Below are 115,343 nucleotides of genomic sequence, written 5' to 3'. Positions count from 1 at the left end.
ATTGAGCTTGGTGAAATTGCGAAGCCATCTGCTGAGCAAGTGGCAGATATCTTAGACGCTGATGCAAGTATTACCCATGTGGCAATGGTGCACTGTGAAACCACAACGGGTATGTTGAACCCGGTGGAAGCAGTATGCGATGTGGTTAAGTCACGTAACAAGATCATGATCTTGGATGCCATGTCTAGCTTTGGCGGTATCCCATTGGATATCGGTAAACTGGGGATCGACTTTATGATCAGTTCTGCCAACAAGTGTATCCAAGGTGTGCCTGGTTTTGGCTTTGTTATTGCCAAACAAACTGAGCTAGACAAATGCGAAGGCCGCGCCCGTTCATTGTCTCTGGATCTTTATGATCAATGGCAGTGCATGGAGAAGAACCATGGTAAGTGGCGCTTTACGTCTCCAACCCATACCGTCCGCGCTTTCCACCAGGCAATGCAAGAACTGCAACAAGAAGGTGGTGTAGATGCGCGTTACCAACGCTATGCATCTAACCAACAGATTTTGGTTGCTGGGATGGAAAAGCTGGGCTTCAAATGCTTGCTGGATAAGTCGTTGCACTCTCCAATTATTACGTCTTTCCATTCACCGGAAGCGGGTGAATATGACTTCAGAAAATTCTATAACCTTCTGAAAGAAAAAGGCTTTGTTATCTACCCAGGGAAAGTGTCCAACGCTGATTGTTTCCGTATTGGTAACATTGGTGATGTTCATAATGAAGATATGCATCGTCTGATTGATGCGATCGAAACGTCTATGTACTGGGCATAAGGGTATTGTGATGACTCAGGTAACGGCATCTCAACAACAGGGTTCGGCGCTAACGGATCAGTCACTGCGCAGCGAAGGTGATACCAATATTACCCCAGCCCGTGTCGCTTGGACGAACAGCATTGCTGATCAAAAAACGCAGCAAATGCTGGAGGAAGACAGCAAGGTTTTCTTACACCAGGCGATGTCGACGCCATGTTTGGACGCTTTGGTTGGTGCTAGTGGCATCTATATAGAAGATGCGGCTGGCAAAAAATACATGGATTTCCACGGTAATAATGTTCATCAGCTGGGTTATGGACATCCCCATGTTATCGGCCGTATTCAACAGCAACTCGCAGAGCTGCCTTTTTCGCCGCGCCGTTTTACCAATCAGACTGCGATTAATTGCGCAAAGAAGTTAACAGATATCGCAGGTGGCGATCTGAATCGGGTGCTGTTTGCACCGGGCGGAACCTCTGTCATTGGTATGGCGCTAAAGCTTGCCCGTTATGTGACTGGAAACTACAAGGTAGTGTCTTTGTGGGATTCATTCCACGGTGCGTCCCTTGATGCCATTTCAGTTGGCGGTGAAGCCTGCTTCCGTGAGGGCATGGGACCGTTAATGGCTGGTGTTGAGCGTATTCCGCCTGCGGTGAGCTATCGTGGTGCATTTCCATCGAATGACGGTAGTGATGTTCACTATGCTGATTACCTCGAATATGTGATCGAGAAAGAAGGGGGCATCGGTGCATTTATTGCTGAAGGTATTCGTAACACCGATGTGCAGGTACCAAGTAAAGCGTATTGGAAGCGCATCCGCGAGATCTGCGACAAACATAATGTCATGTTGATCATTGACGATATTCCAAATGGTATGGGGCGTAGTGGAAATTGGTTCACCTACCAAGAGTTTGGTATCGAGCCGGACATCCTTTGTATCGGCAAAGGGCTTGGTGGTGGGGTAGTGCCGATTGCCGCCATGATCACCAAAGATAAATACAACACGGCATCACATGTTTCACTGGGTCACTACACGCATGAAAAATCCCCGATAGGCTGTGCTGCTGCGCTGGCGACGATCGAAGTGATTGAACAGCAAAACTTACTGGCCAAAGTGAAGGTAGATGAAGAGTATATGCGAGATCGCCTAGAAGGCATGAAACAGAAATACCCACTGATTGGTGACGTTCGCGGTGTTGGTTTGCTTTGGGGAGTCGAGTTGGTGACTTGTCGAACTTCAAAAGAGCGCGCATTGAAACAAGCCGAACAAGTCATGTATCGATGTCTTGAATTGGGAATGAGTTTTAAAGTGTCACAGGGTAACGTGTTGCAGCTAAGTCCGCCGTTGATCATAGAGCGAGAAGATCTCGCACGAGCAATGGACATGGTCGAGCAAGCTATCAGTGAAGTTCAAAGCCAGTAGTTAAAAGCAATCAAGCTCTATTAAACCATTATTGATATTTTGCCGGCCGCCAAACGTGCTGCCAGCAGATAAAGAGATTTAAAAGGAAGAGAAAATGACTAAGCAAGTTCAGGCAGTAATTTTTGATTGGGCCGGTACCGTTGTTGATTTTGGCTCGTTCGCGCCAACCACTATTTTTGTTGAAGCATTCCGCCGCGAGTACGATTTTGATATTTCATTGGCTGAAGCACGTGTGCCAATGGGCCTTGGAAAGTGGGATCACATCAAAGCGGTTGGGGAGCTGCCTGAAGTTAGCCAACGCTGGCAGGACAAGTTCGGCCAACCAATGCAAAAAGAAGACATCGATAAGATCTACCAAACTTTCATGCCCCTTCAGATTGCCAAGGTTGGTGAACATGCCGACTTGATCCCGGGAGCAAAAGCGGTCATTGATGATCTTCGTGATGAGGGAGTCAAAATTGGTTCGTGTACCGGTTACCCTCGTGTTGTGCTTGATGCTTTGATCCCTGCAGCAAAAGAAAACGGTTATAGCCCAGATTGTGCTGTGGCAACGGATGATCTTGCTGCTGGTGGTCGTCCTGCACCTTACATGGTACTGCAGAACATGATTGAACTTGCAGTTACTGACGTGAAAGCCTGCATTAAAGTAGATGACTCTGTACCTGGTATTACAGAAGGCCTAAATGCAGGTATGTGGACGGTTGCACTACTGCTGTCGGGTAATGAAGCGGGTTTGACCCTGTCTGAGTTCGAACAAGCTGACGAGGCGACGCTTGCCGGTGCACGTGTAAAAGCGATCGATGCCTTTGCCCATTCTGGTGCACACTACCAGATCGATACTATTGCGGATTTACCGGAAGTGGTTGCTGATATCGAGCGCCGCTTGGCGGCGGGTGAACGCCCTTAAATGTTCTTCAAAGAAAGAATCGACAAGACAAAGCTTTAATAACAATAATGATTTTGATTGAAATGTTCCTAAGTAATGCAAAAGTGCTTGTGGTTACCTAGGGGTATAAGTTGCCCTTTTGGTGCGGTCATACACCAAAAGGGCGTTTTTTGTGCAACAATCTCAATTGGCTCCCCATTTTGGTGCAATATATGGTGCGTAAAATATTGTGGTATTTTTATTGTAATATTTTCAGTGCCTTATGTTTTTTTATTTGTGGCTTACATATTGCTCATTACTCTTAGTCTGACATTGCGCTAGGGGGAGAGTATGAAAAAGGAAGCAATTACCGTTATTTTGGCTGGTGGAGTAGGTTCAAGGCTGTCACCATTAACCGACCACAGAGCCAAGCCTGCTGTACCATTTGGCGGTAAATACCGCATCATTGATTTTACACTGACTAACTGTTTGCATTCCGGTTTACGTAGAGTGCTTGTGCTTACTCAGTATAAGTCTCACTCCCTGCAGAAACATTTACGTGATGGTTGGTCGATCTTCAATCCTGAATTGGGTGAGTATATAACTGCAGTACCACCGCAGATGCGCACTGGTGAAAGTTGGTATCAAGGAACGGCAGATGCGATTTTCCAAAACCTTTACTTGTTGACCCGAAGTGAAGCCAAATATGTTGTCGTGCTTTCCGGTGATCATATCTATCGTATGGATTATGAGCCAATGCTTAAGCAACATGTTGATAATGAAGCTGACTTAACTGTTGCGTGTATGGAAGTGCCTAAAACGGAGGCCAATGCCTTTGGGGTGATGTCGATAGATGAATACCAAAGGGTCTATTCGTTCACCGAAAAACCTGAAAACCCTCAGGCAATTCCAAATAACCCAGATGCTTGCTTGGCTTCTATGGGGATCTATATTTTTTCAATGAAAGCGTTGGAAGAAGCTTTGGAAAAAGATGCGCTTAACTCGGAAAGCAGCCATGACTTCGGAAAGGATATTATCCCAGGATTGATCGATGGAGAGCGGGTGTACGCTTATCAGTTTGGCGGCTCGGCAGGCCGGGTAAGCCAAGATGCTTACTGGCGTGATGTGGGAACCATTGACTCGTTCTATCAGGCAAATATGGACTTGCTGTCATACTACCCTCCTATGGACTTGTATCAAAAAGAGTGGCCAATTCGTACATATGAGCAGCAATTACCGCCAGCGCGTACTGTATCTTCACCGGCTGGTAATGAAGGGATTTTCATCAATTCGATCATCTCTAATGGGGTAGCGATCAAAGGCGGATCAGCACAAAACTCAGTATTGTTCCCCAAAGTGAAAGTTGAGAATGCAGCCGTGGTGATCAACAGTATCGTTTTCGAGGGCGTTGTGATTGGTGAGGGTGCCCATATTGAAAATTGTATTATCGATAAAGACGTTGTGATCCCTCCTGGAACTGAAATAGGCGTCAACTCTAAGCAAGATGCAGAGCGGTTTGTGATTTCACCAAAAGGGGTTGTTGTTATCCCATCAGATTATCAATTTTGAGCTTGTTATTATTGATTGAAATGTAAAAGCCGACATTTAATGTCGGTTTTTGTTTGTTGAAATGTTGCGATTTTGTTTGCTTTGATTTGCGAGGTAAATAATTACTTTTATCAATTACCACTATATGAAAATTTATTATTTATCAAGATAGTGATCACTATGTGCGGAACGTTTTATTGATGTTAATCAATTGTTTTGCGGTTATTTCCACCTTGATTTTTTGCTTGCAAAAAGCAGATCAACGCCATATTTTCAGAAATTAGACATAGCTCATACTTAAGTTAGTCGTATAGTGGTTATTAGCTAACGGTATATTTAGCCAGGTGCACATGAGTTATTAGCAACAGTGGTTATGTTTCTAAAAGGATGAATATGGAAACATCAGTTGAATTCTCAAATCCAGACAATGTTGTTTTTGATTACACAACGTTCTTGTCAGCATCATGCAAACAAAGAGTAACACTTGTCGATGCGCTAAGGGCGCTAATTCCAGCATTTGAAATTACATGGACTTCTTCAATGCCTCATGGAATGACAGACTCAGAGAAGTTGCAGTTGCAGGCACTGAAAGTGCTTTCAACAAACATAAGTGATACGAACAATCTGATTCGTTTACTGAGACTTGCACGGGCAGAGCATATTGACGAGCTTATGATTAAGCTACCTTATGCGCTAGAGGAGCTACAGCTAGTTGAGATAGAAAGCAAAGCAGCGTGCAAGATGATTAAGCTAGATGATGATGGGGAAGTACTTAGGGCACATATGCTCTAAATCTCCAGTTGTTCAAGTTAAAGAACAATTTGTTCAAAAAAAGCCAGCGTAAGCTGGCTTTTGCATATCTAAATCATACCTTTCCAGAGCATTCCGACCGCGATGCAAGCGGCTGCAGTAAGAATGCTGGCGGCTGTCATCTCTTTACCAACAAATGGACGGGTTTGCTGCTCGCGCTTGGCTTTCACATAGAAATACAGACCAGGCACATAGAGCAGAGCTGAGAGCAGCAGATAGTTAAGGCCAGAGGCATACAGTAGCCACAGGCCGTATAAGCTTGCACATAGCCCAACGATAAACAGCGAGCCACGGTCTTTACGTTCAATCGCTAGTTTCAGCGTGTAAGCTCCAACTAGGAAGTAAGGCACAAGAATCATCTCTGATGCGATAGCCAGTAGGGTGTCATAAGTACTACCGGCAAACATGACAAACACAAGGCTAACCTGAATACAGCCATTGGTCAGTAGTAGCGAGTTTACTGGACTACCGGAGTCGTTCTGCTTGGCAAAGCTTTTAGGGAACATGTTATCTCTAGCACCTAGGTAAGGCGCTTCAGAGGCCAGTACTGTCCAGCTGAGGAAGGCTCCACACACTGAAATCAGCAGACCACCGCCGATGATGTATTTACCCCATGGACCAAGGATCTCTGTCAGTACCTTAGCCATAGAAGGGTTCTGGTAGGTTGCAAGTTGCTCTGTACTTACCACACCCATTGAAAGCAAGGTGACAAAAACATAGATAGTTAATGCTGTCAGCAGGCCAAGAATGGTTGCGCGACCGATATCTTTGCGGCTTTTGGCACGGTTAGAAACAACCACTGCGCCTTCGATACCGATGAACACCCACACAGTGATTAACATGGTGCCTTTTACTTGCGACATTAAGTCATGCTGTTCGCCAAAATGCAGACCGGTAAAGTCGAATACAAAGGTATCCCAATGGAAAGCAATGAGGGCAGAGAAGATAAACAGGAAAAGCGGGATCAGCTTGGCGCAGGTGGTGATCAAATTGATCATCGCTGCGGTTTGTACGCCACGTAAAACAAGCGCATGCACTAGCCAAAGCAATACTGATGAGCCGATAAGCGATAGCCAGGTATTACCGTCACCAAAAAGCATCATATCGGGGCTGTCGAAGAGCATCCCCAAAGTACTAAATACGATCACTAGATAGGAGACATTCGCCAACATCGCACTGAGCCAATAGCCCCAGGCGGAGCAGAAGCCGATAAAATCGCCAAAGCCTGCTTGGGCATAGCCAAAGACACCGCTTTCGATTTCAGGCTTGAGTCTAGAAAGGTGTTGGAAGGCAAGGGCAAGGAAAATCATCCCGATACCTGTGATTGTCCAACCGATCATCACTGCTGCGGGGCTGGCAACAGCTGCCATATTCTGAGGAAGGCTGAAGACACCCGCACCTATCATTGAGCCGATGACCAAGGCGGTTAGCGATCCTAATCCCAGTTTCTTATCCATTTTTACATCCGGTTATAACGACTGAATTTTTATAATTTTCAGGCGTATTATGATGGATTTTTCCTGTTTTGCACGACCAAAGTGATGCGTGTCACGCAATTATTAGTTAATTACACCATTCATTGTACTGGATCAAAAAAGCCATCAGGTTTACTGATGGCTTTGTAAGTATAGGAAAGAATTATCTATTGGTTTCAGAGTATAAATTTGTGAGGTTGCTAGAAATTCAGTGGTATGTGATGCGTGTTTTATCGTCACGGTTAATCACAAACGCAAAGCTTGCACCGGTATCTGATGCTTCTCGCATGGCATAACTTGCGAAGTGCTGGATATCACCTGTTGCAATCACTGCACTGCAGTTACCGCTGCGTAGTGCTTTTTCCATCAGCTCCTGATCTGTCTTGCCTTTCTTGTTGGTTAATACCAATACCTTGTTTAAATCGATACCGGCACTTTTTAGCAAGTTTTTATCAATCAGGGCATTTTGGCCAATAAACATGATCCAGCGGCTCTGTTGGCTTGCTTGCTTGAGGATACGTAAGAAATAAGCTAGTTGAGCTTGGCTCTCGTCATTGAATGACACCTCAATCGGACAGCTCACTGTATGAGAAGAGGTAGTGTCCTCGGCTGTAGCGTTAAAAGTTGCTTTGTAGACCTGAGAAGCAGAAACCGTGTTTTGATGTTCAAAGTAAGCAGCCATAATCCATCATCCTCAAACAGTGTTTATTTATACATGCTGTATGTCTATACAGTAGTGTTAATCAGACGCTGTTGCAAGTGTTTTTTATATTAAAAAATGCATATAGTGATGTGATTGGACTGGGTTATTCTGCCAATATGAAATTAATTTGTTGATTTTATTGTATTTGTTGTTGTAATCAAAATGAGTTGAATGTTTTTCCAAAGGAGTAGAATTTGATTGGGCGCACAAAAATACAGCCATAACCAGTACTGTATACAGGTATTAACTACTGTATAAAGCCACTGGATATACAGTAGTTGGTAACAGATAAGAGAGTAATTGTGGAAGCTCAATTAGCAAGTGAGGTAAAAAATGAGTCTAAAGTGCACGATCATTGTCACCGTTCCTTGCTGGGTGTGAAAATGACCGATATTTCTTTGTGATGATGAAACAGGTCAAAAAAATCATATAGATAAACGGGTATCATATCCTTGGAAGTAAAATATCGCATTTGTGGGTTAGGTCCCAAGGGCGGTAGCGTGCCATTAGATCTTACCTAATGGGCTTTTGACGCCGCTGAAATGTGTGCCGACGACATGAGTATAAATTTGTGTTGTTTTTATATCTGCATGGCCGAGTAACTCTTGGATATTCCTTAGGTCTGTACCCGTTTCAAGCAAACGAGTTGCGAAAGAGTGCCTGAATGTATGGCAGTTAGCTTTCTTCAAGATCTTTGCTTTTTTGACCGCAGTAGCAATCTGTAGCTGAACGCTGCGATCAGTTAGGTGGTGGCGCATCATTCTGCTTGAACGTGGATCTTTACTGATATTCTTTGCTGGAAAGAGATACTGCCAGCCTAGCGATTGTGCGTGATTAGGGTATTTAAGCTGTAACGCGTAGGGCATATATACTTCACCAAAACCATTCTTGATATCAAGTTGGTGTTGGGCTGTAACTGATTCTATCTGTTGGTGAAGATCAGTCTGAATATGTGGTGATAATAAGGACTTTCTATCTTTATTCCCTTTACCGTTTCTTATAGTGACACTCAAGCCATCAAAATTTATATCATTAACCCTAAGTCGAAGCGCTTCATTTACACGCAGTCCACTGCCATACATTAATTGTGCAACAAGCCTATATGGATATTGAAGCAAGCTAATGACTTGCATAGCTTCTTCATGGCTAAACACCTCTGGTAATTTTGTTGAGCGCTTCGAACGCTTGAAGTTTAACGAGCTTGTATCTTGGTTGAGCATTTCTCGGCAAAGAAAGACTAATGCGTTCAAAGCTGTCTTTTGGGTGTTTGGTGCAACATTTTTAACTGTTACTAAGTGCTCGAGGAAAGGTTGGATGTCCTTCGCATCTATTTGGCTACGGTGTCGATAAGCTGAGAATAGGATAAAACGCTTGATCCATCCTAGGTAGGCTTTTTCGGTTGAATAAGCCAGCCCCCTGGTACGAATGAAAGTGGTGACCTCGGCTAAAAATGGGCTTTTAATATTTGATAAAGGCTGCGGGATATCTCTCATATCATCACTGTGTTTATATACATGTAATCATGACAGTATGAACACATTTGGCACATGACTAAGAAATTTAGAAGTGAGTTCGCTTATTTGCTGCTGACATCACATTGCGTAGAAAATTTGTTGTTTGTCAGTATGTTAATTTAGATGGCGAGGGTGGGATATGCGAAGTTACTTCGAAATAGAAGCGTACAAGGGGTAGAAACGTCGTAACTTGTTGATTTACTTTTAGTGGGATAAGCGAAGTAATTACGTAAAATAAAATGTTAGTACGGGTTTGACATCAAAGGTCATAAGTTTTGGTGTTTATCTGTTTCGGCGCTCGTATTTACACCTTTCAGTTAGTGCCTTTCACGTTCTTTCCGGTGGCACTATATGCGGAGTATTCGCTTTGACTTCAACGTTTACGGCTTCTAACTCTTAGCCTATTTCTTTGGCGCTTCTTCATTTTCGTGGCGGCTTTTGAGAGAACCTTGATTACTTTTGGTGTGGCTATTGAAGTGCGAGGAAAGAATCCTTTTCTAATTTTAAGTCAGTGAAAGTAGGGCAGTTCAGTGCGTTTTTCTTCTAGCCAACTTTCGTCTTTCAATTGGGGTAAAGTTTTGTAGCTGCCCGTCTCACTTCAGTGTTCAAAGCCTTTCATATTATGCCACTTTTCAATATCTTGGAACGCATAAATAGAAGTAACGCATGTACTAACAAATTGCTTAAGAGTGATTCGTAACGCGTGGCATTTTTACTATGCGGTGGCTTATGTGTTTAAGGCGCCGTGCGGTAGCTTTTGCATTGCGTTACTCACACCTTAGCAAGGCGTTATACCTTTGGAGAAAATATGATTACAACAAATGCAATTCAAAGAACTTTCCACATTAAAATAGGAGAGTCAACGGGCACATGTTTTACTGTGGATGTGGATGGGCGCCAATATCTTGTTACAGCAAAACATGTTGTTGAGAATCTAAATGGAGCTTGCTCGATCGAAATTTATCACGAGAAACAGTGGAAATCGATTGATGTTACTGTTGTTGGTCACTGTGATAAAGGTATTGATATATCAGTACTAACCGCAAATTTTCAAATTTCGCCCACTCACCAATTAGAGCCGACATCAGCAGGCTTGGTCTACGGTCAAGATGTCTACTTCCTCGGCTTTCCGTATGGAATGTCTGGAGAATTAGGTGAGATAAATAGCGATTTTCCATTGCCTTTCGTAAAGAGAGCGTTAGTTTCAAATATGATATTTGAAAACGACACTCACATCTGTTTCTTAGATGGTCATAATAATCCTGGTTTTTCTGGAGGTCCTGTGGTTTTCAAGGAGCCAGGAAAACAGGATTACAAAGTGTGTTCAGTGATTTCTGGTTATCGGTATGCTAAAGAGCCAATTTATCAAGGAGACAACCCTGTTCCTTTAGAGTTGCGCGCTAATACAGGAATTGTAATTACTTATGGTATACAGCATGCAGTTGACTTAATTAAAAGCAATCCTATCGGTTATGCACTAAAGGTATAACAAACTGTTTAAGAGGGATTCGCAACGCGTGGCATTTTCACTATGCGTTGGTTTTAGTGATTAAGGTGGTGTGCGGTGGCTTCGGTATTGGGGCGTTATGAGTACTCGTAGGAAGTATATGCACGAAACAGAGTGGCGAAAGAAAATATGTGAATGGATGCGGAGTACTTGGCCAGAGGATATATATATTGAGGAGGCATATACTCCATATGGTACGGATATTATTCATAAGCGTCTTGCTAGACCTGACATCCTAAGAATTTCTCCTGATGGCAGTATTAGTATTATCGAAGTCAAAAAATGGGGAAGCTCAGAGTTCAATAAATGGGCTGTCTTGGGGCAATTGCAACTCTACACGTTTCTCACTGAGACCCAATACTTCCAGGATAATGATGACTATTTCTGGATGCTGAATCTCATCAGAAAAGGACTAGTCGAACAAGCTGTAGTTGATAATATTGAAAAACGGTTCAAAGACTCAGAACCCTTGGTTAATGATTGGTGTGTGGTAATTGTTGGTGGTGATAAACAAGAAATAGAACAATCTGAAATCCTTTGGCACATGTTTGACTTCGTTAATTTGAATCTAGAAGAAAATTCTAATTTCAGACCGCTAACTTTGCTGCATGCGACAGAGGAGAATGGTAAATATAGATGTGACAACTTGGAATGTTGGTTCCGAAAAAACACTATCTACGAGAACCCGTACTCATAACAAAGCAATCAAGGTGACCCGTTACACTCGGCGGTTTTGGTTTGAAGTTCGGTGTGCTTTGTTGGTTTAGCGTAGGGCACCTTATTGCAGGCGTTATATGCCAAGAGTCAAGTGTAACCATAAGACTTAGGGATCAAGATTAACGATGGTGGCTGTGTGAGAATAAATAAAAACCTTAAAAATAAGCTGTCTTGGTTCAATTACGGATATATAAAGTCCTATGATTAACACTTTAATAATAAAAACAACGGGCGATTGCAACTTAAACTGCACTTATTGCTACTACAAAAACAATCAATATGATTTTAAAGGGATGCGTTTATCAGTCCATAATTTGGAGAGTATTTTTAACAAATACAATAAATACCTCGTTGAAAAAAATGTAAGTAACATACAGATTGTATTTCATGGTGGGGAACCAATGTTGAATGGAATACAATATTTCCAAGACGTATTGAAATTACAAAGAAAAATATTTAGTCAATCAATAAGTATCTCAAACTCTTTGCAAACTAACGGGACTCTTATAAATAAAAAGTGGGTGAATTTTTTTAAAAAAGAGAACATTAAATTAGGTATCAGCTTAGATGGACCGAAAGATGTCCATGATTTGTGTAGAAGGTTCTCAAAAAATCAAAGGGGTTCCTATAGCAAGGTAATTAACTCAATAAAATTACTCAATGATGCAAATATTAAATATGGCGTTTTAACTGTTCTAAACCCTAATGTGTCTGGGAGAAAAGTGTTTGAGCATCATTATTCTGTAGGCGTACGCTCAATGGACTTTCTTTTGCCTATTTTAAGCAGCAAATTTAACGATTGTGATTTAGTTGCTTACTTTAATTATATGAAAGAAGTATATGACTCATGGATTGAGCTTGATGACCCTGACGTGAAAATTAGAAACTTTGAAGAAATTATACAGTTGCTATATAAAGGCTCCCCCTCACTTTGTAGTTTCTCGAACAATTGCATAAAGTATCTTACGATTGAACCTAACGGTAATATTGGGATGTGTGAAAATCTAAGGATGATTCAGGATGAGAATTTTTCATATTTATTAGAGGAGAGTATACACAGCGAATATGACTTTAATCATGTCGAAGATAAGCTCATAAAAATAAAGGAGCTTTATAAGATTAATGATTATTCTAATGAGTGTGAAGATTGTAACATTTTTACAATTTGTAAAGGTGGGTGTTTGCTAAATAGATATAGGATAAATGATTTTGGAAATACATCAATGCATTGCTTATATTATAAGAGTATTATTGACTACGTTGTTAAAAGCATTTTAAAAAATCGGTAAGAATAACTTCACGAATAATGGAGAGTCATTATGACAGGTAAAAACACTAGAAAAGTGAGATTAAATGACATGAGCGTTACTGATATCAAAAATCTTGACTTGCCTGAAGATGTTAAAAGTAAAGTTTTAAAGAGGGCTATTGCTAAAGCGAAAGTTGATTTTCCAGAGGATCTTGCTCTTTGGAAAGAAAAAATAACATGGGAGGAAACACGCTGATTGTTAAAAATCAGGAAATCTTTTATTTTCATTGGATTAACCTACGTTTCTGAGGTGTTATGCCTAATACCGCCTCAGAAAATAAAAGACTCCACTGTAATTGTATATGGCTTGAAGGCAGACCTAAACAAGTTATAGCACAATAATCGACAGGCATATAACAAGCACATTAAGTCGGAACAAAAACAGATGACTACGTTTCGTTCCTCAACATTTTAGCCCACTATTTTAGTCCGCTTATTTGGGCGTTAAATGTGCAAAGGAGTTTCATTGAAAATCACTAATGAAAGTGTTCATCGAATTTACGAATTATCAAAGCAGGTGTATCACTCTCAATTATCAACAAAACATGCAATTGAAGTGGTTAGAGAAGAAGAGCTTATGGCTGCTGGCTCGGCACGCATTTATATCAGTATATTTAAGTGCTTGATGGCAGGAGTGGGACATAAGAGGGCAATGAGTGAATATTCAACAGAGTATTTTCTTAAAAGTATTTATAGTGATTACGGTTATGACAAATTTCTTGTAGCGCTGCAATCTACAGCTCACCATGTAACTTATTATAATTCTCTTAATAAGGGGCGTCGTACATCTATATCAAAGATCATTGAGCGTCTAAGTGAAAAACATCGACTCGAAGTTGAACTGTTTTCGGTTTATCCAGATGAAGTTGATGAGACAGTTTTTCCCGAAGGCATGGTTAAAAAAGTAGTAATAAATTCATTTGAACGAAACAAAAGTGCTAGAAACTTATGTATTGAAGAGCATGGTTTAAGTTGCTCTGTTTGCGAGTTTAATTTCGAAAAAGCTTACGGGGAGCATGGAATTGGGTTCATCCATGTTCATCAAGTTGTCGATATTTCAAGTGTTGGACATGAATATCAAGTTGATCCTAAAACAGATTTAGTCCCAGTTTGTCCTAACTGCCACGCAATGCTTCATAAGCGCAAACCTGCCTTCACGGTTCAAGAGTTGAAAGTACATTTAACAAAGGCATCAAGGTGACGCGTTACACTCGGCGGTTTTGGTTTGGAGTTCAGTGGGCGTGGTGAGTGCACCTTAGCGCACCTTATCTTAGGCGTTAGATTTATTCAGGTTCCAGATATGCAATCTATTAATTTAAAGAAAATTATATTACCCGGTACGTGGAGGTATTTAGGCCTGCGTTGCCCTAATATCCCTCCCAGTATGACTCCAATTGCGGGAAGGGAGCCAGAGGAAATTGCTAAGGCCTTACAAGGAGATTTGTATAGGATTGGTCGTCACCATATTAGAAATGCATTCGTAGTTGTTAAAGGTAGTGCAAGGTTCCTCTACGTTAGACCGAACTATAGCGGGTACCGGAATGTGGCAAGAAAAGTCTTTTCAGGTGTTTCATGGGATGTCGATTATGACCATGCACTATCTAGAAGAATTGCTATCCAAGCAAAGCCAGCTTATGAATATGTTTTGCTTTTGCGTGTCCCCCCTTCAGTGAACCGTCAGCACGGCCACTTTGAAAAAAAGGATAAGTTAACGCACCCCGTTCCTCCGGTTTGTTTTGCAGATGATAGGGTGTTCGATAAGTGGCTTGGCCGTCCTCCTCTATCACGTAAAAGGAGTCCCCGAATTTTGTTGGGCTACTCGCCAAAAAATGCGACTTCCTATGGGTTAACTCTGAAACAAAGAGGGCGGTGGGCGTATGCAATAGGGATGGGTGATATAGATTTACCAATGAATCACCTCATTAAAATCTAACAAACTGTTTAAGAGTGATTCGCAACGCGTGGCATTTTTACCATGCGTTGGTTTTAGTGTTTAAGGTGACATGCGGAGGCTTTGGTATTGCGTTGCTCACACCTTAGCAAACCCATAAAGATTTGGATAGGAGTCTAAGAATGAAATTGAACGATTATCTCGAGTCCTTGAAGCAACTTACCCTTTTTAAAGATAACGAGCATAAAGGAAGCTACAACTATCTTGTCAATTGGTATGCAGTCAGACACCCTAAGCACCGTAGGTATTACTACGTTTCAAGTTTTTTTGTGGTCATTCTTTCATTCATACTCGCTATTGTGATAGCTATTGGTATTGATGGGGTATCGAATTTGAGAGGGATCGGCTCTGCATTGCTTGCCCTCGTAACTTCAGTTTCCTCTGTGTTTGTATTCAAGCAAAGTTGGTCTGGTTACTTTATAGCAGAACAAAAATTAATGGCCATAAAAGACGTTTATGACGAAGCATTATTTAGAGCAAAACTCATCGAGAGTGAGGATAGTGAAAAGGCACTTAAGATCGCTGTAGAAGCAACAAAGCAATTTATGCTTGGAACAAGTGAAATAGTTACGCATGAAACTATGGGGTACTTTGCTAGTTTAAAATCGCCGGGAGCACACTTGGGTCGTTTGCCTAACAAGTGCTTCAAAGGGACAGCCAACGCTAGGCGAGTTCAGCATTAATAGTTAGTTCTCGTGATTTACGGTATTTTAGGCTGTGTTCAGTGGTCACATCGTCTGCCCATTAAGCAGGCGTTAGCTCTCTTTCGTAAATTGGGAAATTATATGTCACAGGCTAGAGAACAAATTTATAAGGCAATTGAGGATAACGAGTTAGGTAAAGTAGTTTTCAGTGACCCTTTTTCTGAAACTACTAGAAGATCTAAAAGAAACTTGCTTATCGCAAGCTTCTCTTCGATATTGATTGCTACTTTAGGCCTTGAGATAAACAGCTTTGTTGGTCTAAAAGCGACAAACCCATTAGGAAGTGACATTACACTCGGACTGGCATTTCCCATCGTAGTGTATTTTTTCCTGTCTTTCGCATTCCAGGCATATATTGATTATGTAGCGTGGAAGTTCCAGCGAGAAAAGCAGTTAACTAAACCATACTTAGAACTTATCGGCTTTATTGAAATGCAGGTATCTGTCACTAAAGAGCAGAACATTAAAACTAAAGAACGGTTAAGTGGTCTGTCGGGCGAGAGTAGTATGCAAGGTAAAGTTAATGATGATGGCGTCTTTACTAATGTTAAACGGGGGCTGGAATCAATAGAAGCTAACCTGTCATCTTCAATGGAAGAGATTAACCTGTTGCTCGCAACGTGGTCAGAAAATATCGAAAAAATGAAAGTTCTATCAACACGTTTGCGTGTAAGGTTCTTCAGTCTTTGGACTCTCGATATAATCTTCCCTCTAGTCATATCTTTTAGTGCTTTGTATCTGAGCTACGGTGGTATTGTGGCATTGCTTTGTAAGTTCAAAAGCTAACAATCTGTTTAAGAGTGATTCGCAACGCTTGGCATTTTTACTATGCGTTGGTTTAAGTGTTTAAGGTGGGATGTGGAGATTTCGGTGTTGAGCGCCTCACACCTTAACAAGGCGTTATGTTCCTAGGAGTAAAAGTGAAGAAAATTGCGCGTATTTGTTGGAACAGTAATGGTTGGACTCAGCCTTCTGGCAGATTAGGTAAAAGTACCAACAAGGAGTCCTATGAATTTCTTAATGGTTATGGTCATGAAGAGTGGCTATTAGATACAACCAAACTTATTGACGGTTATCATTATGGATACTTACAGGCAATTGGTAAGCATAGGGATAAATACCTGAATGAAGTCTTTGATGTGTCACTATATTCTATTAACAATGACACCAAGCAAAGGTGGTGGCTCGGAGAGATTCAGAACTTAGAAGTTGTATCAGAGACTGAATCAAAAAAAGTATACAAAATATACAAGTCAAATGGTTGGTATGCTGAAATGCAGCAACAACTTATGCAAGTTGGCGCGAATACTGATGAGTTCAAGAATTTTGTAACTCCGGATATTTTTGCTGTTGTAAAGTTTAAGCCATCTGACTTGAATTTACTGGAAGAGCCCGCAGAGTTTAGAGCTGATGATCCAGCGGTCACGTCAAATTACTATAACCTCAAGAACAAGAAGCTAGACCCAGATCTAAATTTGGAGCATGGCTTTTCATTCAAGCCAGGACATAACATCGGTAAAGCAAATACCAAACGATCCTACAGCGATCACGGCAAGGAAGTATCTCTTTTACATAATCAACTTCAAACTGAGTTGTATGATCAGTTAGTGAAAGCTCATGGTTACGATAATGTTGGTACAGAAGTACCGTGCGGACACGGTAATCGTGTGGATGTAGTTGTTCTGGACAGTCAAAAATACACATTTTATGAGATCAAGACGTCAAGAACTGCTAAAAGCTGCATCAGAGAGGCATTGGGGCAGCTCATGGAGTACGCCTACTATAGTAATGTTCATCAAGTTGAGAAGCTTGTCGTTGTCTCTCCTCATTCATTGTTTGATGATGACCAACAATATATTGATCAACTTAACAAGCGTTTCAACCTAAGCCTTCATTACCTTCAGGTCAAAATGAGTTCCGGAACATAACAAAAACATTAAGGTGACGCTTTACACTCGGCGGGTTTGGTATGGAGTTCAGTGTGCTTGGTAAGTTTATCGTGGCGCACCCTATGTTCGGCGTTATGTGCCCGAATAGGATTAGTGGAATATATGGAAAATAGTAAAGAAGTCCCTGAACAGATTAAAGGTTGGAATTGGGGCGCGTTTGCGTTCAATTGGATATGGGGTATTCGCTTTCGTACCTATCGAGCTTTGTTGGTTTTTGTGCCGTTCGTTAACATTGCGATGCCATTTATTCTTGGCTTCAAAGGCAATGAGTGGGCTTGGAAGCATAACCAATGGAGTAGTGTTGAGGAGTTTAAAAACTCTCAAAGGAAGTGGTCTGTTGCAGCTGCGATAATGCTGGCTTGTGGTGTTATCTTGGCACTCATCTTTACTATAAGCATGAATAGCTCATTTGAAGAGTCTGGTTCAACTAAGCTAGCACTTCGCAATCTAGAGGGTTCGGACAAGTTTCATGCGAATATTGGTACGCCTTACGACATTGACTTAATCCAAGGAACTATTCAAAGATATGAAGTTTCCGGCTCTGCTGATATGCAGTACGAGATTGAAGGTCCGCAAGGTGATGGTCAATTTGAGTTCCAAGCCGAATTAAGTGAAAGTACTTGGCGGTTAACTTGCTTGAAAATTAGATATTTACCTAGCCAAGAACTCGAAATTCTAGCGCCTTGTGAAAAAGGCACATAACAAACTGTTTAAGAGGGAATTGCAACGCGTGGCATTTTCACTATGCGTTGGTTTGTGATTAAGGTGGCATCGGCAGTATCGGTATTGCGTTGCTCACACCTTAACAGGGCGTTAGCAGTCAGGAGTAATAAGGATCTATAGATGGAATTAAAGTATCGTTCAGCTGATTTTGAAGATTTGGAAAGTCTTGTTGCTTTGCTTTCAAATGACCCACTTGGTAGAAAAAGAGAAGATGCGTCTGTTCCGTTGAATAGTGCGTATCTTGAAGCGTTCGAGGCAATTGTGCGAGACCCAAACAACGAATTACTTGTTGTTGAGCAGGAAAACTCTCTAGTCGGGATGCTTCAAATTACCTTTATTCCTTACCTGACGCATATTGGTAGTTGGCGTTGTCTTATCGAAGGTGTTCGAATCCATAGTGACTATCGTGGACAAGGTTTTGGTGAGCAAATGTTCGCACATGCTATCGAACTGGCAAAAAGCAAAGGCTGTACAATCGTTCAGTTAACAAGTGACAAGCAGCGCCCTGATGCAATCAGGTTCTATGAAAAACTTGGATTCAAAGCAACACATGAAGGGTTTAAACTCGCGTTGTAGGCTGTCTGCTAACAAACTGTTTAAGAGTGATTCGCAACGCGTGGCATTTTTACTATGCGTTGCGTTTAGTGTTTAAGGTGGTATGCGGTAGCTTCGGTATTGCGTTGCTCACACCTTAACAGAGCGTTAGGTATTTTAATAAAGTTTGAGGAAAGTTATTAAAGTGGCAATTGGTTCGGTTGATACAAAAATTTTATGGGGTAGAGCTGGTGGGCGTTGCTCAATGCCAGGTTGCAATGAAGACTTAACTTCTCTGGTTGAGTCTGGAAATTATGTTGTAGGAGAAATGGCGCATGTTATTGGGAGTAAACCTACTGCTGCTAGAGGAACACCAGAGGGCGGTGCTGATACATATGACAATTTAATTCTGTTATGTCCGACTCACCACACTCATATCGATAAAGCTCCTGAGGGTACTTATACGGTTGATATGCTTCATGAATGGAAGAGAAATCATGAAGCGGAAATTAGCAGCGCAGGTAAAGCTGCGAAGTTTGATAACTTCGCAAAACTACAAGTTGCAATAGCTCGATTACTCGCTAAGAATAAAGCGATATTTGATGCGGTAGGTCCTTTAAGTGACGTTGCTCAGTCAGATCCTAGTTCAAATGCATTTCTCGTATGGGAACTAAGAAGAATCGATAGAATCCTCCCCAATAATAGAGAGATATTAAATCTAATTGATGCGAACGAAGATCTCATCGAAGAAGTTACCATCATAAAAGCCGTAGAAAAATTTCGTGTGCATGTAGAGTCGTATGAAAAGCACGTTTATGAACGGCTAGATTCTTATCCACTTTTTCCAACTGAATTTGCAGAGGTATTCTCATAATGTCAAACGGTTCTAATTCATGGGGTGTGTCATACAGCCGAATTGCATGGCTAGAGTCTGCAATCCAATCTCATGGTAATGTTATTCGCTATTCTCGTCGTGATGACCTAATTATGGAATTCGACAGAAAAGACGGTAGTTCTATTACATTAATTTGCCTAGATGAGTATGCTCTTGGAGAGTCTTTAGTACACAGAGTTCTGCAAGAGTTTCCTGAGGTAAATTTCATATCGGTTGGTGGTAATTGGAATGGTTATACTCGAGAAGCAAAACAACTTTGCCTGTCGAAAAATATCGGACTTTTCAATTCAAGTGAATTAACAGGAGCTTTGTGGAAAAATGATTTTTGGCTGTATCACCAAAGAGATGATAAAGGAAATCCAATTTATCCATACAAAAAACAGCAACCTGCTTAGTGTATTTGGATTCGGTTCATTTTTTAGAGGTAATAATCCTAAAGATTGCGACTTGCTACTTGTTGTAAAAGATGACTCTCCAAATTTGGGTAAACTACATGCAGACTTATCAAAGGCGTTCTTTGCTTTAGGGAAAAAGCTTGAAATTGATTTTGATTTAACAGTCCTTACAGAGCGTGAACACAAAGCAGCTCCACTTAGGGAGCATGATAGGTTAGTGCCCATTGTTACCTACGAGCTAGCAAATACCTAACAATCTGTTTAAGAGTGATTCGCAACGCGTGGCATTTTCACTATGCGTTGCGTTTGGTGTTTAAGGTGGTGTGCGGCGGCTTAGGTATTGCGTTACTCACACCTTAACAGGGCGTTATATTTTAAAGGAGGTTTTGTGATACCAAAAATTAGTAAGTTAGTTTTCCTGCTAGTGTTGCTACTAAGTAATGGATTGTCTAAAGCTGATGATAATGTTCAAGATATAATGTATAGAACAATCGTATATTTCTACCCTAGCTCTCATATGGTAAATAATAAAACTTTAGAAAAATATAAACGAGAAATAGAAAGGCATAATATATCTACTACAAATACAGATAAAGCTAGCATCACGATGCAGTTAGTCTCTGATATTAAGGCTCCTGATATAGAGTATTTGTCATATTACGGGAGGGGGATTACTAAACAACAAGCGGAAGAGCTCCAAGGGACTAAGTTAGCATTAATAATTGATTGTACATATCCAATGGACATGCAAATTGATGGATTAAAGCTATCAAATAAAATCGCTTATGATATCGCAAAATCCTATGGTGGAGCTCTTTGGGATACCGAAACTCGAGAGTTGTTTACTCCTGTTACTTGGGAAAAAAAACGATTGTCATCTTGGGAAAATGGCACCCCTATTGTCGAAAAACATATTGTCATTCATGCTTATAAGAATAATGAATATGTTAGGGCGATTACATTAGGAATGGCTAAGTTTGGAATGCCAGATATAGTAGTGAATGATTTTTCATGGTCGCTGAATCGACCAGTTGAAAGCTTGATTGTATTGGTTTCTCAATCGATAGTTGAAGGAAGTAGATTATCTGAAGATAGTAGTATTGAAATAAGCATAGATAATTTGGCTGAAACAAATTACAAAAAAAGACTTAAGTCATCATTAATTGATAACGCAACATCAGGTGTCGATGTATTAATTGGTGATGCTAAATGGGAAGAAGGAGATCCCGATAATTATCTTATAGAGATTCTGTTTGATAATGTTGCTGGTGAGTCGGTACAAATAAGGCAAGATGTCTTGTTATCCTCAATATTTGGTTGGGAGGATAAGGTTTCATACGTAAAACACAATCAGCTAATTGAAGATGCTAGTATGAGAGCAAAGTCCAAGTTAAAAGGACTAAAATCTGATTTTAACTTGGGATTGGAACCAGGTGAATTTATACAGGTTAAAGCACCCTTCACAACTCTAGATGATGGTGTTGAATGGATGTGGGTTGAGGTCATGGAATGGAAAGGGGATAAAATTAAGGGGCTCCTTAAAAACCAACCAAAACATATTCCAGAACTCAAAGGGGGATCAGTAGTTACCGTTAAAGAAAGTGAAATATTTGACTACTTTAGAATTTATCCTGATGGAAGCTCAGAAGGTAATGAAACAGGTGAACTTATTTTGAAGTATCGTATTTTATAAAATATATCAAAAACATCAAGTTGACGCTTTTTACTGCGCATTTTTGGTATGGAGTTTGGTGAGCTTGGTTAGTTTAGTGGGGCGCAACTTATGTTAGGCGATATTCCTAAGGTGATAAATATGAAAAATATCGATGAATTTGGTCAGTTGATATCTAAAAGTTTACGAGACCAAGCCTTGGAAAGGTGCGTGGATATCATAGAACGAAAAGTGAAATCTCAAGAATGTATAGAAATCAACGACAGCTTATCTAGCTTAACGGATGAGCAAATCTCCGTCGTAAAACGGCTAGTAACTAGCTGTATTGATACTGGTATTCATGATTTTCTTTATACTCTTGGTGAGAAACAAGACGAACTGTCTGTATCAATAAATGGCAAAGATATAGCCAAAGAGTCAGATGGGTTAAATGGTGAGTTATTCTCTGACGACGGTTGGTTTGCTAAATACAGTAAATATGGTGAGTCTGGAATATAACAAACTGTTCAAGAGGGATTCGCAACGCGTGGCATTTTCACTATGCGTTGGTTTTAGTGTTTAAGGTGGTATGCGCCGGCATCGGTATTGCGTTGCTCACCCCTTAACAGGGCGTTATACGAATTGCATGTATATCAGCGCAGTATGGTATACTTGTTTCTTTTGCTTTAGTTGGTTGATTGGTATGGAAAAACCTCGTTTATTTATTGGTTCGTCTTCAGAAAGCTATGATGTCGCCAGTGCTTGTAATGCCTGCTTAGATCGAAAAGTCGAAGTGACGATTTGGGATAAAATTTTTAATTCCGGCGGTGATACTCTTACTTCTTTGACTGAAAAAGCAAAGAATGTCGATTTTGCTTTATTCATCTTTCGTCCTGAAGACCTCACAATGATGCGAGATAATCCAAAACCAACAGTTAGGGATAATGTACTATTTGAGTTGGGCTTGTTTATTGGTGCTTTGGGTAAAGATCGTTGTTTCATTTTGAAACCGCGTCACGAAGATCTTCATATGCCAACGGATTTACTTGGGGTAAATGTTAACGATTACGACCCAAATCGTAGTGATGGAGATCTGGAATCAGCTGTAAATGCTGCATGTACTAGATTCTTGAAATCAATAACTCAGCTGGGAAGTTTTAGTAGCAAAGCTAAAGATGAAGTAAAGTCTAATGTCTTTTCTTCTCAATCTTCTGGTGTGCATACCATTTCTGAGTCTATGTTGCGTCTCTTAGGTCGGTTACTTCCGACTGCAACGGAAAATGACAACATTTCGCCTTTTAGTCTGTCAGATGGTTGTGAACCATACAAACTCAATATAAATTTAATCAAACTTGAACGCATGCGACTCATTGAAAAGGTACTGGACTCGGATATGAATGGAAATGAGTGGTACGGGTACAAGTTAACGCAAGACGGTGTTGAATACATTTTAGAAAACGAATTGGCAGTGGACAAAGTAATGTCTCAGTATAAACAACCGCCAAAACAACAGGTTGCTACAACTAATTTTGACGACGATATACCGTTTTAAAATTCGTATAACAAAGCATTTAAGAGTGATTCGCAACGCTTGGCATTTTCGCTTCGCTCAATTATAGCCAAGTGTCGCTCACACCTTAATGCGGCGTCATGTAATTAATCAGATTTTATCACGAGGTTTAGATTCTTAATTGATGTTCCTTGTAAGAAGAGTTGTTTTATGTCAAGACAAAAATCAGTATATTTTCGATTCGTGGCATCTGGGTATGCATTGCTTGCATTATTTCAATTCTTGATAGCAAATTTAGCTGGCAATGTTTATGGTGATGAGTTCCAGACAACCGACTATGTTGATGAGCTCTATTACTTTGCTACATTGCTTGTGATTATCGCTGCTTACATTCTCGAGTTAGGGTATGAAAAATTATTTATCCTTACAATATCATGTAGTTTAATCGCTTTTCTGTATGCAGGCGCATTAGCTCTTTTTTCGGCCTTATTATTGTTTACATTGATATACCCTATAACGAAAGTTACATGGAACAAGTCATGACATAACAAAAGCATCAAGTTGAACCTGGACTTCATCCTTTCCTCGTGGCATTTTGGAGCTGAATTGGCTTTATGCTTATGGTGGTCGTTTTGTTTTAGGGTGGGTAACATATTGCAGGTGCTATATTTCATTAAATATCGAGGGAACGATGCAAGATAAAAGAGTAAAAGACATATACAGCTCTTACTTTCATTTTAATAATGAGCGAACTCTTTCAACAGATTTACCAAGTGAACTTTGTGTAGTTGAAGCTGAAGGATGCTCTGTTTTTGTGGACAACACACGCAAATACGACAACCAGGTAATCGTCCATGGCGTTTGTAGTACAGAAAATTTAGAGAGTTACCTGAAGTTGTTTAATCATTGTTATTCGCCCGAGATTTCTCTAGAGCCTCAGGCAATTACGAATGAGCTTAAAACATGGTTATCAAACCGTGAGTTTAAACCAGCTTATGAACATGAGTTTCTTGAGCTAAGGGCATCAAACTATGTAGCTTCCACAGACGTTTCAGAGGCAGTATCAATTGAGCGTTGGGAGCACAATAATGTCGATGACTTTTTAGCTTTGCTCAAAACATCAGGTTTAGAGTGTACAGATGAAATCTGGGAAATGAAGCGCTCGCTTTATTGTACCGATACATTTCGTTGTTATGTTGCAAAAATAAATGGTAAGCCTTGTGCTTGGGCAACGAGTTTTATCGAAAACGATTATGCAATTTTAGCTAATGCTTATACCCAAGAGAACTATCGTTCTAAGGGTTGCCAAAATGCTTTACTCCGAGCTCGAATAGAAGATGCAATCTCCTTAGGTATTCAAGTGCTATTAACTGATGTAATACCAAACAGCACTAGCAGTAAGAACTGTAAATCAGTAGGTTTTAGTCGTGTTGGTATACGAAGTGTTTGGTGCAAAAGATAGAAATATAACAAGAATTTTCAGTGTTATTCACACTGCTAGGAGTGTTAAGAATAGTGTATTTTGACTGCTTCGCTTTCAAGGTACAGCTATCACCTTAATGATTGGCTGGGAGGAATAAAATCCAGTCTCTAACCAACCCCGAACATCACCGGCCTCTACCAACAGCGGCATCCGCAGGTGATACGGCCGACAAACCTCATTCGCGGCTGTGGTGAGGGTAACCAGGCCGGGCAGTCCTCCATCGGTAGATTCAAACCACAGTCCAGCCATGTACAAGGGCTTGCCGTTACTATGGCCGAACAAATACTTCTGCTTCCTCGCTCCGCCTTCATCACGCCATTCATACCAACCTGAACAAGGGATAATGCAACGTCGGTGCTGCATCGCGTTTTGCCAAGTTGGCTTTTCCATTGCGGTTTCAACTTGGGCATTAATCAGTAGCTTCTTTGCCCAGGCAGGTTTGATCCCCCAAGTCATATCAAATTGCTGTAGTTCAGTCGTATGAGTTTTAGGGCCAGAACGTCTACAAAGGGTTGCGACGGTTTGGCTAGGGCTGAGATCGGGGTTATCGGTGGTGTTGTAGCGCACACGTAACTCATCAGAAACTTTATTATTCAGTATGTTAGCGAGAATATTAAGCCTTCCACACATGTTTTATCTCCTAAAAATTACTCAACAACTCGCTTCAACAGCTGTGGTGTTTATAAAAGCAGCTATTGATCAAGGTGCATCTTGACCATCCTTGAGTCTAGGATAACAATAATACTGTATAAATAAACAGTATCTCGTGAATTATGAACTTTATTCCATTTTATGCCAGTGCGGGGATCACCGGATTTGAGAGTCCAGCCGCCGACTACTTGCAGCTTCCTTTGTCGTTGGATGAACTGCTGGTGGAACATCCCAGCGCCACTTATATCGGGTTGGCCCAAGGCCGAAGCATGGAAGGTGTTGGTATTTTTGATGGGGATGTGCTGATAGTAGACCGCCATATTGAGGTAAAGGATCATGATGTGGTGGTGGCGAACCTTAACGGCGAGTTCGTCTGCAAGCTTATTGATACCAAGCAGCGGCGCTTACTGTCGGCGGCTTCAGGCTATATGCCGGTGTTTGTGTCACAGCATGATCAGTTCACCCTGGAAGGAGTGGTGACTCGTTCGATCCGCTGCCATCGTAAAAGCCAGATCTTTGGTGGTGAAAGCTGATGTACGCGCTGGTAGATGCTAATTCGTTCTACTGCTCGGCAGAGCAGGTCTTTCGCCCAGATTGGCGCGGTAAGCCCATGGTTGTGCTGTCGAATAACGATGGGTGTATTGTTGCTGCCAATCGGCAGGCCAAAGAGGCTGGCGTAGAAAAATTTAAAGCTTATTTTGAAATGCGCGGCTTGTGTGAAGCGAAGGGTGTGATTGCCTGTTCGTCGAACTATGAACTCTATGGTGATCTCTCCAGCAAGATGATGGAGGTTATTGGCCGCTTTGCTCCCGAGCAACATGTGTATTCCATCGATGAATCTTTCCTGGCTTTTCACCACTGTCGACAAGCCATTTCGGATTTATCCCTCCATGCCCAGAGACTGCGAAGAGCGGTCTGGCGAGAGTGCCGTTTGCCTGTTTGTGTGGGAATGGGAACGACGTTGACGCTTGCCAAGGTGGCTAACCATGCAGCCAAGAAGGTACAGGGCTACCAAGGCGTGTGCGTAATTGAAAGTGCCCCTCAGCGACAGGCAATATTAGCGCAGATGAAAACTGATGATGTCTGGGGGATCGGCCGGCGGATCGCCAAGCGGTTGGAATTTATGGGTATCAATACAGCGTTGCAGCTCGCTGCGATGAAACCAGGGTTGGCAAGGAAGTCATTTAACGTCGAGGTTGAGCGTACTGTTCGCGAGCTTAATGGCGAGCCTTGTAAGGGGTGGGATCAGGCTAGGGCGGATAAGAAGCAGATTTTCTCGACCCGTAGCGTCGGTGAACGTATTACCTGTCCTGACAGCTTGCGCCAAGCCTTGTGTAAACATGCAGGCATTGCGGCAGAGAAGCTGAGGAAACAGCGCTCTTTGGTTCGGGTGATGATGGTCTTTGCCGCGAATTCGCCTTATGACGAACGGCCGCAGGGCTTTAAGCAGATATACCGCTTTGCGTATCCCACCGATGATAGTACAACCATTACAACAGCGGTTGCCTCGCTGCTCGATCATATCTATTCGCCGGGTGTGCGCTACTACAAAATCGGGGTAGGTTTAATCGACTTAGTCAGCGCAGAACATGTGCAGGGTGACTTGTTCGATGAGTCAGTAACCAATCCGGCTTTGATGAAAGTGTTCGATAGCCTCAACCAGCGTTATGGAAGGGATAGCTTGTTCCTTGCCGCCCAGGGGATTAATCCTAAGTGGGCGATGCGGCGGGATTTTTTATCGCCGCAATATACCACCTGCTGGCGGGATATTCCTCGGGTGAAATGCTAGCTAAGGGCGACCTCTAGATCTTTTATAAGGTCTTTAGTAAGCATTGAAATGCATATTTAAGGGCAATATCATTGATATAACTCGCTACATAATAGGATTAATGATGATTAAGGCAATATTGATGAGTGTGTTGTGCATGGTATCTGTTCAAACACTGGCTGCTTCTTCGGGTAGTGAGAATGCCAACGCGTTATTTAAAGCAATTGCCCAGCGGCTGAGTTATATGGAAGACGTGGGGTTGTACAAGGCTAATCATCATCTGCCTATTGAAGATATTGCACGTGAAGAGGTGGTGATCAGCAAAGCGTCACAGTCGGCAGAAGAAGTCGGTCTGGATAGTCAGAGCATTGAAGGTTTCTTCCGAGCTCAGATATCCGCGGCTAAAGCGATTCAATATCGTTACCGGGCTGATTTGCTTAATGCACCAACAAGCCGTGAACCAAGAGATCTTAAAGAAGTTGTCAGGCCTGCGCTAATTAGCCTGGGTGATCAAATCAACCAAGAGATCCTTGCTTTCCTTCAAGCTGGAGGGAAGTTAACGGAAACAGATTGGCAAAACTTTTCAAACGCACTTCATATGCAGTATCTATCCGAGGTCGATAAACGCGCACTGTTTGATGCGTTGTCAGATATCAAGTTGAAATAGCTCGTCTTGTCTTTGCCTTGCTATTACCTGTTTCGAGGTTGATAATTGATAGTTAATTATCGTAATTATTCGAAATCAATTGATAATACCTGATGAATATTGAACATTTGAAATTGTTTGTTCGGCTGGCGACAACCCATAACATCAGTATGGCTGGGCAAGAGCTAGGTTTGTCCCCGGCAGTATCAAGCGCCCATATCAACAAGCTTGAGGAAGGGCTTGGTGTTAGGTTAGTCCACCGCACGACACGTAAAGTGTCATTGACCGAAGAAGGGCAAGCTTTTTTACCGCATGCCGAAGAGGTGCTGGCGAGTGTCGAAGCCGCAAGGGCGTCTGTAGGGGCGGGAAGTGCACTGCCTGTCGGTACATTGCGAGTGACTGCACCTGCTTCTTTTGGCCGCCTTCATCTTATTCCGGCTCTGAAAGGCTTTATGTCCCGTTACCCAGATTTAACCGTCGACTTTCGCTTTAGTGATACCATTGTTGATATGGTTGAAGGTGGTTTTGATGTCGCTATTCGTGATGCCGAACTGCAGGACTCTACGCTTATAGCTCGTAAGCTGGCACCGGATAATCGTATTATTTGCGCCTCTCCACAATATCTTGAAGTACACGGTGAACCTCAAACGCCGCACGATCTGCGTGAACATCAGTGCGTAAATTTGGCCGGGTTAACCACTTGGGTATTTGACAGCAAAGACGGTCCGATAAGTGTGAAGACCAAAGGCAGTTTCAGAACAGATAACGGTGATGCGATGCGTGATGCCTGTACCGATGGACTGGGTATTGCGATTAATTCAACCTGGAGTGCCTATCAGCAACTGGAGCGGGGCGAATTAGTTCAGATCCTGAAAGATTATCCGTTGGTCTCCGACACGGCCATTTGGGCGGTGTATCCAAGTTCACGTCTGTTAGCTCCTAAGGTCCGGGCTTTTATTGATTATCTCAATGAATACTATGGTAGCCCGCCTTACTGGGATAATAACGGTATGTAAGGTATCGAGATCGCAGAGTTAGAACACGAAGAAACGCCGGCATGGAGTGTGGTACTCAATGCCGGCGTTTTGTTCTTACCAAGAAAAAGTCTGAATAACATTTTCTTGGGTGATCGGGTTGGTGGCAATCGCATTGTTAACTTGCCCGAGGAATTGCTTCTGGTAGGTTGGCAACATACCTTTTAAAGACACGATGTTGTTACCGTGATCACCCCAGTACATGGTGTTGAAATTAAGATTCTCCAGCAGGTACTTCTCTTCCTCTAGGATTTGCAGTGGAGTTGGCAATATATACTCTCCACGGTTAACTTCTTGTTCCAGCTCCGTACCCGGCTGAATAGCCAAGGCCATTGGCGCTATTTGCTCAGGCTGCATTTGGTTGAGCAGCTTTGTGGTTTCGATAATGTGCTCTTTTGAGCGCTCACGTCCGCCCAAGCCAAAGATAAACGACAGTAGCATTTCAATCCCGGCTTCTTTTGCTAGTGCCATGCCTTCAAGCGCCTGTTCGGGTGTCATGCGCTTTTTGATTTTCTCTAGTACCAGTCGGTCGCCAGACTCTAATCCGGCATAGGCCATACTTAACCCTGCTTGTTTTAACTCTTTAAGCTCTGCAGGGGATTTACGCCTGAGATCGTTTAGCCCGCTGTACAAAGATATCTTCTGGCACTCAGGAAATGTTGCTTTGATTTTCTCGAAGATCTTTAGCAGGAAATCCGTACGTGCTGCCATAACATTACCGTCGATAAGAAAGATAGACTCGACATGTGGATAAAAGCGCCTGGCTGACTCAATGTCTTGGTAAATATCCTCGATATCACGGATACGAAAGCGTTTGTCGCTAAACATATTGCAGAAGGTACAGTGATTCATGCTGCAGCCTAACGTCGTCTGGATCAATACGCTATTTGCCTCTGTCCAAGGACGATAGATTTTGCCCTCGTAATGCATAGGGAGTCTCCAACTTACTATTGCTATACGCTCGATAATGGTGAGCGCTGATTGTAGAAGCAGAATAACAACCTATGCTAATGATGATAATTGTCGGTAATGGTGAATCAGTTTATAGAAAATTTTGATAATGATGTGGACATAAGCCTAAACAAAAAGCCCATGACCTAATCAGGCCATGGGCTTGGGTATCACGCATGCTAAAGCTAGTCGTGAAGTCTTAAATGACTTACTGGAATCTTTCTAGTGCCGAGTCCATTGCTTTCATCACCGCTTGGACTTTTTGATCGTTCAGTGCATCAGGGTGCGGCTGACCGAACTGGCCGATATCATTGTCAAAATAGAGGCCGTGGGCATTGGCAAACTCATCTGATAGTGCACCGCGTACCAGAATATCTGCCCCGACACTGAGATCGCTACCGGCAATACCGAATGCGCTTTTTACCATTTTGCTGCCAAGCAGTGATTTAGGGTTCACTGATGCAATCATCGGGCCTGAATCTTTCAGCGCTAGCCCCATGCTGCGAGACCACATGGTGATCGCCAGCTTGCTCTGTGCATAGGCGTCACCAGCTGATAGTGGTTTGTCGCCGGCGAGCGCGGCCACATCAACCGTTGCTTGGGCGGCAGAGGAGAGGTTAATCACCCGGCCGTTTTGCCCTAGAAGTGGCAGCAATGCTTTTGTCAGTAAGTATGGAGCAAAGGTATTCACGGCGTAGCGCACATCAAAACCATCATCGGTGGTTGCAACAGGCGCATTGTAGACACCGGCATTGTTAATCAACGCGTCCAAATGGCTGTGGTTTGCAGTGATTTCTTTTGCCAGCACATCAACATCGGACAATTTAGATAGATCGGCCACATAGGTTTCTAACTTTCCGTTACCGTGTAACTTGGTGAGTTGCTCTTCCACGTCTTTGAGCTTGGCAGGATTACGTCCGTGCAGAAGAACATGGTGGCCTTGTGAGACAAGCATTTTAGCTGTTTCAAATCCGATGCCGTCGGTTGAGCCGGTAACAAGAATCACTTTTTGCATTGCTGTTTTCCTTGGTGAAGTAATCTCAGGTTCGCGAGGTAACGCTATGAATAATAGCAGCTTAGAAAAGATTGATAATGAGAGGGGCTAACGAAACAGTTTAAACAAAATATTGATAATAGAAATAAGGCGACTACCGGATAACTTGAATCAAATCAGGTCATCCGGCAAGATCCATGGGCTTCGTTATCGGGAAATCAGAAGCGGTAGAGAACCCCTACACTGAACAAGCCAACCGAGGAGTCGTAGAAGTTGACATCACTGTCTTGATCAAACCAAGCCACTGTGCCGTTTGCCAGCCAGTTTTTCCAGCCAAATGGACTGGCGTAAAAGGCTGAGAAACTAGCACCAAATTGGCTGCTGTCTATCTTCCTGTCATCAAATAATGGGTGCCCTTCATCAAAAGACAGCTCTGAGATATATACGTTTGTTACTAGACGCCAACGGTTAATTGAATAGATGTAGTTTGCGCCGAGTGAGTATCCATCATAAGCCATCGCATCACCGTCGGCATCGAGGTCGACGACAGAGAAAAGTGGCACGAGGCGATGCCTTGGGGAGTCCCATGTAAAAGTGTACTGCGCAGTAAAGCGGTGAAGATCACCATTTCGGTTAAGTAAGGCAATGTCCTCAGATTCTAAGCCTTGTGAAACACCGCTTAGCTCGTCATCAATATCGACTTCACGATAGGAGTATCTGAGTTCTAAGCCTGTGCCGTACATCCGATCCCAGATCAGACGGTAACCGTTAGCGGTACGATCGGTTTTCCTTCTTGGCGAGTCGGTCAGGAAAGGATCAGACCAGACTTCTGTAGCCATTGGGGTATAGAGCAAGCTTGCGCCCAACACACCGGCTTTGCCAATTTCCTGTCTGACACCGGCAAGCGTCGAGAAATCAAAACGGATATAGTCTTCGAGTTGGTTACCAATAAAGATTTGTGTGCGGGTATCTGCAAAGGTGTAAGCAATTTCAGCGGCGATAACCGGTATTGCAGAGTCTTCACTACTTGGAGAGTTATTAATTGAGTCTATTGTGTTGTTGCTTAAATCAACCGAACCAAACTTGGCCAAGGTATTGGATTCAACACTCATTCCACCGACACCGACATTAACGAAACCGGAAAACCCACTTTCTGCTGGAATGGGTTCTATGGCATAAGCACTGGAGATAAAAGCGGTTGTCATGACGAATGGCAGTACCGGCCGAATCATATGGAAGCCCCAATAATATTTAATAGACAGTGTTAAAAAACTAGGAGAAATTCTCAAAGTTGTAAAATGCACGGGGTGTTGTTCTTATATTTAATAAGCTTGGCTCAAAACTGAGTAAGTAATAATAGGGGCGATATATCACTGCTAATCTTAGTTATTAACTCCAATAAATAGCAGGGCTGGCGGGTGAAAAGAGCAATTATCTCTGTTTTGGTTTTATTTATAAGCGCTGCTCATGGAGCTGCTCCAGCATTTACCCGTTTGTTTGCTACAGCAGACACCGCTGAAACTGCTTATCTTACGCCTGCAGGAATGACTCGCCTTAACGATCACTCATTGGTGATTTCTGGGCTGCTGTTCCAGTACTTGGGGGAGTTCGACATTGATGAAAGCCTGACAACAGTTAGCGGTGGGGCACCAGATAGCGGCGACCCGATTTTGGTTCCGTCTATTTATTATGTTCGTGTGGTAGATCCGCAATGGCGAGCGGGTGTGGCTTTGACAGTTCCTTCTGGATTTGGATCTTCAACCGGTGGTAATTGGGCTGGGCGCTACTACACCACGGATTCTAGCCTTATTTTAGTTAGCCTTAGTCCATCGTTAGCGTATCGCCTAAACGAGCGTTATTCATTAGGACTTGGGCTAAACGTCAACTACACCACTTCGGAGATCAGCTCTGCTATTGCCAACAGCAATCCTAACCGGCCTGACGGTTATTTGGATGTGGAATCTGATGGCTTGGGAGTTGCCGTGGTGCTTAGTGCGTTGATTGAGTGGTCACCGACAACTCGCTTTGGTATTAACTGGCACTCTGAATCCGATGCAGACAGCGAGCCGGATGTCAAAATTAGCGGCTTAGATGCACCCGATGAGGCAAGGGAGCAACTCGAAGCGGCAATCAGTAGTCTCAGTATTGCCAGCAAGGTACCTGCTCAGTTCCAGTTTGGTGTCTACCATGAAATGGAAAATGACTGGGAGCTGACCTTCGATGCAATCTGGGTCAACTTTTCAGAGTTTGGTGTTACAGAAGTCAGCATTGTTGATAATACTGTCGTTGCCCCTGATGACCTCTACAAAGATTACTGGGTGTTTACCGCTGGCCTGTCGTTTCCAATTAATGAACGTATAGTTGGACGAGTAGGTGGGTTATATGCCCAGCAAGCCATTAGTGACGAGAACCGCAGCTTTTCTTTTGCTTTAGATAGAATTTATGGCTTGGGGGCTGGTATCCAATATCAGTACTCGTCGGGTAATAAGCTTGATGTGAATATTAACGTCTTTGATACCGGGCGAGCTCCAATAGACACCGGTGACGATCCTGTTCGAGGCCGGATAGCGGGCGAGTATGATGATCACTACGCATGGGGCCTCGAGGTGAGTTATCACTGGTGATAAAATTGGTTAAAACGGGATAGGGTTCAATCAGAACCAGATAAAGTTACAGTTTCCACAATTTGCAAATCCAGTTCCTGAATTTACAAGTGTCAATTTATCTGACGTTAAGCTTCAATATGAATGAGAAATAACTCAATAATACCTAATAACGTTGTAGACATATTCTGAAGGAGATGGAAATGGCTACTGAAACTCTATCCTATCAAAAACCAACTTTAATCCAGCGTTTATCAACGATATGTACCGCATTGGTACAACGCTATTTACCTGATCCATTCTTATTCGCCGCATTACTCACTTTTGCTGTATTCCTTATTGCTATGCCGGTGACCCAACAAAACCCATTACAAATGGTCAATGCTTTTTCTGGTGGTTTTTGGTCATTATTAACTTTTGCTATGCAGATGGCTCTGGTCGTTGTAACTGGCCATGCAATGGCATCAGCTCCTGTGTTTCGGCGAGGCTTATCATACCTTGCGATGACAGCTAAAACACCAGGGCATGCTATTTTGATTGTCACTTTTGTTTCAGCAATTGCATGTTGGATTAACTGGGGTTTTGGCTTGGTAGTTGGTGCTATCTTTGCACGTGAACTTGCAGCCAAAGTAAAAGGGGTTGATTATCGACTACTCATCGCGTCAGCATATACTGGATTCTTATTCTGGCATGCAGGCCTTTCCGGTTCTGTTCCGTTGGCTCTAGCATCGGGAAGCAATTTGGAATCTGTAACAGCTGGTGCAGTGTTGTCACCTGTTTCAACCGGAGATACGCTGTTCTCAAGCATGAATATCGTTATTCTGTTAGCAATGCTGATTACAATTCCATTATTGAATCGCTCTATGCACCCATCAGCTGATCAAGTCGTAACAATATCTCCAGAGCTATTGTCATCAACTGACACTCAGGAGAGAGAGGAAGAAAAAGAGTTAACCCCCGCCGAGAAACTGGAGCAGTCTCCCTGGGTAAACCGCTTATTGGCATTATTAGGCTTTACTTACATTGTGATGTATTTCAGTGAGAATGGTTTTGCTCTTAACCTTAATATTGTTAACTTCATTTTTCTGTTTACTGCAATCCTATTGCATGGGACACCAAAACGATTATTAAAAGCTGTTGCTGAGGGGACGAAAAATACAACAGGTATCTTACTTCAGTTTCCATTCTATGCCGGGATCATGGGTATGATGGTTGCGAAAGGGCCGGACGGGGTATCTTTGGCTGGAGCAATGTCTGATATGTTTGTTAGCATCTCTAACGAATATACCTTTCCGCTGTTTACCTTCATCAGTGCTGGTATTGTTAACTTCTTTGTTCCTTCAGGAGGCGGTCAATGGGCTGTGCAAGCTCCAATAATGATGCCTGCTGGTGCAGAGCTGGGTGTACCTGCTGCTAAAACGGCAATGGCTATTGCGTGGGGAGATGCATGGACGAATATGATCCAACCGTTTTGGGCATTGCCTGCCTTGAGTATAGCTGGTCTAAATGCTAAGGATATCATGGGCTTTTGTATCATTTCCTTGTTTGCATCCGGGACGATCATTGGGCTGGGGTTATTAGTGTTTTAATGAAAACTACTGCCTTTACATCGTTTCTCTCCGAGGCCTTGTGACTAACACTCTCACAAGGCCTCGTGAGAGTGTTGTGTTCCATAAGTACTAATAAGCGCTGACAGAAGGGTTTGAGATGGTGTAGGCTACCTCGCCTAATTCTTCAAAGCCTTTTGCTTGTGCTTCCAGTGTTCCTTCCAACCAGATTGCATCGCGTAGCAATAAATTTTCAACCCCGTCAGGATACTTCACGTGAACCATCTGGTTTGCTGGTGGCGGCGGCATATGGATACAGGCACCAAAATAGGGCACAAGTAAAAACTCAGTCACTGCATAGTCATCCCACTCGAGCGGTACGACAAACCCTGCCAGTTTAACGTCTTGTAAAACGATATCTTGGTTGATATTGGCAAAACCGATGCCCATCGATTGTGTCTGGGGACCAGTGAGATCATCATGGTACTCGTTAGCAAAGGCTCGCTCTTCTTCAATGAGGGCAAGGATAGTTTCACGCTGTTCATTGGGTATTAATTCTGACCAGTCAGTTGGGTTCAGTTGGCTTTGCTGTGATTGATTTAAGCAACCAGAAAGTAGGCTGACCAATAATGTTGTAAAGAACGCTTTTTTCATAATGTATTAAAGAGGAGAGGCAAAGCCTCTCCTTGAGTAATGTTATTTTTTGATTAGGGCAAAACGACCGTCTTGGTCCACTTTAGCCCAGAAGGCGTTGTTTGACTGTCCGACTGTCCATTGTTCATCACAACCTAGTCCGGCAATATCTTCAGGCTGCTCAGTGAGGAACTCATTGTTATAAGCTTCTTGGCTGATACAGTGGTCATCAACAAGAGGCTTCCATTCGCCATTTACGTCAATCGCTAGAGTAAGCTTGTCGGTATCCAAACCTTCAGGTACAGCCATTTCAAGTACGAAGTCATCAGCTCGCACTGAGTCGTCAAGTATCCAGCTTCTGGATTCGTTCAGGCGGTTAGGGGATTTTTCGGCAAGCAAACCATCATAAGCCAAAGGTTGTTTTTCTATGGCATTTAGGTTTTTGTGATCGCCATCAGCTTCAATATCCTCCGCTGACGTACCCGGCCAACCTGGCTCGATAGTGATGTCTTTTTCTGCGCCGAAGGCGTTGGTGTAGGTACCTGTCTGGCTCTGAATACCGCTGACAATCAAGATATCAGACTCAGTAGATTTATCGGCTTCTAACCAGCTTAGGCTTACCAGCTTCTTCATATCATAGGTCGCTGGATACCAGCGCATGCGGCCTTCATCGATTTCAAAACGCTTAGCATGGTTGTAATTCAAGCCAGAACGGCCGTCTACGACAAAGTCACGATCTGAAGGTTTACCGTCAGGGCCTGATTGCGAGCTGCGAATGCTTGGTTTAGTCAGCATGATATCCCACATACGAGCCATAGCATCTGCATCTGTCCAACCCATCCATAGTGCTCCTTCAAGCGCCTGATCGACACGGTTGAATACTTGGTTGTTACCATCGATTAGGCGAGCACGGTGGCCATTCTCGGAATAACAATTGACGGTACGGTAGTTGGTATCAACAGCGCTGTAGTAAGTCGCAGAGAAAGGCACACTGGTTGGATAGACGACCTTGTCACAACGTTGCGGTGTTCTAACGAAGCGGTCAAATAGTTTCCAGTCCGCACTGGTGAGTAGATCTGAAGACTGAGTAAAGGTGTCATAGAAGGCTGAATACTGGATTTCTTTACCATTGATATCAAACCATGAGGCATTCACCATTAAGTCACCCGTTGCCACGCTATCACGGTCGATCATTTCCTGATCCCACTCTGCACGGTCATCAAGATCTGGGATTTTCGGGCTCACATAGCGAGTTTTGTACATCACCATGCTCTGAATGCGTTCGAACTCGCCGACTCGGTTGTAATAACCTTTCTCAGATGCGTTGCCTGTTACGATATGGTGGAAGAAACGGTGGTTTGGCTCAGCAGAAGGTTCCGTATTGAAGCTTTGAGTATCAGGACCAGCACCGTTATCCCAAATAACAGAGCGGCTGTATTGATGGTCATGGCCAGAGACAAAAATGACATCGTTATCAGTAAACAGCTTGCGCCACTTTTCTTGATCTCGGGTATACATGTCGTTTTCACGTTGATCGTTCCAACGGGCAACGACTCGCTCCATCATTACACCACCACGGTATGGACCCACGAAAGGGCTATGGCTAGAAACAAAGACATGATCGATACCATCTGTTTTGTTGGCGATGACTTGTTCGGCCCAATCGTAGGCATACGGCATATCCTGATCAGAGATTTGTACCATGAGTACATTCTCATGGCTATAAGCGTAAGTTTGGTACTGACGGCCAGGCATATGGTTGATGTTATCTTTAGGGATGAACTCTTCCATAATTCGCTTCCAGGTATAGTTATCTCCTGGTTTACGGTCATGGTTACCCATGAGTGGAAGGAACGTGATTTGATGCGAGTATTGGCTAGCTAACTCTTTCCACTGTTCGTATTCGTGCTCGGTATTGCTGTTGGTCAGGTCGCCAACTGCAATGACGATATTGACGCCGTTATCACGGTACAAATCAAGGATCGCTTCCATTTGATTGACGGCAACAGCATCGCCACCGCCTTGAGTATCAGTCAAGATGCCAATACGTGTACGATCCAGGTCAGGGTTAGTGCCTGATTTTCCAGAGTCGGAGTTACTGCTATTACAGCCTGCAAGTAACGCAGCAGAAACAGCGGCTGCACAGAGTGCTTTGTAGAAAGGTTGCATAGTTTTCCCTGTTAACTAATTAAGATGACAGGGAGGATATAAGTTATGCTTTATCGCTATATGAGTAAGGTGTGATTTTATTTTGAAAGTTCGCCTGCAACAGTTGCAGAGTTAATGTCATTAGTCTTTCACACTTTGTATTGGTTATATGACCAGTTTTCTTAAAGAGTAATAACAAGCTTCCCCCTGACAGAACCCTCTTCACCCAATAGGAATGCGTCGAGGTACTTTTCAAGTTCAAAGGTATGCTGGATAGTTTCAGCGCATCTATGGGGATGAATAGAAAAGCAGGCTTTCGCCTGCTTAGAATAACTGTTTAGTCAGAGATAAGTGCCGTTTGATGGTTTAAGTTAACTTGTTTTTTAAGCTTCTCAATCAGTACATCCCGTTTGAACGGTTTTGGTAGGTAGTCATCCATGCCACAGTCAAAACACTGCTGGATGTCATCATCAAGAATGGAAGCGGTAAGCGCAATAATGTGCGACTTCTTCAAGCCTTGCGCTTGTTCCCAATCGCGTATTGACTGCGTGGCTTCGAACCCGTTCATAACCGGCATCATGCAATCCATCAGTATCAGCCCTATATCGCTATGGTGCTGCTGGTAGAGAGAAACCGCCTCTTGTCCGTTATTTGCAATCAAGTAATCAAAACCTATGCGCTTTAGATTAATACAAACAACCTGCTGGTTAACTTTATTGTCTTCAACAATAAGAATGGCGTGTTTTGGGTTAGCTGGTGGCTCAGGGGTATTGTTGACCTTGCTCGTCGGATTTGCGGTTATCTCAGAATCATGGTTTTGAGCGACAAAGGCGGTTTTCAGCATATTGTTTAAACGCAATCCAAAGAGAGGCGCAGTAACCAGGGTGACAATATTACTTGCTGTGTCATTCACTACCTCATCGTTCTGGCGAACATAAACAATGCTGAAGTCTGCCAGGGTGCTATTGGCTTCAGGTAGCAGATCAGGCTTATCGATAACAATGATGGCGTTTGGCTTGTTTGCTGTAAGGACGTCATCGACGGTGTGGCAACGAGTCAGTTGGTAGCCAAAACGAAGTACTTCACTAACGAGTAAGCTATTGTGTTCTCCGGCTAAATAAATCACCGGCAGACTAGAGACTTGCTCAATAGTTTGTTCGTCATGCTGGAATGACAGCGTAAATGAGAAAGTGCTACCGACATGCTTTTGCGAATCAAGCTGGATTTCTCCACCCATCATTTCGACTATTTTGGCAGAGATCGCTAGACCCAGGCCGGTTCCGCCATACTGTGAAGATGTGTGACTGGTCTCTTGTTTAAACTCCTCGAAAATATGGGCTTGTTTGTCATTATCTATACCGATCCCTGTATCTTTTACGGAGAAGAACACCTCTGTGTGGGTTGGTGACTGGCTGATTTGCTTGGCTGTAAAAGTAATAGAGCCTGTGCCTGTGAACTTAATGGCGTTGGAAGCAAGATTCATCAATACTTGGCGTACTTTTTGTTCATCCGCTTTGATGTAGTCGGGTAGGGGTGTGTCCAAGTCAACAACTAAGCCGATCCCTTTTTGTTGTGCTTTGGGGGCAATTAGGGCCGCCGTGTCAAAAACGATTTCCTTAAGCGCACAGGTGTGCGGGGCAATTTCCAAGTGGCCGGATTCAATTTTGGATAAATCTAAAATATCGTTGATCAGCATAAGCAGCGTTTGAGATGAGGCATTGATCGTCGACAGGTAATCCTTTTGAACGGCGCTGAGCTTTGAGTCCGATAAGATTTCAGTCATGCCAAGAATGCCATTGAGTGGTGTTCGTATTTCATGAGACATATTCGCCAGGAAAGCACTTTTGGCTTTATTCGCCTGCTTTTCATGCTCACGGGCATTGATCAAGTCTTGCTCCAGTAGGTTGGTTTGTCGGATAACGTAAAGTAGAACGAGAACAATAGCGATACACAGGGCCAGAGCGACCATCATTTTGTAATTTTCATATTGGCGCATCGTTAATGCGATCTGTTTAGGTGTCTCGGTAAATAGATCATTTAACGTACCTTCAAGGGAGTGAATGGTACTACGAAGTGCACCATGCATTCCGTCATTATGTGAATAGCCGAATGTTTTATATGTACGCTGTAATATATAAAAAGCTTTTCTAAATTCATTGAAGCTGGTGGTCGAAAAACGTAGCTCAGGTGAGCCTTCAAGAGAACGTTGTAATTCAGTGAGGTTTTCGTCTATTTCGGGCAGTAGTTGACTGTCAAAATCGCTGAAGAATTGATACATCAAGTCTTTTGTCGTGAGGGTGAGGGTATCAATTTCAGGGGCATTAGAACCAATGAGGTTTTGCTCGAAAGTCAGCGCTGTGTCTTTTAATTGATCGATTAAGCTTATCGATCCTTTGTCGCCGAATATATCCAGAACGGTGTGACTCATTGCAGTAAATTGCTGGTAATAACTGTCCACATCGGCAATTGCTTGCTGGCTACTATAGCTTGTCCTTATGCCGTGTTTATCGAGAGCTCGATCAATGTCTATCAACTCTGATTTCAGTTGAGAGTACGCGTCTTCCATCTTTGATAAATATTCTGAATCTACCCTGGCAAGGTAATCTTTTTCATGTCGACGTATCATCAACATACTATTGGAAGCTTCAATAATTTTGTGCTGTAAAGACTGAAGCTGTGTGTATTTATCATGGATAACATGATCAGTAATAAAAAAGGCGAGTAAAAGAGACAAAATGCCAATAGCGCCAGTGATTAGAAGCCGACGGATAGACTGTGTTTGAAGACCTTGATGTTCTTCCATGTGCTTGGATCCCTGAAAACAGAACAACTTAGCTTCAGTGTATGGTTTACGGGAAGTAAAAGCGTGCTTGGTGGAAATGAGTTGTTGGTTTTATTTCAAAAATGTTACATCAGGCAGGTTTCGGAAAGAAATACTCGTGTTGTAAGATAGGTTTATAGGGGATGGAAACAAAAAAGGGCGCCCTAAGGCACCCTTTTGATATTCTTCACGTTAACGCGAATTAGATGCGCTCAACGTTAGCAGCTTGAGGACCTTTCTGACCTTGCTCGATGTCGAAAGATACTTTCTGGCCTTCAGCTAGAGATTTGAAGCCTTCACCAGCGATAGCACGGAAGTGAACGAATACGTCAGCACCGCCGTTGTCTTGAGTGATGAAACCAAAACCTTTCTCGTCGTTGAACCACTTAACGATACCAGTTGCTTTAGACATAATATGTCTCCTGAATAAAATAATTTAATTAACGCTTGTTGCGTACTTAAGCCATCATAATGAATTACTTATGGACAAAAGAATGTTGAGCTCTTCAGGACAACGTCGCTCGATGAAGCGGTGTAACGAAGTTTTCTATTTCAATTTGTTGCATAAATAGGTCTGCATTTCAGGCCAAGCACATTAGGCCACACGAGAGGGTGGGTGGCAAGCAAATACTTTAAAATTTAATCATTTATATTGAAAAATGTGATTTGTATTGTGCTGAAACCATTGTTTTACTGAGGGTATACAAGAGCTTATCGCTGTTTTGGTTGATTAGACATCAAATTAGAGTGAAAGGTCGAAAATAAAACGGAAAATTGTATGTGGGGAATATGTGCGCAACTAAGAGGTTAATTTAAAACGTAAAAAAGGGCTTAAGCAGCCCTTTTGTACAAGTGAGAATTAAGAAATTAAATCTTTTCTACGTTCGCCGCTTGTAAACCCTTTGGACCTTGCTCTGTTTCAAAGCTAACTTTTTGTCCTTCCGCTAGCGTTTTGAAGCCGTCGCCAGTGATCGCACGGAAATGAACGAATACATCAGCACCGCCGTTGTCCTGTGTGATGAAACCGAAACCCTTTTCTTCATTGAACCACTTAACGGTACCTGTTGCTTTAGACATGTTGTCTCCTGAATAACTTACATCTGTACATATGCCAATACTATTTAACCGAGGTAACAATTGAATCTATTTGCTCCAGTTGGACTTGCAAAAAGTATTGCTAGATGAAGCGATTCAGAAGTCACAGCTGTATCAACGCCAAACATTACTGGTCAATTCAAAGATTAGGCAGCATTGCGCTAATTGCAAATAAAAAAATAAGAAAATTGTGGTGACTTTCACAGGATTTCCGTCAACCTGAACAGCGACTGAAATAGTCTCACAAGTTTAACTAAGTCTTACTTTTTGATTTCATCAATTTGTGATGTGTTAGATGTATACCTATGTGATGACAAGAGTTAAGCAGAAAATGACTTGAAAGCTAAAGGGCGATTCTTTACTGAAACTGAAATATGTCAAGGAAGCAGCCAGTTTTGGTTTAACTGCTCAAAATGTGACTTGAGTGGCAATACAAGTTTCTGCTATAACGGGTGCAGTTAGGTTTTGTAGATTCATATAAGGACAAACAATGAACACTATCCTAGAGCTAGTTCGTCAAACTCGTCGTAAGAACAAGCTAAAGCGTGAGATCCTGGACAACGACCGTAAAATTCGTGACAACCGTAAGCGTGTTGAATTGCTTGAAAACCTACTTGATTACATCAAAGCTGATATGACACATGATCAGATCGTTGAAATCGTTGAGAACATGAAAGGCGATTACGAAGATCGTGTAGATGACCACATCATCATCAGTGCTGAGCTTTCTAAAGAACGCCGTGAAGTTAGCAAGAGTGTTAAAGAACTGAAGAGAGCAGAGATCGCTTCTCATCAGTAATGCTTAAAACTGTTTTACAAAAGCCCGATCTTAATCGGGCTTTTTTTATGCTTTTTTTACCCTGACACGACAATAATGTACTTAATTTCAGGTATATATAAGTAAGTTAGAGCTATTATTACAGTTACAGCTATTTTTGAGGGTTATTGATTGTCTAAACATTTTGGATTCATCGCTTGTTTGCCGCTGGCGGCCTTGGCCGCAGATACAGAACATCAACCACTAGCGATTGAAGATGAAAAGCCACTCGGTTTTATTTCTGTGGATGACTTAAGGCAAAAAAGAGACGGTGAACAAAAGTGGGGATTAGCTGCTGTCATGCGGAGCGCTTCGATTCCCTATGCGACCGAATCTGTTGTTGAGGATTCTACGGTTTCAACCTTTGTACCAATGATGTTTTATCAGGGGGACCGCTTATTCATTAATGGTACTGAAGGTGGGCTCAATTTATACCGTGAGCAAGATTGGGAAGTTAACGCCCTCGTTCGAATGCACTTTATCGATATACCATCTTCTTTTCAGAATGAGATAGGCGGCGACACGGCTGATTACGGTCTGCAATATAAATACCATTGGGATGACAATTATTATACAGATGTTGAGTTATTGTCAGACCCTGATGGCCGATTCAGTTCGCAACTCACTATTGGTGGCGACTATCAATACAATGATTGGCGATTCCTTCCCAAGGCATCCTTGATTTGGAAAGACAGTGATTACAACAGTTATTACTATGGTTTAAATCTTGAAGATATTGACTCTGGGGTCGATGTAAAATTAGGGTCTGCCTTTAGTTACCATGTCACTTCTAATTTGTACATCGTAGGTGGTGCTTATGCTCGCTACTTTGATAGTAATACCCGTGATGCGGCTCTGATCAGCGATAACTGGCAAGGTGAGGGCTATCTCGGCTTTGGTTTCTTTAATGATGCCAAGAAGCCTAGAAAGTCCAGTATTGGCAATAAGCCATATTTGCGTGTTGCACATGGCTGGGCAACGCCATCGAATATGGGTGATATCTTTACGGGTAACGGCGAAAAGGATGAGTTTAACAATCAGCTGACTTCCGTGTTCTATGGCCACCCGCTAACGGATGAGTTGTTTGGTTTACCGCTGGATATCTATCTGACTCCGGGTTTTGTTTGGCACTGGCATTCTGACGTCCAAAGCTCAAGCCAAGAGTATGTGATGGCGATAAAAGCCTACTACACCTTTACCTGGCCGGTAGAATGGCGCTTTGGTGTGGCGGAGGGTTTGTCTTATGTTAACCGAATTACATACATTGAGCAGGCTGAAATGGACCGCAAGGGCTATGAGCCGAGTAAACTGCTCAACTATCTCGACTTTTCGTTTGATGTGAACTTGGGCGATGTTTTCAACCATAAGCCGTTGGACGGTGTATGGCTTGGATATAGTTTGCATCACCGATCTGCAATCTTTGAAAATGCATCCCAGTTTGGGCGCATTAAAGGCGGAAGTAACTACAATACAGTCTATGTGCAGTTTGATTTTTAAGTGCGCTTGAAAATCGAACATAAAAAAGCCTTACCCATCAGTTAAACACAGTAGCGAGAATGGGTAAGGCAATGAGATGGGGCAGTGTCGCGAGATGGCACTGCCAAATATTCATTCAGGATTATTGAGCCTAAGGGTTACTGAACTAGCTTCTCAAGCTCTTGCTTCGCTTGGGCAATACCTTTCGCTGCCATTTCTTCGCCCATTGCTAGCGCTTCGCTGTAAACCACGTCAACATCGGTTAGGCCGACAAAACCCAGGAAGGTTTTCAGATAAGGCACCATGATGTCCGTGTCACCGCCTTTGTGCATACCGCCACGGGTTGTCACCACAATCACTTTCTTGCCTGTTAGTAGTCCTACTGGACCATTCTCTGTATAGCTAAAGGTGACACCAGCACGGGCAATTAAATCAAACCAGTTTTTAAGCTGAGTCGGAATAGAAAAGTTATACATTGGTGCACCAATCACCAAGGTATCGCTGGCTTTGATTTCTTCAATCAGTTGATCAGACAATGCCAGTGCTGAAAGTTGCTTTTCATTTAGGTTTTCACCGCCACGCAGGCCGCTAGCAATTTCGCCATCTAGAACAGGCAATGGCTGTGCTGCTAGGTCACGCTCAATTACAGCAGTGGTGTTCATCGAATCTACCAGATGATCGATAAGACCGTTTGATTGTGAGTAGTCACCGAGAATGCTTGATTTTAGTACTAGAACGTTTGACATAGTTTGCTCCTTGAAATGCATTGCCGTTTGGCTTGGAACTAACTATACGAATGGGCAGCATAAGAAGATAGCGGAAAAAATCGGTGAAGATATTCGAAAAAATCGAATGGAATATTTTGGTTTTAAGTCATTGATTATAGTCAGTTTTAATTATTCAAGATGGCTGATGGCTATATTTAGCTTTGAGTATGAACAAAAAAATCAATGTGCTGCTGGGGGCTGTTGTGGAAAGTTTAATGCGGGGGAGGTAGACAAAAAATAGCCCGAAACGACTCCTGTTTCGGGCTTAGGGGAATGGCTCGTGAGAGCCTTGCGCTAACTGGTTAGTAAATGGAGATCAATTACACTTTCAATGTTAGTTCAAGCAGTATGATTTGCCAGTTTTACCACTAAGAATGTTATTCATCTCTGATACTTAACAAAAATGTCCTGTTCTCTGACCAAATCTGTTGCAGTAACTTAATGCTAGTAGTTAAAGCGATAAAATACTTGCTCAGAAACTAGAAATTAGATGTCAAATAAGTTGGTATCTCTTACCAGCTCGCGAGGCAATCCATTTTTAATGCGGTTACCGACCCATTTGCCGATCCCGATCGGGTAGTCACGGTAAGTGACAATCACCTCACCTTTGCCGGATAGGTCTTCCGGTCGAATATCTCGTCCCATAAACCATTCTTTTGCTTGCGCCGCATCAAGTGCAACGGCAGTTTTTTCTTCACCAGTTGCCAAGGTCATAATGGCTTCGTGCTGCCAGCGGTAACCTTTTTTATGTTGTTCCGCTAGCTTGATGCCAATGCGCTGGAAACGGATTTCACTCAGAAGTGTGCGAAGTTTTGCTGGGAACAACCAAACTTCTTTGTCACGTAGCCAGATTTCACTGTCAGCAGGAATATCTAAGTCAATATCCTGTTTGAATGCTTGGGTAATGGCTTGGCTATCTTTGCTACTTGCCAGGCTGAATGGGAACTTACCCTTACGCTTTTTAACAGCAGGAGATTCAACAGCTGCAAGCTTGCGAATACGTGCCACGAAGAAGCCTTCACTATCGAAGATCTGCGGATAAACATGCAGGAAGCCTTCCTTTGTCAGTGCTTTATCAGCACCATCGAACAGATCAGATAATGATTCAAACTCTACAGCATCACCAAACGTGTCTTTCAGGTGCTGACAGACTTTTTGGTTTTCGCTTAAGTTCAGGGTACAGGTGGAATAAACCATTACACCGCCTGGTTTCAGGGCCTGGAAACCACTGATGATCAGGTCACGCTGCACTGCGGCAATCTCTTCAACCGATGCCAGGCTCCAGTTAGCCATTGCATCATCATCCTTACGAATTGCACCTTCTCCGGAGCATGGGGCATCGAGAAGAATAGAGTCGAAGGACTCAGGGGCCCAGCCACCGAAGACACAGCCGTCAAAGTGGGTAAGTGCAGCATTGAACACGCCACAGCGTTGCAGGTTCGAATGGAGAACTTTGATGCGGCTAGCTGCTAGTTCATTGGCAACTAGGGCACCTTCATTTTTCATTGCGCAGGCGATTTGAGTGGTTTTCGAGCCTGGTGCCGAGGCCATATCAAGCACGCAATCGAGCTTGTCGTTGTCTTTTAGTAGCGCAACAACAGGCATCATAGAGCTGGCTTCCTGGATGTAGAAAAGACCCGCCATGTGCTCTGCTGTATTGCCTAGCGAGACTGACTCTTCATCTTCACGCTCAATCCAGAATCCGGTATCACACCAAGGAACAGGTGTGAGAGTCCAATCTTTATCGGCAACACGGGCGAGAAAGTCTTCCACACTGATCTTCAAGGTGTTAACTCGGATGCTTCGACGCAAAGGGGTTTTACAACTAGCGATGAACTCATCCATGCTCAGGTGCTCTGGCATGATTTGGCGAATTTGCTCGATGAATGCGTCTGGGATATGGATATTAGAATGCAAGGGAATGTCTCGATTATCTAGCAGTGGGGCGGAAGTTTATCATTTGTAGGTAGATAGGTAAAAGAAAGGAGCATTGCTGCTCCTTTCTTTTAAATGGTTTTACGAATTAGTGTTTTGGAATGGCTGTTCGCCAGGTTTTCCATTCAGGTTTGGCTGTCTCGTGCAGCAAGAAGTGGCTGTCGCTTTTGGCTATCGGAGAAAGCGGTTGGCTTTCCGGCGTTGCGAAAGCAATGCCACCGCGGATAAGGCTATCAACCGTGCCGCTTTGGACTGTTGCACCTGTTAGGCCAATGGTCACATCGATACCGGACACATTCCAAAATACGCTGTCTGTTCGGACTAGGTGGCTGAAGTCCTGTTCAACTTGAGCTTCGATAATTACTCTGTCGGCCAGTTCACCAAGGCTTACTTTTACCACTTCGCCCACTTGGATATCACGGTATAGCAGCGGTGTTCCTTCACTGATGGAATTACGTTTTTCAGTTTCCAATATCACGCTCAGCCCTTTATTTTGCAGTTGGGCATTACCTAGCGTGAAGCTTTGCGAGTAATGGCCTTTACCCGGCGTGACAGCAATATAGCTGCTGAGCAGGGTATCAAGGTTTTTGGCTCCGGTGATGCTGATCTTTGGGCTGACAATCCAGAACTGGCTATCAACTTTTGCCAATAGCTCGGCGTATTTCGGGAACAGACGCGCCTTTACGATGACTTTACCTGTATTGAAGTCAGGTTCGGTTTCAACCACTTTGCCCACATTGACGCCTTGGTAACGAATGTCGGTGTTCACCTTAATGGTTTTAGCATCAGCCGCAATCATAGTAACTAATAAGCCGTAGTCTTTGGCTTCTTTATAACTCTTGTAAAGTTTGTAACGGTTACCGCTGCGGTTGGTCACGCCCTCTAGTTCGTCAAAGGCAATACCGCCTTTAATAAGGGTGCTAATAGGGTCCGCTTTTATTTGTACGCCATCAAGCCCGGCATCAACTTCGACACCAGAGCGGTTCCAGAAGACGGTGTTTGCTGAAATTAAGTGGCGGTATTTATTGTCGACTTTAAGTTTTATCGTGACGCCGTCACGTGTCAGTTCATAACTAGCTACTTCACCCACTTCCATGTTGCGGTATAGCACTGGGCTACCTTCTGAAATCGGTGGTAGCTCTTCGGCATACAAGCTGATAGCTGCAAACCCTTTGGCCTTTTCAGCGGCCAGGGTGGCGAGCTGGCGACTCTTATAAAGCGGGTATTGGCTGAGTACTTTGCTAGAGCCACTACTGGTAAAACTGATGCTTTGGCTGATCAGTTGATCGGCCGGCGGGACAGAGACATCCAACCCTTGGCTGCTTAAATTGGCTTGAATACCACCATCGATATAGAAGCGACTGCCAGAGCGAACCAGCTTGGTATATTCAGGCTGTACAATGACACTGAAGCGTACTTTCGTGCCATCAAGCCTCACCGATTTAACTCGGCCAACTTCCAAGCCTCGATGTTTGAGTTTAGTCCCTCGCTTGATGCCATAGCTATCATCAGCATACAGGGCAAAAGAGGCCACGCCGGGTTGTTGCTCTTGAAGTTCATCTTGGTTAATCGCAACAAATTGTCGACTGGTTTCGCCATTACCGGGTATCAGGGTTAGGAAGTTACCACGAAGTAGGTTACCAATGTTCTTCACACCATAGAGAGAGAGCTCAGCCTCTTCTAGCAGCATTTTTGAACCTGTGGTTAGCAGATCACTCATCATTGGCTCAATAGCGGCGTGGGCAACAATGGTGCCTCGCTCTTTGTCGAGTCGGATATCGGAAATCTGACCAATCTGCAGGCCGCGATACACAATCGGTGCGCCGCTTGCACTAATGTTACTGTTCTCTGGTAGGTCGATAGTAATCGCGATCCCTCGACCAGCGGTGTTCAGATCAGGATAAAGCCGGAACAGGTGATCAGGTTCAATAGGTAAGCCTTTATCAGGTGAGTCGAAAGCAATCGCACCGCTTATCATGGCTGACAGGCTTTCAAACTGGACATCGACACCGTTAAAGCCAATGTTGGCACTCATGCCACTGACATTCCAAAAACGGCTCTTGTTAGTCACTAAATTGGCGTACTGAGGTTTGATCAAAACATCAATGATGACTTGTTTGTTGTTCTGACTCAGGCTGTGGTTGTATACCTCACCGACGGGGATCTTCTTATAGAGAACCTGCGAGCCAATATTGATTGAGCCTAAATGGGGGGCACGCAGCTGGATTTTCAAACCTTCGCCAACTGGGGTATCGGCCGGTTGGTTATCGAGGGCATCAAATTCATTGGCAAACTTACCTTCACCCGGTTGCAATGCGATGTAGTTACCGGAGACGAGGGCATCAAGACCAGAAATACCGGTAATAGAAGCTTTAGGTTTTACTAGCCAGAAACGGGTTCCACTGCGCAGTGTTTGCACGGCCTCAGGGTAGATATCTGCTTCGACAAAAATGCTTTTTAGATCGCTTGATAGATTAACATCACGAACGATACCCACTTCAAGCCCTTGGTAACGGATTGTCGTCCGTCCTGCCACTAAGCCTGCAGCATCATTGAAGTGAATTTTGATCCGTTCACCGGCCTCATTGACGGCTTTGAAAACTAGCCATCCTGCGAGAATCAAGGCTAGCACGGGGAGGATCCACAGCGGGGAAATCCCGCGATCGCGCTTTATATTGACCGGTGTAGGTTGTTGATTATTTGGTCCGTTGTTCATAGTTGTCCCATATCAGACGAGAATCCAAGCTTTCAGCGGCAAGCATTGTCAGCACCACCACGACACCAAAGGCAATAGCGCCAGGGCCGGGGGTGAAGTCGAGCAATTGATCACGGTCGATGAGAGTCACCATGATCGAGATAACGAAGAGATCCATCATTGACCATTTACCGATCCATTGGATAAAGCGGTATAGCTTCATACGTTGCAGATGATTAACACTGCGTTTGAATTGAATGGTCAAAAGGATGAAGGCCAGACCAAGGATTTTGGCAACAGGCACGACAATACTGGCAATAAATATAATGATGGCAATGCCGAGCATATCGGAGTTCACCAACGAGGCGACACCGGAGAAGATAGTATCTTCGACACGCTTACCATTATTGAGAAAGATAGAAATCGGATATAGGTTCGCAGGGAAGATAAACACAGTCGCTGCGATAAGGTATGCCCAGGTTTTTTGAATGGACTGAGGCATACGCTTGTGAAGCGGGAAGTCACATCGAACACAGTTATCATGGTCATCTTGCGTCATGTGGCAATGATGACAGTGCCTTGCATGGCTGTATTTCTTGTGTTCGGTTTCTGGTTGCCATGCTTCCCAGTAGCGGTTGATACTGATACGGGTAAGTAGTAGCGCAGTTAGCAGCTGTAGCAGCACCAAAGAATACAGTCCGGGACCAACAAAGATATCGGCATAATCCTGAACCTTGAAGCACGAAATCCCAAGGCTTACCAGAAAAACATCAAACATGGCCCAGTGCTTGAGGTGTTCAATAATCCATAGTGAACGGCGAAACAGTTTGATTCGGCGAAATCGTAGACCAACTTGTGCGCCTAAAACGGAACCACAAACCAGTAAAGGGGCTATGGAACTACAAAACAGGATGAGTAAGGCAACGGCTGGAAAGTTAGGCGCAAGGGAGAAGGTGCCGGAAGTTAGTGTTGCCGGGATCATTACTCCGAACAGGCGGATAGTGATCAGGGGAAAAAAGTGAGCCGGAATAAAAAGGATTAAGCAGGCGAGGGCAATCGCCAGTTCACTGGAAAAACGAAAATGACCACCTCGGTACAGACGGGTGTTGCAGCGTGGGCAATATGCACTTTGTCCCTGTTCAGCGACCTGCGGAAGCAAAGGTAAATCGCAACCGGGGCATAGTCTCGCTGTGGTCATTAACGTTTATTCCTTTAAAGTATTAATCTAAATGAACGGTATTTTATTATTTTAGGTTCATTCTGGCTACAGGTACTTGTGTAATCGAATCATTTTGATTTTCAGATGATTGTACAGAACCATACAGTGTTTGATACAAGCCTTCTTCATTCACTAATTCATGGTGCGTACCGCTTTGGCTGACCTGGCCATCTTCAAGCACGTAGATTACATCAGCTTGTTTAACCGCAGATAAACGGTGAGCAACAATCAGCGTGGTTCGATTGGCCAAAAACTGGTTTAGCGCCGTGTGCAAAGCTGCCTCTGTTGCGGTATCTAACGCTGAGGTTGCCTCATCCAAAATGACAAACTCAGGATTGGTCAACACCATTCGGGCAATAGCCAGCCTCTGACGTTGACCACCTGACAATTTAATACCTTGCCGACCGATCTCGGTATCGAGTCCTTCAGTTAGGCGCTGGGTCACGTCTGTCATTTGTGCAATCTCAAGCGCTTTCCAAAGCTGCTCGTCAGTGTATTCACCGCCTAACGTAAGGTTGTGGCGCATAGTATCATTAAATAATACAGGCTGTTGTAGGACCACTGCCATTTTGTTACGTAGTGCTTCATAGCTCACATCTTCTATCGGGTAGCCATTGACTAGGATGTCTCCAGCGTCTTTCTGATAGATGCCTAGAAGAAGTTGGATCAAGGTGGATTTACCGCCGCCAGAAGAGCCGACCAGCGCAACCCGTTTACCAGCAGGAATACTCAAGCTCATTCCGCGTAAGACTTCTTTGTCTTCATCATAGGCGAAATGGATATTTTTGACTTCAATATCAAGACTATGATCATTGTTGAACGGATTAACTTTTTGTACAGGACGCACTTCTTCTTCGATAGCGATAAGACCATTGAGACGCTGCATAGCGGCTGACGCGCTGTACCAAGCAAACTGGATTCCTAGCAACTCCTGAACTGGGCCAAGCATGAACCAAAGGTAGCCGAATACTGCAAACATCTGACCAACACTGAGATCAGTAAAGAGCACCATGATCATCGCCATGGCACGAAATAGCTCGAAGCCAACTAGGAACAGTAAAAAAGAAATACGGCCAGCAGCTTCCGATTGCCACGCGTATTTATCGGCATCGTGACGGATATCATTGGCATTGGACTTCAGTTGGGTAAGGAAATCACGCTCGCGGTTTGCGGCACGCAGCTGGTAAATGCCGTCGAGGGTTTCCACCAAACGTTGCTGGAATCGCTCAAAGGCTTGGTTTTCTTTTTTCTTTAAGGTTTTAACTCGGTTGCCCATTAGCTTCGAGGCATAAACCACGATAGGGTTCACGAGCAAAATGAACAAACCAAGCTGCCAATTAAGCCATAGAAGGATGGCAGCTGTACCAATGACCGTCAGGAAACCCACCAAGAAACGGCTCAAGGTGTCACCGACAAACTTATCTATGGTTTCCACATCAGTAATAAGGTGAGAAGTAATACCGCCGCTACCGCGCTCTTCATATTGACGCATGCTGATACGACCCAATTTGTCGATCAGGTGCTGTCGCATGTTGTAGGTAATATCTTTGGCTACCAAGGTAAACTGGCGGCTCTGTAGAATGTTTAGCGCCTGGCTAGCCACGCGCATCAAGACAACAAATAGCAGCACCAGCAAGATGTAAGCAGTAGGTTGTTGTAGGGATTCGGGTAAAAAGTGGTTCAGGAAATCGATACCGCCAGCAGGTTTGTCGAGCAAGATTTCGTCGACCATTAAAGGCATTAACAGTGGGATAGGAACACTGATAAGGGTCGCAATGAGCGCAATAATATTGGCAGCAATCAAGCGGGGACGGTGATTTTTCGCTTGCTTTACCAGCCAAGACCAGTTAATCATTTGGTTTGAATCGTTTTTCACAATGATAATGATTCCCATTATTAATAAAAAGCCATTTTAGCGGCTATAAAAGGAGTAAGCCATGGAAATTAGATCAGTTAACTACCAAACGCTGACGAAACAAGCGATCGCGTTGGTTGAGGGTGAGCCTGATCTCATTGCTAATATGTCTAATATTAGTGCTTTACTGGCCATGGAGTTAGAAGAGATTAACTGGGTTGGCTTTTATATCTTAAAAGGAGACCAACTTGTCCTAGGTCCATTCCAGGGGAAACCGGCCTGCGTAAGGATTCCTGTCGGGCGTGGGGTATGCGGTACAGCGATTGCCGAGAACCGTGTTCAGCGTGTAGAAGATGTTCATCAATTCGAAGGGCATATTGCGTGTGATGCTGCGAGCAACTCCGAGATTGTTATCCCGTTCTCGGTAAAAGGCGAATTGTACGGCGTGTTGGATATTGATAGTCCAATCTTATCAAGATTTAGTCAATCCGATGAAGATGGGCTGGTTTCTTTGTTAGAAGAACTACAAAAAAGGCTCTAATTGCATGCTTTCGGTGGTTTTTCGGCGTTAGGTAACTATAATAGCGGAACAATTTCTTTTTGATTAAAGTACTAACGGCGAGGAAACTCGCTTTTGTCAGGAAAGTCCATGGAAAACTCTGAAAAGCTAACGAACAGTAAAGAAGTCATTGCCTACATTGCTGAGCGTTTCCCAAAATGTTTTACTGTTGAAGGTGAAGCGAAGCCACTTAAGATTGGTATCTTCCAAGATCTGGCTGAGCGTCTAAGCGAAGACCCTAAAGTAAGTAAAACTCAACTGCGTACCGCTCTGCGTCAATACACTTCTTCCTGGCGTTATCTTCACGGTGTGAAAGCGGGTGCAAACCGCGTTGACCTTGATGGCAACGATTGTGGTGTGTTAGAACAAGAACACGTAGATCACGCGAAACAAGCACTTGAAGAAAGCAAGGCTAAAGTACGTGCGCGTCGTAAAGAGCAAGCAGAAGCAAAAGCGGCTGCTGGCAAGGATGGTGAAGCAAAGGCGAAAAAAATTCGTCCAAAAACTGCTAAACCAAAGAACACAAAACAAAAAACGACTAAGCTAAATAAAAAGCCTGCAGAAACGACCCGTGCACTGACTGCTGATGAAGTCGTCGTTGGCAAGAACGTTAGTGTTAACATGGGCAACGGAAACATGCCGGCAACTATCGTTGAAATTAATAAGGACGATGTGCGTGTTCGCCTATCAAATGGTTTGACCATGGTAGTTAAAGCGGAGCACCTGCGTTCGTAAAGGAGAATGCTCGACGCATGAAAGGTCGATTCCGTTTCTCACTGATCGCTGCTGGCATGATGCTAGCAGCCTCAGCGCAAGCCCTAGAGGCGACATACAAGTTAAGTGATCTTCCGCAGCTGGAACCTGAAAAACAGCATGCGACTGCTAGTAAACGAGTAGCTTCACGCTTTACTCGTTCACATTACAAGCAATTTTCACTTGATGACCAATTTTCTTCCAGTGTCTTTACGCGCTATATCGAGATGCTGGACTTCAACAAAAGTTTCCTTACTGCTTCCGACATTCGGCAGTTTGAAGAATGGGAAGACCAGCTGGACGATCAGCTCAAAAGAGGTGACACGTCGGCGGCTTTCGATATTTTCAACACGTTGCTGAAACGTCGCTATGATCGCTACCAATACGCACTTACCTTACTTGATCGTGAAATCACGTTTGATGCCGATGAAGATATGGTAATTGACCGTTCAGAAATGGACTGGCCTAAAGATCGTAACGAGCTCAATGAAATCTGGCGTAAACGTGTTAAGTACGATGCGCTGAACTTGAAGCTCGCAGGTAAAGAGTGGGATGAAATCAAAGAGACGCTAGGCAAGCGTTATAACAACGCCCTTAAACGTCTAACTCAAACTCACAGCGAAGATGTATTCCAGATCTACATGAATGCCTTTGCCCGTGAAGTTGATCCTCATACCAGCTATTTGTCACCGCGTAACGCTGAACAATTCCAGTCTGAAATGAACTTGTCTTTGGAAGGCATTGGTGCTGTTCTGCAAGTAGTTGATGATTATACTGTAATTCGTTCTTTGGTTGCTGGTGGCCCAGCCTCTGCCTCAAAAAAATTGGCAGCAGGTGACAGAATCATAGGTGTCGCGCAAGACGGCAAAGATATGGTCGATGTGATTGGTTGGCGACTGGATGATGTCGTACAGCTCATCAAAGGGCCCAAAGGTAGTAAAGTTGTTCTGGAGATTCTTCCAGAGGGGAATAACGCGAAAAGTTACGATGTCACAATTGTCCGTGACAAGATTCGCCTAGAAGATCGCGCAGCTAAATCTTCGGTAGAAACAGCAAACGGTAAGAAAATTGGGGTGATAGAAATCCCGAGCTTCTACGTGGGTTTATCTGAAGACACCAAGAAAGAGCTAGCGAAACTCAACGACCAGCAAGTTGATGGTGTCGTTATCGATTTGCGAAACAATGGTGGTGGTGCTTTGACAGAAGCAACAGCACTGACTGGTTTGTTTATTAACAGCGGACCGGTTGTTCAGGTACGTGATAGTTACGGAAGAGTGAAGGTGAATGGCGATTCTGACGATCGTGTTTACTTTGATGGGCCACTAACTGTTCTAGTTAACCGCTATAGTGCATCGGCGTCTGAAATCTTTGCGGCAGCAATGCAGGATTATGGCCGCGCCGTTATTCTCGGTGAGCAGTCGTTTGGTAAGGGTACGGTACAGCAGCACCGCTCGCTAAACCATATCTATGACTTGTTCGATAAACCGTTGGGCCATGTGCAGTACACCATTCAAAAGTTCTACCGTATTAATGGAGGTAGTACTCAGAATCTAGGTGTTGTACCTGATCTTGCATTCCCAACGGCGGTTGATCCTTCTGAAACGGGTGAAAGTGTCGAAGATAATGCGTTGCCTTGGGACAGTATCAAGGCGGCAGATTATCAGAAGCTCTATAACTTCTCTGCTGTTTTGCCTTCATTGAAGACGAAACATGATCAGCGTATCAGCAAAGACATGGAGTTTGGCTTTATCCAAGATGACATTGCCAAATACCGTGATGAGAAAGACATCAACACGATTTCTCTTAATGAGAAAAAGCGGATTGCTGAGCAAGATCAGGAAGACGCAGATCGTTTGGCTAGATTGAATCAACGCCAGAAAGCGGCAGGAGAAAAACCTTTCGCAACATTGGATGATGTGCCAAAAGACTACGAAGCACCTGATGCTTACCTTGAAGAAGCGGTAGCTATAACCTCTGATTTAGCAAGAGCGCAAAGCTAACTTGTGAGAATAGGCTAGACCTTATAAAAACGGCACCTGTACTGGGTGCCGTTTTTTTATGGGTAAAGAGGACAGGGTAACTCGATATTCTGTATAAGATTCTTCGTGTTTCACCCCTGAGACAGGGGATAGATTAGCACTGATAATTCTCAACTTTTACATGCTAGCGGCCAATTGCCGACTAGGGTTAAAAGTAGGTGATCAATTCTGGTGTTAGGGGAATGCTATGCTGAAACATGTAATTCTTGCTGTAACCCTGTTTTTTTCGACATTTGCTATTCACGCTCGTGCGTCAGATTTAACGGAATTTGATTACCCTTTGTTACTGGGGGATTGGTACTGGTTTAGTAATACCGATGAAGGGGTAGAAAGTGAAGGTTCGAATTATCGTGCGATGAACATCAAGTTCAAATCTAACTATCGTTTTGTGATTCGTCTTCTTCAGACTGACGGAAACGTCGAAGAGTGGGATGGGACATACGATATTGATGAAACAACTGTGACTTTCTTATCCCATGGTCAACCAGAGCAGCAGCATAGCTACATGTTAAGCTACAACCAATTCTTGCTTGATGGTGCTCGCTTCACTAAGTTAGCTCCGGAAAATCTACCAGGAAAATGGCGTTCATCTCAGATCTCTGGGCAAGATGTCGGTGATAGTGTCTCAGAGATTGCTTTATCACTGCGTCCTGACTTCTTGTTTTCTGCGGAAGTATCTGGAAAGAACGGTAAGAAAAAAGAACACCGTGGTATCTATTTCATTGAAGATGATCGCATTGTGCTGATTTATGAAGATGGCCAGCAAGACAGTCAATTCCGCCTTGGTAGCAATACGTTGACTCTGAGTAATAAACAGTTTGGAATGGAAGCGGTAATGAGAAGAGAGTAATTTGTCTCGACCAGCTACGGATAGGCCACAGGTACACAGGTCAATTAAATAGTAAAAAAAGCGAGGTAATGACCTCGCTTTTTGCTTTTCTGCTATCGGCTAGCTGACAATTTGAAATGCTTGTCGAAGCTGTGATAGGTAGTTCTCATCACGACAAATGCTTTTTCCAGGCTCGTCCGAAATTTTCGCGACAGGGCGGCCTTCGCATTCAGTCAACTTCAACACCACATTCAATGTTTTGACACCAGGTAAATCACAAGTTAGCTGGGTACCAATACCGAAGCTGATATTAATACGGTGGGCAAAGTGCTTATAGATGTTCAGCGCTTTGTCCAGGGTTAGGCTGTCAGAGAAAACCAAAGACTTAGTTTTCGGGTCAATGCCAAGTGACTGGTAATGGGCAATCGCTTTTTCACCCCAGGCAATTGGGTCACCACTGTCATGACGCAAGCCAATGAAGCGTTCAGATAAGCGTAGGTCAAAGTCACGCAGGAAGGCATCCATATTGATGCAGTCGGTGAGGGCGATACCCAATGAATTAGGGTACTCCTGCAGCCAGCGGTTTAGTGCCAACTGTTGAGAGTCTGCCAGTTCGCCGGCTAGTTGCTGATGAGCCTGGAACCATTCGTGGGCTTGGGTACCAACAGGTGTTAGACCTCGGGTACGAGCCAGGTGGTAGTTAGATGTACCTTTGAACTCTGGCATGTGATCTTTCAGGTAATCGACAACTTCATGGTGGACATGTCGTGAAAAGCGTCGGCGTGAGCCAAAGTCAACCAAAGAGAAAGCGTCAAGGTTGATGTTTTCATCTTTGGCTCGCTGATAAAAATCAGCCAGCTTCAGTTTCAATGAATCTAAGGCATTTTCAGCTGTTGACCCTGGATAGCAACGCTGGCAACGGACTTCACAGATGATGGCCAACAAAGGCACTTCCCAAAGGATAATGTCAATCCATTTACCCGTGATGGTGATCGCCAGTTGCTCACCTGATGTATCAATCTGAACCTGTTTGCTATCGAGTTTGAATGACGCAAGGTACTCAAGAAAGTCAGCCTTGAAGAAGCTCAAGGTAGACAGATAGTCAATTTCTTCCTGAGTGAAAGAGAGGTCAGCTAGTCGATCAATATGCTCTTGAATCTCTTGGCTGTACGGACGGAGATCTTCGTCACTCCGGCAATGAAACTCGGCAACAGCCTCAACATTGGGGTATTGATGAAAAATGGCTTGCTGCATGTGCAGTTTGTATGCATCGGTATCGAGCAGGGAGTCGATGATCCCATTGTGTCCAAAATGATTCATAACTAATTTGGTTGTTTTTTGCAATCCGGATATTTTACCCTATTTTGAGTCTAGGTTGTCTCAAAATGTTTCAGATCGTTGAAAAATTTAGGGGCAGTACGATACGCGTAAAATCCGCCAACGACAAGCCTACAGAGGACATTTTGTGTTTTTTAGAGGTGTTCTGTTAACGCATTGCAAGTGCGGTGATCTTGCTGTAAAGCGGAATTTAGGTAACCATTACTGCTTGTAAGCTAAGTATAGTAAAGATGATAAGCTAGTCTTCAAAGCACAAACAGCAAAATTATCGACTGGATGTGCATAAAATGAGCGTGTGAGCGGGCAATTGAGAAACATATCGCCAAATCCAAGTAATAAGCTTGTCTGCTCAGGCTTAACGCAGAATAATGGAAACATACCGCGACACTATATAGCGGAAAAATAAGGAATAAACATGGCCGATCAACCAACTATCCAACCAACGGCAAAGTACCGTTCAGATTATAAAGCACCAGAATTTACGATTACTGATCTCTCCCTGGAATTTGACTTACATGATACTGCTACTCGCGTTGTAGCTATCAGCAAGGTTGAGCAGCAGGTGGAAGGTGCGACTACTTTGGAACTTGATGGTGATGCGCTTACCTTGGTTCGTATTGAAATCAATGGCGAGAGCTGGACCAATTATGCAGAGAGCGAAGGGAAGCTCACTATCAACGGTTTGCCTGCCTCGTTCGATATGCTGATTGAAACGGAAATTAATCCTGAAGCAAATACCTTGCTGGAAGGTTTGTACAAGTCAGGCGGTGCGTACTGTACCCAGTGTGAGGCAGAAGGTTTCCGCCGTATTACCTATTACCTAGACCGCCCAGATGTTCTTGCGCGATTCACTACTAAAGTGATTGCGGACAAAGAGCAATATCCATACCTATTGAGTAACGGTAACCGTGTTGATGGCGGTGATCTAGAAAATGGTCGCCATTGGGTGCAGTGGCAAGACCCGTTCCCGAAACCAAGTTACCTATTTGCTTTGGTCGCGGGTGATTTTGATGTCTTGCGTGACAAATACACCACAGTCAGTGGCCGTGATGTAGCACTGGAAATCTTTGTCGATAAAGGCAACCTTGATCGCGCTGAATATGCGATGACGTCTCTGATTAACTCGATGAAGTGGGACGAAGAGCGTTTCGGTCTAGAGTACGATCTTGATATCTACATGATCGTAGCGGTTGATTTCTTCAATATGGGCGCGATGGAAAACAAAGGCTTGAATGTCTTTAACTCCAAGTTCGTTTTGGCGAATTCGAAGACGGCAACTGATACTGATTACCAAGGTATTGAAGCGGTTATCGGCCACGAGTACTTCCACAACTGGACAGGTAACCGAGTGACTTGCCGTGACTGGTTCCAGCTCAGCTTGAAAGAAGGCTTGACCGTTTTCCGTGATCAGGAATTCTCTTCAGATTTGGGTTCTCGTCCCGTGAACCGTATTAATAATGTTCGCGTAATGCGTGGCCCACAGTTCTCTGAAGACCGCGGCCCGATGTCTCACCCAATCCGCCCAGAAAAAGTGATTGAGATGAATAACTTCTACACCCTTACTGTATACGAGAAGGGCAGTGAAGTGATTCGTATGATGCACACTTTGCTAGGCGAGCAGAACTTCCAAGCGGGCATGAAGCTGTACTTCGAGCGTCATGATGGAACGGCAGCAACTTGTGATGATTTTGTTCAGGCGATGGAAGATGCCTCTGGCATCAGCCTTAAGAAATTCCGCGGTTGGTATAGTCAGTCTGGTACACCGGTTGTGCAGGTTGAGACCGAATATTTAGCAGAAGAAAAGAGTTACCGCGTCACTATTAAGCAGCATACGGCACCAACTCCTGGTCAAGAAAAGAAGCATCCGCTTCATATTCCATTTGATATCGAGCTGTATGACACAAAAGGCAATGTCATTCCGTTACAGTGTAATGGTAAGCCGGTCCACAATGTGTTGGATGTGACTGAAGCTGAACAAGTATTTGTCTTCGAGGGCGTCGAAGAGCAGCCTGTTATTTCAATGCTGCGTGAATTCTCAGCGCCGGTCATTTTGGAATACGACTATTCAGATGAAGAACTGACCTTCTTGATGGTTCATGCCCGCAATGAGTTTGCACGCTGGGATGCTGGCCAAATCCTATTGGCGAAATACATCAAACAAAATGTTGCTCGTTGCCAGCAGGGTGAGTCGTTTGAGCTGCCGGAATCTGTGGTTGATGCATTCCGTGGTGTGCTGCTTGATGAAAAATTAGACCCTGCTTTCATTGCCGAAATGCTAACACTGCCAAGTGAAAACGAAGTGGCGGGTTGGTATGAGACTGTCGATGTTGATGCAATCAACACTGTTGTTGGTGAGCTTGAAAAAGCACTGGCAGTGGCAATGGAAGATGAGTTCAGCGCAATCTACCATTCACTAACGCAAGCGGCGTACACTATTGAACATGAATCAATGGCAAAACGTTCGCTACGTAATACTTGTTTGAGCTACCTAGCATTTACCGAGCAAGGTAATAACCTAGCTGCTAAGCAGTATGAAGTTTCTGACAATATGACAGATACCATGGCGGCAATGGCTGCGGCGAACAATGCTGAGCTAGCTTGCCGTGCCGAGCAAATGGCAGACTTCAGTGACAAGTGGACCCACGACGGTTTGGTGATGGATAAATGGTTTATGCTGCAAGGTAAGAACCCTGCAGACAATGCGCTCGATAATGTGCGCGAAACCATGAAGCACGCAGCTTTTGATATCAAGAACCCGAACCGTACCCGAAATTTGGTTGCAAGCTTCTGTGCCAATAACCCAGTACGTTTCCACGCTAAAGACGGTTCGGGCTACCAGTTCCTGACTGAAATTCTGACTATCTTGAACACGAGCAACCCGCAAGTTGCTTCTCGTCTGATTGAACCGTTCTTGAAGTACCGTCAGTATGATGAGCAGCGTCAGGCACTAATGCGCACCGAACTGGAAAAATTGTCTCAGCTAGACAACCTAGCAAAAGACTTGTTTGAGAAAGTGCAGAAAGCGTTAGAGCTTTAACCTGCAGATCTCATAGAGAAAGGGGCAAGCTAGCTTGCCCCTTATTATATCCAAATCAAACTACCGTAAATGCAGTAGCTGAAACGTAGTTCTTATAGCTATCCACTTATCACGATCACCGAAATGAAATCTTATACCTTCTCAATACATATTACTTACCAGCAGTTCCTCCAGCATTATTCGGGGGCTGCCAGTAACGTTCTGGTAATGACTGACAACGGATTACGTCTGCAATTACCCGCTTCACGGATGAGACCGTTTCTAACACAAATAGGTATTCGAGGGCGGTTTCGCGTTACCGTTTCTGAGACCAACAAGCTTCAGGCGATAGAGCAAATCATGTAATCGGAAAATGATGAAAATGTAACATGTGATTTCGACTAGCATGTAAACCATGCCACAAATAAAGGAGGGTGATACCTATTTCGTATAGTTTCGACATTAGATTTTATAATCTTTGGCGCTAAGAAAAATAACCTTAAAAATAAATGGTTATACCAATTTTTATCGGTCTAGCGCTATCTTGATGTTAATTTCACCAACCTTAGATTATCCCCCCAGCCAAAATATCTACATCAGTCACATATTCGATTTTTTCCTGCTTAGCTAGAGTAATTAACGTAACCATCTCGCAACAAAACACCCTACAATAGCAGTCACGCAGGAGAGCGTCTTCCGACGGTATGTTCCCCAAATAACCAACCGTTGGATGCTTTATAAAAACTCTATACTTGATTGATAATATATAACGATGGAGCATTGCTATGACCGCACCTGACCCTATAGTGCCGGTACTGCTAGAGAAAGTGTATACCTTAATCCAGGATAAGATTGAGACACCTCAGCAGTCATTAGTAGAAGTGTTTGCTCAGCGATTGTTAGGACAACTGGCAGATGATGATCTGCTTCAACGGAATGAATCTGACCTTTATGGTGCTGTACTGAGTTTATGGCATCACCTTGTACAAAATAAGCCAGACCAGATCTCTGTTCGTGTCTACAACCCAACCCTAAGCCGCTACGGTTGGCAGTCGCCACATACTGTGGTCGAGATCATTACACCGGATCGTCCTTTCCTTGTTGATTCTGTTCGAATGACCTTAACCCGTTTGGGTATTACCAGCCACATGATGCTAAATGGCCCGTATTTCTTTAAACGAAATGGGCAAGGAGCGATTACTGAAGCGTGTGGTAAAGAAGGCGACCTGCAGACACTATTTCACATCGAAGTTGACCGTCTAAATGACAAGAAAGAACTCGAAGTACTAAAAAAAGAACTAGAACAAGTACTTGAAGATGTCGATCTTGTGGTAAATGACTGGCAGTCGATGCAAACCAAGATGCAGAAGATCGTCAAAGATCTTAAGAAAGCAGATCTTCCAGTTAACAAAGAGCACCGAGAAGAAGCCATTGCCTTCTTGGACTGGGTGACTCATCACAACTTCACTTTCATGGGTTACCACAAGTACGATCTTGTGCCAATTGAAGGTGACTACGAATTGCGCCCGTGCGATGAGCCGGGGCTAGGGCTTCTAAGCAAATCCAATAAAGTCAGAACTCTTCGCCTGTCACAGCTTCCCGAGTCTGCCCGCATTGAAGCCCGCAAACCTGACTTGCTGATCCTAACAAAAAGCAATGGCAAGTCGAAAATCCACCGTCCGGCTTATACCGATTACATCGGAATCAAGCGCTTTGACAAAGACGGTAATGTTATCGGTGAACATCGCTTTACCGGTCTATATGCATCGACGGCTTATCACCAGTCGACCATGAATATTCCGCTGATCAGCAATAAGGTGACGCGGATCTTGGAAGAAAGCCGATATCCGGCAGGCTCTCACTCTTGGAAAGCTTTGAATAACTTGCTTGAAACGTACCCGCGTGACGAGCTTATTCAGGCCAATGAAAAAGAGATGCTGGATGTAGGTTGTGGTGTGGTTCGGATGCAAGATCGCGATTTGCTGCGTCTATTCGTTCGCCGTGATCCGTTCGGCCGCTTCTTCTCTTGCATGGTGTATGTCACCAAAGAACGTTACAACACCGAGCTTCGCCGCAAGACACAGGAAGTGCTTAAAGACTACTTTGCATCAGACCAGGATGTTGAATTCACCACCTTCTTCTCAGAAAGTCCGTTGGCGAGAACGCATTACATCGTGCGAGTAGAAAATAATAATTTTGATGTGGATATCAAAGCTATCGAACATAATCTCGTTGAAGCCGCTGCATCGTGGGATGATCGCTTGAGTGCATCGCTTATTGCCAACTTTGGTGAGAGCAATGGTACGTCGCTGGCGAAAAACTATGGCAGCGCATTCCCGCGTTCTTATAAAGAGCAGATGTTGCCAGGCTCAGCTGTTGCGGACATCGAACAGCTTGAGAACCTCAGCGAAGATAACAAGCTGGGTATGTTGTTTTATCGCCCGCAGGAAGAGGCCAGTGATTCACGTTTTGTGAAACTGAAATTGTTCCATCGTGATGAGCCTATCCACCTTTCTGATGTCATGCCGATGCTGGAAAACCTGGGTCTTCGTGTGATCGGTGAGTCGCCATACCAAGTGATCACCAAGAGCGGAACGGTTTACTGGATCCTTGACTTTGCCATGCTGCATAACGCTTGCACTGGGATCGACTTGGGTGAAGCACGTGATCGTTTCCAAGAAGCATTCTCGGCAATTTGGCATGGAGCACTGGAAAGTGATGGCTTTAACCGCTTGGTATTGTGTGCGGGGCTAACTGGACGCGAAATTACCATTTTGCGTAGTTTTGCCCGTTACATGCGCCAGGTCGGCTTCCCATTCAGTCAGCACTATATCGAAGAAACACTATCGAGCCATAGCGATTTGGCAAGATCGCTGGTTGAGTTATTCTCGTTACGCTTTGACCCAAGCCGTAAGCACTCTGAAGCAGCTGAGAAGGCGTTGATTACCAAGCTTAATGAGAAACTTGAGCATGTAGAAAGCTTGGATGATGACCGTATCATTCGCCGTTATATGGAAATGATCCTTGCGACCCAACGTACCAACTATTACCAGCTAGATACCAACGGCAAGCCAAAACCTTGGCTGTCACTGAAGTTGCGTCCATCTGAGATCCCTGAGATCCCAGCGCCGGTTCCATTCTTCGAAATCTTCGTCTATGCACCGGATATCGAAGGGGTTCATTTGCGTGGCGGTAAAGTTGCCCGTGGTGGTCTGCGTTGGTCGGATCGCCAAGAAGATTTCCGTACTGAGATCCTTGGCCTGGTTAAAGCACAGCAGGTGAAAAACACCGTAATTGTGCCAGTAGGGGCAAAAGGTGGATTTGTCTGTAAGCGACAACCACAGCTTTCTACCCGTGAAGAGATTTGGGCTGAAGGTCAGCGCTGTTACAAGCGTTTCATCCGTGCTTTGCTAGATGTAACAGACAACATCATTGATGGTGAGCTGAATCCACCAGCCAATGTTGTTCGTCATGATGAAGATGATCCGTATTTGGTCGTAGCGGCCGATAAGGGTACGGCTACCTTCTCTGACTTGGCCAACTCGGTATCAGAAGATTACAACTTCTGGTTGGGAGATGCGTTTGCGTCCGGTGGCTCTAACGGTTATGACCACAAGCAAATGGGGATTACTGCCAAAGGTGGTTGGGAATCAGTTAAGCGCCATTTCCGCGAGCTAGGGATCAACTGCCAGACAACTGACTTTACCTGTGCCGGTATCGGTGACATGGCAGGGGACGTGTTTGGTAACGGTATGTTGCTATCCAAGCATATCCGTCTGGTTGCGGCCTTTAACCACATGCACATCTTCTTGGATCCTAACCCGGATGCGGCCGCTGGTTGGAAAGAGCGCGAGCGCTTGTTTAATCTGCCTCGTTCGAGCTGGGAGGATTACGATGCCAAGCTTATTTCAGAAGGTGGCGGTATTTTCTCTCGTCGCAGTAAGTCGATCAAACTGACTCCGCAGATCCAGAAACTACTGGGTACGCGCAAGCAGAGCCTAACACCAAACGAAGTGATCCGTTTGATCCTGAAAATGGAAGTGGATCTACTGTGGAATGGTGGTATCGGTACTTACGTTAAATCTGAAGCGGAAACCCATACTGATGTTGGCGACCGTGCTAATGATGCATTACGTATCAACGGTAACGAGATTTGCGCCCGAGTGGTTGGCGAGGGGGGCAACTTAGGCCTAACACAGCTAGGCCGTGTTGAGTTCTCTAAGAAGGGCGGATTGGTCAATACCGACTTCATTGATAACGTCGGTGGTGTGGATTGCTCGGATAACGAAGTAAACATCAAGATCCTACTTAACTCACTGGTGGCCAGTGGCGATCTGACATACAAGCAGCGTAATGAGTTGCTGGAACGTATGGAAGATGAAGTGGGCGAGATTGTTCTTGATGACGCCTATTGCCAAAGTGAATCGATTTCTGTCACACAGCAGCAGCAAGTTCAGTTGCTTAAAGAGCAGATCCGTTTCATCCACCATCTTGAGAAAGAAGGTAAGTTGGATCGTGCACTGGAATACCTACCTGATGACGATACGCTGGCCGAACGCGAAAAATCAGGAATGGGCTTAACCCGTCCTGAGTTAGCAGTATTGGTCGCTTACGGTAAAATGGTATTGAAGGAAGAGTTGGTAACTGAAGAAGTTGCCGATGATCCTTACCACGCACGACTATTACCAGCTTATTTCCCTAAAGAGCTGCAAGAGCAATACCGTAGCCATATGGAGCATCATCCGCTTCGTAAAGAGCTGATTGCCACTTCATTGGCTAATCAGATGTCTAACGAAATGGGGTGCAACTTCGTTACTCGCCTGCAAGAAGAGACTGGGGCGACAGTGGCAGAGATTTCTTCGGCATATTCTGTGGGCCGTGAAGTCTTCAACTTCGAGCAGTACTTTGATCAAGTTCGATCGTTGGATAACGTGATCCCAGCAGAAGTACAGTATGAAGTGCTATACCGCTGCCGCCGAATGCTACGCCGCGCAACACGTTGGATCCTGCGTAACCGTGATAGAAAGCTGGGTATCGAGCAATTGATTGCCTTCTATCAGCCGATTGTGAACAAGCTGCGTGAGAACCTTGAGCGTTACCTTGTCACGGAAGAGGTTCAGGAGCACAACGAGCAGGCAGATGTGATGATTAAGCAGGGGATCCCTGAAGATCTTGCACATAACATTGCTCGTCTAAGCAGCTTGTACTCGGCAATGGACATTGCTCAGATCGCAACGGATTCAGACAAAGATCTCGACTTTATCTCTCGTGTCTACTTTGTTGTCGGTGCCGACCTATCATTGCACTGGTTCCTCAAGCAGGTACACAACCAGCCTGTAGAGAACCACTGGCAGGCATTGGCGCGCGCTTCGTTCCGTGAAGATCTTGATTGGCAGCAGCGTCAATTGACTTTAGCCGTTATCAGCAGTGGGCTAGAGGCGCCTGACGCTGAAAGCTTGATTGAAAACTGGATGGATGAGCATAAATCGGCAATTCATCGATGGAATACAGTGTTGGCAGAGTTCAAGGTGGGTACAACCCATGAATTTGCCAAGTTCTCTGTTGCACTTCGTGAGCTTATGCTATTGAATTTAAACTGCCAAACAGTAGCATAATAGTTAAAATAAGCTTTATAGATATATTTTTGTCATAAAAGCTTTAAATGTTACTAAATATGGTTCAAAAAGCCACCATTGCTAAAATGGTGGCTTTTTTCTGTCTTCAATAACACGATATAAACGTTTGCTTTCTTCGGATGAAAATAAAAGTAACCATTTCAACTATCTAACCGTATATTGAAGGGTGTAGGGGGTGTTTTTCAATATAAACTGAAATTAATGATTGAATTATTACGGCAAAGTGTGAATAATATCCTCCCGTTTATACGGGGCTTTTATTAGGAGGTACAATGCTTTACCGCCTCGCTCGATCCGCTATTTTCAAGCTTGATGCAGAAAAAGCGCACGATCTAGCTATTCAGAACTTTTCTCGCTTTACTGGCACTCCTCTTGATCTTTTCTATCGTCAACACGTTCCTGATCGTCCTGTTGAAGTGATGGGTATCAAATTCAAAAACCCTGTTGGTCTGGCCGCTGGCCTGGATAAAAACGGCGAATGTATTGAAGCATTTGGTGCGATGGGCTTCGGCTTTGTCGAAGTTGGAACCGTGACACCACGCCCGCAGCCAGGTAACGATAAGCCTCGTTTGTTCCGTGTCATCCCTGCTGAAGGTATTATTAACCGCTTTGGCTTCAATAACCTAGGTGTTGATAACCTGGTTGAGAATGTAAAGAAAGCCAAATATGACGGCGTTATCGGTATTAATATCGGTAAGAATAAAGATACACCGATTGAAAAGGGTGCAGAAGATTACCTTATCTGTATGGATAAGGTATATGAGCACGCTGGCTATATCACAGTAAATATCTCTTCACCGAATACTCCGGGTCTTCGCACACTTCAGTATGGTGAGATGCTAGACGATCTGCTGGCTCAACTTAAAGAGAAGCAGAAAGAGCTGGCTGAAAAGCACGGTAAGTATGTTCCGCTAACCCTTAAGATCGCACCGGATCTTGAAGATCACGAAATTAAGCAGATCGCAGAGTCGTTGATCAAAAATAACATTGATGGTGTTATCGCGACCAACACCACGCTTGATCGCTCATTGGTCAAAGACATGCCGCATTGCGATGAGGCAGGTGGCCTGAGTGGGCGTCCATTGCAGAACCGTAGTACTGAAGTCATTCGCATGCTGGCGGAAGAATTAGACGGTGCACTGCCAATTATCGGTGTGGGCGGTATTGATTCAGCCGTATCTGCTCGTGAAAAGATGGCAGCTGGTGCGAGCCTGGTACAGATTTACTCTGGTTTTATCTACCACGGTCCAAAACTTGTAAAAGATATCGTCACTAATATCTAAACAAGTGACGTAACTAAAACGTTTTATATGACACTGAGTGCCTGCAAGAGTAATTTTGCAGGCACTTTTTTTATGTCGATTTCATGACGAGCACCTTATCAATAGCAATTTTGTCAAACTTTCAGCTTTTTCATCGTAAAAAACCTATTTTCCTTCCTCTTTTTATTTGCGAATAGGGCAGTAGAATTTGCTCTAAAGATTTGTTTGTTGTAGTGGATAAGCTTTGTAACGGACGACGGATATGGAGCGGTACTTATGTTGAAACCCAATAATTCATGGATGTGGTATTACGACCAGAAGTACGATGCTCTTATGTTGGACCTTGGGGACGACATGGTTTTCCGCGTTGCAATTCCTACCAAAAACTTAATCCCTTGCGCTTTTGCTCGTTCAACGTTTACGGTTGACGATGCTTCAGCTTACCAAGCTTTCCTGGAAGGGATGTCCATCCTGGAGCTTTCTGCTCCACGAAAAGCAGAACTTGCCCTTAATGCTGTCGCTGCAAGCCGTTTCCACAAGCCTCTTATGCCAAAAAGTTGGTTTTTTAATCAGCAATCTGATGGACATTCACCTCAGCTCGGTGACATTGTCACTCTAAATACCGATCTTGGTGAAGGTCAGTTCCTTATTATTGAAAATAGTGGGTCGGCTAGCCTTTGTATGATGGCAGATACCGCCTCATTGCCACTCAATGCCGCTAAAGAGATGTCATTTTGCGAAACCATTAAGGTAATGAACGATCGCATGACAGCCTATGAAGGAGCTGCAGAAGCGCCTATCACGCTGGCTTTGGTTGGCTAGGCCACAGATATCTTCTCTTGCTAACGCATCTTTTTGAATATTAGAATTTAAACCTAGCCTAAGCCCTATTTGCTGTTACCAGCCGGCAGATGCTTGTTTAAATGTGCCGAGCGTATGTCCTTACGTTTCAAGCAATCCTTCCTTTTTACTTTTCCGTTTTCTTAACACCCACAAATCCATCATGGAGCCCCTCTAAATAGGGGATAGAACCACCTTGCCAATAACTATTTCTTTTGCCTGTTTGGCCTATTCCTAATGTCATTACAAGCTACCTAATCCAAATCTCAGCCCAAATCCAATTCACCAAACCCCTTTCCCTAAATCCTAGCCTCACACTCTGGCCTCAAACCCATAAATTCAAAAACTGGAACAACCCCAATACAAGGATATTGAAGTTGAATAACTGTTGGAGCGATCAAAAAACGAGTGTGCTTTACCAGTTGATTCACAGAAAAATTTAATTTTTGGGAGCAAGTTCAACAGGGAGTGTGATGCTCAACATGAGGCAAAATGATGTATTTCTTAATTTTCCTGTTTAATAAAGCATCATTATGAGTGATGTAGCTCTAATTATTTTATCTTTTTATCACTTTTTTTCTGCCTCATTTTGCGTCCATTGCATAAAAAAACACCATAATTTTGCACCTGAAAACACAGTAAAACACACTGCTTTTCCTCGTTTTCCGTCTTTATGTAATTATATTACATGCCTTCACCACGGAGTCTGTAAGGGGGATTAAGTCCTAATGGCCATTAGTTCCTAACGGGACATTATAGGGGTTTAAAATGAAATTGGATGCTGTACTCTAGGAAAATAAATGGATGCATTGTAAGCAAGTACCTACTGTTACAAGTCAAAATGGTACGATTTTATTGGTTTAAGTCATTGATTTTGTGTTGCTAGTGCTGGGTGTTTCTTGTTGGAAACAGTTTAAGTGTGTACTCAATAAGACTAGAAGTGATCGGTTGTTTACAAGAGTGAACAATCAAAAAAGCTGTTATTGTTTACCTATGGAAACGCTTATTTGAGGGTTTTGGAGTCAAACAACATTCTTCAAGACGTGGGTTAAGACAGGAATGTGGCATTAGTGGCATTTGATTGCTGTTTTTTTAGCTAAATAGCCAAGTTAGCGCCTTTTATGACAAGGTATTTACGGGGTTTTCAGTTATAATTCACCGCAACATAAGTGTGAAAAGAACTCCATGAATCAATATTTAGCTATCACTTCACGAGGTCTTGAGAACCTCCTTGCAGAAGAACTTAAGCAACTTGGCGCCGAGAGCGTTCAGGTTGTCCATGCTGGCGTGCGTTTTAAAGCTGAGCAAGCCACAGCTTACCGCTGCTGTCTTTGGACGCGTATCGCATCACGAATCATTTTGGTACTGAGCGAATTTAACGTTCGTGATGACATGGACCTGTATTTAGGTGCGGCTGCGATTAATTGGCCGAACTACTTTGGCAGTGATACCCGTATCATTGTTGATTTCAATGGTACTAACCGTGAAATCCGCAACAGCCAGTATGGCGCTATGAAAGTGAAAGACGCCATTGTTGACCGCTTCACCAAGGCGGATTTGCGTCGTCCTAGCATTGACCGTGAGCGTCCAGAGCTTCGCATTCATATGCGTCTATCCGGTGAGAAAGGTGTTCTGGGCCTTGATATGGCGGGTAGTGGTTTGCACCAGCGTGGTTACCGTAGCGAGTCGGGTAAAGCACCCCTTCGTGAGACCCATGCTGCGGCATTGGTTATGAAATCTGGCTGGACGCCTGAAAAACCACTCCTGGATCCAATGTGTGGTTCTGGTACTTTGCTGATTGAGGCCGCTTTGATTGCTGCTGATATTGCACCGGGTATTAAACGCAAGCGCTGGGGTTTTGAAGCGATCAAAGACTTTGACCGTGAAGGCTGGCTAGAAATTCACGCAGAAGCAAAAGTAAAAGCACGCCGTGGTCCAGGTAATGTAACGACTAAGTTCTTTGGTCGTGAAATGGATCGCCGCGTACTGAGTATTGCTCGTGACAATGCTGGCCGTGCAGGTGTAAAAGATCTGATTGATTTCGAATACGGTGATGCGACTCAGTTAACGTGCCCTGAAGGTTTCTCTGAGGGTGTGATCCTGTGTAACCCTCCATACGGTGAGCGTCTGGGTACTACACCAGAATTGATTTCACTATACAGTGAGTTGGGTAACCGCTTGAAGCTTGCCTTTGCTGGCTCGACAGCGTCTATTTATTCGTCTTCAAATGAATTGCTAAGCTGCTTGCGTATGCGTGCAGACAAGCAGTTTAAACTGCGCAACGGTGCGCTTGATTGTGTGCTGAAAACCTACCTAATCACTGCTGGTGGCGTTAAGCATGTTGAAGGTGAAGCGGAAGGCCGTCTTGAAGAAGCTGAAGTTGCCCCTGATTTTGCGAACCGCTTGAAGAAAAACATTGCCAAGCTGAGCAAGTGGGCCAAGAAAGAAGGCCTTGAGTGCTACCGTTTGTACGATGCTGATTTGCCAAACTACAACGCAGCTATCGACAAATATAAAGATTACCTGGTTATTCAGGAATACGCGGCGCCTAAGTCTGTTCCTGAAGAGACTGCTCGCCGCCGTCTAATGGATATCATGCGTGCCACTATTCAGGTAACGGGTGTTGAGAACAACAAAGTTATCCTAAAAGTGCGTGAGCGCCAGAAGGGTAAGAGCCAGTACCAAAAGCTATCCAGTGCAGAACGCCACATGGTAGTCAACGAGTATGGTGTTGATCTTAAGGTTAATCTATACGATTACCTAGACACTGGCCTGTTCCTTGACCATAAAGTTACCCGTCGTCAGTTGGGTAAGATGGCAGCTGGCAAAGACTTCCTTAACCTGTTTGCTTACACAGGTTCAGCAACGTGTCATGCAGCCTGTGGTGGTGCGAAATCAACGACAACAGTTGATATGTCTAATACATATCTGCGTTGGGCTCAGGAAAACATGGAATTGAACGGCCAGGTTGGTCGCCAGCACCAGTTTGTCCAAGCCGATTGTCTGCAGTGGTTGCAAGAAGCTGATGGCGACTTTGATCTTATCTTCATTGACCCACCAACGTTCTCGAACTCGAAGCGTATGAAGCAGAGCTTTGATGTTCAGCGTGATCACATCATGCTGCTAGAAAACCTAAAGCGTATGCTTCGCCCGAATGGTGAAATCGTTTTCTCGAATAATAAGCGTCAATTCAAGATGGATTTCGAGAAACTTGAAGCACTTGGCTTACAAGCGAAGAACATTTCTGATAAAACGTTGCCAATGGATTTTAGTCGCAACAAACAGATTCATAACTGCTGGATCATTACCCACAAGGAAGGTTAAGTGCTAATAACTCTGTATAGCACAGAAGGGTGTCATCTTTGCGAGCAGGCGTACAGCCTGCTCGTACAAGCCGGTGTCGAAGAGCGCGTTCAAGTGGTGGATATCGCCTTTGATGATGCGCTCTTTTCTCGTTACGGCGTCACAATTCCTGTGCTTGCTATTCTCAATCCTGATTCAGATTCAAACAGCCCTGAGCTCGGTTGGCCTTTTGATGCCGACGAGCTGGCGCAATGGTTAAACAACAATGGCATTAATTAATATCAGTAACGCCCAGTTGGCGTATGGCGATCATGCACTGCTTGATAAAGCAGAGTTTCTTCTACAGCCCAATGAGCGAGTTTGTTTGGTAGGGCGTAACGGTGCGGGTAAATCCACTTTGATGAAAGTGATTGCCGGCGACGTACTGCTTGATGACGGAAGTGTTCAGCGCGAATCAGAATTACGTGTCTCGCGCCTTGAGCAGGATCCTCCGCGTGATGCAGAAGGAACCGTGTTTGATTTCGTTTCAGAAGGTTTGGCTGAAATCGGCCAGGTACTGAAAGAGTATCACCGTTTGCTAGATTTGATCACTACTGATCCATCAGAGTCAAACTTTGCGAAATTGAATCGTGCACAAGAGAAGATCGATCACGCTGATGCTTGGCAATTTGACAACAAGATCACCTCGGTACTTGAACACCTGCAGCTTCAACCGCAAACCTTACTAAAAGACTTGTCGGGTGGCTGGCAGCGTAAAGCCGCTCTGGCACGTGCTCTGGTATGTGATCCTGATATCTTACTTCTCGATGAGCCAACCAACCACCTTGATGTATCGACCATTGAGTGGCTTGAAGGCTTCCTGAAAGAGTACCGCGGTGCCATCGTATTTATCTCGCACGACCGTGCATTTATCCGCTCGATGGCAACCCGTATTGTCGACCTTGACCGTGGCCAGCTGGTTTCATTCCCTGGGGATTACGACAAATATCTTGAAGAGAAAGAAGAACTGCTGCGTGTAGAAGCCGAGCAGAATGCTGAATTCGATAAAAAGCTGGCTCAGGAAGAAGTTTGGATCCGACAGGGCATCAAAGCACGTCGTACCCGTAACGAAGGCCGTGTCAGGGCGCTGAAGCAATTGCGTCGTGAACGCAGTGAGCGCCGTGAAGTGGTGGGCAAAGCCGACATGCAGCTTCAGGAAGCTCAGCGTTCGGGCAAAATCGTCTTTGAAGCTGAGAATATCAGCTACAGTTACGGCGATAAGCCAATCATCAAAGATTTCAGCTTCAATGTTATGCGTGGTGACCGTATTGCGCTTATCGGCCCTAACGGTTGCGGTAAGAGTACATTGCTTAAGATCATGCTGGGTGACTTGAAGTCACAGGGTCACTTCCATTGTGGCACTAAGATAGAAGTTGCCTATTTTGACCAGTACCGTGAAGTGTTGGATCCAGAAAAGACAGTGATGGACAACCTTGCCGATGGCAAGCAGGAAGTGACTGTTAATGGCCGTACGCGCCATGCCTTGGGTTACTTGCAGGACTTCCTTTTCCACCCACGTCGCGCCCGTACACCGGTGAAAGCGCTATCGGGCGGTGAGAAAAACCGTCTGTTGTTGGCGAAACTTTTCCTAAAGCCTAATAATTTATTGGTGCTTGATGAACCAACTAACGATTTAGATATCGAAACATTGGAACTTTTGGAAGAAATTCTTGCCAACTATCAGGGTACTTTGTTGTTGGTAAGCCACGACCGTCAGTTTGTTGATAATACAGTCACAACAAGCTGGATTTTCGAAGGAAACGGTGTCATTGACGAATATGTTGGCGGCTACCATGATGCTCAGGAACAACGCGCTAATTCGCTAAGTCAAATTGCGAAAGAGCAGGCTGCTCAAATTGAAGCAGCGAAAAAGAAAGAAGAGAACAAGCAGCGTCAGGCTGCCCGTCCTAAAACTGGTAAGAAGCTCTCTTATAAGTTGCAAAAGGAACTGGAAGACCTGCCGCTACGAATTGAAGAACTGGAAAACGAAATTGCGCAACTGCAGGAACTGATTAACGATCCTGCTTTCTTCCAGGACGTGAAAAATGACACTCAAGGCACGCTTAACCGTTTGGCGGAAGCAGAAGCCGAGTTTGAGCAAGCATTTGAACGCTGGGAAGAGCTTGAAGCAATGCAGAAGGAAGCTTAATGCAACATAAGACTTTAAAACTGTCTGCACTGGCCGTATTGGTTGCCGGTGCAACAGGTGCCAATGCCGCGGTTTACCGTGTGGTTGAAATCGATAGCAGCTCAACAGGTATTGCATCACAACAATACTATCCTGAGGTAGACCAATCAGAAATTAGTAAGCGTATAGAGTTCTACGGTCAGGGCATTACAGCTTCTGGTACTGGTGAGAACTGCTTTGCAAACAATTGTGGTGATGAAGAATTTACCGTATTTGGTGAAAGTCGCTTTGGCTCCGATGGCGTTAACTACCGTGATGAAGTGGCGTTTATCCTTGATAATGTCCAGCGTATCAACGATGTAAGACGTTTTGAAAGCTACTGTAATAGCAACCTTGGTCCAAACACCTGTGAGGATTGGGCCCGTACGCAGTATTATGGTAAAGGCTATAACACCACTGACATTAATGATAGAAGCGGCTTTGGTGGTTTGGTGCGTGAGCATGAAGCGTGGACAAAGGACTTCTTCTCCAATGCGACGGCAATCAGTGGGGCATCATCTTTTCTAGAAGTCGATACCTTTGCCGACTCCTCTGAGGGTTATGATCAAGATGTTCGTACTGCGTTGGGTTCAATTGTCGATTCAGGTAACCATAAGACCACTAACAGTGTGATAAATGCTCAGGGTGCTTCCGGTCTTGGGGAGTACACGCTAGGTATTTCCAGTGGTGCTTACTTTACTGATGGAGAGCGAAATGCTCGTCAGTTCAATAAACGTGGCTTCGTAAACCTAGGCACCAATAAGTTAGGTCTTGATCCGGTAGTAGGTGATGAGCTAACTGAGATTGCTGGTCAGTCATTGGCTTGGGATGCTGTTGAGTATGATGGTCAATTATTAGTTGTCGGTAGTGCATCTTATGATCAAAGCAACTTTGATGATTCAGATAACAAAGTACCAGACGACTACAACAGGGATGATCCGGTGTTCTCTGACTCGGCTTTCCGAAATTGCCCAACAAGGTTTAGTGAAGGTCTAGATAGTTTCTACGGTACGAAAGAGTGTCAGCTCTCTGTGTTTGCCAATGACGGTGTGTTTTGGTCACTAGGCGGTGATTCATCGGGTAACGTCGCAGCCAAGTTGCTTGCTGAAAACGATTTAAATACGCTAGATCCTGATGAAAAAGACCGTTCTTTCCAAGCGAGTGCGCGTGCGATTGAGTTAGTTAACAACCAACCCGTTGTTGTTGGCTATACCACAGATCGTTATGACAACGATTACTATGCAATGCGTGCATCAGTTTGGGAGTTAACCGGTGATATCAATGGTGAGACGCCGTTCGAACGCAAACTGATCCCAGGTCTTGAACTTGAAAGAAGCAGTGACCGAGTTCTGACGTACACACTAGCGACTGATATCAACGCCAATAACAAGGTGATTGGTGTAGCTAAGAACACCCGTGCTGAAAACCGTTCTTATGCCGAGCGTATGTTCGTCTATGACAACAATACTGGTTCGAACGCACAATTTTTGGATACCTCAATTTCCTCTTTGTTCTTCACGGGTTCCAATGGCTACCCAGCGGCGATTAACAACAATAACCAGATTGTTGGCCGCCTAGATGCTGAGTCTGTGAACCAGGTAAATGGTCGATTCCGTCGCCAGCGTGCGTTCACCTATGCGATGGGTGAGATTCCAGAGTCAGCAGCGCTGAAGCAGGGCGATGTGTATTTCCTAGATGACTTGACCAATGATGGCAATGTTGATGGAAATGCCAATATGTACCGTATCTTTGATGCCTCAGACATCAACGATGCCGGTGTTATTTCGGCTTCTGCTTACAAGTGTTTTGACGTTAATGGTAATGAGCAGCCTTATGATGATCTAACAAAAGAGTCTTTCTGTGCTAATGGTGAGCCGGGAGTAGAGCGTATTGTCGCTGTTAAGCTTATCCCAGTTGCTGGTGATGAAGCATCTATTCAGTCTCGACCTACTGCTGAAAGTAGCGTTGAACGTCAGGGTGCATCACTAGGTTGGCTGGCAATGGCTTTCCTTGGCTTCCTAGGGTTCCGTCGAAGAAAGTAATTTTTTGTCAAAATTGGTCAAATTACACTCAGGCTCACAATTTGTGAGCCTGTTTTATTTTGGGAGTTGATCTCCGCTTCTGTTTAGCTAATTCTTAATAGTGGAGACACAATCGCTCCATCATTATGCAATAGTAATGAATGTAAATGATAAGGATGAGGATCGAACTTATGAAGAGACAAAAGCGGGATCGTCTGGAACGCGCACAATCTCAAGGCTATAAGGCTGGCATAAATGGTCGTTCCAGTGAAGACTGTCCGTACCAATCGACAGAGGCCCGTACGAACTGGCTAGGTGGCTGGCGAGAAGCAAGAGAAGATCTGCAATCTGGCCTGTTTAAATAATAAACCTCCCTTCATATCTCCCTTATTGAGCCCCTCCTAGGAACAGGGGCTCTTTCTATTTCAGAGTTCCTAGGTGGCTAGGCCCTAGATCCTAGGGAAGCTAAGGCCAAAGTATTTGATTTTCCTAGTAACTAGGATCTAGGAACCATGAACTTAGGATCCAAAAAAGGCCGCCATTGGGCGACCTTTGTAACTCAGAGTAGAGTAGTCAATTAGAACGATGACGTATCTTTGAATAGACCTACTTTCAAATCTTTAGCAACGTAAATCTCTTTGCCATCTACCAATACACGGCCATCGGCAACACCCATGATAAGCTTGCGGTTGATAACACGCTTAAGCTGGATTTCATAAGTGACTTTCTTCGCTTCTGGCAGGATCTGGCCAGTAAATTTCACTTCACCTACACCCAGAGCACGGCCTTTACCTTCGCCGCCGGCCCAACCCAGGAAGAAGCCTACTAGCTGCCACATTGCATCAAGGCCAAGGCAGCCAGGCATTACAGGGTCACCTTTAAAGTGACAATCGAAGAACCATAAGTCAGGGCGGATATCCAATTCAGCATGGATGAAACCTTTACCGTGTTCACCACCTTCGTCGGTGATTTCTACAATACGGTCAATCATCAGCATGTTGTCAGATGGCAAGGAAGGGAAAGCAGGGCCGTAAAGTTCGCCTTTACCACATGCAACTAGTTCGTCGTAATTATAAGATTGCTGGCGTTTCATCAGACTTTCAAACTCCTTAAAAAGTATGGAGGCAATTTAGCTTACACATGTACGCCAGACAACTCGGATCAGTTCTGGACCAACCAGTGGCGAAGCCGCGTTAACAAGCCGACATGCTTAACTATTTCACCGTTATGGAAGATATCAATTCGCTCAGCGATTTTCGCTAACAAGGTCTCTGCATCTTCATCATCACTGCGGAAGGCTTGTCCGGTGAGTAGAGGCAGTGCGTCATCAACACTTTCAGCTGTCCACAAGTGGAATTTACCGGCTTTAATCGCATCTAATACTTCGTCATTGAGACATAGGTTAGTTAAGTTTGTTTTCGGTAATATGACACCCTGATTGCCTGTCAGACCACGGAATGCACATACCTTGTAGAAACCTTCGATTTTCTCGTTAATGCCGCCTACAGCCTGCACACGGCCAAATTGGTCAACGGCACCTGTAACGGCCACTTGTTGGTTGATCGGCTGCATAGAAAGCGCAGAGACCAGCGCACACAGTTCCGCAAGCGAAGCACTGTCACCATCAACTTCTGAGTACGACTGTTCAAACACAATTGATGCGGAGAATGGAAGTGGCTGATCCAAGTCCAAGGCGGTACTTAGGAAAGCTTGCATGATCATCATGCCTTTGGCGTGGATATTGCCGCCTAGCTCAGCTTTGCGTTCAACGTCCGAGATGTCACCATCACCAAAGTGGACTACACACGAAATACGCGCAGGCTCACCGTAGGCACGAGGGTGACCCGGTACTTCAACCACTGTCAGGCCATTGACCTGGCCGACTTCTTCGCCTTGGCAGTTAATTACTACCTGGCCATGGTGGATATCTTCAATCGCACGCTCTGGCAGGTAAGACTCACGGTATTCACGGGCTGCAATAGAGTCTTTCAGGTGCTGGGCGGAGATCTTGTTCCCTTGGGACTCAAGGGCCGCTTCACATAGCAGGCTCTGGTGCCAGATAGGGCAAAGCGGTACCCGGGTTTGATCCTCAGCGTAACGCGCACCCGTCTTCAGTACCATTTCAAGGGCTTGGGTATCAGCAAGCTCTGGTAGTTGGGCTTTATTGATGATGGCTTTTAGATAAGCAAGGTATAGAGGCAGGTTATCTTCGTTGATCACCAAGTCCTGCTCGAACTCACCATACATGGTAAAGCCAGAAGAGATATCCGGCTCGGCGTTTTCAAGCTCAGCCATAAGGTAGCGATCGCCGATCAGTACCAACTTGATATTCAATTTCTCGGCTGGTGGCAGAGGGTACAGGCTCTTGTTTGAAGCTGCTTGCCACTCCAGCGTTCCGTTCATCAGAATACTCTTAAGGCGTGGCCATAAGCTCGGGTTAGCGAGGATAGCACCGACAGAAAGCACTAGATAGCCATTGTGAGCTTGGTGAACCAGCCCGTGCTTTACTTGCTGCTTGTTAATGTTGTTTTCTTCAACAGGAGGGAAAACAGCACCAAACAGGCTTTGCTCTGTTACATTTTCGCCAGCAACAATAACCGGTGATTCATTTTTGGCTTCGGCTTGTTGTGAGATCAGCTCAATGACATAATCACGGTACACCTTGTTATCCGGTGCGGTAATGCGCAACACTCGAGGTTGTAGTTCAACTGCAGTAAACCGGCGCACAGCATCTGATAGACGATCTTGTAAGGTTCCGGTTTTTGCGGGAAGGAGATCATCATACTGTTCAAGGATGGCTTGGTACTGAGAGTAGTCTGGAGTCATCGTGCGCCAGTTTTGTTCATGCATGGGCGTGTGCTTTATTTCGTTAGTGTGAAAAGGTCAGCAGTATAAATGAATCAATGGCCGCATAATAGCTTAGTGTGTAATGTTATTGACTTCATTTGCAGTTCAGTTGAGATCGACTTAAAAACAAACGCTTAAAGTTCAAAATGGAATTGAGCTTTAGATGCCTAACAGTTACACTGTCACCACTTAAGTTTAGACTTATCGAGAATCTCTGACGACTATGAAATATCAGCAGCTTGAAAACCTTGAAGCCGGATGGAAATGGAATTATCTAGTAAAAAAATGGAAAGAAGGTGAAGCGATCACCGGTTACATCGATACCAGTGAAGCAAAAGCAGCTGTAGATGATCTGTTATCAATCGAGCATGAGCCGACTAAGGTACTCAAGTGGATTGATAAACATATGTCACCAGAACTTGATAAAAAACTTAAACAAGCCATCCGTGCTAAGCGTAAGCGTCACTTCAACGCCGAGCAAGTGCATACCCGTAAGAAATCCATCGATCTCGACTACCGTGTGTGGGAGAAATTGGCAGAAAAGTCCAAAGAGCTGGATTCCACCTTGTCTGACACTATTGAATACTTGCTGAGTGAATCGAACAAGACCGAGGTCGCGAGTAAGAAGGTGTTGGACTTGAAGCACGATCTCCATGAGCTTTTGGACTTTGAATAAAACTTGGCAGTATTGGCTCATTCCCAGAGTTGTTAACTTGGCTCAGGCGAGAGTCACTAACATGTTGTAAAATAGGACTTAGGTGTCCCAGCTAATTCACTGTTAGTGTCGCTTTTGAATACAGTTAGTTCTACTAAACACTTTTAAAACGCATTTTTGTAGAGCTGGGTGAGAAAAGGAACTTATAAAGGAGCTATGCATGGAATTCGTGCTATATGTGATTGCCCTTGCTGTTATTGTTTTTGTCTTTGTGTTCAAGGATCGGCCGATCATGGTGCTGACCTTCGAAGATGGAAAGCTCACCCAGCAAAAAGGTCAGATACCCAATGGCTTTTTGGCGGGCTGTAAAGATATTGCGCATAAACAGCCATTCTCTGGCAGGATCAAAGTTTATAAGAATCGCTTTACCACTAAGCTGGTGTTCTCAAAGTCGGTGCCCTCTAAAGTTAAACAGCGCATCCACAATGTATTCCCTTATAGTGGTGGTTCTAAGAAGCGCGGAAGACGTGCTTAAACACCGCAAATAACCATCATTGACTTTATGAAGCTCTCCAAAACGGGGAGCTTTTTTGTACAGATAGATAAAGGTAACCCAAATGCTTACACCTCATGCATTTCGTTTAACTCTTGGTACCGATTTGAAGCAGTCTATTTTGGCCTATGTGCAGCAAAAAGACATTAAAGCAGGGTCACTGTTAAGTTGTGTCGGTTGCCTCTCTCATGCGTCTATACGGCTTGCCAATGAGTCTGAAAGCCTTGAACTTGCAGGACCATTAGAAATTTTGACACTCAGTGGGACTTTGACTCTAGGCCATGTGCATTTGCACATTTCTGTTGCAGATAAAACGGGCCGTGTTTATGGCGGACATCTCCAAGATGGCTCAATGGTTTCCTTCACTGCAGAGGTTTGCTTGGCTGAATATACCAATTTGTCATTCTTGCGTGAGCAAGACGACACTACCGGGTTTACAGAGCTGGTGGTTAAATAGAAAGAAGGCTTCTCCATGGCTTTTCTTTGGGCCGTATATACTTGTATCTATAAGAGATATAAGTATCTAGGCGGTAATGCTATGGGGAACAATACAAAGGGTTTGTCGTTTCAGGCTCAAATAAAGGGCAATCATTGTTTTGGTTGTGGCGGGGAAAATCCGCATGGACTGCATATTCAGAGTTTTTGGGCTGAGGATGACACGGCAGTGTGCCACTTTTCGCCTCAAGCACATCATTGTGCTGCGCCCACCCATTTCCTCAATGGGGGCATCATTGCTACCGTGATTGATTGCCATTGTATTTGTACGGCAATGGCAGATGCCTATCGGCGAGCAGGGAGGGAGATAGCTGAAGGGGAAGCGATATGGTATGCGACAGGGCTTTTTTTACTTGAGTATCTTCGACCTGTGTCGATGAATGCAGAGATTGTATTAATAGCGCGCGTGGTTGATGTTGATGAGCGTAATACTGTTCTGGAATGTGAAGTGATTGCCAATAATAAAACAGCCGTTAAAGCTAAGCTCACGGCTGTTAGAGTTCCAGATCAATGGATGGCTGCTGGGGGATAATTGGTTATTTCAATGACTACTTCTTTGACGCGGCAATATCCACCAAGGCTTGGTGACTAGACAGGTAATGCTGAATTTTTTCTTGCAGCTCACTCAATGCTTGCTCTGCCTTAATTCTTTTTTCCTTTTCTTGCTCTAATTGCTTGCCAAGATCAACGGCCATATAGCCGCCTTTTATTAAGGCCTTTGTTGTGACGTTGCTCTCAGTAATCGACTTCAACTCTTCGATCATGTAATAGTGTTGGTCGATATCTCTTATTGTAATTGCCATATGTAGAATAACGCTTAAAAGATAGCATTATGTATTAACTAATATTCCTGTCAATAATTTTGATGGCTTTCCTTGCGGGCGATATATTCGATGAAATTGAATTTTGCTATCAGATTAACCATGGCTTTTTCTTTAAATAAGCATGAAGATATCAACTTGATGCTAATTAACGATAATTTGCTTGTATTGACTATTGTAGTCATTGTTCGACAAAGATTAGAATTCACTTATAAAGAGAGTGAATGGCTGTAAGGAATAAGAGTGAGTCAACAACTAAGCCAGATCAAACGGCGAGCGATGGAGAGCCGTACACGAGAGCAGTCAAAACCTTCGTTACCTGGACTGATGGAAATTACTCACGGCAGTGAAGTTACACTCAGCGTAAAAACGCCCATCGGGCGGCTGTATCAAGTGAGTTCAGTTTTTATTGGTACCAATGGTAGAGATAAGCTGTTTATTGAACTGCCCAAGGTGAACAAGGTAGAGAGAGAGCAGTTTTTCCAGCTTGGCTACCGGATGACCATTAAAGCGGTTTCTGAAAAAGGCGAAGGGGCTTTGGTGAATGTCCGAACTCAAATCAGTCATATTATTACTGAGCCAGTTCCACTACTGGTTGTTGATATACCGCCGCAGATTGATGTCGTTCAGCTTAGAAAAGAGCCACGGTATGCCGTGAATCTAGAAGGTAAAATTGTACTGCCTTCTCGTACAATAAAAGTTGTTCTGAAAGATTTGTCGACTTCCGGTTGTAGTTTCTTTATTGAAGCGAATGGGCCGACTATCGAGATCAATAATGTTGTGACGGTTGAAGTGGTACATCCGCGAACGGACGTTATTTATCCCTTATCAGGAAAAGTCTGTAATCATCAGCAGTTAGGGGTGAACAAGCAGCTTGGTATTGAATTTGACGAACCAGGTCAGCATGCAGTGAGAGATCTGATGAATAAGCTGATGTTTGATGGCTCAAAGCTATCGTTCAAGCAATGACAAATTCACTAGCTTAAGAATCACTTGGCTGGAATATTCCCAGCTTTTCAAGACAACGCTGAATTTTCTGCATAGAAAGCGGTTTAACCAGATAGTCATTGGGGTTGTGAGAGATAACTCGTTTAACAGTATCAATTTCACTGTCACCGGTTACAATCACCACCGGCATAGAAGGGTATTGAGTCCTGATGTATTGCAATACCTCGATCCCGTCTAAAGGCTTGCACAGATTCAAATCTAGGAAGATACAATCGACGGTATTCTTCAGTAACGTGTTATAAGCTTGCTGTGCGGTAGGGGCATAATGCAATTTCTGGACTGGAACGCTTTTTCTTAGCAGCTCAGCTAGGATCTTAGCCATCATCTTATTATCTTCAATGATGAGAAACTTATTCATACCGGTTTTTCCTTAAACTCATCGTGATCTTGCTAAGTACAACAAAAGCACTTGTGTATCTAACTAACTAAAATGTGCTTTCTTATATAGTATGATACGGAAAATTAACGATCAACTTGGTTAAGTATAAATCAATATGTGATCCCTATCTTTATCCTTCTTATCCTAACGCACTATAATTTCTTGGTTGCTTAAAATACACTCAATCATATCAGTATAAAAAATAAGGTTTTATAGGGTCTCTATAATAAGTAGAAAAAAGGCCATACCTTATGGGTACAGCCTTATGTAATTATTAGACATGCTAAATGAGCGCTCAATCAGCTCGCGAGTGGCTTTCCGAGTAACACGCTATTTAGGTAGAGAGGGCGATTATCTTTAGTGATATACATGCCACGCTGATCGGAAATGAAAGCGGCTTTATCTGCAGATTCGATAATGTAAAAGCTACGCGCGGTAAGAGATTGCCTGTTATCGGCCGTATCTTGCTCTTTGGCAATGACCAAATAATGGGAACCATAACGCAGGAATAGCCCGTAGAACTGCTTGGAAATGGTGATCTTATCAGATGCGTTATAACCCAAGAATTGCATTTTAATTCGACCGTGAGTGAAGACAGTGGAAAGGCGCTCATGGCCTACGCCAGGATAAGTGGACTCAAATGCATATCGACCTTTGGTTGTTAAGGCTGAATATACACCGACACTGATGGTCACTATCAGTCCAAGAAAAACGCCCAATGCGGCTTTAGACATGAAATTACTCACGGCAACCACCTTGTTCAATCTGAGAAGTGATGTCTACAAAACCTGCTTTTTTATCAATGGCAATCAGTTGGTAGTCATCGCACATTCCCCCTAGAGGATAGGCAATCATTTTAGATGTTGGCTCAGGACTCGCTTGGATTGCACTAAGAACCGCTGGTGGCATTGTTTGACCATCATAAAGCACACGATGTTTATCAATTTGTGTGCTTTCGACAAAAAGAGCCATCTGTGAAAGCGTAATAACTGTAAGGGTAAAGGTAAAAGCAGTTACAAGGTAACGCCTTGATAACTCTGTGAGATGAGAGAATACCGCGGCTATTGCTGCCATATTTCTTGATCGCGAAGGTGCTTCAGCATTGCAGCTGTGGAATGCTGTTAGTTTTTTTTCTGTTGCTGGTGGTGCATCAACAGTATCGATGTCAGTGCTGTTTTCTAAATTCAACTCTTCGACAGATGAAAGGCGAATGAGGTAGCCTTTTTTGGGCTCTGTAACAATAACATCGTCTGCGCCGAGTTCTGAAAAAGCGGAGCGAATATGTTTGATGGCAACGGTTAAAGAGCTATTGGTAACGACTTTTCCTGTCCAGCAGTCTTCCAATAAGGCATCGCGGCTAACAGCAACATTGGGTTGCTTTGCCAGCATGCAAATGATTAAAGACTCAGATCGGGAAAGTTTTACACTCTGATTGTCAGTGGTGCGGATCAGCACTTGAGTTACAGGGTCTATTTTAAAATCCCCAAGTAAAACCGGTGTTGTCATGTCACGCATAATTTTCCTCATATTCACCACTTTGAGCTGGGGATTTTAGGGGAATGCATAGCTCAAAACAATGTTGCAAAGGGTAAAAATCTAGCTTCTGAATGTAGCTTCTGAATATACAAAGAGTTGCGTGGCCGAACTTAGAGTAAAGTTCGGCCGTTGAACGGTTAAATGTTTAACTTATAACCAAGGTACATGATGCTGTACGAGGCGCTTTCTGTCTTGACTGCTTCCAGCTCTTTGGCCATTTCTTGCACGTGACCTTCATCCCGAGCCTGAACAGCAATAGAGTAGGTGGGTTGTTTCATGTTGTTGTTAAACTCTTGGATACTGAGATAGGCGGAGGTGACCACACCTTGCGCATTCCAGTTAACAACCTTTTGCAGATCCTTGCCAAGGATCTGATCAACAAGTAGGTTTTGCTGTGGCTCTAGCCAGGTAAGTTCTAAGGAGTAAGTGTTATGGACCATTTCTTTGTCCAACCACTTTGTGCCTATATCTCGAATATCGGCGATTTTGACCACATCATCTTTAAAGAAAGGAAGAGGCTCAAGACGTTTCAAAACCTGATCGGCCGAGTCAGCTTCCATCACAAAGTTGATAATTGGGAACTGTTTACCGTCCACTGTAGAGTGGCGAACGAACAGATCATGAATAACGCCTTGTTCAACCAGTTTAGAGAACTCACTACGTTGGGCATTCATTCCTTCGAAAACTGTTAAAGCATCATCTGTTTTCCACTCTAGGCTAACACCATAGGCAGCGCTATGTGCTTGCGTGGCCGTCATTGCTAATCCAATGGCAAGAGGAACAAACTTCAGTCGTTTCATGTTAATTTCCTTTTAGTTTCTGATCACTTCATACAGAGCTGGGTAAAATTCGACGCCAGGGATCTTCAATGGTGGTAACGACTTGTTCATAGCGGCAATTGCAGATTTGAAATGACTGTCTGATTCCCACTTGGCGATATTGATATAGTGGAATTGGCTATTAGGCTGAATAGAGCGATGTAACGAAGTGGATATATAGCCTGGTTGAGTAACAAGAAAATCTCTGGCTTGCTCCCAGTGATCGAGCACCGCTTGTTCATGAGATTCAGGAACATGAAAAGGGTTAATGAGCGTCACTTCGGCACTTGTTGGTGCTGCAGCTAAAGTGAGCAGTAGGGTGGGTATGACTTTACTTAGCATTTGGATCTCCTTGTTATTGTATGGCGTTCGAAACTTAGCACATACAACAATCAGAAAACCCAAATGCGCAGTTAATTAATATTAATTATCGTTGAATTACAATATATTGAACTGGTAGCGAGCGCCTAGTCGGAAGTTCATCTCTCTAAGAACAGGAAGCTCACCCAATTGTGAGGTGCCTAGGTCCATCGCACGGTGTGCAATGTTCGCTTCTATGCTCCACGCCTCAGTCAGGTGAACCTGGTTATCTAAACGCAGCTCGTAAAGAGGTTCATCAAATGTCGCGACACGAATAGCAGGCTCTGCTGTCCAGCGCTTCATAAGGTTAATTTTGGCGCCAATCTCCGCAGTAAATGCGGTATCTGAATAGCTTAGTGAAATATCAGAAAATAGAGGATTGGACAGGTCCATTTCTGCGGTGAGCTTCTCGGCACCTAAAAGGGCGTATACCGAGCTGCTTTTGCCAACAGGCATATAGTAACCAAGGCCAATCAGTGAATGGCTGAAACCGAGACGGTCACGCGATACGTCATCGTAGCGGCCTTCAAGAAATACTTGGTCTACTGGATTGATACTGGCACGGGCGTAGTAACCAGACATATTGTCATAGCTACTGTTGATATCAGTAGGAAGATATTCACTAAACAGTGAATACTGATAGCCAGCCGAAACGTAAGAATAGTTCTGTTGAAGCTCAACAGGACCAGCAATGGCAGAGGTTGCAATGGCACAGCCAAGGGCAAAAATCGGTAAAGTAAATTTCATTATATTAATCTCCTAAAGCGGTGAGGAGACTAATTAATAGTGTGCTCAATTGAAATAATTGCAGGTGATAATTCACATTAATTAATTTTCACTTTAACTATGCTATTGATTTTAATGAATATTGTTCGCCGGTCAATCTAGTGCACTATAACTTATAGCTTGTGCTTTTTATAAAAAATCCATCTAAGTTGTCTGAGCTGATAGGTTACATATAAACCTACTCAATTATTGACATGCTTACTAGAAGTACTCAACTTACCGATTTTGGCAAAGTGTTGAGAGTGCTCTCTTAACAAAGGATTATCCAAGTAATGCGTATTTTCTGCGGCGTATTGATGCACATCCCAAAATGAAACATCTGTTGAACTACTGATGTTTCGTGTCCAGTGGATGAAAAAGGGTTGCCGACTGACTCCCCAGCGGATTCCTCATGCTCAGTTGTTGCTGATGAAAACGAAGTATATTTTGCAAAGCTATTATCAATGGCGGCGTTGACAAACGCTCGAATGGAGGTGGCCATAAATAATGCATGACGAAAATGGATAGGCGTGTAGTTAGCTTATGTTTCGTGACGGTGTCACTAATCGTGTAAGCTTGATTTGCAATAATGAGACACTGTAACTTTCTATTTTATCTTTACTTTCTGTGATAACGGGCACCGCGCAAAATGCAGTTTCTAGTCTAATATCGTTCAAAGGACTGTGCTCTAGACGCATGGGCTTTCTCATTTCACCATGAGGGAATCGTCAGTGAAAATCGCCATAACTGCAGCAAGTGGCCAACTAGGCGCTGCCATTGTTAAAGCAACTGTTGAACTTACATCTAAAGATTACGTTATCGCACTTGCTCGAACCCCAGAAAATGCAAAACACCTTGGGGTAGACGTTAGGCCAGGTGATTACAACCAGCCAGAACAACTAGAACAATCGTTGCAATCTGTTGATGTACTCTTGATCGTCTCCGGAATGGATGCACCAGACAAACGCATAGCGCAACACCGCAATGTGATAGAAGCAGCGAAGAAAGCTGGTGTGAAAAAGATTGTGTATACCAGTGTGCAAGGTGCTGAGGTAGGTACTGCGTTTTCTCCTGTGATTCAAAGTAACCGCCAGACAGAACAAGACGTTCGTGAAAGCGGGCTAGAGTGGGTGATTGGACGCAATGGCATCTACATCGAACCAGATATTGAATACATAGAAAGCTACAAGAAACTTGGACGTATTTATAACTGTGCCGGTGACGGTAAATGTGGTTATACAACACGTGAAGAACTGGGTTATGCCTACGCAAGAATGCTGACGCAAGACAAACACAACGGCCAAACTTACAACTTACATGGCGAGGCCATTACCCAATACCAACTCGCTGATTACATGAATATTGCGTTCGGCACCGATTTAACTTACATGCCAATGAGTGTGGAAGAGTATCGCCAAGACCGTATCGCAGAGTTAGGGGACTTTATCGGAACAGTGATCGCTGGGATCTATCAAGGTATCCAAGAAGGTGCAGCCGATAACCCGAGCCATTTTGAACTGGCAGCAGGTAGGCCACATATCACTTGGGATGCGTATTTCAACAAGTTGAAATCATCGAGTTAACGAAGTAAAGCGGGATAATTAGACCTTAAAAGCTACAGTGTCACGCAATATTGCAATAAGTGACACTGTAGCTTTTTTGCGTTTAACTTATTGAAAATATAGATAAGTATGATTAGAACCAAGTCTTTTCAATAAAAGCCTTAGTCGGCTCGTAGCCTGATAAATCAATGTTGTAGCTAAAATCTGAAATCTTAACTGCGGATTGTCCATCCTCAAAGTCGGCCAAAATCGTATCGAGGCTAAACGGTATAGTAGACATTTCGCCACAAAAGGTAGGGTCGTCGCAGTACTTTGTCAGTACGCTAAGCATTTCATCTTGAGTAATAGTCGAGCTCGACAAAGTGAAAGTTGACTCTAAGCTCAGATCGTAACCTGGCTTTGGCTCTTCTTGAGTAATAGCGGCATCTTCAACTTCTACCTTGTTTGTTGACCAGCCAATATAGCTACCACGCTGTTGCGGGTAATATTGAGTGATCTGTGCTGAACCAGCGCATTGCCCATAATTTTCACGATAGGTGATTGTCATGGTGGCGTTATCTATATCCCAGATAACTTCCGAAAGTTCAGGGTAAAGACTACCAACGCCCATTGAACAAGTCGTCGTATCATTGACGGAATTAAAGGTGATGAGGTTTACATTTTTATGAACAGTACAATCAACGTAGTCTGGCGAGCAAAAAGCCTCAATGGTGCCTTGTTCAAGACCGTACAGGTTCATGAGGTTAGCTTCGAACTCGGCATACTTTTCCTCTTCGCTCGGCGGCTCAATTGGTTGTTCAGATGCGTCACCGCTTGAAGAACCACATCCACTTAAAACCACCAATACGCTAAAAGCTAACCACTGTTTGAACATCATCAATAACCACAAAGTAAAGGTGGCTTACAGTAGAGAAAAACAGCAGTGGGGTCCAATGGATATTTACTAATGTCATAAGTGCCAAGTTGAAGTGAGCATATGACAATGCGCGCATTATTAATAAAGGTGTCCAGCGAAGATGTGGCCGAGCATACCAGTACCGCAGGAAAAGCGACTGTTGCCACTGTAAATTGAGGCTAGGGCGTAAGTTTGGTCTGCACTCGATCAACATGTTCCAAAGAGGTCAGGAAGTATCTATGACCATTATCGATAACTGCCAGTTTGCCTGTGTCATGATGCAAAAAGCTGATGATGGTGCTCGGTACTTGCAGCAAAAGACGGGGATAGCTGCGAGCGAAATTAGTCAGTTAAAAAAGTTTGAGTAAGTTTTGCAGGATGGTAAAGCATGGGGTCTTGATATGATTAAATGGTGAATTTTGTAATAGAGTATATTTGTGGAAAATAAAATATTATTACTAGTGAATACTACATGTTGTTTGTTAAGTGTAATATTCCAAGTTTCTTAATGTAGTTATAATTTGATCAGGGATGCCAAGTGAAAAAAACTTTATTTTTTCTATCTATCATTTTGTTGCTTTCAGGGTGCCAAACTACCATAAAAGCGAGCCAATACTCAGTATTAGATCCTGATGTAAACTTCTATTTAGATACACCAATAGTCGTTGATACTTTTGAAGAAAATGACTTATCTTCAAAGTTTTATATTAAAACAGTGATTCAGGAGCTACAAAAACGTGGCTTTACACAAGTCTACTCTAAGCGTGAACTTAATGATCAGGGAGTCGTAGCTCTTGCTGCTGCCTACATAAAGTTAGACCAAAAATATGATAGCTATACTTATGAGTCAGCCGACTATGGAATGGTTGACAGTGGTTACTCTACAACAACATGTACAGGGTTTGGCGTGACAGCTACATGTAATACGTCAAATCAGAAAGTATTAGGGGTAACAGGCTCATCGACAAAGACAGGAACTATGGTGCATCACTTTTTCACACTTCATTACTATGATTTAGTTACGAAAGATAAAGTGCTTTTTGCAATGGGTTCAACATTTAATGAGAAATGTAATAGTGACTTTCTTTATGATTTTCTCATTGGCGAAACAATTTCAAGAGCAAACTTTATTAAGCCTGAAGACTATAGTTATAAAGTAAAGTTACCTGATGGCGTTAAATGTAAATAAACAGTAAGTTGTGGGATATTACATTTCAAACTAGATCATAATAACCACAGCCCGCTAATATATAGCCTTAGCGGGCTTTTTTGTGCTTGCCTTAAAACCAAATTGCTTGCTTTGCTGATGGGGAACTTTTGTTAACAAACAGAGAGCAAACATCATGAGTGCAAACCCCATTCGCGCCACGACCCAAAGAGCTAGACCCGGTCGAGGGTCTAGGTTGGGGCAGTTAACCCAAAGCCTTATTAGTTGGAAAAAATAGTGGCTCAAACAGGCCATGTACAAGGAGGTTATCCTGTCACTTTTATGTTGTTTTCTCTTTTCGAACAATGAGGTAAACAACCTTATCATATTGAAATGTCAGTGATTTGGAGAGCTTACGTAGTTCTTGCCAGGCAAAAATATCATTGAGTTCATCAGTTGTTTCCCGCAAAGGCCGGTGTAAGTCTTTCGGAAACCGCGGAGGCTTGGCAAAGCGGCGGTTGAAATCCGCGATGAAGTCAGGGAGCCATGCATTAGCTTGTTCAATCGTATCAATGCCTTGCAGGCGCATTTCTTTGACTAAGCGATCCTGTAACGTTTTGTTCGCGCGTTCAACGCGACCCTTGGCTTGCGAACTGTTGGCACAGATCAGTTCGATATTGAGGTCGTTCAAGACCCGGCCGAACTGGGTGAGTCGTTCAGTGCGGGCATCCCGCTTGCTGACATGGAAAACTGCATGCCGATCACTATAAAATGCAGTGGGTTTGCCGTGTTGCTCAAGGTATTCGCGGGTAGCCACCATGTAATCGAAAGCTGATTCGGTTTCACTGAAGCGCAGGTTCATCAGGCGGCCAGTGGCATCATCGATATATACCAATAAACAGCATTTGGGACTACGACCTTCGAACCAGTCATGATGGGAGCCGTCAATTTGAACCAGTTCACCCAGGCAATCACGGCGATGACGAGGTTGATAAACTCGCGGTTTGCGTTTGGCATGGGGAACCCAGAGACCATCGGCAATCATCCATTGGCGTAAGGTTTCAACGGAAACATGGATATCATGAAGCTCAGAGAGTTTTTCATGAGCCAACGTCGGGCCGAAATCTTCGTATTGCTGATGGAGCAAGGCCAGTGTCTGTAATTTTAATTTCTCTTCATGGCGATGATTGCCAGGCTGACCACGTTTTAAAGAAACCAAACCAGCAGCACCAAATTCGATGAAGCGTTTGACCAAGCGATAAACTTGGCGAGGACTGAGTTTAAGTAAGCGGGCAGCATCGACACCGGTGATCCGTTTATCACAGATGTCTTGGATTAGTTTGATTCTCAGTAATTCATTGTCAGTCATGGTCAATAGCATCCAAGGGCTCCAAACACGGAAAAGAAAGCGTGTTTTGAAGCTAGAACAACACGACATTTCAATCTGGCTCAAACCTGACATTTCTAACTAGATCTTACACTCTCAGTGCGCATTATGTACCATAGGGTGAAATGCGCAAAAGGCATTTAAATTGGACTATTCTCGCTTAATGCACTGATTATACGAGGGTTTTCATACTTGTCTTTCAACAATCCATAAACTACTTTTTGATCGTCAATTTTAAGTAAGTCCGCGATTTTAAAGGCGATATCCCAATCCATAGAATTCTTACCACAACGCCAGTTACTTACTCTAGCACCTGTTACGTTGAGTTTTTTAGCTAATTGGTAGTCTGAGCCCAGTTTATACTTGGCTTTAACCATATCCATTAATTCAATTGTGTAAGTCATTCAAAGGCTTCCCATGCGCGCGACTTGTTAAAGTTTAGGCGATCAAAATGATGATTCCCATAGTAAGTCGCGTCTTGATATGAAGATTTAACTTGCTAATACTTGTATGCACATTCTTGCTTATAGGGATACTAGCAAATGGACAATTCAAACATAACAACTCGCAACCCAATACATCGACCCTGTCCAGATATGGCCGGGTGTATTGACCCAAAACCTGAACTAACAAAACGATCTCTCAAGACCGTTCGCCAGCTTCGTGAGAAGTTTGGCTTCAAAACCACCAAACAACGCGCCAGTGAACAGCGCCAGTACCTCAAGGAATTAGCCGTCTTTCAATATAACCGTGACTTGATGGCAGGGGGTGCAAAATGAATGTTCATAAAGAACTATATAAATTGTTCTATCAGGCCGAGCGCCTTAGTAGCGCAATCCTTTTGGGAAGATATCACGGTTATAAATGCCCTCTTGATTCTTCGCAGGATGCTATAAGGATGGCCTACCGTTATGGACTTGACGGCATTGATATCGATGATTTGTTTAAAGCTCAAGCCGCTGCAACAGCTGTGGTGGTTCGTCGCAGGAAGCCAGAGTTTCAGCATTCGCAAAGATTGCGTGATGCCATTGCTAAGCGTGAGGAGGCTGTCGCATGAAACCTATTAGCCTAAACAATGCCGTTATTCTGGATACTGAAACCACTGGTTTATACGAAGATGCAGAAATCGTTGAACTTTCGGTGATAGCTGCAAAAACAGGTCAACCATTGTTAGATACATTGGTGATGCCAGCACAGCTAGTACCCGGTGAGGCGATGGCAATCCATGGCATTACCAACCGCATGTTAGTTGGCGCGTCTACGTTCCCAATTGTATATAAGCAATTAGCTCAAGCCATCAAAGGGCGTGATGTTTTGATTTATAACGCCGCCTTTGATGTTCGCTTAATCCGCCAAAGTCTTAAGCGGTATGGTATTGACTTTCTGCCATTTAAAACCCAATGCGTCATGGAGTGGTACGCAGAGTTCTATGGTGAGTGGAATGCACACCACGGCAACTTTAAATGGCAAAGCCTGACAAACGCCGCAGAACAGCAAGGCATTGATATTACTGACTTGAAAGCCCACCGAGCAATGGCAGACTGTGAAATTACACGCAGGTTATTACTTGCAGTCAACGAGCAGCTCGGAGGTACCCATGACTAACCTAAACTTTATCCCTAAGCAAGCAGCCAAAGCCCCCAAATTGGGGGCGGCGGTTTCTTCTATGCCACTGCACGAAATTGCAGTCCCATTGGATAAAGCTGTGACTGCCGATTTTATGTCAAAGCATGCATTAGTTGAATGGCAACACTCTATGAAGATGGTGAAGCACCATCGACGTTTAGGTGATAAAGAAGGAGCCGCATTCTTTCTTAATGATGCTGCCGAATTTCGCCGCATTTATGTTGCGTTCCGGCGAGCTATCACTGAAATGGGAGGGCTTTGATGCTCCCCATTAACGATCTGTTATATGTGGCTGGCGCTGTCCAGCCACATGACAAAACCAAAATGAACATTGCCAGCCATGATGCTGGTTTTTTTGGTTCCAATTCTGCCGAGTGGTTAAAACACGAACAGTTAAAACTTAACCAGTTTGCCCAACTTCACTATGTGCGCACTAAAGGTTTCGCCAAACAAGGACGTGAATTATACGCAGATCACACCCGCGAAGCGGCGGCACGAAGTGACGGAGACAATAGGCTTGTCCAAGGGCGCAAAAGTCCGACACACCCGAAAGTAGTTAATTTATCCAGCCGTGTGGGCAAGCTACGCAAGGCACAGCGCCGTGATATCGAACTGGACAGCACCGAGTCTCACTACAACCATGACCGCCTGTATGATCTTCCTGATGCGCCTATGGACAAGCGTTTATCCACCGTCCGGTTGATGCACCGCGAATGGTCGGGCAGCTACCGTATTTTGCACCACACCCAAACCCGCCCGGGTGATGCACCAGACCCACAAAGCGGGGAGCGCTACACCGAAAAACTAACCCAACGTGCCGTTACCAAGATTTTCGAATCTGGTGCGTATGTTGCCGCTTGCGAAGGCGGGTTTACTACCTTTCTGACCCTGACTTTCACCCTAGAACAACGCCTTGCCATCTTTGGTGGCGATACCACGCTTGGCCGTGAAGTCTCACGCTTTCTCGATGGCATCAAAAAGATGTTTCAGCGTGGTTGGCAAGGCATAGATGCTGATGGCGAACCGTTCGAGCTCGACGGCATTGCCGAGCCATTCCATTACATCTGGGTAGCCGAGTGCCCGGCCAATGAAGACGGTGAACCCAATCCGCATGTTCACCTCATCATGAATTGGAAAGTGGATAAGCAATATTTCCAAGCCTGGTCTGAACGATTAGAAGGTATTTGGGGTAACGGCTTTGCCCACTTGGAGTGTATCCGCCAACCTAAAGCGGCCGGCTCCTACATTATTAAGGCCGTTGGCTATGCAGCCAAAGGCGAGAACGCCGACCAAGGCTTAATCAAAGGCAACCGCTACAACATTGCCCGTTGTAGCCGTGCTCCCGGTTGGGATTGTTTAGCCAATTTCGAAGCGCACAACATGGCCGCGATCATCAAAGAGTGTGGCTATCGGTTGGAGCACTGGAAAAAGCCACTGCAGCGCAGCCTTTACCGCCTCGAAAAGAAAAAAGAGCAGGCTATCAAGGCCAAAGCCATTGCGAAAAAAGCCCAACGGCCCAAGGCGGCTATCCAAAAGCTGACCGCCTTAATTGCCCGACTTGAGGGCCAACAACAAGCCATCAATAAGCAAATCAAAGACCGCGGTATTCATGCCAGCACCAAGAACCGTTTCTGTTTGTCGTTCGAAGGCGAAGAGGCCGAAGACAAAGCCTATGACTTTTTGCTTTGGGCGGCAGGTGCGCGTGGCTGGTCGATGCAATTTACAGACGATGACCCCGATTATCACCAAAACGTATCCGCAGCCCGAGCAACTGCCCAACGAGAGTACCACCACCAGTACAAGCGCTTTTTGCTCAAACAGGCTTATTGGAAATCCGTCTTGAATGACCCGCTTATTCCAAATAGGGAAGAACCGACCGAACTTGAACTATCAGCCGCCAAAGCTGATCTCGAGTGGTACCAAAATCAGCAACTAGCCGCGTAAAGGACGCTATCAAATGGAAGAACTGAACCAAATCACCGACCAGCTCAAGGACGAAGTTAACAAGGCAGCGAAAAACCCGTTCGCCAGCAAAATCATGTCACCGCTTCGTTTAGTGCTGGTCTGGATGCAAGGGGTAAACAACAAATTGATGGAATTAGAGCAAAGGGGGAAACATGGCTGAATCAATGCCCGTTCGTGCGTCGGCCAACAAAGTGGAAGGGATTAATCGGTGTGAGTGCGGCAATGTCCGCACCATCCACCGGGCGAGGGGCAAACGCTCCAAGTACCTGTATGCGATTTGTGACGACTGCGGCACCAACCAGCAAACCGGAAAATATTGGCAGTCACGCTTCGAGCAGCTTTACCCAAGTATTGAAGCATTGCATCAAGCCGAACAAGCCCTGTCAGTAGTGGTATCGGAAGGCGAACCCAAGCCGAAAATCGAACCGGAACAAACCGAGCTAGATACCAAATTAGAAACCGAAACCACGCAAGCTATAACCGAGGCTGAACCGCAAACAAGCCAAACGGAACCCGAATACGAATCCCAACCGGATGTAAAACCGTCCGGCTGGAAGTCAGTGATTGCGGGGGTTGTGCTTGGCGCGCTAACTGGCGGCATGATTGCCCGCTTTTAACCTAAACGAACCGAGAGATTTAGTATGGATACCGAAAACTTAGCCGCCAATGATGACGAGCTGAATACTGATGTAGGGCTGGAAAGCCACAACGAGCAAGACGAGAAAGATTTCATTAACGGCTTGGATGATGACTTTGATCCAACTGTCGCCGATAACCAAGTGCAGCAACAAGAACTAGAAACCCAAGCCGCTGGCGCGATGGTGTTTGTGGGCTTGATGACTATCGAGCAGACCATGAAAGCTATGGTTCACCCACGCTTTCAGTTTGATCCGGAACAAGCCGAGAGCGTAGCCGAAAAGATTGCACCGCTAATCGTGAAGTATGGAGGCAATCCGCCACCTTGGTTGGCTAAGTACATGGATGAAATCATGGCTGTAGCTGCCATTGGTATGCTCGGGCTATCTAGTTATATGCAGGTTCGCGGCCTTAAAGTTGAAGATATCGAATTGGCTAAAAAGGCCAAGCAAGCCGCTAATGATGATAATCAGCAGGAGGCCGCTTGAAACTACAACCTATCAACCAAAACAATGCGCTGAGTAATCATCATGTCTACGTGGTTGGTATGTCTGGCTGCGGGAAAACCTCCGCAGCCAAAAAGCTGTTTATCAAACCAACAGACCAAGTCGCCATCTTTGACCCGCTAGGCGATTACGAAGGTAAGTTGGCTGGACGCAAGGTTCGCAGCTATGCCACATTGAAAACCTTTGCTACTGCATTAATAGCGGGGCGTAAAACCAATCAAGGCTTTAAGATTGCGTATTACCCAAATCACGAAACCACTGAAGATGATTTCGACAAGTTCTGCATGGTGGTTTGGGGAATGGGGAACGGCAAACACAAGAAACCACTAAAGGTGATATGTGAAGAAGTCGCCGAACATACCAGCACCTCAGGCAAAGCCACTGGCTACCACGGCAAAGTCTTGAGGCTAGGGCGCAAGTTTGGGCTTCACTCCATCAACATGTTCCAGCGTGGGCAGGAGGTATCAAAAACCATTATTGATAACTGCCAGTTCGCCTGTGTCATGATGCAAAAAGCTGATGATAGTGCGCGTTACTTGCAGCAGAAGACGGGAATACCGGCTGGTGAGATTACGAATCTGCAGAAGCTTGAGTATATTTTACAAAATGGCAAAGACTGGAGTTGGGGAGAGATAATGTGGTGAAAATCAGTTAATGCTTAACATAAGCGTTTATGAATATTGATGAAAGAATACGCTAACTGTATGATGTATAAAGGTTGTATTCATTTGAGTTTTTAATGGAAAATTTAATCAATGGCAGCATTGTAGCGTATTCAGTGTTGTTAAACCTTTATCAAAAAAGTTCACTCTTTATATGGGCGGAAAATGCCAGCTCTCAGTATAGCTCTTATTTGACAGATACAGTGACACTATTTGCTGCATTATCCGCTATAGCAATTCCATTTGCTCAACAAACTGTACAATGGGTATCGGATAAATATAAATCACCCAGCATGATTCAGTTAATTGAGTTGAGTGCCACTGTTAAACCTAAAGATTTAAATAAAAAGCTGTTAATTTATTTATGTATTGTGTTTGCATTTAAATTTTTCCATTCGGTAATTACATTTAACAGCTCAATTGTATTAATTTTTAACTTGTACTTCTTTTTCAATTTCTTTTATTTGGTTTTTTTGGTATCTAAGCACTTCGAACATACTTATAAAGTTGTCAACTCAGCCGAATGGATCTATGATTACGTTGATTACAATACTCTTTTAAAAGACAGCGAGCTGTTTTTTTCTATAAAAATAAGGGCGCTTTCTGAATTTGAATCTTACCGGGTGAAAAATGATCCATCTCATCTAGATATAAGTGATGAATTTAGAAATTTGGGGTATAATCTTACATCAGATTTAAATAACATTAATAAAGCGCAATTTATTGAGTATATAAATTGTGTTGAATTCATTTGTAGAACCTTTTCCGATAAAATTTATAGTAGAAAGTATGTAAAAGCTGCATGTTTTTATTCCTATTTAGTCACAAAGGCTATTAAGTCAAAACATAGCAGTGATTATACTTACCTAATATCTAATCTCCGAACCTTAGCTGATGAGGTAGAAAGTGATTTATATGTTAAATATAAACCATTATCGTCAGGTAGAGTCTTTACTGATTCAAACTGGTTAGGTGAATGGGATATTCAAGTTCAAGACACCTTAGCTGAACACTTTAGACAATTAATACAACTAAATGTTATTAACAAAGATTCTGAAAGTTTAGTATCCCTATTTGAATCAGTAAGTAATGCCATCAATTTCACTAATGAAAAAAATGATTTCCCATACTTTGTTCAATCCCAAAATAATATTTTCTTTCGATTGGAATCAGCAAGAAAACTCACAGAATTTATTGAGAGTGAAATTAATGAAGTAGATGGTGTAAATAATATAATAGATAAACTAGAAAAATTTAAATCTGATATTATCATAGAAATTGACTCTGATTTAGATGTTGATATTGACGGTGTGTTCTCTGAGTTAAGAGAGGAACTTTTAAAGTTTCGCTTAAGAAGAATCATGGATCATCAAATATTAAACTTCATATCATTATCAGCTAGTATTGACCCATCAGTAATAATATCCTGTAGGGAAGCAAAGAACCCGATAGGAAGTGACGTTTTTGATATAGGTTATAACTTGCTGCCTTCATCAATTAACGAAATATTGACTAACTTATCTCAATACAATAATTTTGATAGGTGGAATACTTTTAGTATTAAAAATTGGTCGGGCTATTTACTCAAAGGTTTAGCGGTTCTTTTTGTTTATGAGTTAACTGAAAGAATATTAACTGGTCGCGTAAAAGAAATTTCACTTGTTTTTTTAAATCAGCTTAATATATCAGAGTTGAAATCTTTATTTAAGAGTATTGATAAATTCGAACAGTCCATTAGTAGTGTTTTGTTGGATTCGGCGATACAAGAGCTTATATTATTTCACTCTGTATCCAAGACAGAGTTGATTGAAGTGTATAGTCAGATAATAAGTGATATAAAGAAACAGTGCGAAGTGACTTTAAAGAGTAAAAGGTCTAGTTCGCCGATAAGTAAGAAATTAAAATCAGAGTTTATATATGGATTTTTAGATGAATCAAAAAAAGTATTGAATGATTTCCCAATATTCGATCGGGTTTTAATAAATTCGAAAGTCGGAGCAATTTATAACCTTGAAAGACCTAGAGAGTCATTACTGGAAAATACAGGTGTTCATTATGCCTATTCAGGTTTAGGGTATATAGTTAAAAACCACTTAATAAGAGTAGTTAACTCACTTATTATCAACGAAAAACTATCCATGTCAGCTAATGATACGTTACCTATAAAAAATGGTAGGTATATTGTGGTAACTAAAAAAGCCATGGGGATTTTAAAAAATAGTGGTTTTATTTTTAATAAAGGAATGCTCACTTGGCCAGATGAACAGTTTAAATGCCCATTCGTCATCTCATTTGTTGAGTCAGAACGATACACATTGGTTCATGATAAAGAAGCTTTGATAAAGGTATCTTTATTTAATTCAGTGATACCAAATGTGCCTGTTAGTATTGATATGATTGACCAAGGAGAGAGTATTGTTTGGAAAATAGGAATAAATATTCTACCTGCTTGAAACTCGGAATGATTTAGACTTGAGTCAAAAATAAAAAAGCCCTCTAACCTATAGCCTTAGCGGGCTTTTTTGTGCTTGCCTTAAAACCAAATCACTTGCTTTCCTGATGGGGAACTTTTGTTAACCAACAGAGAGCAAACATCATGAGTGCAAAAACTAAGGGCTATGTGATCACCGGGGTGATCGCGTTAATGGTCGCTGGCGCGGTAGTCTGGGCATCGAACAACGTTGATGCCGTTGAAGACGCAATCGGGTAAGGGGCGCATTATGGAATTAGTGCAAACCCCATTCGCGCCACGCCCCAAAGAGCTAGACCCGGTCGAGGGTGTAGGTTGGGGCAACCGTGCGTCACTGCGTCTGGTATCAGGGCCAACCTATCACAGCATTGAACTAGTTACGGACATTACCGATCCAAGCGACATTGAACGAGTTGAAGTGTCGTTGAATGGTTCGGCCAAAATCAATATCACTGGCGAAACGCTGGTCAAGCTACAAGCCCACCGCAAAAACTACGCCCAAGACGGGCGCTATGTCATTTCTTTTGGTGATGCCACACTTCGCACCAAGATTGGTGTACGCCAAACCGACCTTGTCACTTTGGCTGGGGAAATTTGGTTTGTGTATATCACCCTCAAGTCAAAACCAGCCGGAATCACCGCGCCAAGTATCCGCGCCCGTGCCCATGTGCTGCCAGCACAATCGGTGCGTTACTACATGCCGCGCATCTACGAGCTCACTTGGTTTGCTTCGGCAACAGGCCGCACGCCGTTTGATTTCTCTGAACGTAGCCCGGCACTGAACCTCAAGCGCATCCATTTCCTTGATAGCTCCGTCGATCGTGTTCGCGTTCTGCGTGACAACTTCGAAGAAATGAACGTCACCAAAGAAGATAACGCTTACGACTTGGCGCAGGCCAAGAAAGAGCAAAATCCTGATTGGTTCAGCCTCGATTTTATCCGCTATGGCTTTGGTGCTGATGGCATGTTGAATACAGCCGCCCGTAGCCAACTCGCATTTGAGCTGGATAAATCGGAAGTCGGTAGCGTACCGGTGATCATCGAAGCCGTCGAACAGGTAAACGCATTGCCGACCAAAGGCTAAGGGGGCGCGATGAGTCTACTTGATAGCCTTGGGGAAACACTGGGCGGGGTTTGGGATACCGCTGCAACAGGTGGTGAAGCCTGGTTAGATTCTTGGTTCGATAACGAGGCTAATAAAGCCGCCTCGGCTGCACCGGAAGAAAACCGGACACCTCAACATCAAGAGCCAGCACAGCAACCGACAGGGCAACCGATTTATACCATGCCATCAAACAACACTCCCATGATGCTGATGGGTGGCGGTATGGTTTTGCTCGCTTTGGTTGTTCTGCTTAGGGGGAAATAATGCCGTTTCTATTTTGGCCTTTACTGACCGGAACCATTGGTTATGTCACTGGTTTGTTTAGCGGCGAATCCTTCGCTCGTACGTTCAAAATCTTGGTGGCTGTTCTGATGTTGCTATGGCTGCTCAATATTACAGGAGTCGTGAAGTAATGTTTGGTGCAATGACCTCACTAACTGGCGGTGGTGGTTTGCAAGGTGGTTCGGCAGGGCCATCTACTGCAACCAGCACAACAACCAATAGCAATTCAACCAGCAATGAGTCGGGCTTCAAAGGTGGCTCAATCAACATGGGCAGTAACAATGGTATTCCAACGTGGGCATTGTTACTGGCGGGTGTCGCCGTTTTCTACATCATGGTGAAGAAATGATTTTGAAGCCATGCACATGGAAAGAAGCGATCCCCTTACTTGAATCTGCATTGGGTGATTATGCCAAAGAGGCTTACAGGGAAGTACTGGCAGGCAGGGAAGCTGTTTATCAAATTGGGGATTCTTACGCGTTAATTAGGGTTGAGCAATATCCCAATGATGACCTTGAACTTGTCGCCGTTGCCTTTGCTGGGGATTTGAAAGCGGGAGCATTAGCACTGTTTGAATATGGTCGGCAGCTTGGCTGCCGTTTCATCCGGTGCCATACCATGCGCCCAGCTCAACTGCGTTACTTGCGCATGATCGGCTTGCCAGTGTTTGAAGATGGTAAGGACGGGGAAGGATATTTGATGATTAAGGCAGATTATGGGCGGGAAGAGTAAGAGTAGTAACAAGACTACCACTACAACCAATACCACGAATAACACCGACAACATTAGCGGTTCGGCGGCTGCCAGTGGTGATAATAATGGCTTGATGCTATCCGGCGTCAATGATTCCGATATTAATGTCACGATGACCGATCATGGGGCTATGGAACGAGCGGCCGAAATGGGAGAGCTTGCATTAAGTAGCAACACCCAAGTCACCACTGAGGCATTGAAAAGTAACACTGAAGTATCTAAAGCCGCCTTAGATATGGGAGAGCGCTCGGTCGATAAGGCTCTCGGCTTTGGTAAGGATGCCATCGATGAAGCCATGAACTTTGGCCGTGATTCGCTAGAAGGTGCGCTTCAATTCGGTGGTGATGCGATGCAGCTTAATGCCGAACTAAGCAATAACGCCATTGAAGAAGTGAGCCAAGCCCACCATGAAAACCTACAAATGGTCGCAGGGTTAGCAGGAAGCCAAGCCGCACAGAACACCGAAAACCTAGAAGCCTTAACGGAACTGGCAACAATGAACTCTGATGGCGGCCAAGTGGCAACGAGCCGACAAATGACCATTGTTGTTGGTTTGGTAATGACATTCATGGCGATCATGATGCTTGGGGGTAAGCGATGAACTTTCACCAAATCATGCAGCCGCGCCAGCGTTCACAGTTTCAAGCCGTGGGCGAGTTTATGTATATCGAGGCATGTACTGAGTCGGTATCTATCACTACTGAGCGTGGCGATTACCGCTTGAAGCAGGGCGCTCAGATTATCGACCCGCAACTGACAGGCCGCGTGACTGTTGAGAACATGGGCGAGGCTGGGACAGTCACCATCATTTGTGGTTTTGGTCGCTATATTCCACCAACAGACGGGCAAGAAGTAGCTGTTACACAAATGCCACCAGTGACCCTGTCACCCGACCAGCAGGTCAATATCGGCCAGTTGCCTCAAGTAGCGTTAGTTGATGGGCAAGCGGTAGTAGTGTCGCAGTTACCGAAGGTACAACTAGAGGCGAATCAGTCCGTCGGTGTCACTCAGATGCCAAAGGTGCAATTAGAGCCCAATCAAGCCGTGACCGTGTCACAACTACCAGCAGTATCTTTAGATGATGGACAGCAGATTGCTATTACAGAGCTGCCAAGGGTGAAATTTGAGAGCGGGCAAGCGGTTCGCGTTTATGCTACATCTTCTTTGTTGACCAAGCCTGTTGGCGGCGATGGCTTTATTGATAGCTTACTGACAATTACCGAAGGGATTGCTGATTTAGCTGCCAATTCGTCACGCTGTCACATTTTATTGAAAGCCAGCTCAACCAATACCGATACGATCACCTTGGGTACAGGCTGGACACTGACCGCAGGTGAGCAATTGAAACTTGAAACCACCGCTGCTGTAAGTTTTACAGGCAACGACGGTGACACACTCCAAATTATCGAGGTCACACGATGACAGGGAAAACACTTCGTGAATCGCTGCCAGCAGGTAGCGCTCGAAACAAGATTGAATACTTGGCTGAGGCGTTCGACACCACGGCCGCGGATTTATACCGCTTGCTGGGTGAACTCAAACCCGCCGCGGTTAACTTGCTGGCAAACTCGCAGTTCAATCAAAACATGGAGCTTGAATCCAATGGCCGCCACCTTATCTCCGAGGTAGGTCAAACGCTCGACTTGTCGCGCACCATTGGCAACGGGCGCAACTCTATGATGGTTGCCCCAGACTGGGCGGTCGAGGTGCCAAGCGATTACAACGGCGCATCCAGCTTTAGAGTGGATGGCTTGTCCGATTCTTATTACGACACTTACCCAACCATTGATAAAGAAAGCGGGGTACTGTTGTACTTCTCGCAAAGCTTCACGCTTTATCAGGTGGTGTCTGTGCCATGTAACGGCTTTCAGCACCAAGCCTTGAAAGGTCGCGTGTCGATGTCAGGCGTTGAGGGGCAAACCGTGACTATTGGCATTGCGCGTTTATGGCATGACCCCGCAGGTCAGCTGAAGGTCAGCCAACGCATGGGCGAAAGGACCCATACCTTTACCGAGTCCGAACCATGGCTACCCGTGACCATCGAAACAGATACTGTTAGCTGCAAACGTTATGGCGATGCCGGAACACTGGCCTTGTATATCCAAGTGCAAGGAGCACAGTCTGGCCGAGTGTATAACGCCCAGCTATGGCACACCGATAAATACGGCGATAACCCGTCTGCCTTTGTCAACTCACACAACTCTGATGCGTACCGACGTGCGTTTGGCTGGCGCAACCAGATTAGCGACAACGCTGAAATCGTCGCACCTAACGTGGTGAAATTCAACTTCCGGCGCCACCTGCCATACATCTTCAACCCTGAGCACCATGTGGTTGTTGAATCCCGAATGAAACCCAGCGCCCAAGTGACCGACATCCAACCTGATTCTGTCACGCTAACATTCAGCGCCGAGGACTTTGCCAGTCAGGTTAATAACGATGGCGACTATTACGGGATGATTGGTATGCAATACAGTGCGATGCCTGTTGGGCTCGGGTTCTACTAATGAAATGGCTGATAGCACTAGCCATGGTGCTGTTATGGCTCAACAGCCGCAAGGGGCTGGTTAGCGCAAGTGACCAGCCACGGCAACCGATGAACAACAAAGGAATGAACGAAGACATGACCACAGGAATGCCACGTGGTATCCGCAACCACAACCCGCTGAATATCGAATACAGCAAGCACAACAACTGGCGTGGCCAAGTGTCGAGCGATGGCCGCTTTGTCATCTTTGAAGATGATAAATGGGGTTTCCGCGCGGCGGCCCGTATCCTGCGCAGCTATCAAAAGCGCGGGGTAACGACCATCAACGACATTATCCATACCTTTGCGCCGAGCCATGAGAACGATAGCGACCATTACGCCAACATGGTTGCCAATTGGACTGGCTATGACAAGTACCAGGTTTTGGATGCGACCAACGACAACACGGCGGCGGTGCTGATTCAGGCCATGGCCCGGATGGAAGTCGGCCGCCAGTACCCAATCAATGAAGTGATGGAAGGAGTCGCACTGGCATGACAACTAAGAAAGCCGCTACTTCGGTAGCACTCAGCGTTGCAGGTGTCGTTATCGGTGCCTATACACTCAAATTTCTACGTAAAAAAGGATGGCTATGATTGATTTGAAACAGTCCAGTACCAAAACAGGTTTGATGCTTCTCGGCAGTGCCGCTGCGGGATTACTGACGGGCAATAGCGAACTGGTGACGGTGACAATTGGTGATACCGGTGCGCAATTGGGCGGTACAATTCCGGTCATTGCCGCCATGCTTATCGGCCTATTCGATACGGTTCGCCGTGAAAAAGGTTAGGGGGCTTATTTGGGAGAGCTGCTAAAACTGTTCACTGAGCTCGGCGTTAATCCGCCCACGTTAATCATCTGCTATCTGTTATTCCGATCAGTTAAGGCACATGAGGCTGTTTTAACCGAACTAAAAAAAATGATATCGCATCATGAAAAACGTATCTTGAAGCTAGAATGGCAGAATGATGAACAACGTTGATTTTGGTAAATTGAAGCCCGCATTTGTGCGGGCTTTAAATTTTTCTTAGTTTAGAGGAACAGAGCCCCACATATAGGCTTCTTTGTCATCGTTATAGATGAAACCTGCTAAGTATTTGGTGCTGTCCACGGTTACATTAAACGCCATACCTTCATAACTTCCATCAAAGCCTGAGTCAGAACACCCCGAAGCATCAACATCGACCGTATGATAGAACGACACTTTATTGATCAACTTGCCTGATAGAGTGCAATCAGCATTGATTGTTAGGTTCGCAGCGCTATCCAGTGACCAAGATTCGCCAGTCATAGGATCAGTAAATGTACCCACAAGGCTATCCAGCGATTCAAGTTTATCGGTTTGTCGTTCGAACGAGTAAACAAACGGTTCGCCGTTGATTGTTGTTGAAACTGTAGCAATATCAGCTTCGTAGTAAATGCTGACGATCTGACTGGGTTCGTGAAAGTAGAAACCATCAGCAATAGCGGCAACACCGGTTAATCTCAGCTCATTGGCAAGCGTATAGATATTGTCGAAGTACAAAATGGCCGTGCCATCTGAGATAAGTACTTTTCCTGCATTAGCTTTATCAACCAGCATGACAGCTTCACCAGATTGAAATAGGCCATCAAATTTTGTACTTGATTCTGTACCTGCAGTATTTGCTTCACCAGAAGAACCAGAACCGCCGCCGCAAGCCGTGATTAAGACAGTAAGCAACATTACAAATATTTTTTTCATCGGATCATCCTTGAACGTGTAATTGAGGTTCCAAGTATGCAAATGATGCACAGCTTGGAAACGAAATAACTTATTAGTTTAGAGTCAGTTAACGGATTAAACAGTAAAGGCTAGGGAGCTTACTTCTTAGCTGCGTGCTTGGTTTGAATACTCCGGTACTTTTTCTTTCTGTCTTTGCTGACAGTCTCGTGCATTGGTTGCTTGAGTCGTCGGCCGCCACGAAATGGCAGCTGGGTAACCACGTTGGAACGGACGGGCACATAATCCAATTCATAGAGCCGCTTTAACGCGTGGTACTCATCAAAACGGAGTGCCCAAGAGTCGAGTTCTTTGGGGCTGAATTGGCGACCCTCGGGAGTAATGATGATGCAGCGATCATCATCAACCCGAAAACCACGCCAGCGGGTATCATCGGGCAGATAGCCACGGGCTCGGATTATCAGGAGTTTTTCGGCCATGGGGTTAACGTCGATTTGGCCGGATAACCAACGCTTGACAGTAATGGGACGGACGTGAAACCACGCTGAAGCTTCAGCGATGTTGTCGAAATGGCGCCAGAACAGCTTGACGAAGGATTCATGCAGCATGATGTGCCTCGCAAAATTATCGTTTATTGAAAGTTCTTTTCGATTAATCAAACGCGGTTTAATAGGCAGCACCGATAAACGTAGCCAACAACAAAATATCGGACTTAACCAAACGTTTGTAGGCACAAGACGCTAAGTGATTGTGTGAGAGATAAAAAGGTGCGCGTTTCAATTTAACTAACTGTTTCCAAGACATTTTAAGCCTCCAAAAGTAGACGTTTCTGGCTTGACCCATAAGCCACAAATAACTGCCAAACTATGTTAATAAAACACCCTTCAGTGCGCATTATGTACCTTATGTTAAATAAGGTATCCATAAACCCATGTTTTCTCGGGTATGGCTATGTATCACTTTCCCCTCCTTTTCTTCCAGTGATGATCTCTTTCAAAGTACTGTACAATTTAACAGTATTGGTTATTTACCATAAAATAGGTAATTAACACCTATTTTTAAGTCCTGCTGCAAATGGTCAGTTTGCCTGGTACTTCAAAACATGGTGTTAATTACTAGGCTTGATTTCATCAAGCCTAAAGAAAAACCGCCGAGCTTTTAAAGCTCGGCGGTTTTTGGTTCGTTCTTGATGGCTACGGTTTGTTGGCTATCAACATTTGATATTTCGCGAGAATCTTATCGAGTTCATCTGCAATGATCGGTTTGGCGATGAAGTCATCCATGCCGGCTTCAAAGTAAGCCAGCTGATCTGATTTCATCACATTAGCGGTTAATGCGATGATTGGAACCTTTTTGCCATTCTCTCGTAATGTCTTCGTGGCGCTAATGCCATCCATTATTGGCATCGAGATATCCATGAGAATAATATCGAGTTCGTTAAATCTGCTCTCATCAATATCCAACACTTCCTGGCCGTTATTAGCAATCTTTACCTTATGGCCACGTTTCTCTAGCATCAGTTTTGCCACCAACTGGTTTGTTGGGCTGTCTTCCGCTACAAGAATGCTTAGCTTTGGCAAATGCTCAACATCGACAACTGGCACTTCAGTTTCTTGATCGGCAATTTCAATGCTGTCCAATGGCAAAATCACGGTAAAGCAGCTGCCAACATCCAACTGGCTTTCCAATTGAATTTCACCTTGCATCTTAGTGATCAAATGCTGGCTTATCGCTAGCCCCAAACCGGTACCACCATATTTACGCGTAATACTGCCGTCGGCCTGCTTGAACGGTTTGAATAGTTGTCTCTGTGCTTCTGGTGAAATGCCGATGCCGGTATCACGAATTTTCAAATACAGTTTGTTTTCCGTGCGACTTACATCAACGGACACTGAACCGTCATTGGTAAATTTGATCGCATTACCTACAAGATTAAACAGCACCTGAGAAATTCGGTTTTTATCACCAATGATCTGTTCTGGAACATCACTTTGGATGTGGCTGCTTAGCTGAATCCCTTTCTTTTTCGCTTGCTCATCCAACTGTGTGACGACGAGATCGATACAATCAGATAATCGGATCTGGCTATTAAACAGCTCAAAACTGGTTGATTCAATACGGGACAAATCAAGAATGTCGTTAATGATAGTCAGCAATAATTGTGCCGACTGGTCCATTTGATTGATCCAGCCCTGCTGTTTGTTATCAAGCCCAGAGTCGCCAAGCATGTCAAGCAAGCCGAGCACGGCGTTAAGTGGCGTACGAATTTCATGGCTCATCATGGCAAGAAATTCAGATTTTGCTTTGTTGGCATCTTCTGCTTGTCGTCTTGCCTTCTTTATCTCTTCAATCTGGCGTTTTCTGCTGGTGATATCTTTGGCTGTACCACGATAACCAAGCAAGTGCCCTTGCTTGTTGAAATACGGTGTGCCACTAAGGCTGATCCAAAGTCCACCTTCATCATCGGGTAGCTGCCACTCAAGATCTTCAAAAGCGATTTGCTTTTCAAAGATGGTCTTCAGTTTCTGTCGATGTTCGTCAGCTTCACCAAATATATCGAGGATACAGTTACTATCTACGGTATGGTTGGTTAGGTTAGGTGATGATATGTAAGTAAAGCGATAATCGGTATCGACTTCCCAGAACCAATCACCGACTGTTTTTGCGAAGTCTTTGAAGCGTTGCTGGCTATGTGTTAGTTCTTGAGTTCGTGCTGTTACTAACGACTGAAGACGTTCACGATAGTCGATATCGATAATTGCGCGCTCAAGCAGTGGTCTGAATCGTTCCAAAACCCTGCGGCAATTTGGCGTGAACTGCCCTTTCTCTGAATGGAAAAACAGCAATAACGCATCGCCAGAACTCACCTTTACCCCTGTTAACAAGACAGATTGGCAAAACGGCACCATCTCTGGCGAGAGTTCTTGGAATTCAGATACCTGGCTTGGATCATAAAGCGCGATGCTGTCTCCGTTCATCGAACGGATAAATGTATTACCGATCGGCCAAATACTGGACTCAAAAAAACGGCACGTTGTTACCAGTTCCTGCAAAGGCGCTGTTTCATCTTCTCTGGTGAGAACCAATGCATGCTCAAAGCCGATATACTTCCGCAATACTGAAAGTAAGCTGTTGAATACTTGGCGCTTATTGTTGGCGCCAGCCATTGCGGCAATACCGGCTAAAATCGCAGTATTTTCATCGCGTAATTGCTTTTCACGTTCTCTTGTCCGCAGTAAATCAAGCAATGTTTCTTGTAGTTTTTCAGATTCATAATTAGCCATTGCTTAATCCTTATGAAACAAAACAGCTGAAATCATTAAATTACCATGGGCATTCTCGCCACCCACAAACTGCCCCTGCTCTCCAAATGTAAAGGGTCCAACAAAAGGAGCAGTTTGCATGGCGCTTTTAACATACTGTGCCACTTCTTCCATTCGGTGCTGCACTCTGAGCATACAGCCTGCACAATATATAGTGATCCCACCTATTGGGTTGAGGTGAGATTCGTTGGCATAAATATTTGTTGCCGCATTGACCACCCGACCAGCCCGGGTAATCAAGCGTTCTTCTGTACCTTGCATGAAGTAAAGGGTCTCTCCTACTTCGACTTTGGCAAACAAGGTAATACCACCACGCTCTGTGGTTTTTAGTGGATGCGCCAATTTAAAATACGGTAGGTCATGCACGACCCCTGCAACACGACCTAACGGGTTTAAGCTGCTGTTATTAATGATATTTTCAGCGTCTTTCAACGACTGATTCATCCAGCTTTGATAAACTTCTATTGCTGGTTTCCCATCAAGTTCAATCAGCTCCCTACCCTCGACTTTTGTCGCTTTAGCCGATAATCCAGTGCTGGCATAACCCGAATGAAAGGAATAGCTGATGTGGCAAGATGGGTAAATGACACTTATACCAACGCCTTCTTGAGTATGCTGTTCTTTGGTGAAAATCTTCCAGTTCCCTTGGATATTATCATCTGCAGCACTACCACCTATGATGGGTACCGACGTGCATAACTCATCTTCAATACCTTTGATGACTTCTTCTTCATGCCCAGGGCTTGCATGCAATACAATTAACGCAGGTAATTCACCGGAACGCCCACTGTTGGCGATTGCCTTTAATAAGGCTTGCCGTGCCATGTCATATTTTGAATTGTTGGTCGCGACAATCGCAGTGCCATATGCTCCGTGAAAATCGGATATAGCCCATAGTGCGACACCTAAACCATGGTGATAACCACCTTCTGTCATCACACCTTGGCAGGATGTGCATCCTAGAACTTGTGCATTAGGAAATGCGACAGCTAATGCATCTTGAAAAGTGACAACGTCATATTTTTCTGAAAAGTAAACAAGGATCAGTTTAGGGTTAGCAAGCTTTGCTTGTAGTTGAGTGATGGCTTCTTGAATAGCATCAGATGCTGTTGCCTGTGAAGAAAAGCTTGTAGCGATATCCATGGGGAATTTTTCTATCGATTAATTTGAATTGTTACTTATACGTTTTTGAGCTCAAGATAACGCCTTGGCATGCAAATCCTGTATTTGGCTTAGGGAAATGACAAAATGGAATTGCGGCCTCTTGAAACTGCTTAATGGTATTCTTACATGCATCAGATCGAGTGTCTGCTTTTTTATTGTAATTAATTAAAGTTATGGACGTAATGACCGCTAATGATAGATATATCCCTATCTGTTTTGATGATATTTGGGGATAAGATCTCAAGTTGTACGGATGATGAGGGAACGATGGAAAACAAAGTAGTACTGGTCACTGGCGGGGCTAATGGGATAGGTAAAGGAATAGCCCACTACCTGTCAAAAGGTATGTTAGTTATTGCAGCCGATATTGATGAAAATGCCGGGTTTGAACTGGTCTCAGAGAACCCGTTAGTTCGCTTCAAGCAGCTTGATGTGACCAATGAACAACAGATTATCTCGCTAATCGAAGAGATAAAGTATCAGCATGGAAGATTGGACGCAGTTATTAATAACGCTGCGATCGCTGATCCGTATAACGCCCCACTGCATGAGCTAGATATTTATGACTGGAATAAAGCGCTGGCTGTTAATTTAACAGCTCCTATGTTGATGGCAAAACATACGTTGCCATTACTTAAAGAGACAAATGGGTGCATTGTAAATATTGCTTCTACCCGCTACTTACAGTCCGAAAAAAATACTGAAGCTTATAGCGCGAGTAAAGGTGGTATCGTTTCTTTAACACATGCCTTAGCGAGTAGTTTAGGCCCCGAGGTGCGGGTAAATTGTATTTCTCCAGGATGGATCCACACCTCTGATGAGGTACTACGTGAGGTAGATCATCTGCAACACCCTGTTGGCCGTGTCGGAAATGTCGATGATATTGCCTCTATGGTCGGGTATTTAATTTCAAAAGAGGCGGGATTTATCACTGGTCAGAACTTCGTGATAGACGGTGGTATGACAAAAAAAATGATTTACAGTGAGTAACCCACTCAGAAACTAGGTTTATTCTAGTTAACAAATCACTTAGTAATTTGATGGAATTATAGGGTTTAGCGGCCTAAACCCTATAATTTATATTGTACGTATGTAACTTGCTTATTCTGCTTGTTTTTTCACCAGAAAAGTTGCAATTATCTTTTTATCACCCTGCTCGATATTTACTGCCCACTCCATTTCATCGTGCATGCACTCAGGGACAGTAAAGCGTCCTAGCCAACCCTCTGATGTTTCTTCAAAAGTAACAGGAATGGTTCCCATATACATGCTGACCCCTTCTACAGAGGCCTCCGGTTTAACATCTCTGTTATCAATTTGTATCGTTAACTCTTGGTTTGCTTTTGCAGGATACGGCGTTAAGGCGATATTTAACAGTTTACCGCTTTCATTTAAAAGGCATTTTTCTGCTGATAATTGGCATGTTGTTGCAGTATTATTTTCAGCTTGTTCATTCTTATAGGTGACTGTTCTCCATACAAATGCTGTGATCAATACAGCCAAAAGAAAAAGAATTTGGATTAATCTACCTTTGGTGAGCTTTTCTGCAGCCATGATTTTACGTGCTTCCCATGTTACAGAGGTCAAAGTTTTCACATAAATGTTGCTTAACCGTAAACATTGTGTGGGCTTGACCCTGTCAATCATTAGTTATCTAAAGTAGTATATGGCACTGAAAATGCCACTTTTACAACAAAATAGCAATTTAATTACTGGGGTGTTTAAAAAAACAACACAGTGATTATTGAAGCTTTGGGTGGCATTGCGACAACTTGTTGTTCGCACAAGGAAAAAGAGTGTAGTTGAACAATTAAAATTGGAAGCATGCAACATGAGCCAAGTAAAGCAGCTTGAACAAAACTACAACTATACGGTCGTTCGTCAATTCACCTTGGTTACTATCCTATGGGGAATTGTCGGAATGGGCGTTGGTGTATTGATTGCCGCTCAGCTGGTATGGCCGGCACTAAACTTCGACCTTCCTTGGTTGACATATAGCCGTTTACGACCATTGCACACAAATGCAGTGATTTTCGCATTCGGTACCAGTGCGCTATTTGCTACGTCTTACTACGTAGTACAACGTACGTGTCAAACAAGACTTTTCGGTGGGAAATTAGCGTCGTTCACCTTCTGGGGCTGGCAAGCTATCATTCTATCAGCGGCGATTTCGCTGCCGTTAGGTTGGACTTCTGGTAAAGAATACGCAGAGCTGGAGTGGCCGATTGATATCGCCATTGCGGTTGTCTGGGTTGCCTATGCCATCGTCTTCTTCGGTACAATGATTAAAAGAAACACGTCACATATCTATGTGGCTAACTGGTTCTTTGGTGCCTTCATCCTAACCGTTGCCGTTCTGCACATTGTGAACAGTATGGCTATCCCAGTATCGATGACTAAATCGTATTCGGTTTACTCCGGTGCTGTTGATGCCATGATCCAATGGTGGTACGGGCATAACGCGGTTGGCTTCCTGCTAACAGCGGGCTTCTTGGGGATGATGTACTACTTTGTACCTAAGCAAGCAGGACGTCCTGTTTACTCATACCGTCTGTCTATCGTTCACTTCTGGGCGCTAGTATCTCTATACATCTGGGCAGGCCCTCACCACCTTCATTACACCGCTCTACCTGACTGGACTCAGTCTCTGGGTATGGTGATGTCTTTGATCCTATTTGCTCCGTCTTGGGGTGGTATGATCAACGGTATCATGACGCTATCTGGTGCTTGGCACAAACTGCGTTATGACCCTATCCTTCGCTTCCTGGTTGTATCTCTGTCGTTCTACGGCATGTCGACCTTCGAAGGCCCAATGATGTCAATCAAGACGGTTAATGCCCTTTCTCACTATACCGACTGGACTATCGGTCACGTTCACTCTGGTGCACTAGGTTGGGTAGCGATGGTTTCTATCGGTGCGGTATACCACTTGATCCCTAAATTGTTCGGCCAAGAGCGTATGTACTCAATCAAATTGATTAACGTTCACTTCTGGCTAGCAACAATCGGTACGGTTCTTTACATCGTTGCGATGTGGATCTCTGGCGTAATGCAAGGTCTGATGTGGCGAGCGGTGAACACCGACGGTACGTTGACTTACAGCTTTGTTGAGTCACTACAGGCTTCTTACCCATTCTACTTTGTTCGCTTTGTAGGCGGTGCAATCTTCTTGGCAGGTATGTTCCTAATGGCATACAACGCGTACAAGACAATTCTTGCGCCAAAAGAAAGCCTGAAAGCCGCAGAGCAACCAGCATAAGGAGTTCCGACAATGGCTAATAATCGTCATGAAATCGTAGAAAAAAATGTCGGCCTTCTTGCAATCCTTATCGTGATTGCGATCAGTTTTGGCGCCTTGGTAGAAATCACTCCATTGCTTTACCAAGACCAAACGACTGAGCCGGTTGAGAACCTTCGTCCATATACCGCTTTGGAAATGGAAGGCCGTGATATTTACATCCGTGAAGGTTGTAACGTTTGTCACAGCCAGATGATCCGCCCATTCCGTTCTGAAACTGAGCGCTATGGCCACTACTCTGTAGCTGGCGAAAGTGTTTGGGAACACCCATTCCTATGGGGCTCAAAACGTACTGGTCCTGATCTAGCTCGTGTTGGCGGCCGTTATTCAGATGACTGGCACCGCGTTCACCTTCGTGATCCGCGTGCCGTGGTTCCTGAGTCAAACATGCCTGGTTTCCCATGGCTTGAAGAAAACGTGTTGGACGGCAAGTTGACCTCTAAGAAGCTTGCAATATTCAAGAACCAATTCGGAGTGCCTTATACCGATGAGCAAGTGGCTAACGCTGGCGAAGAAGTGAAAGGCAAGACTGAGATGGACGCAATCATTGCTTACCTCCAGTCACTCGGTCACGCAATGAAATAAGGGGGCACCATGGATATTGGAACCATTCATAGCATTTGGACATTGATTTTGTTCGGTAGCTTTATTGGTATTGTCCTTTGGGCTTACAGTAAACGCCAAAAATCTCGTTTCGATGAAGCTGCAAATCTTGTTTTTGCAGATGAAGAGCAAGATTCGGCAACGCGTGAGAATGACAGGAGTTAGGAAACATGACTACGTTTTGGAGTCTATGGATAACAATCATCACGCTGGGTACCCTAACTGGTATTGCTGCCCTACTAATATGGTGTAGCAAGGACAAAATGGGTGTTGAAGAAGGTGAGGATATGGGTCACGAGTACGACGGTATTCGTGAGATCAACAACCCGCTGCCTAAATGGTGGTCCTACATGTTCTGGGGCACCATTATTTTCGGCCTACTTTACCTTTTCCTATTCCCTGGTTTAGGTAATTACAAAGGCTTCTTAGGCTGGACAAGTTCTGATCAAACCGTTCGTTCAATCGAGGAATCCAAGTTGGCGATTGCCAATGCCCAGAAAGAACAGCGTTTGAACCAGTATGCAAAAGAGTTGGATGACGCCCAGGCGCGCTTTGGTGAAACATTCAAGACTTTGGCCTACGATGCTTCAGGTAACACGCTACTGCCAATCACTCAGATCGCTGAAAGTGAAGAAGCAATTAAAGTCGGCCAGCGCTTGTTCTTGCAGAACTGTGCGCAGTGTCATGGCTCGGATGCCCGTGGTCAGCTTGGCTACCCTAACCTGACAGATGGTGCTTGGTTGTACGGCGGTGAGGCCGAAGCGATCAAGACAACCATTATGGAAGGTCGCCAAGGTGTGATGCCAGGTTGGATTGATACACTTGGTAAAGACGGTGTGACTGAAGTAGCTAGCTATGTGCTAAGTATGTCTGGACGTAGTGTCAATGCCAAAGAAGCTGCGGCTGGTAAGCAGAAGTTTGTCGTTTGTGCGGCTTGTCATGGTACAGATGGTAAAGGTAACCCAGCATTTGGTGCGCCTGATCTAACTGACAATACATGGCTATACGGTGGTTCACGCCGCGCTGTGGAAGCTACGATTGCTCACGGCCGCCAAGGTGTGATGCCTGCGTGGAAAGATATTCTGGGCGAAGAGAAAGTTCAGGTTATTTCGGCCTACGTTTGGAACCTAAGCCAAGACACATCAAAGTAACAACTCAAACAACACTCAGTTACAATTTGTTCAAATAATTTGTACAAATATCTGAGACTTAACGACTAGCCCCTGTTATCTTCAGGGGCTAAACCCCTCTAAGCGACATAGGTAATCAATATGGGTAAACCTTGGTATAAGCAGTTCTGGCCATGGTTCGTTTTTGCCATCCCTGCTACTTCAATTGTTTATAGCCTGACAGCTGTCTATATCTTCTCTCAGAACAAAGTCGACCTAGTCGCTGAAGACTATTATAAGAAAGGTAAGGCGATTAACCTCGACCTATCCCGCCTTCGCGTCGCCGATGCCTTGAACCTGAAAGCGCAAGTTGCTGTTAGTGACAAAGACATCAACGTTTTTTTCAATAAAGGTGATCTAGATAACTATCCAAATTTGCGTGTGACATTCACACACCGTACTCTAGCTAATAAAGATTTTACTCAAATGGTGAGCGCCGATTTAT

Annotated in this window: 114 protein-coding genes and 1 pseudogene (2 of these 115 cut by a window edge); 80 read left to right on the top strand and 35 right to left on the bottom strand. The window is 44.1% G+C overall.

From position 1 onward, the window contains the following. From phnW to ACXAD4_RS10155, 5 genes are all read left to right on the top strand, one after another. On the top strand, positions 1–774 hold the 3' portion of the coding sequence (gene phnW / locus ACXAD4_RS10175) for a 2-aminoethylphosphonate--pyruvate transaminase (protein WP_475242753.1). 324 nt of this gene lie to the left of the window's left edge; only the last 774 of its 1,098 coding nucleotides appear in the window; the start codon falls outside the window, past its left edge; it ends in the stop codon at positions 772–774. A 10-nt stretch (positions 775–784) separates the two neighbouring features. Further along, complete coding sequence (locus ACXAD4_RS10170; protein WP_475241100.1) at positions 785–2,179, top strand: aspartate aminotransferase family protein; 1,395 nt, start codon at positions 785–787, stop codon at positions 2,177–2,179. A gap of 94 nt (positions 2,180–2,273) precedes the next feature. Beyond that, entirely contained in the window at positions 2,274–3,086 is an 813-nt protein-coding gene (gene phnX, locus ACXAD4_RS10165; RefSeq protein ID WP_475241099.1) for a phosphonoacetaldehyde hydrolase, read from the top strand. 309 nt (positions 3,087–3,395) lie between these two features. Further along, positions 3,396–4,613, top strand: coding sequence for a glucose-1-phosphate adenylyltransferase (gene glgC, locus ACXAD4_RS10160; protein ID WP_475241097.1), 1,218 nt, complete (start codon positions 3,396–3,398; stop codon positions 4,611–4,613). Positions 4,614–4,985: 372 nt separating this feature from the next. Continuing rightward, positions 4,986–5,384, top strand: a complete 399-nt coding sequence (locus tag ACXAD4_RS10155) for a hypothetical protein (protein ID WP_475241096.1) — start codon at positions 4,986–4,988, stop codon at positions 5,382–5,384. A 68-nt stretch (positions 5,385–5,452) separates the two neighbouring features. On the opposite strand, the gene ACXAD4_RS10150 is transcribed toward ACXAD4_RS10155, so the two are convergent. The 3 genes from ACXAD4_RS10150 to ACXAD4_RS10140 all read right to left on the bottom strand — a co-directional run bounded on the left by ACXAD4_RS10150 (position 5,453) and on the right by ACXAD4_RS10140 (position 9,073). Beyond that, positions 5,453–6,859, bottom strand: coding sequence for a basic amino acid/polyamine antiporter (locus tag ACXAD4_RS10150; protein ID WP_475241094.1), 1,407 nt, complete (start codon positions 6,857–6,859; stop codon positions 5,453–5,455). A gap of 226 nt (positions 6,860–7,085) precedes the next feature. Beyond that, positions 7,086–7,559 carry a cell division inhibitor SulA gene (locus tag ACXAD4_RS10145; RefSeq protein WP_475241093.1) on the bottom strand — a complete coding sequence of 158 codons (474 nt, stop codon included), beginning with the start codon at positions 7,557–7,559 and terminating at the stop codon, positions 7,086–7,088. Positions 7,560–8,086: 527 nt separating this feature from the next. After that, complete coding sequence (locus ACXAD4_RS10140; protein WP_475241092.1) at positions 8,087–9,073, bottom strand: integron integrase; 987 nt, start codon at positions 9,071–9,073, stop codon at positions 8,087–8,089. 829 nt (positions 9,074–9,902) lie between these two features. On the opposite strand from ACXAD4_RS10140, the gene ACXAD4_RS10135 reads away from it, so the two are divergent. The 19 genes from ACXAD4_RS10135 (at position 9,903) to ACXAD4_RS10045 (ending at position 24,401) form a co-directional block, all read left to right on the top strand. Further along, positions 9,903–10,583 (top strand): S1 family peptidase, encoded by a 681-nt coding sequence (locus tag ACXAD4_RS10135; protein ID WP_475241090.1) that lies wholly within the window; start codon positions 9,903–9,905, stop codon positions 10,581–10,583. Positions 10,584–10,701: 118 nt separating this feature from the next. Then, positions 10,702–11,298: a hypothetical protein gene (locus ACXAD4_RS10130; protein WP_475241088.1), complete on the top strand. Its 597-nt coding sequence runs from the start codon at positions 10,702–10,704 to the stop codon at positions 11,296–11,298. 220 nt (positions 11,299–11,518) lie between these two features. Next, positions 11,519–12,607 carry a radical SAM protein gene (locus ACXAD4_RS10125; protein WP_475241086.1) on the top strand — a complete coding sequence of 363 codons (1,089 nt, stop codon included), beginning with the start codon at positions 11,519–11,521 and terminating at the stop codon, positions 12,605–12,607. A gap of 30 nt (positions 12,608–12,637) precedes the next feature. Next, entirely contained in the window at positions 12,638–12,823 is a 186-nt protein-coding gene (locus ACXAD4_RS10120; protein WP_475241085.1) for a hypothetical protein, read from the top strand. Positions 12,824–13,093: 270 nt separating this feature from the next. Then, complete coding sequence (locus ACXAD4_RS10115; RefSeq protein ID WP_475241083.1) at positions 13,094–13,828, top strand: HNH endonuclease; 735 nt, start codon at positions 13,094–13,096, stop codon at positions 13,826–13,828. 99 nt (positions 13,829–13,927) lie between these two features. Then, positions 13,928–14,560 carry a hypothetical protein gene (locus ACXAD4_RS10110; protein ID WP_475241081.1) on the top strand — a complete coding sequence of 211 codons (633 nt, stop codon included), beginning with the start codon at positions 13,928–13,930 and terminating at the stop codon, positions 14,558–14,560. 140 nt (positions 14,561–14,700) lie between these two features. Continuing rightward, positions 14,701–15,261, top strand: a complete 561-nt coding sequence (locus ACXAD4_RS10105) for an SLATT domain-containing protein (protein WP_475241080.1) — start codon at positions 14,701–14,703, stop codon at positions 15,259–15,261. Positions 15,262–15,363: 102 nt separating this feature from the next. Continuing rightward, on the top strand, positions 15,364–16,068 hold the full coding sequence (locus ACXAD4_RS10100) for a hypothetical protein (RefSeq protein ID WP_475241078.1): 705 nt from the start codon (positions 15,364–15,366) through the stop codon (positions 16,066–16,068). Positions 16,069–16,202: 134 nt separating this feature from the next. Then, on the top strand, positions 16,203–17,210 hold the full coding sequence (locus ACXAD4_RS10095) for a hypothetical protein (RefSeq protein WP_475241076.1): 1,008 nt from the start codon (positions 16,203–16,205) through the stop codon (positions 17,208–17,210). 123 nt (positions 17,211–17,333) lie between these two features. After that, entirely contained in the window at positions 17,334–17,933 is a 600-nt protein-coding gene (locus tag ACXAD4_RS10090) for a cytochrome c oxidase assembly factor Coa1 family protein (protein WP_475241074.1), read from the top strand. A 141-nt stretch (positions 17,934–18,074) separates the two neighbouring features. Then, complete coding sequence (locus ACXAD4_RS10085; RefSeq protein ID WP_475241073.1) at positions 18,075–18,530, top strand: GNAT family N-acetyltransferase; 456 nt, start codon at positions 18,075–18,077, stop codon at positions 18,528–18,530. Between the two features lie 163 nt (positions 18,531–18,693). After that, on the top strand, positions 18,694–19,362 hold the full coding sequence (locus ACXAD4_RS10080; protein WP_039485656.1) for an HNH endonuclease signature motif containing protein: 669 nt from the start codon (positions 18,694–18,696) through the stop codon (positions 19,360–19,362). Continuing rightward, positions 19,362–19,778 carry a hypothetical protein gene (locus tag ACXAD4_RS10075; RefSeq protein ID WP_156143339.1) on the top strand — a complete coding sequence of 139 codons (417 nt, stop codon included), beginning with the start codon at positions 19,362–19,364 and terminating at the stop codon, positions 19,776–19,778. The genes ACXAD4_RS10080 and ACXAD4_RS10075 overlap by 1 nt, the downstream gene beginning before the upstream one ends. After that, the gene (locus ACXAD4_RS10070; protein ID WP_475241072.1) at positions 19,702–20,031 is read left to right on the top strand and encodes a hypothetical protein; all 330 of its coding nucleotides are present in this window, start codon (positions 19,702–19,704) and stop codon (positions 20,029–20,031) included. The genes ACXAD4_RS10075 and ACXAD4_RS10070 overlap by 77 nt, the downstream gene beginning before the upstream one ends. A 135-nt stretch (positions 20,032–20,166) precedes the next feature. Next, positions 20,167–21,471, top strand: a complete 1,305-nt coding sequence (locus ACXAD4_RS10065; protein WP_475241070.1) for a DUF2314 domain-containing protein — start codon at positions 20,167–20,169, stop codon at positions 21,469–21,471. A 120-nt stretch (positions 21,472–21,591) separates the two neighbouring features. Continuing rightward, positions 21,592–21,948, top strand: a complete 357-nt coding sequence (locus tag ACXAD4_RS10060; protein ID WP_010448907.1) for a DUF6547 family protein — start codon at positions 21,592–21,594, stop codon at positions 21,946–21,948. Positions 21,949–22,132: 184 nt separating this feature from the next. Further along, positions 22,133–22,981, top strand: a complete 849-nt coding sequence (locus ACXAD4_RS10055; protein ID WP_475241069.1) for a TIR domain-containing protein — start codon at positions 22,133–22,135, stop codon at positions 22,979–22,981. Between the two features lie 168 nt (positions 22,982–23,149). Continuing rightward, the gene (locus ACXAD4_RS10050) at positions 23,150–23,482 is read left to right on the top strand and encodes a hypothetical protein (protein ID WP_475241068.1); all 333 of its coding nucleotides are present in this window, start codon (positions 23,150–23,152) and stop codon (positions 23,480–23,482) included. Positions 23,483–23,630: 148 nt separating this feature from the next. After that, the gene (locus tag ACXAD4_RS10045; protein WP_475241066.1) at positions 23,631–24,401 is read left to right on the top strand and encodes an N-acetyltransferase family protein; all 771 of its coding nucleotides are present in this window, start codon (positions 23,631–23,633) and stop codon (positions 24,399–24,401) included. Positions 24,402–24,476: 75 nt separating this feature from the next. Here the strand turns inward: ACXAD4_RS10045 and ACXAD4_RS10040 are convergent, their stop codons facing one another. Next, positions 24,477–25,052, bottom strand: a complete 576-nt coding sequence (locus ACXAD4_RS10040; protein ID WP_475241065.1) for an SOS response-associated peptidase — start codon at positions 25,050–25,052, stop codon at positions 24,477–24,479. A 143-nt stretch (positions 25,053–25,195) separates the two neighbouring features. Here ACXAD4_RS10040 and umuD point away from each other — a divergent pair, with 143 nt between their 5' ends. The 4 genes from umuD (at position 25,196) to ACXAD4_RS10020 (ending at position 28,503) form a co-directional block, all read left to right on the top strand. Next, positions 25,196–25,606 carry a translesion error-prone DNA polymerase V autoproteolytic subunit gene (gene umuD, locus ACXAD4_RS10035; RefSeq protein ID WP_475241064.1) on the top strand — a complete coding sequence of 137 codons (411 nt, stop codon included), beginning with the start codon at positions 25,196–25,198 and terminating at the stop codon, positions 25,604–25,606. Beyond that, positions 25,606–26,862, top strand: coding sequence for a Y-family DNA polymerase (locus tag ACXAD4_RS10030; RefSeq protein WP_475241062.1), 1,257 nt, complete (start codon positions 25,606–25,608; stop codon positions 26,860–26,862). The genes umuD and ACXAD4_RS10030 overlap by 1 nt, the downstream gene beginning before the upstream one ends. Before the next feature lie 103 nt (positions 26,863–26,965). Continuing rightward, positions 26,966–27,508, top strand: a complete 543-nt coding sequence (locus tag ACXAD4_RS10025; protein WP_475241061.1) for a chorismate mutase — start codon at positions 26,966–26,968, stop codon at positions 27,506–27,508. A 92-nt stretch (positions 27,509–27,600) separates the two neighbouring features. Continuing rightward, positions 27,601–28,503 (top strand): LysR family transcriptional regulator, encoded by a 903-nt coding sequence (locus ACXAD4_RS10020; RefSeq protein WP_475241059.1) that lies wholly within the window; start codon positions 27,601–27,603, stop codon positions 28,501–28,503. Between the two features lie 75 nt (positions 28,504–28,578). Here the strand turns inward: ACXAD4_RS10020 and ACXAD4_RS10015 are convergent, their stop codons facing one another. The 3 genes from ACXAD4_RS10015 to ACXAD4_RS10005 form a co-directional block, all read right to left on the bottom strand. Continuing rightward, on the bottom strand, positions 28,579–29,451 hold the full coding sequence (locus ACXAD4_RS10015; protein WP_475241058.1) for a B12-binding domain-containing radical SAM protein: 873 nt from the start codon (positions 29,449–29,451) through the stop codon (positions 28,579–28,581). A 229-nt stretch (positions 29,452–29,680) separates the two neighbouring features. Beyond that, the gene (locus ACXAD4_RS10010; protein ID WP_475241057.1) at positions 29,681–30,487 is read right to left on the bottom strand and encodes an SDR family NAD(P)-dependent oxidoreductase; all 807 of its coding nucleotides are present in this window, start codon (positions 30,485–30,487) and stop codon (positions 29,681–29,683) included. Between the two features lie 197 nt (positions 30,488–30,684). After that, positions 30,685–31,698 (bottom strand): DUF2860 domain-containing protein, encoded by a 1,014-nt coding sequence (locus tag ACXAD4_RS10005; RefSeq protein ID WP_475241055.1) that lies wholly within the window; start codon positions 31,696–31,698, stop codon positions 30,685–30,687. A 186-nt stretch (positions 31,699–31,884) separates the two neighbouring features. Between ACXAD4_RS10005 and ACXAD4_RS10000 the strand changes: the two genes are divergently transcribed. Both ACXAD4_RS10000 and ACXAD4_RS09995 read left to right on the top strand, forming a co-directional pair. Continuing rightward, on the top strand, positions 31,885–33,090 hold the full coding sequence (locus ACXAD4_RS10000) for an OmpP1/FadL family transporter (RefSeq protein WP_475241054.1): 1,206 nt from the start codon (positions 31,885–31,887) through the stop codon (positions 33,088–33,090). A gap of 182 nt (positions 33,091–33,272) precedes the next feature. Beyond that, positions 33,273–34,658 carry a short-chain fatty acid transporter gene (locus ACXAD4_RS09995; RefSeq protein WP_475241052.1) on the top strand — a complete coding sequence of 462 codons (1,386 nt, stop codon included), beginning with the start codon at positions 33,273–33,275 and terminating at the stop codon, positions 34,656–34,658. A 90-nt stretch (positions 34,659–34,748) separates the two neighbouring features. Here ACXAD4_RS09995 and ACXAD4_RS09990 read toward each other — a convergent pair whose 3' ends face one another. The 5 genes from ACXAD4_RS09990 to cspE (ACXAD4_RS09970) all read right to left on the bottom strand — a co-directional run bounded on the left by ACXAD4_RS09990 (position 34,749) and on the right by cspE (ACXAD4_RS09970) (position 41,295). After that, positions 34,749–35,270 (bottom strand): DUF3299 domain-containing protein, encoded by a 522-nt coding sequence (locus ACXAD4_RS09990; protein ID WP_475241051.1) that lies wholly within the window; start codon positions 35,268–35,270, stop codon positions 34,749–34,751. 42 nt (positions 35,271–35,312) lie between these two features. Beyond that, on the bottom strand, positions 35,313–37,418 hold the full coding sequence (locus ACXAD4_RS09985; RefSeq protein ID WP_475241050.1) for a metallophosphoesterase family protein: 2,106 nt from the start codon (positions 37,416–37,418) through the stop codon (positions 35,313–35,315). A gap of 316 nt (positions 37,419–37,734) precedes the next feature. Further along, entirely contained in the window at positions 37,735–40,200 is a 2,466-nt protein-coding gene (locus ACXAD4_RS09980) for an ATP-binding protein (protein WP_475241048.1), read from the bottom strand. A gap of 220 nt (positions 40,201–40,420) precedes the next feature. After that, positions 40,421–40,630 carry a transcription antiterminator/RNA stability regulator CspE gene (cspE, locus tag ACXAD4_RS09975; RefSeq protein WP_036830632.1) on the bottom strand — a complete coding sequence of 70 codons (210 nt, stop codon included), beginning with the start codon at positions 40,628–40,630 and terminating at the stop codon, positions 40,421–40,423. Positions 40,631–41,085: 455 nt separating this feature from the next. Further along, positions 41,086–41,295, bottom strand: coding sequence for a transcription antiterminator/RNA stability regulator CspE (gene cspE / locus ACXAD4_RS09970; protein ID WP_039461130.1), 210 nt, complete (start codon positions 41,293–41,295; stop codon positions 41,086–41,088). Positions 41,296–41,803: 508 nt separating this feature from the next. Between cspE (ACXAD4_RS09970) and ACXAD4_RS09965 the strand changes: the two genes are divergently transcribed. Then, entirely contained in the window at positions 41,804–42,112 is a 309-nt protein-coding gene (locus ACXAD4_RS09965) for a DUF496 family protein (protein ID WP_475241047.1), read from the top strand. Positions 42,113–42,367: 255 nt separating this feature from the next. Continuing rightward, the gene (locus ACXAD4_RS09960; RefSeq protein ID WP_475242751.1) at positions 42,368–43,627 is read left to right on the top strand and encodes a MipA/OmpV family protein; all 1,260 of its coding nucleotides are present in this window, start codon (positions 42,368–42,370) and stop codon (positions 43,625–43,627) included. Positions 43,628–43,764: 137 nt separating this feature from the next. Here ACXAD4_RS09960 and ACXAD4_RS09955 read toward each other — a convergent pair whose 3' ends face one another. From ACXAD4_RS09955 to ACXAD4_RS09935, 5 genes are all read right to left on the bottom strand, one after another. After that, positions 43,765–44,352 (bottom strand): FMN-dependent NADH-azoreductase, encoded by a 588-nt coding sequence (locus tag ACXAD4_RS09955; RefSeq protein WP_475241046.1) that lies wholly within the window; start codon positions 44,350–44,352, stop codon positions 43,765–43,767. Positions 44,353–44,859: 507 nt separating this feature from the next. Further along, positions 44,860–46,290 (bottom strand): 16S rRNA (cytosine(1407)-C(5))-methyltransferase RsmF, encoded by a 1,431-nt coding sequence (gene rsmF, locus ACXAD4_RS09950; protein ID WP_475241044.1) that lies wholly within the window; start codon positions 46,288–46,290, stop codon positions 44,860–44,862. 106 nt (positions 46,291–46,396) lie between these two features. Beyond that, on the bottom strand, positions 46,397–49,024 hold the full coding sequence (locus ACXAD4_RS09945; protein ID WP_475241043.1) for an MlaD family protein: 2,628 nt from the start codon (positions 49,022–49,024) through the stop codon (positions 46,397–46,399). Further along, on the bottom strand, positions 49,005–50,201 hold the full coding sequence (locus ACXAD4_RS09940) for a PqiA/YebS family transporter subunit (RefSeq protein WP_475241042.1): 1,197 nt from the start codon (positions 50,199–50,201) through the stop codon (positions 49,005–49,007). The genes ACXAD4_RS09945 and ACXAD4_RS09940 overlap by 20 nt, the downstream gene beginning before the upstream one ends. Positions 50,202–50,247: 46 nt before the next feature. Then, positions 50,248–52,077, bottom strand: coding sequence for an ABC transporter ATP-binding protein (locus ACXAD4_RS09935; RefSeq protein WP_475242750.1), 1,830 nt, complete (start codon positions 52,075–52,077; stop codon positions 50,248–50,250). 82 nt (positions 52,078–52,159) lie between these two features. Here ACXAD4_RS09935 and ACXAD4_RS09930 point away from each other — a divergent pair, with 82 nt between their 5' ends. From ACXAD4_RS09930 to ACXAD4_RS09915, 4 genes are all read left to right on the top strand, one after another. Beyond that, positions 52,160–52,618, top strand: coding sequence for a GAF domain-containing protein (locus tag ACXAD4_RS09930; protein ID WP_475241040.1), 459 nt, complete (start codon positions 52,160–52,162; stop codon positions 52,616–52,618). A gap of 108 nt (positions 52,619–52,726) precedes the next feature. After that, positions 52,727–53,371, top strand: coding sequence for an RNA chaperone ProQ (gene proQ, locus ACXAD4_RS09925; RefSeq protein ID WP_107298191.1), 645 nt, complete (start codon positions 52,727–52,729; stop codon positions 53,369–53,371). A gap of 17 nt (positions 53,372–53,388) precedes the next feature. Beyond that, a complete protein-coding gene (gene prc / locus ACXAD4_RS09920) occupies positions 53,389–55,389 on the top strand; it encodes a carboxy terminal-processing peptidase (protein ID WP_475241038.1) in 2,001 nt (666 codons plus the stop codon). Positions 55,390–55,615: 226 nt separating this feature from the next. Continuing rightward, entirely contained in the window at positions 55,616–56,278 is a 663-nt protein-coding gene (locus ACXAD4_RS09915) for a lipocalin-like domain-containing protein (RefSeq protein ID WP_475241036.1), read from the top strand. 99 nt (positions 56,279–56,377) lie between these two features. Here ACXAD4_RS09915 and pncB read toward each other — a convergent pair whose 3' ends face one another. Beyond that, positions 56,378–57,577, bottom strand: coding sequence for a nicotinate phosphoribosyltransferase (pncB, locus tag ACXAD4_RS09910; protein WP_475241034.1), 1,200 nt, complete (start codon positions 57,575–57,577; stop codon positions 56,378–56,380). 433 nt (positions 57,578–58,010) lie between these two features. Here pncB and pepN point away from each other — a divergent pair, with 433 nt between their 5' ends. From pepN to rmf, 10 genes are all read left to right on the top strand, one after another. Continuing rightward, positions 58,011–60,632: an aminopeptidase N gene (gene pepN / locus ACXAD4_RS09905; RefSeq protein WP_475241033.1), complete on the top strand. Its 2,622-nt coding sequence runs from the start codon at positions 58,011–58,013 to the stop codon at positions 60,630–60,632. 123 nt (positions 60,633–60,755) lie between these two features. Continuing rightward, the gene (locus ACXAD4_RS09900; RefSeq protein ID WP_475241031.1) at positions 60,756–60,977 is read left to right on the top strand and encodes a DUF2835 domain-containing protein; all 222 of its coding nucleotides are present in this window, start codon (positions 60,756–60,758) and stop codon (positions 60,975–60,977) included. A gap of 419 nt (positions 60,978–61,396) precedes the next feature. Next, on the top strand, positions 61,397–66,226 hold the full coding sequence (locus ACXAD4_RS09895) for an NAD-glutamate dehydrogenase (RefSeq protein ID WP_475241030.1): 4,830 nt from the start codon (positions 61,397–61,399) through the stop codon (positions 66,224–66,226). A 293-nt stretch (positions 66,227–66,519) separates the two neighbouring features. Then, complete coding sequence (pyrD, locus tag ACXAD4_RS09890; RefSeq protein ID WP_107298184.1) at positions 66,520–67,530, top strand: quinone-dependent dihydroorotate dehydrogenase; 1,011 nt, start codon at positions 66,520–66,522, stop codon at positions 67,528–67,530. Between the two features lie 255 nt (positions 67,531–67,785). Beyond that, complete coding sequence (locus ACXAD4_RS09885; protein WP_475241028.1) at positions 67,786–68,331, top strand: cell division protein ZapC; 546 nt, start codon at positions 67,786–67,788, stop codon at positions 68,329–68,331. 1,203 nt (positions 68,332–69,534) lie between these two features. After that, entirely contained in the window at positions 69,535–71,673 is a 2,139-nt protein-coding gene (gene rlmKL, locus ACXAD4_RS09880; RefSeq protein ID WP_475241026.1) for a bifunctional 23S rRNA (guanine(2069)-N(7))-methyltransferase RlmK/23S rRNA (guanine(2445)-N(2))-methyltransferase RlmL, read from the top strand. Further along, positions 71,674–71,931, top strand: coding sequence for a glutaredoxin family protein (locus ACXAD4_RS09875; RefSeq protein WP_317521585.1), 258 nt, complete (start codon positions 71,674–71,676; stop codon positions 71,929–71,931). Beyond that, positions 71,918–73,840, top strand: a complete 1,923-nt coding sequence (gene uup, locus ACXAD4_RS09870; RefSeq protein WP_475241024.1) for an ATP-binding cassette ATPase Uup — start codon at positions 71,918–71,920, stop codon at positions 73,838–73,840. Before ACXAD4_RS09875 ends, uup begins: the two co-directional genes overlap by 14 nt. Beyond that, positions 73,840–75,900, top strand: a complete 2,061-nt coding sequence (locus tag ACXAD4_RS09865; protein ID WP_475241023.1) for a DUF3466 family protein — start codon at positions 73,840–73,842, stop codon at positions 75,898–75,900. The genes uup and ACXAD4_RS09865 overlap by 1 nt, the downstream gene beginning before the upstream one ends. A gap of 170 nt (positions 75,901–76,070) precedes the next feature. After that, entirely contained in the window at positions 76,071–76,244 is a 174-nt protein-coding gene (gene rmf / locus ACXAD4_RS09860) for a ribosome modulation factor (RefSeq protein WP_082008520.1), read from the top strand. A gap of 212 nt (positions 76,245–76,456) precedes the next feature. Here the strand turns inward: rmf and fabA are convergent, their stop codons facing one another. Next, on the bottom strand, positions 76,457–76,972 hold the full coding sequence (gene fabA, locus ACXAD4_RS09855) for a 3-hydroxyacyl-[acyl-carrier-protein] dehydratase FabA (RefSeq protein WP_107298177.1): 516 nt from the start codon (positions 76,970–76,972) through the stop codon (positions 76,457–76,459). Between the two features lie 68 nt (positions 76,973–77,040). Further along, positions 77,041–78,729: an AAA family ATPase gene (locus ACXAD4_RS09850; RefSeq protein ID WP_475241020.1), complete on the bottom strand. Its 1,689-nt coding sequence runs from the start codon at positions 78,727–78,729 to the stop codon at positions 77,041–77,043. Positions 78,730–78,949: 220 nt separating this feature from the next. Between ACXAD4_RS09850 and matP the strand changes: the two genes are divergently transcribed. From matP to ACXAD4_RS09830, 4 genes are all read left to right on the top strand, one after another. Further along, positions 78,950–79,402, top strand: coding sequence for a macrodomain Ter protein MatP (matP, locus tag ACXAD4_RS09845; protein WP_475241019.1), 453 nt, complete (start codon positions 78,950–78,952; stop codon positions 79,400–79,402). Between the two features lie 199 nt (positions 79,403–79,601). Next, positions 79,602–79,916 (top strand): DUF3634 family protein, encoded by a 315-nt coding sequence (locus tag ACXAD4_RS09840; protein ID WP_411184791.1) that lies wholly within the window; start codon positions 79,602–79,604, stop codon positions 79,914–79,916. 82 nt (positions 79,917–79,998) lie between these two features. Then, positions 79,999–80,391, top strand: a complete 393-nt coding sequence (locus tag ACXAD4_RS09835) for a PPC domain-containing DNA-binding protein (RefSeq protein ID WP_475241017.1) — start codon at positions 79,999–80,001, stop codon at positions 80,389–80,391. Between the two features lie 81 nt (positions 80,392–80,472). Next, on the top strand, positions 80,473–80,961 hold the full coding sequence (locus ACXAD4_RS09830; RefSeq protein WP_475241016.1) for a PaaI family thioesterase: 489 nt from the start codon (positions 80,473–80,475) through the stop codon (positions 80,959–80,961). 16 nt (positions 80,962–80,977) lie between these two features. On the opposite strand, the gene ACXAD4_RS09825 is transcribed toward ACXAD4_RS09830, so the two are convergent. Beyond that, entirely contained in the window at positions 80,978–81,232 is a 255-nt protein-coding gene (locus tag ACXAD4_RS09825) for a hypothetical protein (RefSeq protein ID WP_317521574.1), read from the bottom strand. A 261-nt stretch (positions 81,233–81,493) separates the two neighbouring features. On the opposite strand from ACXAD4_RS09825, the gene ACXAD4_RS09820 reads away from it, so the two are divergent. Further along, positions 81,494–82,219 (top strand): PilZ domain-containing protein, encoded by a 726-nt coding sequence (locus ACXAD4_RS09820; RefSeq protein ID WP_475241015.1) that lies wholly within the window; start codon positions 81,494–81,496, stop codon positions 82,217–82,219. A gap of 13 nt (positions 82,220–82,232) precedes the next feature. Here ACXAD4_RS09820 and ACXAD4_RS09815 read toward each other — a convergent pair whose 3' ends face one another. From ACXAD4_RS09815 to ACXAD4_RS09790, 6 genes are all read right to left on the bottom strand, one after another. Next, on the bottom strand, positions 82,233–82,616 hold the full coding sequence (locus ACXAD4_RS09815) for a response regulator (RefSeq protein WP_317521572.1): 384 nt from the start codon (positions 82,614–82,616) through the stop codon (positions 82,233–82,235). A 320-nt stretch (positions 82,617–82,936) separates the two neighbouring features. Then, on the bottom strand, positions 82,937–83,383 hold the full coding sequence (locus ACXAD4_RS09810) for a hypothetical protein (protein ID WP_475241013.1): 447 nt from the start codon (positions 83,381–83,383) through the stop codon (positions 82,937–82,939). Then, positions 83,376–84,152 (bottom strand): winged helix-turn-helix domain-containing protein, encoded by a 777-nt coding sequence (locus ACXAD4_RS09805; protein WP_475241011.1) that lies wholly within the window; start codon positions 84,150–84,152, stop codon positions 83,376–83,378. Before ACXAD4_RS09805 ends, ACXAD4_RS09810 begins: the two co-directional genes overlap by 8 nt. 158 nt (positions 84,153–84,310) lie before the next feature. After that, positions 84,311–84,973, bottom strand: coding sequence for a hypothetical protein (locus ACXAD4_RS09800; protein ID WP_475241009.1), 663 nt, complete (start codon positions 84,971–84,973; stop codon positions 84,311–84,313). Between the two features lie 12 nt (positions 84,974–84,985). Continuing rightward, entirely contained in the window at positions 84,986–85,333 is a 348-nt protein-coding gene (locus ACXAD4_RS09795) for an antibiotic biosynthesis monooxygenase family protein (protein WP_475241008.1), read from the bottom strand. A gap of 96 nt (positions 85,334–85,429) precedes the next feature. Beyond that, the gene (locus ACXAD4_RS09790) at positions 85,430–86,098 is read right to left on the bottom strand and encodes an outer membrane beta-barrel protein (RefSeq protein WP_475241007.1); all 669 of its coding nucleotides are present in this window, start codon (positions 86,096–86,098) and stop codon (positions 85,430–85,432) included. Positions 86,099–86,847: 749 nt separating this feature from the next. On the opposite strand from ACXAD4_RS09790, the gene ACXAD4_RS09785 reads away from it, so the two are divergent. Continuing rightward, positions 86,848–87,699, top strand: coding sequence for an SDR family oxidoreductase (locus tag ACXAD4_RS09785; protein WP_475241005.1), 852 nt, complete (start codon positions 86,848–86,850; stop codon positions 87,697–87,699). Positions 87,700–87,811: 112 nt separating this feature from the next. Here ACXAD4_RS09785 and ACXAD4_RS09780 read toward each other — a convergent pair whose 3' ends face one another. Further along, the gene (locus ACXAD4_RS09780; RefSeq protein WP_475241004.1) at positions 87,812–88,555 is read right to left on the bottom strand and encodes a hypothetical protein; all 744 of its coding nucleotides are present in this window, start codon (positions 88,553–88,555) and stop codon (positions 87,812–87,814) included. Positions 88,556–88,812: 257 nt separating this feature from the next. Between ACXAD4_RS09780 and ACXAD4_RS09775 the strand changes: the two genes are divergently transcribed. Next, positions 88,813–88,941, top strand: a complete 129-nt coding sequence (locus ACXAD4_RS09775) for a hypothetical protein (RefSeq protein WP_475241003.1) — start codon at positions 88,813–88,815, stop codon at positions 88,939–88,941. A 170-nt stretch (positions 88,942–89,111) separates the two neighbouring features. Next, entirely contained in the window at positions 89,112–89,762 is a 651-nt protein-coding gene (locus ACXAD4_RS09770; RefSeq protein ID WP_475241001.1) for a lipoprotein, read from the top strand. A gap of 307 nt (positions 89,763–90,069) precedes the next feature. Here the strand turns inward: ACXAD4_RS09770 and ACXAD4_RS09765 are convergent. After that, positions 90,070–91,089, bottom strand: a pseudogene (locus tag ACXAD4_RS09765) (ISNCY family transposase); the annotation flags it as partial. Between the two features lie 158 nt (positions 91,090–91,247). Further along, the gene (locus ACXAD4_RS09760; protein ID WP_475240999.1) at positions 91,248–91,511 is read right to left on the bottom strand and encodes a transcriptional regulator; all 264 of its coding nucleotides are present in this window, start codon (positions 91,509–91,511) and stop codon (positions 91,248–91,250) included. A gap of 138 nt (positions 91,512–91,649) precedes the next feature. Between ACXAD4_RS09760 and ACXAD4_RS09755 the strand changes: the two genes are divergently transcribed. From ACXAD4_RS09755 to ACXAD4_RS09660, 20 genes are all read left to right on the top strand, one after another. Further along, positions 91,650–91,886, top strand: a complete 237-nt coding sequence (locus ACXAD4_RS09755) for a hypothetical protein (RefSeq protein ID WP_475240997.1) — start codon at positions 91,650–91,652, stop codon at positions 91,884–91,886. After that, positions 91,883–92,164 carry a hypothetical protein gene (locus ACXAD4_RS09750; RefSeq protein WP_475240995.1) on the top strand — a complete coding sequence of 94 codons (282 nt, stop codon included), beginning with the start codon at positions 91,883–91,885 and terminating at the stop codon, positions 92,162–92,164. Before ACXAD4_RS09755 ends, ACXAD4_RS09750 begins: the two co-directional genes overlap by 4 nt. Continuing rightward, on the top strand, positions 92,161–92,712 hold the full coding sequence (locus ACXAD4_RS09745) for a 3'-5' exonuclease (RefSeq protein ID WP_475240994.1): 552 nt from the start codon (positions 92,161–92,163) through the stop codon (positions 92,710–92,712). The genes ACXAD4_RS09750 and ACXAD4_RS09745 overlap by 4 nt, the downstream gene beginning before the upstream one ends. After that, complete coding sequence (locus ACXAD4_RS09740; RefSeq protein WP_475240993.1) at positions 92,705–92,995, top strand: hypothetical protein; 291 nt, start codon at positions 92,705–92,707, stop codon at positions 92,993–92,995. The genes ACXAD4_RS09745 and ACXAD4_RS09740 overlap by 8 nt, the downstream gene beginning before the upstream one ends. Beyond that, entirely contained in the window at positions 92,995–94,677 is a 1,683-nt protein-coding gene (locus ACXAD4_RS09735; RefSeq protein WP_475240991.1) for a rolling circle replication-associated protein, read from the top strand. Before ACXAD4_RS09740 ends, ACXAD4_RS09735 begins: the two co-directional genes overlap by 1 nt. 13 nt (positions 94,678–94,690) lie before the next feature. Beyond that, positions 94,691–94,858 carry a hypothetical protein gene (locus ACXAD4_RS09730; protein WP_475240990.1) on the top strand — a complete coding sequence of 56 codons (168 nt, stop codon included), beginning with the start codon at positions 94,691–94,693 and terminating at the stop codon, positions 94,856–94,858. Beyond that, positions 94,851–95,315, top strand: a complete 465-nt coding sequence (locus tag ACXAD4_RS09725) for a hypothetical protein (protein WP_475240989.1) — start codon at positions 94,851–94,853, stop codon at positions 95,313–95,315. Before ACXAD4_RS09730 ends, ACXAD4_RS09725 begins: the two co-directional genes overlap by 8 nt. 24 nt (positions 95,316–95,339) lie before the next feature. After that, complete coding sequence (locus ACXAD4_RS09720; RefSeq protein ID WP_475240987.1) at positions 95,340–95,822, top strand: hypothetical protein; 483 nt, start codon at positions 95,340–95,342, stop codon at positions 95,820–95,822. Between the two features lie 59 nt (positions 95,823–95,881). Continuing rightward, positions 95,882–96,484, top strand: coding sequence for an ATP-binding protein (locus ACXAD4_RS09715; protein ID WP_475242748.1), 603 nt, complete (start codon positions 95,882–95,884; stop codon positions 96,482–96,484). 95 nt (positions 96,485–96,579) lie between these two features. Continuing rightward, positions 96,580–98,955 carry a hypothetical protein gene (locus ACXAD4_RS09710; protein ID WP_475240985.1) on the top strand — a complete coding sequence of 792 codons (2,376 nt, stop codon included), beginning with the start codon at positions 96,580–96,582 and terminating at the stop codon, positions 98,953–98,955. 267 nt (positions 98,956–99,222) lie between these two features. Next, positions 99,223–100,056 (top strand): major capsid protein P2, encoded by an 834-nt coding sequence (locus tag ACXAD4_RS09705; protein WP_475240983.1) that lies wholly within the window; start codon positions 99,223–99,225, stop codon positions 100,054–100,056. Positions 100,057–100,065: 9 nt separating this feature from the next. Continuing rightward, a complete protein-coding gene (locus ACXAD4_RS09700) occupies positions 100,066–100,341 on the top strand; it encodes a hypothetical protein (RefSeq protein WP_475240981.1) in 276 nt (91 codons plus the stop codon). Continuing rightward, positions 100,341–100,490, top strand: coding sequence for a hypothetical protein (locus ACXAD4_RS09695; RefSeq protein ID WP_475240980.1), 150 nt, complete (start codon positions 100,341–100,343; stop codon positions 100,488–100,490). The genes ACXAD4_RS09700 and ACXAD4_RS09695 overlap by 1 nt, the downstream gene beginning before the upstream one ends. After that, positions 100,490–100,708: a hypothetical protein gene (locus ACXAD4_RS09690; RefSeq protein ID WP_475240979.1), complete on the top strand. Its 219-nt coding sequence runs from the start codon at positions 100,490–100,492 to the stop codon at positions 100,706–100,708. The genes ACXAD4_RS09695 and ACXAD4_RS09690 overlap by 1 nt, the downstream gene beginning before the upstream one ends. Next, the gene (locus tag ACXAD4_RS09685) at positions 100,705–101,091 is read left to right on the top strand and encodes a hypothetical protein (protein ID WP_475240978.1); all 387 of its coding nucleotides are present in this window, start codon (positions 100,705–100,707) and stop codon (positions 101,089–101,091) included. Before ACXAD4_RS09690 ends, ACXAD4_RS09685 begins: the two co-directional genes overlap by 4 nt. Further along, positions 101,075–101,713, top strand: coding sequence for a chemotaxis protein (locus ACXAD4_RS09680; RefSeq protein ID WP_475240976.1), 639 nt, complete (start codon positions 101,075–101,077; stop codon positions 101,711–101,713). The genes ACXAD4_RS09685 and ACXAD4_RS09680 overlap by 17 nt, the downstream gene beginning before the upstream one ends. After that, complete coding sequence (locus tag ACXAD4_RS09675) at positions 101,710–102,534, top strand: hypothetical protein (RefSeq protein WP_475240975.1); 825 nt, start codon at positions 101,710–101,712, stop codon at positions 102,532–102,534. Before ACXAD4_RS09680 ends, ACXAD4_RS09675 begins: the two co-directional genes overlap by 4 nt. Beyond that, entirely contained in the window at positions 102,531–103,619 is a 1,089-nt protein-coding gene (locus tag ACXAD4_RS09670) for a hypothetical protein (protein ID WP_475240974.1), read from the top strand. The genes ACXAD4_RS09675 and ACXAD4_RS09670 overlap by 4 nt, the downstream gene beginning before the upstream one ends. Beyond that, entirely contained in the window at positions 103,619–104,137 is a 519-nt protein-coding gene (locus ACXAD4_RS09665; protein WP_475240972.1) for a virion protein, read from the top strand. Before ACXAD4_RS09670 ends, ACXAD4_RS09665 begins: the two co-directional genes overlap by 1 nt. A gap of 94 nt (positions 104,138–104,231) precedes the next feature. Continuing rightward, entirely contained in the window at positions 104,232–104,429 is a 198-nt protein-coding gene (locus ACXAD4_RS09660; RefSeq protein WP_475240971.1) for a hypothetical protein, read from the top strand. Between the two features lie 237 nt (positions 104,430–104,666). On the opposite strand, the gene ACXAD4_RS09655 is transcribed toward ACXAD4_RS09660, so the two are convergent. The 4 genes from ACXAD4_RS09655 to ACXAD4_RS09640 form a co-directional block, all read right to left on the bottom strand. Further along, positions 104,667–105,362, bottom strand: coding sequence for a hypothetical protein (locus ACXAD4_RS09655; RefSeq protein ID WP_475240970.1), 696 nt, complete (start codon positions 105,360–105,362; stop codon positions 104,667–104,669). 119 nt (positions 105,363–105,481) lie between these two features. Further along, positions 105,482–105,949: a phage protein gene (locus tag ACXAD4_RS09650; protein ID WP_475240968.1), complete on the bottom strand. Its 468-nt coding sequence runs from the start codon at positions 105,947–105,949 to the stop codon at positions 105,482–105,484. A 585-nt stretch (positions 105,950–106,534) separates the two neighbouring features. Further along, a complete protein-coding gene (locus tag ACXAD4_RS09645; protein ID WP_475240966.1) occupies positions 106,535–108,625 on the bottom strand; it encodes an ATP-binding protein in 2,091 nt (696 codons plus the stop codon). A 3-nt stretch (positions 108,626–108,628) separates the two neighbouring features. Continuing rightward, on the bottom strand, positions 108,629–109,807 hold the full coding sequence (locus ACXAD4_RS09640; protein WP_475240964.1) for an FIST signal transduction protein: 1,179 nt from the start codon (positions 109,805–109,807) through the stop codon (positions 108,629–108,631). A 288-nt stretch (positions 109,808–110,095) separates the two neighbouring features. Between ACXAD4_RS09640 and ACXAD4_RS09635 the strand changes: the two genes are divergently transcribed. Next, a complete protein-coding gene (locus ACXAD4_RS09635) occupies positions 110,096–110,818 on the top strand; it encodes an SDR family oxidoreductase (RefSeq protein ID WP_317521530.1) in 723 nt (240 codons plus the stop codon). 111 nt (positions 110,819–110,929) lie between these two features. Here the strand turns inward: ACXAD4_RS09635 and ACXAD4_RS09630 are convergent, their stop codons facing one another. Next, the gene (locus tag ACXAD4_RS09630) at positions 110,930–111,424 is read right to left on the bottom strand and encodes a hypothetical protein (RefSeq protein WP_475240963.1); all 495 of its coding nucleotides are present in this window, start codon (positions 111,422–111,424) and stop codon (positions 110,930–110,932) included. Between the two features lie 235 nt (positions 111,425–111,659). Here ACXAD4_RS09630 and ccoN point away from each other — a divergent pair, with 235 nt between their 5' ends. The 5 genes from ccoN to ACXAD4_RS09605 form a co-directional block, all read left to right on the top strand. Beyond that, positions 111,660–113,087: a cytochrome-c oxidase, cbb3-type subunit I gene (gene ccoN, locus ACXAD4_RS09625; protein ID WP_107298148.1), complete on the top strand. Its 1,428-nt coding sequence runs from the start codon at positions 111,660–111,662 to the stop codon at positions 113,085–113,087. A 12-nt stretch (positions 113,088–113,099) separates the two neighbouring features. Further along, on the top strand, positions 113,100–113,711 hold the full coding sequence (ccoO, locus tag ACXAD4_RS09620) for a cytochrome-c oxidase, cbb3-type subunit II (protein ID WP_281024712.1): 612 nt from the start codon (positions 113,100–113,102) through the stop codon (positions 113,709–113,711). A 9-nt stretch (positions 113,712–113,720) separates the two neighbouring features. Continuing rightward, a complete protein-coding gene (locus ACXAD4_RS09615; RefSeq protein ID WP_317521525.1) occupies positions 113,721–113,894 on the top strand; it encodes a cbb3-type cytochrome oxidase subunit 3 in 174 nt (57 codons plus the stop codon). A gap of 5 nt (positions 113,895–113,899) precedes the next feature. Continuing rightward, entirely contained in the window at positions 113,900–114,880 is a 981-nt protein-coding gene (gene ccoP / locus ACXAD4_RS09610) for a cytochrome-c oxidase, cbb3-type subunit III (RefSeq protein ID WP_475240960.1), read from the top strand. A gap of 120 nt (positions 114,881–115,000) precedes the next feature. After that, positions 115,001–115,343: the 5' portion of a FixH family protein gene (locus ACXAD4_RS09605; protein WP_039461225.1), read on the top strand. 149 nt of this gene lie beyond the right edge of the window; 343 of the gene's 492 nt are visible here — the first part of the coding sequence; its start codon is at positions 115,001–115,003; the stop codon falls past the right edge of the window.

It is taken from the genome of Photobacterium sp. AWH4_225 (genome assembly GCF_056158405.1).
This window is presented reverse-complemented; position numbering and strand designations above follow the sequence as displayed.

Bases quoted from the DNA above. Each gene is read 5' to 3' on its own strand.
- ACXAD4_RS09640 (WP_475240964.1), bottom strand. From the start codon at position 109,807: ATGGATATCGCTACAAGCTTTTCTTCACAGGCAACAGCATCTGATGCT.
- ACXAD4_RS09815 (WP_317521572.1), bottom strand. From the start codon at position 82,616: ATGAATAAGTTTCTCATCATTGAAGATAATAAGATGATGGCTAAGATC.
- ACXAD4_RS09750 (WP_475240995.1), top strand. From the start codon at position 91,883: ATGAATGTTCATAAAGAACTATATAAATTGTTCTATCAGGCCGAGCGC.
- ACXAD4_RS09720 (WP_475240987.1), top strand. From the start codon at position 95,340: ATGGATACCGAAAACTTAGCCGCCAATGATGACGAGCTGAATACTGAT.
- ACXAD4_RS09780 (WP_475241004.1), bottom strand. From the start codon at position 88,555: ATGATGTTCAAACAGTGGTTAGCTTTTAGCGTATTGGTGGTTTTAAGT.
- ACXAD4_RS09945 (WP_475241043.1), bottom strand. From the start codon at position 49,024: ATGAACAACGGACCAAATAATCAACAACCTACACCGGTCAATATAAAG.
- ACXAD4_RS09685 (WP_475240978.1), top strand. From the start codon at position 100,705: ATGATTTTGAAGCCATGCACATGGAAAGAAGCGATCCCCTTACTTGAA.
- ACXAD4_RS09700 (WP_475240981.1), top strand. From the start codon at position 100,066: ATGAGTCTACTTGATAGCCTTGGGGAAACACTGGGCGGGGTTTGGGAT.
- ACXAD4_RS10120 (WP_475241085.1), top strand. From the start codon at position 12,638: ATGACAGGTAAAAACACTAGAAAAGTGAGATTAAATGACATGAGCGTT.
- ACXAD4_RS10040 (WP_475241065.1), bottom strand. From the start codon at position 25,052: ATGTGTGGAAGGCTTAATATTCTCGCTAACATACTGAATAATAAAGTT.
- ACXAD4_RS09850 (WP_475241020.1), bottom strand. From the start codon at position 78,729: ATGCATGAACAAAACTGGCGCACGATGACTCCAGACTACTCTCAGTAC.
- ACXAD4_RS09655 (WP_475240970.1), bottom strand. From the start codon at position 105,362: ATGAAAAAAATATTTGTAATGTTGCTTACTGTCTTAATCACGGCTTGC.
- glgC (WP_475241097.1), top strand. From the start codon at position 3,396: ATGAAAAAGGAAGCAATTACCGTTATTTTGGCTGGTGGAGTAGGTTCA.
- ACXAD4_RS10170 (WP_475241100.1), top strand. From the start codon at position 785: ATGACTCAGGTAACGGCATCTCAACAACAGGGTTCGGCGCTAACGGAT.
- ACXAD4_RS10075 (WP_156143339.1), top strand. From the start codon at position 19,362: ATGTCAAACGGTTCTAATTCATGGGGTGTGTCATACAGCCGAATTGCA.
- ACXAD4_RS09695 (WP_475240980.1), top strand. From the start codon at position 100,341: ATGCCGTTTCTATTTTGGCCTTTACTGACCGGAACCATTGGTTATGTC.
- ACXAD4_RS10100 (WP_475241078.1), top strand. From the start codon at position 15,364: ATGTCACAGGCTAGAGAACAAATTTATAAGGCAATTGAGGATAACGAG.
- ACXAD4_RS09650 (WP_475240968.1), bottom strand. From the start codon at position 105,949: ATGCTGCATGAATCCTTCGTCAAGCTGTTCTGGCGCCATTTCGACAAC.
- ACXAD4_RS10130 (WP_475241088.1), top strand. From the start codon at position 10,702: ATGCACGAAACAGAGTGGCGAAAGAAAATATGTGAATGGATGCGGAGT.
- ccoP (WP_475240960.1), top strand. From the start codon at position 113,900: ATGACTACGTTTTGGAGTCTATGGATAACAATCATCACGCTGGGTACC.
- ACXAD4_RS10140 (WP_475241092.1), bottom strand. From the start codon at position 9,073: ATGAGAGATATCCCGCAGCCTTTATCAAATATTAAAAGCCCATTTTTA.
- umuD (WP_475241064.1), top strand. From the start codon at position 25,196: ATGAACTTTATTCCATTTTATGCCAGTGCGGGGATCACCGGATTTGAG.
- ACXAD4_RS09675 (WP_475240975.1), top strand. From the start codon at position 101,710: ATGAACTTTCACCAAATCATGCAGCCGCGCCAGCGTTCACAGTTTCAA.
- ACXAD4_RS10145 (WP_475241093.1), bottom strand. From the start codon at position 7,559: ATGGCTGCTTACTTTGAACATCAAAACACGGTTTCTGCTTCTCAGGTC.
- fabA (WP_107298177.1), bottom strand. From the start codon at position 76,972: ATGAAACGCCAGCAATCTTATAATTACGACGAACTAGTTGCATGTGGT.
- ACXAD4_RS10015 (WP_475241058.1), bottom strand. From the start codon at position 29,451: ATGCATTACGAGGGCAAAATCTATCGTCCTTGGACAGAGGCAAATAGC.
- ACXAD4_RS09755 (WP_475240997.1), top strand. From the start codon at position 91,650: ATGGACAATTCAAACATAACAACTCGCAACCCAATACATCGACCCTGT.
- ACXAD4_RS09790 (WP_475241007.1), bottom strand. From the start codon at position 86,098: ATGAAATTTACTTTACCGATTTTTGCCCTTGGCTGTGCCATTGCAACC.
- ACXAD4_RS09670 (WP_475240974.1), top strand. From the start codon at position 102,531: ATGACAGGGAAAACACTTCGTGAATCGCTGCCAGCAGGTAGCGCTCGA.
- ACXAD4_RS09615 (WP_317521525.1), top strand. From the start codon at position 113,721: ATGGATATTGGAACCATTCATAGCATTTGGACATTGATTTTGTTCGGT.
- cspE (WP_036830632.1), bottom strand. From the start codon at position 40,630: ATGTCTAAAGCAACTGGTATCGTTAAGTGGTTCAACGACGAGAAAGGT.
- phnX (WP_475241099.1), top strand. From the start codon at position 2,274: ATGACTAAGCAAGTTCAGGCAGTAATTTTTGATTGGGCCGGTACCGTT.
- ACXAD4_RS09915 (WP_475241036.1), top strand. From the start codon at position 55,616: ATGCTGAAACATGTAATTCTTGCTGTAACCCTGTTTTTTTCGACATTT.
- ACXAD4_RS10030 (WP_475241062.1), top strand. From the start codon at position 25,606: ATGTACGCGCTGGTAGATGCTAATTCGTTCTACTGCTCGGCAGAGCAG.
- ACXAD4_RS10150 (WP_475241094.1), bottom strand. From the start codon at position 6,859: ATGGATAAGAAACTGGGATTAGGATCGCTAACCGCCTTGGTCATCGGC.
- rlmKL (WP_475241026.1), top strand. From the start codon at position 69,535: ATGAATCAATATTTAGCTATCACTTCACGAGGTCTTGAGAACCTCCTT.
- ACXAD4_RS09760 (WP_475240999.1), bottom strand. From the start codon at position 91,511: ATGACTTACACAATTGAATTAATGGATATGGTTAAAGCCAAGTATAAA.
- ACXAD4_RS09680 (WP_475240976.1), top strand. From the start codon at position 101,075: ATGGGCGGGAAGAGTAAGAGTAGTAACAAGACTACCACTACAACCAAT.
- ACXAD4_RS09990 (WP_475241051.1), bottom strand. From the start codon at position 35,270: ATGAAAAAAGCGTTCTTTACAACATTATTGGTCAGCCTACTTTCTGGT.
- rmf (WP_082008520.1), top strand. From the start codon at position 76,071: ATGAAGAGACAAAAGCGGGATCGTCTGGAACGCGCACAATCTCAAGGC.
- ACXAD4_RS09775 (WP_475241003.1), top strand. From the start codon at position 88,813: ATGACCATTATCGATAACTGCCAGTTTGCCTGTGTCATGATGCAAAAA.
- ccoN (WP_107298148.1), top strand. From the start codon at position 111,660: ATGAGCCAAGTAAAGCAGCTTGAACAAAACTACAACTATACGGTCGTT.
- ACXAD4_RS09705 (WP_475240983.1), top strand. From the start codon at position 99,223: ATGGAATTAGTGCAAACCCCATTCGCGCCACGCCCCAAAGAGCTAGAC.
- ACXAD4_RS10105 (WP_475241080.1), top strand. From the start codon at position 14,701: ATGAAATTGAACGATTATCTCGAGTCCTTGAAGCAACTTACCCTTTTT.
- ACXAD4_RS09985 (WP_475241050.1), bottom strand. From the start codon at position 37,418: ATGCAACCTTTCTACAAAGCACTCTGTGCAGCCGCTGTTTCTGCTGCG.
- ACXAD4_RS09835 (WP_475241017.1), top strand. From the start codon at position 79,999: ATGCTTACACCTCATGCATTTCGTTTAACTCTTGGTACCGATTTGAAG.
- ACXAD4_RS10070 (WP_475241072.1), top strand. From the start codon at position 19,702: ATGATTTTTGGCTGTATCACCAAAGAGATGATAAAGGAAATCCAATTT.
- ACXAD4_RS09795 (WP_475241008.1), bottom strand. From the start codon at position 85,333: ATGCTAAGTAAAGTCATACCCACCCTACTGCTCACTTTAGCTGCAGCA.
- ACXAD4_RS09965 (WP_475241047.1), top strand. From the start codon at position 41,804: ATGAACACTATCCTAGAGCTAGTTCGTCAAACTCGTCGTAAGAACAAG.
- ACXAD4_RS09740 (WP_475240993.1), top strand. From the start codon at position 92,705: ATGACTAACCTAAACTTTATCCCTAAGCAAGCAGCCAAAGCCCCCAAA.
- ACXAD4_RS09665 (WP_475240972.1), top strand. From the start codon at position 103,619: ATGAAATGGCTGATAGCACTAGCCATGGTGCTGTTATGGCTCAACAGC.
- ACXAD4_RS10155 (WP_475241096.1), top strand. From the start codon at position 4,986: ATGGAAACATCAGTTGAATTCTCAAATCCAGACAATGTTGTTTTTGAT.
- ACXAD4_RS09725 (WP_475240989.1), top strand. From the start codon at position 94,851: ATGGCTGAATCAATGCCCGTTCGTGCGTCGGCCAACAAAGTGGAAGGG.
- ACXAD4_RS09660 (WP_475240971.1), top strand. From the start codon at position 104,232: ATGATTGATTTGAAACAGTCCAGTACCAAAACAGGTTTGATGCTTCTC.
- ACXAD4_RS09885 (WP_475241028.1), top strand. From the start codon at position 67,786: ATGTTGAAACCCAATAATTCATGGATGTGGTATTACGACCAGAAGTAC.
- ACXAD4_RS09735 (WP_475240991.1), top strand. From the start codon at position 92,995: ATGCTCCCCATTAACGATCTGTTATATGTGGCTGGCGCTGTCCAGCCA.
- ACXAD4_RS09895 (WP_475241030.1), top strand. From the start codon at position 61,397: ATGACCGCACCTGACCCTATAGTGCCGGTACTGCTAGAGAAAGTGTAT.
- ACXAD4_RS10020 (WP_475241059.1), top strand. From the start codon at position 27,601: ATGAATATTGAACATTTGAAATTGTTTGTTCGGCTGGCGACAACCCAT.
- ACXAD4_RS10050 (WP_475241068.1), top strand. From the start codon at position 23,150: ATGTCAAGACAAAAATCAGTATATTTTCGATTCGTGGCATCTGGGTAT.
- ACXAD4_RS09935 (WP_475242750.1), bottom strand. From the start codon at position 52,077: ATGATTAACTGGTCTTGGCTGGTAAAGCAAGCGAAAAATCACCGTCCC.
- prc (WP_475241038.1), top strand. From the start codon at position 53,389: ATGAAAGGTCGATTCCGTTTCTCACTGATCGCTGCTGGCATGATGCTA.
- proQ (WP_107298191.1), top strand. From the start codon at position 52,727: ATGGAAAACTCTGAAAAGCTAACGAACAGTAAAGAAGTCATTGCCTAC.
- ACXAD4_RS09900 (WP_475241031.1), top strand. From the start codon at position 60,756: ATGAAATCTTATACCTTCTCAATACATATTACTTACCAGCAGTTCCTC.
- ACXAD4_RS09645 (WP_475240966.1), bottom strand. From the start codon at position 108,625: ATGGCTAATTATGAATCTGAAAAACTACAAGAAACATTGCTTGATTTA.
- cspE (WP_039461130.1), bottom strand. From the start codon at position 41,295: ATGTCTAAAGCAACAGGTACCGTTAAGTGGTTCAATGAAGAAAAGGGT.
- ACXAD4_RS09940 (WP_475241042.1), bottom strand. From the start codon at position 50,201: ATGACCACAGCGAGACTATGCCCCGGTTGCGATTTACCTTTGCTTCCG.
- pepN (WP_475241033.1), top strand. From the start codon at position 58,011: ATGGCCGATCAACCAACTATCCAACCAACGGCAAAGTACCGTTCAGAT.
- ACXAD4_RS09930 (WP_475241040.1), top strand. From the start codon at position 52,160: ATGGAAATTAGATCAGTTAACTACCAAACGCTGACGAAACAAGCGATC.
- ACXAD4_RS10135 (WP_475241090.1), top strand. From the start codon at position 9,903: ATGATTACAACAAATGCAATTCAAAGAACTTTCCACATTAAAATAGGA.
- ACXAD4_RS10010 (WP_475241057.1), bottom strand. From the start codon at position 30,487: ATGCAAAAAGTGATTCTTGTTACCGGCTCAACCGACGGCATCGGATTT.
- ACXAD4_RS09865 (WP_475241023.1), top strand. From the start codon at position 73,840: ATGCAACATAAGACTTTAAAACTGTCTGCACTGGCCGTATTGGTTGCC.
- ACXAD4_RS09830 (WP_475241016.1), top strand. From the start codon at position 80,473: ATGGGGAACAATACAAAGGGTTTGTCGTTTCAGGCTCAAATAAAGGGC.
- ACXAD4_RS09980 (WP_475241048.1), bottom strand. From the start codon at position 40,200: ATGGAAGAACATCAAGGTCTTCAAACACAGTCTATCCGTCGGCTTCTA.
- ACXAD4_RS10085 (WP_475241073.1), top strand. From the start codon at position 18,075: ATGGAATTAAAGTATCGTTCAGCTGATTTTGAAGATTTGGAAAGTCTT.
- ACXAD4_RS10005 (WP_475241055.1), bottom strand. From the start codon at position 31,698: ATGATTCGGCCGGTACTGCCATTCGTCATGACAACCGCTTTTATCTCC.
- ACXAD4_RS09955 (WP_475241046.1), bottom strand. From the start codon at position 44,352: ATGTCAAACGTTCTAGTACTAAAATCAAGCATTCTCGGTGACTACTCA.
- ACXAD4_RS09800 (WP_475241009.1), bottom strand. From the start codon at position 84,973: ATGAAACGACTGAAGTTTGTTCCTCTTGCCATTGGATTAGCAATGACG.
- ACXAD4_RS10045 (WP_475241066.1), top strand. From the start codon at position 23,631: ATGCAAGATAAAAGAGTAAAAGACATATACAGCTCTTACTTTCATTTT.
- ACXAD4_RS09715 (WP_475242748.1), top strand. From the start codon at position 95,882: ATGTCTGGCTGCGGGAAAACCTCCGCAGCCAAAAAGCTGTTTATCAAA.
- ACXAD4_RS09840 (WP_411184791.1), top strand. From the start codon at position 79,602: ATGGAATTCGTGCTATATGTGATTGCCCTTGCTGTTATTGTTTTTGTC.
- ACXAD4_RS09635 (WP_317521530.1), top strand. From the start codon at position 110,096: ATGGAAAACAAAGTAGTACTGGTCACTGGCGGGGCTAATGGGATAGGT.
- ACXAD4_RS10025 (WP_475241061.1), top strand. From the start codon at position 26,966: ATGATTAAGGCAATATTGATGAGTGTGTTGTGCATGGTATCTGTTCAA.
- pyrD (WP_107298184.1), top strand. From the start codon at position 66,520: ATGCTTTACCGCCTCGCTCGATCCGCTATTTTCAAGCTTGATGCAGAA.
- ACXAD4_RS09690 (WP_475240979.1), top strand. From the start codon at position 100,490: ATGTTTGGTGCAATGACCTCACTAACTGGCGGTGGTGGTTTGCAAGGT.
- ccoO (WP_281024712.1), top strand. From the start codon at position 113,100: ATGGCTAATAATCGTCATGAAATCGTAGAAAAAAATGTCGGCCTTCTT.
- ACXAD4_RS10060 (WP_010448907.1), top strand. From the start codon at position 21,592: ATGAAAAATATCGATGAATTTGGTCAGTTGATATCTAAAAGTTTACGA.
- ACXAD4_RS09805 (WP_475241011.1), bottom strand. From the start codon at position 84,152: ATGCGTGACATGACAACACCGGTTTTACTTGGGGATTTTAAAATAGAC.
- pncB (WP_475241034.1), bottom strand. From the start codon at position 57,577: ATGAATCATTTTGGACACAATGGGATCATCGACTCCCTGCTCGATACC.
- ACXAD4_RS09710 (WP_475240985.1), top strand. From the start codon at position 96,580: ATGGAAAATTTAATCAATGGCAGCATTGTAGCGTATTCAGTGTTGTTA.
- uup (WP_475241024.1), top strand. From the start codon at position 71,918: ATGGCATTAATTAATATCAGTAACGCCCAGTTGGCGTATGGCGATCAT.
- ACXAD4_RS09745 (WP_475240994.1), top strand. From the start codon at position 92,161: ATGAAACCTATTAGCCTAAACAATGCCGTTATTCTGGATACTGAAACC.
- matP (WP_475241019.1), top strand. From the start codon at position 78,950: ATGAAATATCAGCAGCTTGAAAACCTTGAAGCCGGATGGAAATGGAAT.
- ACXAD4_RS09995 (WP_475241052.1), top strand. From the start codon at position 33,273: ATGGCTACTGAAACTCTATCCTATCAAAAACCAACTTTAATCCAGCGT.
- ACXAD4_RS10055 (WP_475241069.1), top strand. From the start codon at position 22,133: ATGGAAAAACCTCGTTTATTTATTGGTTCGTCTTCAGAAAGCTATGAT.
- ACXAD4_RS10090 (WP_475241074.1), top strand. From the start codon at position 17,334: ATGGAAAATAGTAAAGAAGTCCCTGAACAGATTAAAGGTTGGAATTGG.
- ACXAD4_RS10110 (WP_475241081.1), top strand. From the start codon at position 13,928: ATGCAATCTATTAATTTAAAGAAAATTATATTACCCGGTACGTGGAGG.
- ACXAD4_RS10125 (WP_475241086.1), top strand. From the start codon at position 11,519: ATGATTAACACTTTAATAATAAAAACAACGGGCGATTGCAACTTAAAC.
- ACXAD4_RS09825 (WP_317521574.1), bottom strand. From the start codon at position 81,232: ATGGCAATTACAATAAGAGATATCGACCAACACTATTACATGATCGAA.
- ACXAD4_RS09730 (WP_475240990.1), top strand. From the start codon at position 94,691: ATGGAAGAACTGAACCAAATCACCGACCAGCTCAAGGACGAAGTTAAC.